This is a genomic window from Streptomyces sp. A18 (assembly GCF_059026065.1).
On the sequence record NZ_JBWLKL010000001.1, the window covers coordinates 1 to 112,247 of the forward strand.

The following is a 112,247-nucleotide window of genomic DNA, read 5'->3' on the forward strand; positions in this document are numbered from 1 at the left end:
CGGCGACCCATTCCGCTATCTCGGAATCCGTCATGCCCCGGGTCGTAGGAGCGGTACGCGCGGCCATAGGCGGGAACCGCGGAACCGGCTGAAGGTTCTTCCGCCACGTCGAGAGCCCAGTGCGGGCACGCCGTGGGGTCTATCCTTGCGCGAGCAGGTCGTACTGCGGTGACGGCGCTGCGTGGTGCGCCGTACGTGAGCAGCTCATTGCTCAGCTCCAAAGGTGAGCAGGGGCACGTCCTACAGCGCGGGGTTGTGCGGCCGCGTCATGGTCGGCGCGACGACCTCGACCACGAAGAGCTCGCTGAGGAACTGGACCTTGGCGCCCAGTAGGTGGCTGGTGCGCCCGTCAGCCGATTGTGCCTTGAGCCCGGCGGAAACGTGGATATGCGGGAGGATGCCGCCGGTTAGCGCGGGCAGCATCGTGGGAGCGAGGTTTCGGCCGCCGGGCAAGAGCAGGTGTCCTGGTCCCTCTGTAAGCGTCACACCGGCGTCCAGGCTTACCGGTGACTGGGCCCGTCGAGGAAGCGGCAGCGGAGAGATCTCGGGAGGCACTCCAAGGCCGGATAGGAACTCGGCGATCTTGTCGATATTGGTGAGGCGTTGGCGCCCCGCTTCGAGCATGTAGAGGAACACCTGGCTGAGGCCCGTTAGTTGAGCAACGTCGTCTTGGCGCAGAGATCCATGCTGGCGGATTAGGCGGACCACCTGGCTGAAGTCCCATGCCGCCAAGGCTTGTTGAACATCGGAATTTCGCCACACGTGCTCTGGAACGGAGGGAGTGGCTGGGGGCAGGCTGTGTGAACGGAGGCACGCCGATCACAGAGTTCCGGAGTTGTACTGGCTTAGTCGGCAGCCACACCGTTCACAACGTCGCGGCGACTGCGCAAGCACTTCTGCCTCCCGGGTAAACAACGGACCTGATGGCCCAACTGCCCCTGGTGAAACCGAAATCACTCCAGTGATATCACCTGGGCAATGTGCGCGCCGCGCGTTTTCCCACCACTCTGAGGTCTCCCACAGTGCACGGCATCGACGAACCATCTGGGAGCGGATCTTTCGGATGCCTCCCGATGCTCGCGCTGCTGGTTCAGCTGTCCCTGACCTCGTCTACCGGAGTCCAAGGTGCTTTCGGCCTTACGCGTTCGAATAGAACAGCTCTTACCGCGGGTGACTCACCGGCACTCGGTGGCGCAGCACCGGCCACGCCGTGGCAGGCGACTCTGCCCGGAGACCCGTCGTGGTCGTTAGCTTCTCCGCCGTCGCACTTCTGGGCGTGATCGTCTTCCTCCTCGTGAAGAATTCGGGCCTGAAGGTCGCGCACGGCGTCGTGTGCATCTTGTTCGGCTTCTTCTGGCAGGCAGTTCTGCTGCGCCGAACATCAGGGAGGGCGTGCAGGGCGCGGCCGACCTGATCGCAAAGATCAACTTTTAGGCCAGCCGTCGGGGAACGGTGAAGTTCTGACTCCCCTCCCTTCGCCCGCACCCCGGCGGCCTTTCGACTACTGGACGTGACCCGAGGACTTCCGATGATGCCGATGCCAGATACACCTATGCGCTGGACGATGTGCCTGACTGCCGTCGCTGTAGGGCCGTTGGCGTGCCGAGCCTCCTCATCCGTGGTGGCCGATGGCAAGGACGGACTCCAGGCACGAGGGGAGGCTCCTCTCTCCGGGAGCCAGCAGGTCGCCGCTTCCGACGTATGCCCGAGACGGGGCAGTCATGGGTAGCCGCAGGGTGGCCATCGACCGGCATCCGGCCCGGGACGACGCAGCCCTCCGCAACGTGATCGAAGATGCCGCGATGGGCCGGTGGGAGGCCGCCCGCGAGCTCCTCGCCACGACGGGCTCCGACTGGGACAGGCGGATCTTCCGTCTGCAGGTTCTCGCCCGTACCGGAGTGCGTCTGACGTTCGCGGACACGTGGGCGCAGGCGGAGCCGCGCTCTCCGCACGCCCTGGCCCTGCTGGCCAACGTGCTGGCCCTGAGGTCGATGGCTGGCGGCCGGGGCCGTGGGTTCAACGAGGCGATGCAGCAGGCGTGGGATACCTGTGATGCCTCAGCTGACGCCTTACCGCACGACCCCTCCCCGTACGTTGTCATGCTCGCGTTGACGCGCTTCCATTCGCCGCCCCGGGACCGCAGATGGCGCGCGACGCTGGAGCAGGTGTGGAAGCAGGCAGTGGAGTGCGATCCGTGGAATCGAGACGCGCACCACGAGCTCCTCACCTACCTCTTCTCCTCCTGGCACGGCACCGGCGGCGAGGTCTTCCATTGGGCCCAGGAACGGTGTGCCCACATTCCGCGCGGACTGCCGCTGCACGTGCTGCCGTTGGTTGCCCTTGCTGAATCGCACCGTCTGCGCATGGAGGTGGACGGTGATCGTTACGGATTGTCGGTACATCCGTGGACGGACAATCCGTCGACTTGGCAGGCGTGGGAGGACTGGTGGTCTTGCCGGGCGCCCGCACGGCGACACGCTGCCTTCCACGAGGACGCGAACTACCTTGCGCACGCTCTGTCGTTCGCGGGCCGACATCTGGAAGCCGCGGACATCTTCGATGCCATCGGCCCATACGCCACCGATGTGCCGTGGAGCTACTGCGGCGACGCCCAGAAGCTGTTCCTCCGGCACCGCGGCTGGGCGATGAAGGTCTCCGAGCCCTGACCCTCAGACCGAAGGCCCGTGCCCAACCCATCGCAGTGCCCCACGAGTTGACCGCCATCACCACTTAGGAGGCATCCCTATGCCCTTAGAGATTCCAAGTACCGCGCAGTCGGAAGAGGAGCGCCTCGCCGAGCTAGGCATCACCCAGACCCTCGACCGCAGCATGAGCGGCAGACAGAACTTCGCCGTCAGCTTCACGATCATCAGCATTCTGAGTGGCTGCTTGACCATGTACGCGTTCGGCATGAACACCGGCGGTCCCGCACTGATCATGTGGGGCTGGGTGTTCGTCGGCCTGATGACATTGTTCGTAGGCCTGGCCATGGCTGAGGTCTGCTCCTCCTATCCGACGTCGGCCGGCCTCTACTTCTGGGCCCACAAACTGGCGCCCCGAAGGTCCGCCGCAGCCTGGGCCTGGTTCACCGGCTGGTTCAACACACTTGGGCAGGTGGCCGTCACCGCGGGCATCGACTTCGGGGCCGCCAACTTCCTCAACGCCTACCTCAACCTCGAATTCGGCTACGCGGCCACCCCGGGCCACACAATCACCCTGTTCGGGATCATCCTGCTCCTGCACGGGCTGGTGAACACGTTCAGGGTGCGCATCGTCGGGTTCTTCAACACGGTGTCGGTGTGGTGGCATCTGATCGGCGTCGTGGTGATCGTCGGCGCTCTGTTGACGGTCCCGGACGAACACCAGTCCCCCTCGTTCGTCTTCGGAGAGTTCGTCAACAACACCGGCTGGGGTTCCGCCGTCTACGTCGCGCTCATCGGCCTGCTCATGGCGCAGTACACCTTCACCGGCTACGACGCCTCCGCCCACATGACCGAGGAGACGAAGAACGCCTCTGTCGAAGGCCCCAAAGGCATCGTCCGTTCCATCCTTGTCTCTTGGGCCGCAGGCTTCGTCCTCCTCTTGGGGCTGACCACCGCGATCCAGTCCTACAGCGGTGCCCTCGACTCCGCTACCGGGGCGCCTCCCGCGCAGATCTTCCTCGACGCCCTGGGCGAAAGCACCGGTAAGATGATGCTCCTCATCGTCATCGGCGCCCAGCTCTTCTGCGGCATGGCCAGCGTGACCGCCAACTCCCGCATGATCTATGCCTTCTCCCGTGATGGTGCCCTGCCCTTCTCCCGGGTGTGGCACAAGCTGCACCCCGGAACTCGCACGCCGACCAACGCGGTCTGGCTCGCCGCTTTTGGCGCCTTCGTCCTCGGCCTGCCCTACCTGTTCAATAGCACCGCGTACGCCGCTGTCACGTCCATCGCGACGATCGGCCTTTACATCGCCTACGTCATCCCGACGCTCCTGCGTCTGCGTCAGGGCAATGACTTCCGCCGTGGCCCGTGGCACCTGGGGCATTGGTCCAAGCCCGTTGGCATCATCGCCGTGCTGTGGGTTGTGGTGATCGCAGTGCTGTTCATGCTGCCCCAGACGGCCCCGGTGACCATGGAGACGTTCAACTACGCACCGGTCGCCGTCGGTGTGGTGTTGGTCTTCTCTGGCTCCTGGTGGCTCGTCTCGGCCAGGAAATGGTTCCTGAACTCGGCGCACCCGAAGAACAGCACTCCGGTGCTCCCCGCTTCGACGGGAGTGCCTCGGCAGCCGACTCGTTGATCCCGCTTCTCGGCAGGCAGCCGGGTCTGCAGCGCAGCGCCGCCGTCCCGGCCGACAATCCCGATCTGCCTTGTTCACGGAAGCGGCTGTGAACACCTGCTGGTGGCGTCCATCTGTGAGTGGAACCTGACAACCTCCCCACCCAGATGACTATGGGCGTCGAGTTGATTCCCGGAGTTCAAGCGTGAAGAAAGAGGGCACGTCACCGTGAAGATCCTCCCCACCGCCTATCCAGCCTGCTGCCCGCGATGACCGACACCTGCACCGTCACCGCCGGGCCTCCTCAGCAGAACCGGCTTCGAACGGTCGGGGGGTGAACCGTGGAGGAGGCCGCTCGCGGTGACGAGGTTCTCCCCAAGGTACTGTCCGACCGTTACGGCGTCGATCTAGCCGCCGCCGAACCGGTTCCGATCGGCACCGAGACCATCAACCGACGCGTCACGTTGGCGGATTCGCGGCGGATCTACGTCAGGCAGTACCGGATCACCGCTGATCTGGAGCGCGCCCAGGCCGCGTGGGCCATGTCGGAGTTCTGCCGTACTGCCCGTGTGCCCACCCCGCGGGTGTGGCGCAGTCGGGAAGGAGAGATCCTCACCTGTGTTGACGGCACGGGCTGGGTGGTGACTGACGAGGCGCCCGGCAGGGCGGCCACCGAGCCGCTGACTGTGCCGCGCTCCCAGCACATTGGTCTGCTCCTCGGCCGCATGCATCTGGCCCTGGCCTCATATCCAGCGCCGGCACGCATGCGTCAGACTCAGTGGCGTGCAGCGCCGCTCGACCGAGTGCTCGCCGAAATGGACGCGGTTCTGGAGCGTGCCGTCGCGCAAGGCGATCCGCGACTCGGCCAGCTCCGTGGTGAACTCGAGCAGCGCCGAGTCGACCTACACAAGCACTCGCAGCGCCTCCGCGCCGGGCTGCCGGAGCACCTTGTCGCCCAAGCCGGGCACGCCGACTTCACTCGCACCAACCTCCTGGCCCAGGAGGATCTGATCACCGCGGTTCTGGGCTTCCAGGCTGAGACCTGTCTGCCCGCTTGGGAGTTGGGACGCGTCGCGTTCGACTCGCGCACCGTCGCGAACAGCGCGTCGTGGCCCCGGAGCGCCCTGCGCGTGATCGAGTCCTACCGTGTGGAGAACCCGCACCTGCCCCTTAGTGACATCCGTGCCAGCGCGCGGATCGCCCTGCTGGACATGCTGTTCAGCCTGTATGGCGCCACCACCGACGAGTACGGGCTTCCCGCTGCTGCGGAGGCCGACCTGCGCAGGTACTGGGCCGAGCGTCAGGTCGCCATCTGTCGCCTTCTCGGTGAACTCGACGGTCTCGAAGCCGTTCTCGCTGGCCTCGGTCAGGGGAGGTGAGGGGGAGCGTGGCCAGTTCACCAGTGCGTCCTGTAGGGCATCCGGACGATGCGGCCTTCCAGGAGAGCCACTTCATCGTCTTCTTCGAGGGCATCACACGCCTGGCCGCCCACGACCGCACCGATCGCTCCGTGATCCACGACTGGATGTGACGATCACGCACAGACCGCTGCCACCCGCGCACAATCGGCAGCTCCCAAGAAGCGCGCACCAATACCTCGCCGACGGGGCCGGCGCAGACGACCCCGGCCAACGTAAGGAGCCATCAATGAGAAAGTGGACCCCCTCTTTCGGTCTCGGCCATGGCAGCACGCCATGCAGGCCAGGCACGTGTACGCCCTTCCGGGGTCGACCGATCACGAGCTGTTGGCGCTGGCAGCGGCCTGCCGTTCCGCGATGTTCTCGTACCCGATCGACCCTCAGCCCAATGACCTGCTGCACATCACGATCGCGATGGACACCTCGATGCCGTCGGATCAGATGAGACAGCAGGACACCGAAGACTTCGTGTCGGCACTCGAGCAGCGCCTGGTCGACATTCCGGCGTTCACAGTCACGTGCGGCCCGCCCATCGCCAACGGTGCAGGGGTGCTGCTGGGCGCGTTCCCTAGCGAGGAGTTCGGCGAGCTCCAGGGCCGCGTGCACAAGACCCTGCTGGACGCCCGCGGCCCCTCATCTGTGCAGTACGAGCCGGGGCGGCCTCATGCGTCGCTCGGCTACTCGTTCGACTCCGCCGACAGCGATCCACTTCAAAGCGCACTCCGGAAGATCACGCCGCGCCACGCTGCATGGACCGTCTCGCGTGTACATGTCCTCGACGTCGTGTACCACCGCGTAGAGGCCGGTAACAGCCAGATGGCCTGGCGTATGTCTTGGGAGTCGGTCGCCGAGGTCCCCCTGCTCCCCATACAGCGTAGGGACGTTGCGCCTGCTTCCGCAGAGTCCACATGCCACGGGCCCAACGGCCCCACCGGCATCACCCCCTGTATTGGCACTGTGCAGCCCAGCAACGAAGGAGACGGAATATGGAACGCGTCGAAATCATCCCGGGCTTGATCGTAGATGAGGAGATGCACGAGCACGCTGTGCGTAGCCTGGAACGCCACGCTCCGGACGAACGCCTCATCTGGGAAACCTTCACCGACGAACACAGCTGGCTCCTGATACCGGATCCGGATGGCGCCGGGTACAAGGGAGAGCTCGTAGTTCACCGCGGAGAAGACCGCACCATCAAGATCAATCTGTGGATGGCGCCGGATCTGAGGGCTGGCGCGGGCCCCGCCCCGCACAACCATCCGTGGGCGTTCCGCGCACACGTGCTCATGGGCGGCTACACCGAGCAGCGGTACCAGGTTCTTGACGGAAGGGTCCATGCGGAGACGCGGTCACACATGGCTGGTGGGGAGAACGACGTGCCGCTGGACGTCTTCCACGAGGTCACTCACATTCATGCGCCTGCCCGAACTCTGACGCTGATGGTCTGCGGTGAGGGCAGGAAGGGGAACTGGGGCTACCTGGACGTAGCCACGGGCACCTTCGAGGAGAACTCAGCTGATCCGACGTTCAAGGCCCGGCTGCTGGCCCTCAATCCCCGGCTTCGCTGACAGGTCCGCTGCGGGCAGTACGAGCGCCATTGGGCTTCAGAGTCGCAGGTCGGTGACATCTCCGCGGAGGTGGGAGGACATGTCGGCACGACGGCCCAGGTGATCACGCCGAGAGTGGCCAAGTCGCACAGTGCGGGCACCCTTGTGGACAGGAGGTCAGCCACCCTGTGGATCTCTATCGCCTTGAGCAGAGCCGTCTCACCGGGCGCTCGTACTCGGGCCTCAAGGCCGTCGAGTTCTTCCTCTGACAGCTCCAAGCAGACGGCACTGCGCTGCGTGGCGGGCAAGTTCAACGCCGGACGGAAGCCCAGCCAGCGGGCTGCCTGGGCAAGCCTGCTGCGACGGAACGGGCAGAGAGGGTTATGGGCAATGCCCGTGTCTTGATGGACTGGCGCTTCGCAGTGTGCCGAAGCTGGTCCCTGCGCGGAAGTACCGTGGCATCCTCACAGTTCATGACCATCACGGAGCCCATAAGTCGGTGGCGGCGCAACCGGGTGCGGCGTGTGGCCGACAAGCAGATAGCCGAGTTGCGAACTTCTCTGGACCGCCACGATTTTGGCTGGTACCCGCTGCCCCTCGCTGTTCGTGCCACCCTTCGCCAGCGTGTAGGTACTGCACTCTGGGCATCCCTTCATGTAGTCGCTGTGGTCTTCCTGGCAGATACGGTCCTGGTGTATCTGGCGGGGGCGGTTCTCAGCGGCAATCCCAGCCCTGGGCCCTTTGCCGTCGCCGCTTTCATGGCCTGGACCCTCTTCCTGTACTTCGTCGCAGCTGCCAATCGCGAGGCGTATGTCAGGACACGGAGATGCATCGTAGTGATGCACTGCGCAGAGGCAATCAAGGCATGCGCCGAGGCGCACCGGGCCGGAGGTTCACGACGCACGGAGGAGTTGCGGACGGTGTCGGCTTCGCTGCGGATCGTGGAGGTGTGCGTCCAGCGTGCCTACCTCTTGCGCGGGACTGTTCCCCGCAAGTCCCCGCGACGCGTCGAACTGCGTCGGCATGCTGGCCAGGTTGTGGCGAAACTTCGCACCGCGGAGTGTCAACTCGACACGGGCGCGCCGGGCGATGCGCTCGAGGCGCTGGCGGGCCACATGGCCACCATTGCCGAGCAGTATGCGGCGGGGCATGTTGGCGCGCTGCTTCCAGCCGCTTCGTTGACCGGGCTCTCTCCGGTGCGGGATCGTGAGCTGCTCCGTGTCGGGGGAACCGTGGTGGTCATCGCTGGCGTAGCCGTCGCGGTATCACTCCTGCATCTGCCCGAGTTGGCAGCGGTGACGATGGTTTCTGCTGCCGGGATACTTACTCTCCTTGCTGTGTTCAAGCAGCGATGGCACCAATATCTGCCTGTGGCCGAATTCTTCAGGCCCGGCCCGTGACCAGCAGCGTGCTCGATTGGAGCTGTGGTCTCGCGTGGCGGCTGGGCTGGCGGCCCATTGCGAGTGGGCGGGGTGATTGTTAGCCTCGCTCCGATCTTCACTTGCTGTAGGCACACCGCTACAAGTTCGGGGTGGGTTATGGGGCGGCCGTGGGAAGCGGATCCGGATGCTGGTTTTGCTCGCCGACTGGGGCGTTCGCCCGCCGAGTTGGGGTTGACGAGTTCCACAGAGACATGTCCTGACATGTGGGAATTGTCGAATGGTGATGTGGCGGTGATCGGCCGCGAGGCTCCACCGGAGCTTGTTGCGCGTCTTCCTGAGGATGCGTCGATCGGTCCGGATGAGCAGCTGGTGATTCTTCCGCGGAGTCTGGTAGTTGCAGCCAAGCCGGATATTCCCGATGTGTGATGCGGGTGACGTGGGCCAGCCCCGCGATGCCGGGGCTGACTCAGATGGGGTCCGTCGCGTTGTGGACCTGTCTGACGCTGAGCGCGGCCCGCTTCTCCCCGTCTCGGACTATCTGGCGGCTTTCCGGGAGGACTACGCGCGCGAGAGTGTGTCGGTGGTCGACAAGGTGGAGTGCGGTCAGCATTTCCGGGAGCCAGGGTTCGCTTCTTGGGACGCTTTCGATCGTGGCGCGTGGCGCGAGTCGCTGGCTCTCCTGATGGACGAACGACCGAAGATGGCAGAGCAGTTCACGGCTGCTGAGCAGCGTGGGCTCCACTTGCGTCGTGTCCGGTATGTCGAGCTTCCTGTATCGGACTATGTGGTGTGGGAGATGGCCGTGCTGCGGCAGCGTGCTGATCTTGGGGAGCAGATTCGTGTCGTGGTCGGCCAAGGCCGACCTGGCTTTCAAGCACCCCCCCCCGCTGGTTTTCCGAACTTGTCATTCTCGGGAATCACTCCCTCTTTGAGTTGAAGTACAAGCCAGATGGTGCTCTGGCTGGCGCGTATCGGCACACTGATCCACTCCTGATCGAGGCGTGCACGACCGACTTTGAGGCCATCTATGCCTCTGGGGAGGATTTTGCGGCGTTCCATGCCCGGGTAACGGAGCCGGTGCTGCGGGCCCGCTGTGCGGGGGCTGCACAGTGACCGACGCCCCCCGCCCGCCCGTGGTGAACCAGCGCCCGGCCGTGAAGCGGCCCTGGTACCGGTCCCGGGCTGCCCTGCTGGCCCTCTCGGTGCTTGCGATCGTCGGCGCTCTGAGCCTTGTGGTCTTGTCGCCGTTCGCTCTGCGGGCGTTCGACCCCGGCAAGGACAAGGAGTGGCAGGACATCAGCGACATCGCCCAGACGTACGGGGCGGTGTCCGCACTGCTGTCCGCGCTGGCGGTTGTGGGTGTGGCGGTGTCCTTGGTGCTTCAGGCCCGTGAAGCGAAAGCGACGCGGCTGCAGGGCTCGAGGACCATGCACATCGACTTGACCAAGATGGCCATGGACAGTCCCGAGTATTTGGACTGCTGGGGTGGCCCCGACGCTTCGCGTACGGTGCTGCTGCGCCGCCAGCACATGTACGTGAATCTCGCGGTCTCGCACTGGTCCATGGAGTACGAGGTCGGAGACCTATCCGACGAGTGGGTGGCCGCTGCCGCCGATGAGATCTTCGCTGGCGAGATCGGCCGCTCCTTTTGGGCCCGCGCCCGTGCGAGCCGTATGGCAACGGCCAAGACCCGCCGCTCGCGGCGCCTTCACCAGATCATGGACGCACGCTACGAGGCTGCTCTCGGCACTCCGCCTCGTACGGATCCTGCATTGCCGGATTCTGGGGTTCCTGGGGTGGTGCCGCCGCGTGCAGGCGATCGGGCTGAATCCTGAGGTTCGCCAGCCGTAGGGGCGCGTCTTGTTGGGGCTCCGCCCTTCTGGCGGGGCGGAGCCCCAGTCGAGCGATGCAGCCAGCAGTTCGGGCTGATGAGTGATGGGTTCTCCGTGACCGCCAGCCACCTACGGCATGCACGACTTGCCTCTCCCCTTTCACCCGCGTCATTCATCTCTCATTGCGAGTCATCTCGTCCAACCTCACCAGATGCGCCACATGGGGAAAATTGCCCTACATGCCCTGTAACTGCGCAGCTGATGCTGCGAGTTCAGCCTAAGAGGCAATTTGCCCTGCATCATCCAGTGTGTCTTCAGCGGGACCAAGACCGACCATTCGCGGCCGCAAGGCGTGCTGTTAGCCTCCTGGGGCTTGTGCTGGTTGTTGGCTATCGGGGGTTTGTGCGTGACGCTCATTATGGCGGCCGCGGCGATATACGGTGTTCTGCAATTGGCTTTGCTGGCCTCGCCGGTGCGGTCCTTGAAACTCTCCACCGTGCTGGTGACGGTCGCAGTTGGCGTATACGGCAGCGGTGTGATGGCGGTGCTCATCGAGTACTTCTACGCGCGCGCCGCCGTCTCGCACCCGGGCCAGTCGCTGACCGAGGCGATGGGGAGCGGCACTTACACTCTCGTCCCGGTCGTCGAGGAATTCGCGCAGATTGCGCCGCTGGTGCTGGCCGGAGTGCACCTGAAGATCCGCTCTCAGTTGGGCTTTGCCGACTTTGTCGTCCTGGGTGCGGCGACCGGTGCCGGGCTCGGCCTGCTGGAGGTCCTGCTCTCACACATGCTGGACGCCCAGCGGGCCTTCCCTCTGCCGGGCGGCGGGGGCTGGATGCTGTCGGGCGGGATCGGCAGCATCGGCAAGGGCTCCCCCTACATTCCCGACTGGTCGACCGTGCTGAGCACTTGGTTGCCGAACTCGTTGGGCAGCCTGGACTTCAGCTTCACGGAGACGAGCTTGGGCATCAATCTGCACCTGGTCTGGGGCGCCGTCGACGGACTGGGAGTGGCGCTGTTGCTGCGGGCCCGTGGCTGGCTGCGGCTGCTGGGCCTGCTGCCGCTGGTGTACGCGATCGGGCACCACGCGCTGTTCAATTACACCGGCGGAGGGTCGGATGGAGCCGGGTGGGCCAAGACTCTGTTCAAGTTCCCCGACGCCGTCCTGGAGTGGGCGCCCTTGGCCTGTCTGGGGCTTGCCGCAGCCCTGGACTACGCAGCGATTCATCGAGGTCGGCGGGCCATGCCCGCCATCCTGTTGGACGCCGAGCGCGAGGGCCGCACGGGCCTGGCCGCGTTGGGTGGGTTCGCTGCCTGGCGTGTGCCGTGGAGTCTGCTGATCGCGCTGCGTTTCGCCCGCATGCGCAGGTCCCTCTGCTACGCCGCCGGACGCGTTCCCCCTGACCGCTTGGAGAGCCTGCATACCGCGGTGGCGAATACCGCGGCACGGATGAACGCCTCCAACCACCAAGGCGCCTGGGAGACGGCCCGGGTGCGCAGCCTGCTTAAGTCGGCTCGCCGTCAGCGGCCTTGGCGCCGGCGCTGGCCGCTGGTGGTCATCCCGCTGATCCTGATGATGCCGTCGCTGCTCTTCCTCGGGGTGGGCTCGTTCACGTCCACGAAGGGTTTCCAGGAATGGTTCGCCACCGGTAACGGCCCTCGGATCCTGCTGTGGTTCGGCATTGCGGCCCTGGCCTGGACGGTGCTGCAGCTGGTGCTCCTGCTGCGCGCCTGGCGGAAGGCGGGGCAGCAACCACTCGCCGAGATCCTCGCTTTGATACGCCTGCGCGTATGGGCGGCGGCCGGATCCATTCCGGCCGGGGGTCTTCTGCTGTTCGTCCATTACCGCCAAGACGTACCTCTCGACGGTAACCCTGGTGAACCGCCTGCGATGCTTCTGGGCTTTCTGGAAGATCTTGAGCTGTACGCGGGCATCGCCCTGACGATCCTCTCCCTCGCCGCCCTGATCATGCTCTTCCCGCCCGGCGGCCTCGCGATCGCCGGCGGAGGTGTAGTCGCCGGTGGCGCGGGGGTGTTTGCCGGTGACGCCGCGCTGTTGGGCACGGCGGGTGTTGCGCTCATGGCCCACAGCGGTAGCGGCAGTAATGACAGTGGAATGCCGTCGAGTTCGGGGGGCGGGAAGACCGGCCCTCCGCAGTGGCTTCGCGACCGGTGGAAGAAGGGGGATCAGTTCAACCGGGACAACTGGCATCGCTACCCGGCCAACGAGATCACGCTTGAAAACGGCAAGCGTCTCGACTCATACCGCCCCGGCAAAGAGATCGTGTCCCGCAAACTCACGCAAATATCAAAGATCCAGAAGGGAACTTTCAAGAACTACATGCGTGAGATAACCCAGAAGTACAGCAGGGGAACAAAGATCCCCGATACCGCCAAGGCGCGTCGGGAATTCCCGAATCTGATTGGAAAGCCATTGAGGGGTGAGTATTACCTGGAAGTCCCGGTGCAGTCTAAACCTGTGCCAGACTGGGCCCTCAAGGAAGCGATGAAGAGCCGAGTGATCATCCGGGATGTGACCGGCCACATCTACCGACTCCCGAAGGGTTAGGGCAAGAGGGCATGATCTGGACCTACTGTGAGGATTGGAACACGCTCACCGAAGAGCCGATGGGTCCGCTGAAGCCTGAGGAGGCTCAGGCCCGCCACGCTTCTGGGGGGCTGTACACCGCAGTCGCCCGCCCCGCGGAGACTTCCGCTCCAGAACTACGTGTTCACATCCGTCTGGAAACCGGTTATGCCGCTGTCGTCTTCATGGACGGTTACGGACGCACGTCTTTGGAGTACACCTTCACCGTCCTCAATGGAGCACTGTTCCTTGAAACGGTGACCTCCTATGATTACGGCGATTCCACTGAACGTGGCGGATATGCAGATTCCGAGCGCATGGAGTCATACGACTTCAGCCCGGACGGAATTGTCGTACAGGAGATCGAAATCGGAGACGAAGTCTCCAGCGAGAGTCGCCTGGGCATCGACATGACCAGCAACTGGGAGCCGATCCCCCCGTTCGGCGCCTACGACTCACTGATCCGACGCGAACGGTGAACAGCGGCGCCCACTGAATCGAAACCCGCAGACTTTGCTTCGGCAGCATCTTCATGGCGCGGGTCCTGCTTTTCGCGCACCTACGGTCAGGGGCATGAGTACGTGCCTGGAGCCCCGCCGCGTTCGGATCGCGGCCCGCCCGGATGAGCCTGCGGTCATCGAGATCGACGGGCACAATGTCGCCTCCGCGGTGGAGGCGTATCGGATCACGCAGACCGTCGACGAAGGCCCTGAGATCACCCTGTACGTCCAGCACGGCTGGCGTGGCATCGAGTTCGACGGCTTGGCCGAGGTGGTCGTGGAGCCTGCGGATGTGCGTCATGTGGTGGTCGGTTTCCTTGATGCGGTGGACTGGCAAAGGCTCGATGAGGCTCTTCTCGACCGGGATGACCTGACGGGCGACCGGGTGAGCTGACCCGCGGCATGTTGGCGCAGCTGAGGGAGTGGGCTGTGGGTGCTTGACCGGTCGGCCTCGGCTGAGATCAGCACATAGGGCGCACCAGGCCGATCAGATTCCTGCCGCAGCTACTTTCCGTGTTCCCCAGAGGACCTGAATGGTGTCGGTGCCCGGCGTGATGGTGACTGAGTCGGTGGGTTGCAGCTTGATCCGGCGCACGCTGTCGGCCTCGGTGCCGCAGGATTGCATGCCCGTCCGGGGTGCGTCACTGGTGCTGTTGAGGCGGATCATGATGTACCCCGGCCCGGAGCAGGTGATGGCGAGGTGTGTTATGGCGGCGCCGGGGCGGGCGGCTATCTGGATCTCTTGTCTGTTGGCGGGGGCGAGGGTCATTGGGTGCGGCTCGTTCTGAGTGAGGTGGTCCTCAGGTCGGCATGCAGGCGTCCATGGCCGAGGAAGCAGGTCGAGCGGTCATTCGACGGCTCTGCGGGTGCTCTTTTCCGCAGAGCCTGGCTTTAGGGCATGATCGCGAATATGAGCGAAACGGGACTGAACCTGCTCTCACGGCTCTGGGAAGAGCACATGCGAGCGCCCTTCCCACCGCACATGCGCCGTCGAGAGATCGAAGGTGAAGACATGGTGTTGCTGGACGCGGAGATCGCTGGCTGTGTCTCCTCGTCTCTGTCGGGGCCCCTCGATGAGAGGCGCCACAAGATCCTGCTCGGGTGCCTCGCGGCCCTTGAGAAGGTCCTGCCGTTGATCGAAGACGAGGGCGGCGCGATCGAATACTACGAGCGCTTGCGGGAGATGGCCGCGTTGGCGGCCGGAACCGGGAACGCCATCGCCCGGTAGCACGAAGTGGTGGTTCTCACGCGGTGAGAGCGTATCGGTACTGGTCAGCTGGATAGAGACGCTGATGTTCGGCGGTGAGATGGTGCTCCCAGTACGCCGGGAAGTCGTTGTTACTGATGACGGCGCGGAGGGTGAGGAGAGCCTCGGCGCCCGGGACGCTCCATCTGCTGCCGGTGATGTCGAGCCGGTCGGCGATGAGGTGACGGGCCGCACCTTCGATGACGCCGCTGGCGATCGGCCAGCCGGCGGCGAGTGCCCGGTCGTAGTGGATGAAGTCGGCGTTGTTGTTGAGGTATTGGCAGGCTTTGTCGGCGGCGGTCCGTTGATCATCTGTCAGCTTGCGGCGGTCGGCTTCGGCGCGGATCTCGTCGGTGGCCTGCTGGGCGCATCCGTGAAGAACACGGGCGATCTTGACCGCAATCCAGTCCTCGGCGTCCGCGTCGGCGGGAGCATGGAAGCAGCGGGACGCGGCCCAGAGTTTCTCGATCACGTGGACGAGGTCGAGGACGATGTGGACGGTGACGTCACGGCGTGCGGCTTCGGCCTGGATCAGGTCGAGTTGGTGGCGGGCGCCGTCGACGAGGACCACCCAGCACCTGCGGTGTTGCGGGTCACGGGCCTGGGCTTGGTCGAAGGCGGCGGCGATGACGTACGCGGGATCGTGTTCGACCGAAGCTGTTAACCATTTGGCCTGCGCTTTCGGCCCGGGGCGCGGGATGCGGACGGTGCTGCGGCCGCCCGGTGGGGCGATGATGTCGTGCGGGCGGCGCACGGCCGGGTCGGCGTCGTAGACGGCGGCCAGGGTCGCCATCCGTTTGCGTCCCGTCTTCTCCCCGGTGGCCAGGCGGGTGCGGAAGGTCCGCTTCGCGCGCTCGGCCGCCTTACGGGTGGCTTCGCGCAGATGGCCTGGGCGCATGACGATGCCCTTGCCGTCCACGGACAGCACCAGCAGTGTCGCCACGCTCGCCGGCGTGGGGGTGCGGGCGGCATAGAACGCGGCCACGTCCACCGCCGCGGCCTGCACGAGGTGTTCGACCTGGCGTTTGCCCACGACCTTCCCGCAGCAGCGGGTGATCGCCTCCATCGCGGTGTCGTATGAGCCGCGCACCGCCTCGAGCACGGCCAGTTTGCGCACCCCCAGGCTGTGTCGCTCGTGCGGTAGGCCGAGCACCTTGTCGGCCGGGTAGCAGTTGGCCTGGCCCGGTGACCTGAGCGCGCACCGGGTGACCTTCACCGTCCCGATGACGGTGGCCAGTTCACGGTGATGCCCGCGCTCCAGGCGGGTGCGTCCGTCGGCGAGGGCCGCACGGGAGCAGGTATCCAGCGCGGTCAGCTCCGCCTCCTCGCGGCGGGCGCGCAGATCAAGGTGGGCTTGCAGCAGCAGCCGGGCCAGCTCCCGGCCCCGCGCCGCGGCCATTTCCTCCACGTCCTGATGGGGCCGGGCCAGCACGGCGGGGCCGTTGAGATCGGAGATCAGCTGAGTGAAGAAAGAAACCGCGCTGGCAAGCGGGTCAGCCATCGCGGCATGCTCGTAGTCTTCCATCGGGCTCTCGTTCCGGGGCATCGAATGGTTTCGTCACCCTCGACGCTAGGCGCGAGAGCCCTCCCGCTCACCGGCGCGAGGCGACACCACGGAGTCATTGCCCCGCCCCGGCGCACGCCCCTGCGGCGCCGTATCCCGCGAAGTGAACAGGCCCGGGGACACCTCGGCGATCCAGCCCCTCCCGCTCAGCCGCTTCAGCTTCGAACGAAAGCCCTCCACCCTGCTCTTGTCCGTCGACAGCCCCAGCACGGAGCACAGCTGATGCGCCCGCATCGGACGCACCGCATCCGCGAGCACCTCCACGATGTCCGCGTATCCACGCGGCAGAGCTTCCACTCCCAGCTCAGCAGACCACGACGGCACCAGACGCACCCCGACTGGCGAGCCGACCTCGAACCGGTCCGCCTCCACCTCCGGCTCCTCAAGCGCCCCGGCCTCGCTCTCCGGTTCCGTCTCCTCATCCGGGCCGGTCACCGGCCCGCCCCCGGACAGGATCTCGGTCATCGTTTCCCGGGTGACCTCCAACCGGGAAACCACGGCTTCCTGCTCGGTCAGCTGCCCCGCCAACTCCTCGATCTCACCACGCAGTTCCAAGATCCGCTCGCGCGCGCGGGCCTCCCGCCGCTCCAACTCCTCCAGCCACGACACCATCGACGCCCCCAAGAACCCGAACCCTGGACACGACGATCCGGCAAACCACCGCGATCAGCAATAACCAAGCCCAAAAGCCCTCACCGGAGAAGAGCTACACCCAGGGTCATTCGATCCGGGCGCCAGTCGGGTTCCAGGTGGCGGTTGAACCGTTCGGTGAGTTCGGCTCTGGGGTCATCGGTACCGCTGTCGGGCTTGATTGCCGACATGTGTGCCGAGAAGAGGTACGCGATCAGTGCCCCGATGAGGATCGCCATGGAGAAAAACGCGGGCAGGGCTGATGGGCGTGGGGTGGGCTTCACCGGTTGTTGTCCCTGGTGTCGGTGGGCCGACTTCAGGGACGGTGGCGCATTACCCTGGGGTCAGCTGTGTGAGGCGAGGTCGGTGAGTGCGCCGGCGATGATGAGGGTGGCCTGCTGGTCGTACGCCGCTTTGTCGGCGAGTTCGTCGAAGGCTTGCCGGTACAGCTTGGTCTCGCTGGGTTGGGTGATCTGGAGGAAGGCGGAGACGAGTTCGACACGGACTTGCTTGTCGTCGAACATCCAGAAGTCCTCGACTGGCCAGATGTCTGTGCGGTCAGCGGCTTCAGGGATGATGCCGAGGCGCACGCTCGGGAAGCCGGAGGCTTGGAGCAGGTGGGCCAGTTGCTCGGTCATCGTCTGTGGATCGCCGATGCGGTGGCGTAGGGCTGCCTCCTCCACCACGATGTGGAACGCCTTCTCCGGGTTGAGCAGCATCTTTCGTCTGTGCGTCCGGCTTTGCAGGGCAGATTCGATGTCGTCTGCGCCCGTGCGGCTGCTGCCTCGGATCTGCCGCCGTTTGTGTAGGGAGCTGAGGACGGCGTGCGTGTAGTCCTCGGTTTGAAGCGGCGCGGGGATCAGGCACTGGGCGTACCCCTTGAACATGCGTGTTCCGTCCCATTCCGGGAAGGCCGAAGCCTGCACTCTGGCGAGCCCGTCCTGCTCCATCTGGCGCCATTCGACATGCATGACGTGAATGCCGTGGGCGGTGTTGAGGAGGTCGTCGGTCTGTTCCTCGGCACCACAGAGCCTGACCCACGTCGTGATGTCGACGTCGGAAGGCTGTACGTGCCCGTTCTCGATTCGGCTGCACTTGGACTCGTGCCAGCCGGCCTCTTTGGCGAGGGCACGAGCGGTCAGGCCGCCCGTCTCTCGAATCGTGCGAAGCCGCCTGCCGAGGGTGATCCTTGCGCTGTCGATGCTCGAGTTTTTGACCATGCCTTCAGTGTGCAGGGTGCGGCCCCTAGATGGCCACGTGCAGCTACCTAGGTTCCGCATCCTGCCGCATACTCGTCAGGCCTGGCTGCTGCCCGTGGACCCGCACGAGCAGTTCGCCTCACCTGCAGGCTTGGGGAACAGCGGAAGCAGCCGTTTGGGAAACTCGATCACCGTCTCGTGGTCGGGCACGGTGATCGAGTCCAGACGTGCGACGTCTTTCACCTTCCACGACTGGAACAAGTAGGTGTCGGACTCGTCGTCGTAGTACAGGGTGGGGCTTTGGTTGTCCGGGCTTTCCGGGTCCTTGCAGAGCAGATGCAGTGCCACGTGCGCCTCCTGTGAGGTTGGGTGACCGGTGCGTCTGAGCTTGGAGGACGCCTGCTGGGCTCACCAGGCTGTTGCCTGTACTTGCGAGACAAGTTTCCCGTGGACGCGGGTACTTGCATCAACTTGCGCATGTATCGCGCCAACCTTCAAGAATCAGCCACAACAAATGCAACAGGCTGTGGTTCAGGTACACACGCAACGTGGCTGATACGAGGGTCGGCAGACCCGCCTTGTCGGAATCGGGTCCACCCGGCGACAAGGGACGTCGTGCCACGCGCACTTAGGGTCGTGAGCATGAGGAGCACCCATCTGGTCGATCGCCGCCCCCATGCAATTACACCGCTTCAGGAAAGTCCCGCCCCTGTTCAGCGACTTCGCGAGCTGCTCTCGGAGCCGCAGGAAGGCACGGCGCGTGCTTGACCATGCTGGGCTGGCCCGATTCGCGAGACGTCATCTGATGCCGGACAAGGTGGAGGTCACCCGCAGCAGCGGCGAGGACGTGCTCGATCCGGAGACAGGCGATCTCCTCCCGGCGCCACCGACGGTGGTGTACGCGGACATGGCCGGGTTGTACGCGCATCAGGAACGCATCCGCAGCAAGGGGTCGGCACAGGATGCATGGATCGAGGAGGTCCGTGCCGGCTACCGACTGCTGTTGCCTCTTGAGGCCCCGGAGCTGTCGGAGAACGACACCGTCCTGGTCGTCCTGGCACGGGACGACCAGGCAGTCGGCCGCAGGTACAGGGTGTCGGCCTTGGGTGAGGTGTCGTCGTTCCCGGTGCTGCGCACGGTGTGGCTGGAGGAGCACAACCGGAATCTGGTGGCCTCGTGAGTGGCGGCAGTTTTCAGCACCCCGGCGACTTGGCTGCAGCGTTGAGCCGGGGCGGGAAGGCTGCGGTGGCTGCGGCCGACATTGCGATGCGGCACAGTGCGAAGGCGCTGGTGGCCGAGGTGCAGCGGAACGCGTCGGGTCGTCCCGGCCCGAGGGTGATCACGGGCCAGTACCGGGCGTCGTGGCAGTCCGATGTGCACCGGGCAGGGCCGGTGATCGTCGCTGAGGTCGGCACGAGTGCCCCGCAGGGACGCCGTCTGGAGTTCGGGTTCGTCGGTGTCGACAGTCTGGGCCGTCACTACAACCAGCGCCCGTACCCGCACTTGGGCCCCGCGGTCGGCACCTTCGGTCCACTGCTGGTGCGCGATCTCAGTCAGGCAGTCTCGGGGACGCTGTGAGCAACATGAACTCTGCGCTCGAGGATGCGCTGGCCGGTGTGCTCGCCGAGCACGAACGGGGTCTCCTCGCACGGGCAGTTGTCGTAGCCGAAGTGCTCGACGAGGACGGCGAGCGGAGCCTGTCGATCCTAATCACCCCCGGGGTGATGGAGTGGGACGCGCTCGGCCTGTGCCGGTACGGGGTGCTCAGCATCGAAGGCCCCGCCGCCGCGCATTTCGCCGGAGGCGAGCTGTGATCGACCAAGCGCCTGTATCGAAGGCTCTACAGAACATGATCGAGCAGGCTACGGCCCGTCCGTGCGGCCTCGGGAAGCTGCCGTTGGTGAATGGGATACCTGCCGTGGTCCCGTACACCGTGCTGTATCCGCTCGGCGGGTCAGTGAGCGGTGCACCGCTGGCTGATCGGTCGGAGGACGCGCAGTTCGTCTACCAGCTGACATCTGTCGCCGGACGCACTGATCAGGCAGAGTGGATGGCAGATCGTGGTCGTCGGGCAGTCCTGGAAAGAACCGCGTCAGGTGGTTGGCAACATCCTCTGGATGTGCCGGAGGTCGAGGTGTGGGCACGTGAGCTGGATGCCGACGATGGAACGGACCAGGCAGGCCTGGCCGAGGGGATAGTGACCAGTTCCCAGCGTTTTCGTCTCAGTGCCACCGGCGGCCGGGGCATGGTTCGCTGACGGTTTCGCCGTCATGAGTGGGCGTCTAGCCCGGGCTCCAGGACGGGAAGTTGGCGGGATCGCGTTGGCCTCGCGCCCGCCGTCGCCTATGCAAGCCAGGCGAGCGCCGGCAAGAGGCTTGCGGCCCCAGCCCATTCGGCATCCGTGATGTCCGAGGGCTATCACCGCTCACAGTCCGGCTGATCGGCCGCGCGGCCGAATTTGTGCGTGAGGCGATCTCAGACGCAGACCAGCGGAAGGGGACAAGACGCAGCGGTTTTGCGCTGAGCTCAGCCCAGCACTCCACGCGTTCGCAGCAAGGGCCGAACATTTGCGCACGCTAACTTCCCGGCGATTTTGGCTTGCACGTGCATGTGGGACAAAAAGGAGCGTGCGAGTCCAAATAGATCGATCTTCATCCATTAGGGTGACATGCCGAGCGGCGCAGACCCCTTAGAAGGGTCGACTATCCAGTTACCTCCACACCCTTGACGCTTCGCCGTCCGCAGACTGTGGACATAAGCAGTCAGTTAGCGCCAAGTTTCGAGCAGTTCCGACCCGTGAGGGTCGAAATATCTCCCTACTGTCGCGCGCGCCGTTTTGACTTATGCAGTCAGATCAGCTTTTCAGCACCATTCCCATGCTTGGCGGATTTGCAAGAAGATATGGGAATCGCTACTGCTCACGAATCGGGAGTACATTCGCCTGCATCACCGCTTCGAAGCGGTGCATTTCTGACAGCAAGACGGCCCCAGAGCGATGCGACGCTCCGGGGCCGTCGATCAAGCAAGGAGTTGCAAATGCCTGATCCGTTACGCCGGGAGGTCCTTACTCGGATCTCGGCGTCCCGCAGGGGCAGTATCCCGCAGCGTGCGCGGCGTCAAACCGCGTGGTTCGTGTGGTCCATCTCTCTGGGTGTGGGGCTTACTGGCCTGTGCATCGTCGGTGTCGCCTGGATTGCCGGACCGGCTGCCTTGGAGGTGATGGCACAGATCGCCGCGCTCGCTGGCGGGCTCATCACGCTCATCACCGTGGCTGGGGCAGTCATCGTCCCTAGCTGCCGGTGCCGGCGCCGCCGGTGATCGTCACCTGTGACTGGTCACCAAAAGACATCTGGCGCTGACCAGCCACAGCCCGCAGGGAGCCCGCGATGCCGGGCTCCCTGCTCCGGACGGCGCTCGGCGGGGCTGATGCAGGCAAGCACAGCGCCGCTCCCTGACTGGGCTGCCGCTGAGGCTCTCGCTCACGCCCTGGGGACGATGCCCTCGGGCTGGCCGCCCCCTGTTGCGCAGCGTGCACTACGCACATCTCACACCGCACTAGGCGCTTTCGATTCTCGGTCGTCTTCCCCATGGCGCACTGGGTCAGTTGTCCCTCGCTCGATTCACATTCGCCCCTAGTCCGTAGGAAGCGCCAGGGAGGCCAGACCATGCCCACTCTTCAGCCCGCTGCTGCGCTCCGCTCACAGCCAGCAGCTGCGCAACGTCTTGATTTCAAGGCCTTCCGCGAACTGGCTCTCGCTACTTACTTGCGGTATGCGCACATCCGCATGGGCCAGCGGCCCGCGGCAGCACGCGTTGTTCACGCCGCCTTCGCCGACATCTTGATGTCTTGGGAGGAGACTCTCGCCAGCCCTAGCGCGCCAGCCACGGCATGGGGGCGCTTGCAGGAGGCCATCGCGCGCCATGCCTCAGGCGACGAGCCCGCAGTACCGCCTAAGGTCCACCAGCCACCCGTGTTGGATGACTTGATCGTCCTCCACTGCCAAATGGGGATCCGCATCGGCTCAATAGCGCATCTGCTTGGCCGGGATTCTCGAGCCGTGGCGGCGCGTCTGACGTCCCTGCGGCGCTCGATCCAGCCGCCGCTTCCCTGCAAGTCGGAACCTGCTTGCCCCCAGTAACTAGGGCAACGAGGAACGCTCTGCGCCCCTTATGCCCTCCAGCGCGCGACGTGGTGAAGCGGTTTCCGAAACTCACCTCCTCTCGGACCTACTTCACCTATCTCACCCGATGAGGTGATCGACGAGGTCTGGTGGCTGTCCAACTGCCTCTATAGGATGGGAGGTTCCCAAACACCAGCCTGGGAATACGAGGGGGACGGATGGATCAAGGGGAGCAACCCATTTCGCACACGATCGACGTTCACACGCCCAGTGTTGCTCGCATGTACGATTGGCTCCTCGGCGGCATCGACAACTACACAGTTGACCAGGACGCCTGCCATCGGCTGCTGGAGATCGCGCCAAGCACGAAGGCTCTAGCCCAGAACAATCGCGCGTTTCTGCGCCGCGTCGTGCGCACCTTGGCCAAGGACTATGGCATCCGGCAGTTCCTCGACCACGGATCCGGACTCCCGACCCGCGACAACGTCCATGAAGTAGCTCAGCGCGTCGCGCCGGAATCCCGTGTCGTGTACGTGGACAACGATCCGATTGTCCTGGCCCATGGGCGGTCTCGGCTAGTAGAGAACGACCGCACAGCCATCGTGCAGGCAGACATGCGCCACACGAAAACGATCTTCGCTCGCGACGACGTCCGCCGGCTGATCAGACGAGGAGAGCCCACCGCCGCTCTCTTCGTCTCTGTGACTCACTGCCTCAAAGATGACGACGTGAAGCCCATGATCGAAGAGGTCAAGAGCCATCTGGAGCCGGGCAGTTTTCTGGTCATTTGCCAGCTTGTCAGCGAACGCGCTGACGTTCGCGACGGTGTCACCGCGTTGATGAAACAGGCGACCGGCGACAAGTGGGGGCGCGTACGCGAAGAGCAACACGTGCGTGACTACTTGAGCGGCTTGGACTTGTTGGAGCCCGGCCTCTGCGACGTCACCAAGTGGCGCCCCGACAGCGAAGTCGTTCCTCGCCAGCGCGAGGACGACTGGGTGGAGTGGGGTGGTGTCGGCCGCATGCTGTGACGTCGCGACCCATCTGAGCGGCCCTGCCTGCCAGTTGACGGAGACGGCTCAGATGGTCGGCTAGCCGGAAAGCTTGGCCTCGTAGATGGAAATCATCTCGTCGAGAAAGGCGAGACTGTCCTCGAACGGCAGGGCGTGCCCCATCAGGTTCGTTACAACCGTCCGGTACTGCGCCACCTTCGTCCGATCGGTCACATACTCGGCGCTCTCCATCTGTTCTACGTACACGATCTCGGAAGGCCCGCCGTCCGGGATGTGCAGGTGTGTGACCGGAAAGCTGGGAGCGAGGCTCGTGCTGGCGTCATCGAAGGGGACGATGCGGATGCCGACATGAGCCGTAACCTCGTCAGCAGCCCTTCTCAGATGTTGGAGCTGCGCCAACATCACCTGAACACCGCCCACTTGGCGGCGCAGAACGCCCTCATCAAGGATGGCGACAAGTTCGGGCCGGTCAGGGGCCTTAAAGAGATCCGCCCGTTCGGTACGCGCGCGCACGTGCCGCTTGATTGTCACCTTGTCCGCGTCGGGCATGGCCGCAGTGACCAACACTCGGGCGTACTCCTCGGTCTGCAGCAGTCCCGGTACTACATGATTCTCGTAGGTCAGGATCCGATCTGCGGAGGCCTCCAGAGAGACCAAGCGTCGCAGGAAGCCGGGCGTTACATCGCTGTAGCGATGCCCTTTGGTTTCGTTCCGTACCTGGCGCAGGAGGTCGTACACCTCATCGTATTCGCCTTCGGCGACGTGGTAGGCGACGACGAGGTCCCAGACGTCCTGTTCCTTGGGCGGACTCTCACCACGTTCCAGGCGACTGATCTTGGAGGAAGAGCTGCGGATCAGCGCCCCGGCTTCCTGCAGAGACAGGCCTTGCTGTTTGCGTGCATGCCGAAGAAGCTCTCCCAACAGTCTCGACGAACTGCCGCGGCTCGCCGCAGGCACCTGTTGTGGAAGGAACCCGAACGGTGTCTGTCGCTGCTGACGATCAGCAGACATGCGCACTCCTAGCTGGCTGGCGGTGACTGCCAGTATTTCAGCCTGTGGGACGCATGTCCGCCAGATCAACCATTGGCCATAGTCGGACCGTTAGTCAGGGCACTCGATCAGTCGCCGATGGCACGCAGACCATCGAATTCGCCACTGCCGGCACCAGTCACGAACGCCGACATCTCGTCATCGGTGAACACCAGCGCAGGCCCCTCAGGGAAGCGTGAGTTCCGCAATGCCACTCCCCCACCCGGCAAGGCCGCCACTTCAACACAGTTGCCTGTGCCGTTACTTGCACTGCTCTTGACCCACTGCTCTACAGGGATCCCATCCGCCTGAGTCCCGTTCTCGAACCTCATCCGGACACCTCGCTTCGCTCGCCGTATAGCCACCCCGCACCACCAGCACGGACCGCCAACCGCACGGAGATTCCCACAACTTCGTTTGTGGGAATCCCATTTGCAAGTGGCTGGGGCGGGAAGATGGGATTCATCGTAGAGGCGCATCCCCTCCGCGTATGTCCCCCGTAAGGGTGCTCAGATCTCACTAACTGAAAGGCTCAGGCCCCAGCTGGCCGCCCGGACCGAGCCATGGGCGGACCCGGCCACCAAGCTCACGTGGACCAATGCCGTCACGCTATCCAGCGCCTCTGACATCGCCGACCGTCCATCGACGCCGAACCGCGACAACGTTCGTCAGCAGCAGGAGGGGCGGCGCCTCGCACCCGTCCTTTAGAAGCTCTACAGGGTGCCGTGAGCTCCGTCTCCGGAGTCTCACGGCACAGACACTCATCGTCGCTCGATCTGCCACATGAGCTATCGACAGGCTGGCTGGCCTGCCCGTCTGCCGCGCTTGGCGCAGTATGGTGATCTACGTGCCGCTGTTCGCCGTCGCCACCTGATGGCCCACGCAACACCCTCACCGCGGAGGCCCCGCGCGGACGCCCACCCGATCCCAGGGATGGGCCGGTTCCCGACACATCGTCGAGGGACGGGGCCTCCTACGAAGTGCGGCTGCCGTCCCTGGAATCGGACAGCAGACCTTGCAGGTAAAGAAGTTTTCCCGGCGCGGAGTGACCCGCGTGCTGTGGCTCAAGACCATCGCCGACGCAGGCCATATACCCACCCGGGCCGAGCTGACCGCCGGCACCGACCTCACTGATGTGATCGCCGCGATCGACGGCTGGACGCTGCAGAACCAGGCCATCGAAACCCCGGACTTGGGCTCGACGTTCGAGTCGAAGATCCCCGGCACCGACCAGGCTGACGACTCCTCGCTCGGGTTCTACGAGGACAAGGTGTCGGACGAGATCGAGCAGCTGCTCAAGAAGGACGACACTGGCTGCGTCGTCTTCCTCCGCAAGGGCGACGTCGCCGGTTCCCGGTCCATGGACGTGTTCCCCGTCCGCATCGGTTCGCGGTCGCCGAACTATTCGACGGACAACGAGGCCGCCAAGTTCACCGTGAACTTCTCGATCACGGAGAAGCCGACCCAGGACGCCGCCGTCCCGGCCGGTACGCAGCCGAAGGTCGAGAAGTGATGCCGGTGCCCACCACAACCGACACCGCTCCCGCTCCGCCCTCGGCGGCTGTGGCCCGTGACGCCCATTGGGCCCGCAAGCTGGCCCGTCTGCGTGCCCGCCAGCTGCCTGAGTACACGCTGGTGATCTGCGACGACCAGGATGCGAAGGGGCACCTGGACGAGAGGCTGCGGGACCTTGCTCGCTGCCGGATGACAGATGCGGAGCACGGCCGCGACTACAGCGATGCGACCCGGAAGGCGGAGGAGGAGGTCGAGGTTGCGCAGGAGTTCTTCGACAACGTCTCTACCTCTCTGACGTTCAAGGCGCTGCCGCGCCCGATCCTGGATGGGCTGATCAAGCGGTTCCCGCCGACCGAGGCCCAGGCCGAGGACGGGGATGCCTGGAACCCGGAGACGTTCCCGGCCGCGCTCATCGCCGCCGCGCACATCGAACGCGATGATCACGGCGGCACCGTGGAGGGCATGAGCGAGGACGACGCCCAGGACCTTCTCGACTCCTGGCCGGTCGCCGAGTCCAACGCCCTGTTCGCTGCAGCGTGGCAGGCACAGCAGATTGTGCGCACGTCGACGGTGGAACTGGGAAAAGGCTGATCACGGACGCACAGCTCCGCACTGAGCTGGAGCTGTGCGACCGCTGGGGTATCCCTCACTCTCAGTTCCTCGGCGCTGGTGACGGCCGCTGGACCGAGACCGACCGTGCGAAGGCGCTGGCGTACACGGCCTACCAGCGGATGGTGTGCGATCAGTGCGGGACCCGGGCCACGGAGTGGGACGATGCCGCCGACGGTGACCGGTTCGCGTACGTCACCACGTCGGTACGCTGCCTGGGGTGCGAGCTGATCGCACACGAGCAGGACCAGGTGCCGGACGGCCCGGACGGATATGGCGTGCGGATCGGCTTGGTGCCGCGAACCTAGCCCGGGCGGTGGGCGTTTGAGGGTGGGGTGAGAGACAAGGGGCGTGGGGAGTAAGGGCACCGACAGGTGTCGTCGTACACGCTCAGCGTCCAGGCGCGAGCGGACTTTGCCCACCTCCTGTCGGAGATCCGGCAGGCCTCCCGCGCCATGCGGGGGCTCGGACGCGACACCACCGCTCTCAACCGGCAGCTCAACCAGATCGGCTCCGGTGCACGCGGCTCCGGTTCCGGGCTGCGCACTCTGGGGCGGCATGCTGATGGTGCCCGTGCCGGGCTGCGCCGCATGGGCGCGGACGGCCACGCCTCAATGCGGCAGCTGCGCCATGGGCTGCTCGGCGCCCGACAAGAAGCCCACCACCTGCACGGCCTCCTGGTCGGTGGCGGCATCGTCGCCGGCATCGCGGAGATCGCAAAGGAAGGCAACGAGTACCAGCGCGCCATCAACAAGTGGGGCGCGGTCACCAACGCCAACGGTCAGGAGATGGTGCAGGCCGCGGCGAAGGCCCGCGAGCTCGGCGCCGACCTCAAGCTCCCCGGTACGTCCGCCAGCAAGGCGGCGGACGCGATGCTGGAGTTGGCCAAGGCGGGTCAGACCTCCACCTCGTCCGTCACGAACGCACGGGCGGCCATGCAGTTGGCTGCGGCCGACAACCTGTCGGCCGCCGATGCCGCCCGGTATTTGGGCGACGTCATGGACCAGTTCGGGCTCAGCTCGAACAATGCAGGCCGGGCCGCTGACGTTCTCGCCGCGTCGGCGAACGCCGCCTCGGGCGGTTTGCAGGACATCTATTACGCGATGTCTTACACCGGGCCTGTTGCCGCCCAGTTGGGCGTTTCGATCGAGGACACGTCGGCGGCGGTGGCGATGCTGGCCCGCTCGGGCATCCTCGGCTCCAAAGCAGGCACGTCCCTGCGCGGGATGCTCACCAACCTGGCGCGGCCTACCGCCCGGATGAAGCACGGCCTCGCGGAGCTCGGCATCGAAGCCTGGGATGCGCAGGGCAACTTCAAGGGCCTGCGCACGATCATCGACGGGTTCGAGCAGGCCCAACACCGGATGTCCCAGAAGGACTTCCTCGGCTCCCTCGCCGACGTGGTCGGCAAGCCCGCCCTGGCTGGGGCTTCGGCGCTGGCGCATCAGGGTGTCGAGTCTTTCGATCAGATGTACACGGCGATCGCCCGCACTGGCGCCGCCGGGGAGATTGCTGCCTCTCAGACCAAGGGCCTGGCCGGTGCGGTCACTCAGCTCAAGACACAGGCGAAGAACACCGGGCAGGTCCTGTACACGGCGGCTGCGCCCGGGTTGGAGAAGGTCACGCGGCTGATGACCGCGGGCATGGCCACGGCCACCCCGGCTGTGGCGGGCGCGCTCGACTACGTCCACGACCTGTACACCCTGGCCAAGCCCTCCATCTCCAAGACCGTCTCAGCGGGGCTCGATGAGGTGGGTGATGCGCTCGGCGGTCTGGGCGGGCCGTTGGGCGACCTCGCGTTCGATACCGCCGCCGCGGGCGTGAACGTCTTCGTCAACGGCGGCCGGGCCGTCCTCGACATCCTGCGCAACGTGGTCTCGGCGGCGTCCCCGGTAGCCGACGCCATCGGTGAGGTGGCGGAGGAAGCCGACGCTGGAGGTACGGCGCTCGACATCATCGTCACCGCCCTCAACCTGGTGTCCGCGGGCGCGAGTGCCGCCTCGACGGTGCTCATACCGATCGGGCACATCGTGGCGGGTCTGGTGCGCGGCTTCTCCGCTCTGCCGGGTCCGGTGCAGACGGCGATCATCGCGATGCTGCTGGCCCGCCGTGTGGCCCCCATGATGCAGCGGCTCGGCCAGACTGTGTCCGGGCCGGTTGTTGGGGCGTACCGGTCGCTCGGGGATCAGATGCGGCAGCAGCAGCACCTTGCTGCTGGGCAGGGACAGTCGATCGGCCGAATCGGCCAGGCCCTCGCGGTGATGCAAACCCGCATCCCGGTGGTGGGGCAGATGGCCAGCGCGTTCCGCAACGCGTCCGGTCCGATCACCGGTGTGGCACGGGCAATCGGTGCCGGAGTCGGTGGTGCGGCCCGCGGGTTGATGGGCGCCCTCGGCGGTCCGTGGGGTGTGGCACTGGCCGCCGCAGGCGTGGGTCTGTCCTTGCTGGCCTCCCACCAGCAGAAAGCCGCCCAAGCAGCCGCTGAGCATCAGTCGCGGATCAGCAGCCTCACTCAGGCGTTGCGCGAGTCCAACGGCGCCGTGACCGACAACGTCCGTACTGCGGCTGCCCAGTCGCTGATGGACACCAAGGTCCTGGACGGCAAGGAGCGCCTGGTCGACGTCATGTCGAAGGCGGGTGTGCCGGTCAAGGACCTCACTGACGCCTACCTCAGCCAGGGCGACGGGCTTGGCAAGCTCCAAAAGCACATGGAGGACGTCGCCGCGATCAACCTGAAGCCGGTGCGCGGCGGCGGCGTCATGTACAACGACGTTGGCCAGCGCGCGCATGACGCTGCTGAGGCTCTTGGGTCCGTCAAGGGCGAGATGTCCCAGGCAGTGAAGGACGCCAGGGATCTCGCTGGCGTGAATGGTGCCGCGGGCCGGTCCGCAGCGGACGCGGTGGGCCCCTTTGGGAAGTTCTCCGACGCCATGCGCCGACTGTCCGATACGACAGCAGATGCGGACTCCCGGGCCCGCGCGTTGCACGACGCTTTGGACATTTTGGCGGGCGGCTCGGTGAATCTGTCCGCGGCCGAGGCCCGGTTGAACAGGTCGGTGTCCGATGCCTCCGAGGCGTTGAAGGGCGGTGTCGACAACGCGCAGGGCTATGGCAAGTCGCTGCTGAACATGGATGGTTCGCTCTCCACCGTCACCCGCAACGGGCAGAAGCTGTACGACCTGCTCCAGGGCCTGTCGACGAACTCGGCGGACGCTGCGCTCGCCGCCTATCAGTACGCGGAGGCGAACGGGAAGTCCGTTCCGGAGGCGCTGGAAGCGGCGCAGAAGCAGATGCAGACTGCCCGCAACTCGGCGATTGCCACCGCTGAGGGCTACGGGCTGGGCGCTGAGGCGGCCGCGAAGCTCGCCGACAATGCCGGGCTGGTGCCGGAGAAGGTGTCGATCCTGCTGCAGACGGCTGGCATGGACGAGTCGATGGCCGAGCTCATCGCGGTTCAGCAGGCGCTGAAGGCCACACCGGGGCAGAAGACGGTCACGATCGCCACGCTGTCGAACGATGCCCGTGCGGACCTGGAGAAGCTCGGCTTCAAGATCAAGGACCTGAAGGACCGTCGGGTGGAGGTGACCGCTCCGACCGATCTGGCGCGAACGGATCTGGACGCGCTGATCGCGAAGATCGCGCAGACTCCGGGCGGCAAGCACGTCGACGTCAGCTCGTCGACTGCGGGCACGATCAGCAGCCTGGAGGCGGTCAAGCAAAAGATCGCGGGGGTGCCGGGCGGCAAGACGGTCACCATGCGAGCCCCTACCGGAGCAGCGCGCCAGCAGCTCGAAGCCCTGGGCTTCAAGATCGCGGCCGTGCCAGGCAGCAAGAACGTGACGATCACCGTGCCCACGGGGGCCGCTACGGGCAACGTGGCAACGATCCAGGGCGCCATCAACAGCCTGCGCGGCAAGACCATCGGCATCGGCGTCTACCGCACCGAGTACATCAACACCGTCCACCAGCAGGGCGGCAACTACGGGCCCTACAAGGACGGTTACCGGCTGGGCAAGAAGGACGGCGGCATTGTCACCTACGCCGACGGTGGTGTCCGCAAGGAGAACCACATCGCGCAGATCGCGCGCGGTGGCGAATGGCGGGTGTGGGCGGAGGACGAGACTCAGGGGGAGGCTTACCTCCCTTTGGCGCCCAGTAAGCGGTCCCGGTCCAAGCTCATCCTGAACGAGGTGGCGCGGCGGTTCGGCGGCCAGGTCGTGTACAACGCCAACGGCGGGCTGTCCGACTGGTCGTATCAGCCGCTGGGCTCCTCCGGTCTGACGGTCTCCGATGTCATCTCCAAGTCGCAGCGCAAGGGCAAGGGCGGCACCGAGCACTTCGACCTGCGCCTGTTCGAGAAGAACCTTCGCCGCTCGGTGCGTGCGGCCCAGTCCTGGCGAAGTGACCTGGCGACGGTGGCTCGGCGGGCGGGCACGGATGTCGCCAAGGCCCTGGAGGAGATGGGCGAGGACGGTATCTCGCTGACGCGGAAGATGGCGCGCGGCTCCAACAAGTACGTGAAGTCGATGGCCGCGCAGCTCACCAAGCTCGCGGGCACCGCGCGGGCGGCGTTGAGCGATTACACCGGCCAGTTGAACAACGCCGTCAAGAACAACAACGCGTTCCAGAGGAACCTGACGACGCTCGCCTCGCGCGGGTACACGGCGCTGGCGCAGCGGCTTGCCGAGCAGGGTGATGAGAACGCGGAGGCGCTGGCCGCGCAGGCGGTGAAGGACCGCAAGAAGGCCAAGCAGGCGAACACAGCGGGGAAGAAGGCCCGGAGCGCCCTGGATGGTGACCAGCTCGCGGACCTAGTGAAGATGGTTGGCGCGCTGTCGAAGAGCGCGGGCATCCACTCCGTGGCGGAGGCAACGGGGCTGGCTGAGGACCGCGTCATCGAGATCGGGAACCTCGCAAAGAGTCAGATAAAGAAAACGGGCAAAGCCGACCGGTTCCTGTCCGATCTGGTGAAGGCGAACACCGGTCGCGCGTATGCGGACGGCGGGATCTGGGAGCCGGGCGTCTACTCGTCGAAGCGGGGGCTGATCAAGTTCGCGGAGCCGGAGACCGGTTCCGAGTCTTACATTCCGCACGCGGCTGCGAAACGTAGCCGGGCAACAGCGGTGCTCGCAGAGACGGCTGACCAGTTCGGCTACGGGCTGGCCCCACGCCGTCTGGTCGATGCGCAGGCCGGGCGCGGGCGGGTTGTGGTGGTGCACCAGGCGCCAGCGATCGGGCAGCAGACCATTCACGTCTCCCGTGCGGCCGCGAGCGCCGACGACATCGCGGCGACGGTCGCCTATCAGATGCGCCGGGCTCGTCGTGGTGGTGTCCTGCGATGACCGAGCTCACCGACTTCCAATTGGAGATCGCAGGAGTGCGGCTCGGCCATGGCACGAACGTACCGATCGCACAGATCGAGGGCCTGGCCCGGCCCGCGGTGCGCGGTGAGGTGGTGGAGCAGCCGAACGCGGATGGCGCCTGGATCGGCCCGGACTGGTACGAGGCGCGCACGCTGCGCATCGACTGCGCGGTGAAGACCCCGGGAGACCCGGCTGCGGCCGCTCGCATCGTCGCTGCGCTTGAGGAAGCCGCGGACAGCCCGCGTGTGCGCACGGTGGGTGGGGCGGTGCTGCCGTTGCGGATAAAGTGGCCGGGTGCCCCGGTGCGGGTGCTGTTCGGACGGCTACGGAAGGTGGACGCGTCGTGGGAGCAGGCCGTGTTCGGGTGGGTGCCGCTCGACCTCGAGTTCACCGCTCCTGACACGCGCTATTACGCGGACGTCGAGCAGCGGCTGGAGCTGCGGTTGGGCTGGCTGTCCGGTGGCGGTTTCACTGCCCCGGTGCAGGCCCCGATCCACGTCAGTGACGGTGATCTGTCGGGGCAGAATCGGCCCGGCTGGGTCACCAACAGCGGCACGATCGACGCCTACCCGGTGCTCAAGGTGTACGGGCCGTGCGCGAACCCGGTGATCACGCACGTAGAGACGGGACGCCGTATCGATCTCGGCGTCACTGTGCCCGCGGGTGAGTACGTCTCGGTCGATACCCGGCCCGGGCAGCGCACGGTGACGCGCAAGGGCGGCGGCACGGTCGCCACGACGCCCCCGCTCGGTCAGTTGCGGCTGCCGCCTGGTCGCTCCGAGGTCCGCTGGACCGCTTCTGATCCGACTGCGTCCGCCCGGCTGACCGTGGCCTGGCGGGATGCGTTCAAGACCCTCGTGAACCCGAAGGAGAACCTCGTTCGATGACGCTCGCTCAGGCCCCGCTGCTCGTGAACGGTGCCACCCACTCAGCTCAGACGTTCCGGCAGATGATCAAGGACCTGTCACACGGTTCGGAAGGCGTCACCGAGGCGACCGACCTGAAGGTGGCGCCGCTGGCTGTGCCGGGCGGTGGTGTGCAGATCGGTGACGGGTCTGCCGTGATTCGCGGCAAGGCGTCGGCTTGGCAGGGCTCGTACACGGCGTACAACATCGGGTCCGCGACGGTGGATATCGCGCCGACGGGTGCTGCGCCGCGCTCGGATCTGATCGTGCTGCGCGTGCAGGACCCGGAGTTCGAGGGCGGCCTGGATCCGGCGAAGGACGCGGTCAACTTCTTCGATGTCATCCCCAACGTGTCCTCCACGGCCATCGCGGTGCCGAAGGGCGTGACGGGGGTGCCGCTGGCCCGTATCGATCTGCCCGCGAGCACGGGGACGGTCACGGCGGGGATGATCCGCGATGTGCGGCGGGTGGCGAACCCTCGAAGGGAACGCACCCTTCACACGGCGTATCCGACGAAGCTGACGAAGGCGTGGAAGGACGACGACACGTGGCATGACTGGCCGCCCGAGGCCCGCTGGCAGATACCGGTGCCGACGTGGGCGACGAAGCTGATCGTCACCATCACCGTCGCGGGTCTGCGGATGGACTTCGACTCGCTGTACGGGAAGCTCCAGCTCGTGTTCGGCACGGTTCACGGCCAGGACACGGTCGTGGACGACAACCAGGGCAAGGTTGTTCGCCGGCAGACGACGGTGGTCGCGGACACCCTCGCGCTCCCCGCCTCGTACCGGGGCACCACGCAGGTGCTGTACATGCAGGCGAAGATGGCGAAGGACTGGAAGGGTGATCTGAGCGTCGACGGCGGCACGTCGATCATCGCTGATGTCGAGTTCACCGAGGGCCCGGTGTAACAGGCGGTGGCGTACAGGTATTTGACGCAGCACGCTCTGACCGGCGAGTGGCTGTCCCACGACCTACCTCTTCGCGGGGTGGAGTTCGGCCCGGATCTGAATGGGCCCGGACATCTGCGGGGCGCTCTGTCACCGCGTCTGGCGTGGTCACATCCGGGGCTGACGGATCCGGGCAACACGCTGCTGTATGCCGAGTCGGGCGGGCGGATCAGGTGGGGCGGCATCATCTGGCAGACCGAGCCGGACGGCGGCACGATGCAGGTCGAGGCCGCGGGGTGGTCGTCGTACCTTCAGTACCGGCATGACCTGGACGGCGAGCTGGGCGGCCGCGGCCCGTACGTGAACGCCGACCCGTGCCGGGTGATGCGCGACATCGTCACCTACGCGCAGTCGGTCCCGGACGGCAGCCTCGGCATCACCGTGGACGACACGACGTCGACGGCGAAGGTGGGCAGTCCGGCGGAGCCGTGGCATTCACGCTGGTGGGAGACACCGGTGCTCGGCGACCTCTTCGACGACCTGATCAAGGCCCCTGACGCGCCGGACTACACGTGCACCACCTGGTGGGGCAAGGACCGGCGCCCAGTGCGGCGGATCCAGATCGGCTACCCGCGTCTGGGAGCACGCCGCAGCGACATCGCGTTCAGCTCGGACACCAACATCGTCGGCCACACGCCGGTCACCTACAGCGCGGACGAGTACGCGCAGGTCGTGATCGCCACCGGGGCGGGTGAGGGGCGCTCGCAGCAGCGGGCCGTCGACGCGGTGCGCAACAAGCGGCTGCGCCTGGAGCACGTCCTGGAGCTGCCGGAGGTGCGCGGCCGTGACGCGCTCGCGCAGCGGGCCAGGCGGGAGCGGGCCTGGCGCCAGAGCCTTGGTCACGTCGGGGAGATCACCGTCCGCGACCATCCCGCAGCGCCCATCGGGTCGTGGCAGGTCGGTGATGACGTGCAGGTGGCGGTGCGGGACGAGTGGGCGAACTGGTCGGGCTGGTGCCGCATCACCGGCTACACGATCCGGCCCGACACGGATGCCGGCATGACCGCTCAGCTTCAGCTCGAACCGGCCGGCGCCCACCAGTACGCCACCGCCGCCTGAACCCGAAGGAACCATCGTGCGTAACGACATCGGCGCCCGCCTGGCCCGCCTGGAAAAGCTCGTGCAGACCATGATCCGAGCGCCCAAGCTGGTCAACGCCAGCCTGGAGAACGGTGCGGTCGACGTGTACGACGAGAACGGCTCGCTGCGCGCGGTCATCGGCCAACAGCCGGATGGCACCAGCGGCGTCACTGCCATCAACGGCCCCCGACCTCCCATGCCCTCACCGGCCGTGGTGGAGCCAGTCCTCGGTGGTGTGCGCATCACCTGGGACGGGGCTTTCGCCGACGGCCAGCCAGCGCCGTTGGATCTGTCCCGCGTCCAAGTGCACGTGTTGTCATCACCGACCGGGCGACCGGATCTGCGGTGGCCGACCACGACGATCGAGGCCGCCTCCGGGGCCTCGGTGACAGTCGCGGTCAACCACTACGGGCCCGTGTGGGTACGCCTGATCGCCGTGAACACATCCGGCATACCCAGCCCGCCGTCCGAGGCGGTAGAGGCGGCGGCACGCCGGGCCGCATCCGAGGACCTGGGCCAAGGGGTAGTCCGGCGCGATCACGTCGCGGCCGCAGCGATCACTGCGGACTTGCTGGACGCGGACGCGATCAACGGCAAGATCATCACAGGCGCCACCGTTCAGACCGCCGCCGAGGGCCCACGCGTCGTCCTCAACGCGGCCCGGCTGCGTGCGATCGGCACGAACGGCTCGGCGATCGGCATGGAACCCAACGACGCCTACCCATACATCTATTGGTCGTCCGTCGACGGTTCGAACCAGGCCTACATCAACGTCAGCGGTTCCAGCTCTTCGGACGCCAACATCGGCATCAACTCCGGAACGTTCACCGACGCGGACGACAGCGGCACCTACCGGTGGCGTGCCTTCTTCGGGAACGACTTCTTCACCGCGGAACGCATCACCGCCAAGGGAAGCAAACCCGTTGGAGGGCGGCTCTTCCTCAGCAAGAGCTCCGCTCATCTTCAGGCCGGGCCGGGCGGGGGCAACCTGTCGCTGACCCCAGGCGCCGCGTCCCTGTCCGCGCCGTCGATACGGGCGGCCGGCGTGCTGCGAGCGGACAACGTTTCCGTCGGCATGGCCACCATCACGCCCGTGGCCAACAAGCCCACGTCCATCACACTCACCGGGGGAAACATCAAGGGCAAGAACTTCCACGCCTTCGTCACCCCCAACACCTCAGTGCCCGGCGAGAAGGTCGTGGGCGTCGGTGTCACGGCTGTTTCATCAAGCGGTCTGACCATCTGGGTGCACCGCACCAACACCACACAGACCCTCGTGCACTGGATGATCATTGGAGAGGACTGAACCGACCATGGACGACCCGACCCCGGTCACCATGACCGCCACCTGCCACACCCCCGGATGTCCCGTAGCGGGACGACAGTTCACAGCGCCGTTCTACGCGAACCCCGAGCCGCCCACCTTCCGGGGCAGTTGCACGCGCTGCGGCCAGGCTCTCACTGACGTCGTGCCCGTCCACTCCCCCACCGCGTAGAACAGTGACCTTGGCCGGCAGCGGTCGCTTGTGGTGTTCACGGGGGCGTTTCAGCTGGTCTTGCGTGCCACACCGCCGTAGATGCCAACCTCTGCGGATCCTGACGGTGGCGTGGTGTCCGGATGCCAGAACGGCACCTGCGTCAGACCGGGCTCGACGAGTTCGAGGCCGTCGAAGAAACGCATGACCTCAGTGCGGGGCCGCAGGTTCAACGTCGCGGTGGCCTGGTTGTAGACGGCCTCGGCGTCACTGCGGTCAGCGAAGTCGCTCGTGGCGTGCGAGAGCACCAGGAAACTCCCGGCTGGCAGCGCGTCGAGGAGGGTGGCCACGATCTGCGCAGGCTTCTCCGCGTCGGTGAGGAAATGGACGATCGCGACCAGGAACAGGGCGACCGGTTCGTCGAAGTCAATGACCCGGCGTACATCGGGATGGTCCACGATGGCTTGCGGGTCGCGCAGATCGGCGAGCACGGTACTGGTCGCACCGGCGTCGCTCAGCAGTGCGTTGGCGTGGGTGTTCACGATCGGGTCGTTGTCTATGTAGGCAACCCGTACGTCCGGCGCTAGCGTCTGCGCAGTCTGGTGCACGTTGGGAACGGTGGGTAGCCCGGTGCCGATGTCGATGATCTGGCGGATGCCGTTGCTGACGACGTAGCGAACAGCGCGGCTAAGGAACTCCCGGTTGGATTGGACGCCGACCCTCACCTCGGGCGCAGCAGCAGCAAGTTCGTCGCCAGCTTTACGGTCTACCTCGTAGTTGTCCTTGCCGCCCAGCAGGTAGTCGTAGACCCGCGCTGGATGCGGCCTGCTGGTGTCGATCTCCTCGGCACTGAAGCCGCCTTCCTGCCTCACACTGCGCTCCTCTCGAACACCGCCACAGCCATCTCGCCCGTGCACGAATGACGACAGCCTCCCATACCAACATCCCTACGACGAGGCGCTGTTGTTGGCAGAGCCGGAGGGAGGGCCGGAGCGCACGGCCGTCGGCTTGCGTGATCGACGTACAGAGCGTGAATACCTCCACCAGCGTTCCCGCCGTCGCCAGTTCAAGACAAGGGCAGCATGCGGAGCGTCGTGGTCGACGCGATCGGCCTGCTGCTGACGGTGCTGTTTAACGCGGCCAGCGGCCAGGACTCCGTGGCCGGCATCCCACTGCTCGACCAGGTCGCCGTCGAGCATCCCTGCATCCGCAAGGTTTGGGGCGATACCGCGACTCCGGCCAGCGCCTCGTCGAACACGCCGCAGCACTCGACTCGACATGGAGATTGCCCCAACGCACCCCAGGGGCCCGGGATGTCACCCCGATGTCGAGCGCCACCTGCAGGACGAGCTGCCCATGTCGCTGCGATACGTCAACTGCTACTCGTGGCACTCAGGTTGCTCCCCAGCACTGACGCAGGATTGTGATCCCCCTGCGCGCAACCGTGTCCATCATCACGTCTGCTACGGGTGGTTCACGGTGTGTGTCCTGGTTGATGGCCTTGCCGCCCCGGTGTAAGCGCCCATAGAACGTTCCAGGCGCGACAAAACACATCCGATCAGCCTTGCCCAGAAAAGGACATGTGGGCGGGGACAGAGGGGAATTTTCTCTTGTCTGGAAGATCCGGAAGAAGACGCATCCTGTCAAAACTCGCTCTTGGCGCCTGCGCGATCCTGCTCCTTGGATCCGGGAACGTGGCCACGGCAGCTGACAGCGGTGACGGCACTCCTGACTGGGACTACGCGCCGTCCTCAAGGCCTGCGGCCGGGCCGGAATCGTTGGCCAAGGCCAACAGCAACCGGCCTGTCTCGGGGAAGAACCAGAAGGCAGGCCCGCCGTCCACCAAGGACTCAGCCGGTGTCTGGCAGGTGAACCGTACCAACGTCACGCTGAGCAATACCGTCACCGACGCCGATGACGACACGGCGAACTTGACCTTCCAGGTCTACACGACCGACGCCAGCGGCAATCCGAAGACGCAGGTCCAGCTCACCGACCCCGATACCGGCAAGCCCGCCGCCTACGGCGTGGTGGTGTCCCAGTACGTAGCGTCCGGCGGCAAGGCGGAGGTGACCCTCAGGTACGGCGATCTGAAGACGAACACCACCTACGCCTTCCGCACCAGCGCATTCGACGGGACCTTGTACGAGACCGACTGGTCGTCGTGGACGAAGTTCCACACCCGCGGTCGGGCGGTGAGTATCACGGTGCCCGAGCCGGACAAGGGCGCTCCGACGCTGAACCAGGACGACTACCAAAAGCCGCAGCAGATTCCCCAGCCCGACATCGGGGCGGTCGACCCGACCGTGCCGCCCATCGGACGCAGTGCCGACGAAGGCTGGAACTGCGGCAAGGTCAACACGAAGACAGACATACAGCCGTGCTCGCGACTGGTTCCGGACACCAGCAAGCGCACCCGCGACGCCCTCACCAAGGGCGCGAATGCGGATCTGCCGCATCTGGTCGACTGGTGCAAGACCTACATCAACTCGCACATCAAGCGGTATGAGGCGTGCATATCGTCCTTCACCTTTGAGTACAAGGGCGAAGTCGTCAAGGACGGAAAGCCCACCGGCGAGATCCTGAACGCCACATGGGCTCTTGGGCAGGAAGTGAAGCTGGCGTCGAACTCGGCGACGTTCACCCAGCAGCTCATCCTCGTACCCATGGAGCTTGACGAGAAGTTCGGCTCGGTGACGCTCGACGTCCGGTTCGACTGCATGATGCCCGACAAGTGCTCGAACGGACCGCAGTCCTGGGACGGGGCTCTGACGTGGACGGGACTCGATCCGTTCTCGCACACGGCGATCGGGAAGATCGACCACACCTGGAACGCGGCGAACAGTGCCGAATTGCTGGACCTGTCGACGAAGATCAGTGCCTACGCTCCGGTGGCCAACCCGGCAGCTTCACGGTGGGAGGCCGAGGGCGCAGGGATCCGCTGCGACAAGATTTCCTCCGACACTCCGGGCTGCACGTTCCACAAGTACATCCCGACGTGGGTGATGAACTTCGACAAGGCACCGCCGGCCGTCGCACATGCCTGGCTGATCCAGTCCAAGCTGCCCACCCACCCCGGCAGCAAGGCTGCCAACAAGCCGCTGTTCTACCTGCCCGCCAAGGAGAAGAACCAGCACAAGCGCGACCCGGACGATAACCGCAAGGTGATCTGCCCCGACAGCTGGGCGGCCACGTACGGCAACCCGGATGCCACCAAGGTCACCGAGATCAGCCCCACCGACAAGGTGTCCTGTGACGAGTTCGCCTATGCCTCCACCTACAACTCCGGCGGCATGCCTACCGGTATGGGAGGCATGAACGAGGTCGACACCGGCAACGACTGCGTGCAGACCTACGCCACCCGGGTCAAGCAGGGCGAATGGCACCTGTACGACGATGTCCGCACGGCAGCTCCGACCTGGAAGGAGAAGTGCGGCCGCTCCGCCATGTCCGGCTGGATCAACTCCACGTCGATGGGTGGAGCGTTCAGCGGAGGCTTCTCGGGCAAGTACCGGCTCCTGGACCAGGACCCGTACTGGGTGGACTTCCCCCAGTTCGCGCACTGCGATGCATCCAAGATGACCGTGGCCTGTACGGTTCCCAAGCCGTAGGTTGCTGAATGCCGGCGGGGGCGCCCCCAGCCGTGGTGCCCCCCGCCGGCCGCGCATCCCCGACAGAGAGATAGTGGCTGTGCCCGACAGTATTGAGTGGATCGCCGATGCCTGGAACGCCAGGGGCCTGTACATCACCTGCGCCCGTGGCCTCAGTCCGCAGCACCTGGCTGAGCGCATGGCCGATCACGAGCCCGTAGAGGTCCGATCGGCCGCCACCCTCCAGGAAGCATCCAGCCTGGTCGACATGGCGCAGGTTTACTGCGTGGGGCGCATCGGCCAGGCCGGGGACTGGTCGTTTATCGTGGAGAGCGGAGGCAGCGAAGGCTGGGCTCTGGACCCGGTCGTGTCCCGTGGCGCCGAGGTACTGATCTTCGATCCGCGCCCGGACGACCCGCCCGCCTTCTTCAGCTACCACGCCAACGGCGAGGTACAGCTGCACTTCGAGCTGGGCGCCGGCTACGACCCCGCCGGATCCCAGCCCGATCTGCTGCGCCCCGACCTCGAAGCCGCCGGAGTCATCCCGCCACAAGACTCCATCGACGACATGCTGGGTGCGGACGAGGAACTGTCGGCACACGCACAACAACGTCAGGTGCTGGCGGTCATCGGCGAGCACTTCAGACTGTCCCTGCCGCAGCAGACTATCGAGAGCGGGCGCCTGCCCGCCGTGGTAACCCGCACCTCGCCCCCGTCCTCCTGGTAGCAGCGGCGCTCCGCAAGCAGTCGCCTAGCATCGATCGGCATTCCGCGTGGTGGTATGCATCCAGAGATACCACGCGCCACTGACAGTCCAACTGCACGCCCATCGACGTGGTTAGGTGCAGCCCTCAGGGCGACCAGCCACCAAGCCGTCCCGGACCGTCGCAGCTCTCGCACCCGTACGATCGAGGTAGGGCACGGGGCCGCCAGGAGTGATCGCGGTGTCCGTGCCGCCGAGCGCCGAGCCCACGCTGTGGGAGCTGCATCGTGCTGTCTCGCAGCTGCGCGAGGACCTTCGAGGCGACTACGCGCAGCTCGCTGCGCGCCTCGATCAGGTTGTCACCGAGGACGTGTACCGGGCCGATCAGCGCGCGGTTGATCAGCGCATCAGCCAGGTCGAGGCGGGGCTGTCCGGTCTGCGCGGCGAGCACGATCAGAGCTTGGATCGGGCCGAGCAGCAGAGGCGCGAGGACCAGACGCAGGCTGCGGCGACGAGGCGGTTGGTGATCTCTTCCTTCGTGGCCCCGTTGCTTCTCATGGCTCTGCAGCTGTGGATCGTCTCGCGAGGGGCATCGCCGTAGACCGAGGCGAGCAAGTTCACCATCAAGATCGGGCGCGGGGAGATTTCGAGCGCCGACGTTGGCAACACCTCTCAACCCTGACCGGCTCGTAGCGGCACTGCGCGCTGAAGGCGTGCACGTCGTGGAGCGTCCTGGCTGGCGGTCCCACAACCGAAACCACAAGGGGCTCTGGGGCCCAGTCCGTGGCGTGATGATCCACCACACGGTGACGTCCGGGACAAGCAACACCGTCAGTATCTGTGAACGCGGATACTCAGGGCTGCCGGGACCGCTCTGCCATGGCGTAATCGCGAAGGACGGCACCGTCTATCTGATCGGGAACGGCCGCGCCAATCATGCCGGCCGCGGGGACGGAGACGTTCTCCACGCGGTGATCGCGGAGCGCCCCCTTCCTCCGGCGAACCAGGCCGATACGGACGGCAATACGTCGTTCTACGGCTGGGAGTGCGAGAACCTCGGCGACGGCCACGACCCGTGGCCTGGAGCCCAGTTGGATGCGATCGAGCGAGTCTCCGCTGCTCTGTGCCGGGCACACGGCTGGAGCTCAGCGAGCGTGATCGGCCACCGCGAGTGGCAGCCCGGGAAGATCGACCCCAAGGGCTTCGGCATGGGCTGGCTGCGCGGCCAGGTCGCTGCTCGGTTGAAGGGTCGTCCCACGGGCGGGAAGCCCAGTGATGGTTCTGGTGGCGCGATGTACACGGTGAAGAACGGTGACGCCCTGTCCGGGATCGGTAAGCGGCTCGGCGTCAGCTGGCAGGCCATCGCGAAGGCCAACGGCATAGGCGCACCGTACGTCATCAAGGCTGGCCAGCGGCTCAAGGTCCCGGGGAAGAGCAGCGTGAAGTCGTACACGCCGCCGCCGTTCCCTGCCGGCCTCGCTCCTGGCCGCAGCTCGCCCTCGGCCAAGCATCTCCAGCAGGCGTTGAAGGACACCGGCTGGCTCGACCGCTCGGTGCCGCTCTCCGACAATTACGGCCCGCAAACCCAGAAGGGTGTCTCCGGGTTCAACCGCAAGCACAACCTCTTCAGCACCGGCCGCCCCGACGATCCTTCGCTCGGCCGCCGCGGCTGGGTCCTTCTGCACCAACTCGCCTACGGGAACTAAATCTTGAGCAACTTCATTCATGCCCACAGCACCCGCCTGTACGCCATTGCTGCGGCAGCACTCTCTCTCATCGCCTACTACGTGGAGGGGCTGCCGACCGGGTTGATCCTCGCCCTGGTGGCCGCGGTCCTTGGAACTGGCGAAGCGGTGCAGCGTATCGAGGACCGCAAGACCAGCAAGGCCCTGCAGCTCGAACCGCCCAGCACCACCACAGACTGACCCGGCGCGAGTTCGCCTCTCACGTCACACGATGTGACGCGGGAGGCGGGCCGCCCTCCCTGTCTCCATGACCAGAGCCCTCTTCCCGGTGGCGAGATCAGTGCCGACGGAGGGGGCCTTTCGTATGAGTCCAGTAGTGCACCTCTTGGGCTGCGGAACTCGGCCCACCGGCGATCTTGGAGACGTATACAACGCTGCACGAGAGAGCCCGGTCCGAGATGGCATCGCCATAGTGGTGGCACAGCCTGTAGCGGCTGGAATCGCGAAGGCCCCCGCGCACCGGGCGACGGGGGCCTTGCTACACCTCTTGGAAAGTGCAGTTCCACCCTAACAAGACCCAGGTCACGCCTCTCGGCGATCGGATCCGCGCCTACTACCATTATTCTGCTCTCTCAAGCACGTCGTAACGGAGAGAGGTGGCTGGGGTGGCGAAGCCACTGCTGTTCGGGCGCATGGAGATTGGCCGGGTCTACAACATCAAGCCCTCGGCAATCAGTAACAACTGGGTATACAAGGGCATCCTCGCCTACGAGGACGCGGTGATCGTTTCGGGTAAGCCGGTCTGGCCCGGAGGGCTCGTGGTTGCGCTGGCATTGCCGCCGGGCAGTCGTGGCCGGCAGTTGGATGAGCAGGAGCTCGTCGCGCTCGAGGAGGAGCAGAACGCTGGCGTCCGCCCGATGAAGAGGGGCGAGCTTCCGCCGCTCGTTGGCGCCCAAGAGTATGGCGAGCTGTTCGGTGTGAGCGAGTACACGGTCAGCAGCGCGGCACTCTCTGGTTCAGGTCAGATGCCGGCGCCTGACTACGAGCTGTCGGGGTCGATGGTGTGGCTTCTGGACTCAGTGCTGGCCCACGCTCCGAAGACGATGGAGATGTCCCGAAAGAAGATTTGGGTGCTGCGGGACGGGGTCGCTGCGGCGTTGAGTGGGGGCCGTTACGACGGCCCGGGTTCGTTCTTCTCGCAGCGGGGGAACAAGGCGAGGCCGCGCCCCGAGACGGACGCTGCCGCTTCGGCCGCTTCACCGAGGCGGTGACGATCGGCCGCATTGCGTGCGGGGCCGCTGACTCGTTTGCGTATCCGGTGGCCCCTCCTTCGCGATGGGGCCTGTCTTCGCAGTTCTTTCGCCCCGCTCACTGAGACCGCCTCTGCCCGGCCACTGGAACGCGTTTCGAGCAGGGTGATGTGCGGCAGCTCCTCGCTGAGCGGGCCTGAGTAGAGTTGCCTCCCCCGACAAGAAGAGTAGAATTCACCAAAGAAGGGGAGGGGTCGTGTCGACCCGATAGATGCCGTGGCGCAAGATAGGTCGCGATACAGAAATGGAGGGAGGGTCATGCTTTCTGTTCAGATGGAGCTACCCATCGCCCCGCTGCGACATCCGGAGCCCGCCAGCGACGGGGTGAGCATCCAGGAACGATTCGAAGCGTTCCACCAGCTCAACCCCTGGATCCTGGAGCAGTTGGAAGCACTGACGGCCGACTGCGCCGAGCGAGGCCTGCGCCGCATCGGCATCGGGATGCTGTTCGAGGTCCTGCGCTGGCAGTACGGGCGGGCGACACGGGGCGAGCCGTTCAAGCTCAACAACGACTTCCGCTCTCGCTACGTCCGCAGGCTGGTCGACCGGCGCCCGGAGTGGTCAGCCCTGTTCGAGACCAGGGAGCTCCGCACCCCTTGAGATAGGTCGCGATAAATTTTCAATCCCTCTTGGAGAAGTGCATGTCCCACCCCATACCGAAGCTCCGCACCCGCAAGCCCACCGGCGTCATTCCCTGGCCGATCATCCTGATCGAAGGCGAGGAGAAGAGCGGAAAATCGCACCAGGCTGCGGCGTTCACCGGCTCGGAACGGACCGGGCAGGCGTACTGGCTGGGGCTCGGCGAAGACACCGCCGACGAGTACGCGAACGTGCCTGGCGCGGACTACCTGCTCATCGAGCACAACGGCAGCTACCGCGACATCCTCGGCCAGGTCGAGGCCGTGCACGCCGAGGCCAAGCGCGCGGCCTCCGCGAAGGAAAAGCCGGTCGTCCTGGTCATCGACTCCGTGTCGATGCTGTGGCGGATGCTCGTGAACTGGACCAATGAGCGGGCACACCGCACGCCGAAGAACCAGGCGAAGCTGCGCCAGGACCCGGACGCCGACATCAAGCCGTCCATGAACCTGTGGAACGACGCGGCTGAACGGTGGGCGAAGGTCATGTACCTGGTGCGCACGATGCCCGGGATCGTGATTCTGCTGGCGCGTGGCAAGGAAGTCTCGGCCGTCGACGGCAACGGCGATCCGATCCCACGCACGAAGGACTGGCGGGTGGAGGCGCACAGGTCGCTCGCCTTCGACGCGACGGTGTGGGTGCGTCTGCGCCGCGACGAGCAGCCTCCGCAGATCGTCGGCGCCCGCTCCCTCAAGTTCGAGGTGCCGCGCAGCGGAACACCGAAGACGGTGCCGGACTTCTCCATCGAGAAGCTGGTGTTCGGCCTCATGGGCTGCTCAATCCACAACCAGCCCAAGACCGCCCCAGAGCTGACCGGGGATCTGGCGCAGCTGTGGCTGCCAAAGGTCCGCAAGGCAGCTGAGCAGGGCGTGGACGACCTCAAGAAGCTGTGGCGCCAGGTCGAGGCGGACGAGGAACTGAGCCGCGATGAGGTGCTGGTGGTGCGGGCCGCCATCGAGCGCAAGGCCGCCGAACTGAAGAACCCGAAGAAGTTCAGCGACCCCACCAGCGACGACGTGACGCGCCTGCGGGCCGCTGCGGCTGAACAGCAGGACCAGGACGCCGAGGCCCCGGGCGACTCCGAGGAGTTGCCGCCCGACGAGTTCGCCGCCTGACCTTCCGCTCACTTCCCGCCGGGGCCCGCTGTGATGGGCTGGGCCCCGGCACGCCCTCTTGGAGCATGCTGTGACCGCCAGCACGACCAGTGCACCGGCATCCCTGTCGATCTGGGATGCCGCCCATGCCGCCGACGCGCGCCGTCCGCGATCCGTCCAGACCCAGCTCGGCGCGTCGGACACCATCTGTTCACGCAGGGCCGGATACATCCTGGCCGGCGCCGATCGCTCGAATGCTGGGGACAAGCGTGCCGCGATCCTCGGCACGTACATCCACAAGGGGCTGCTTGAGGACGCCCGTCGCGAGTACGGGTGGCTCATCGAACGCACCGTCGCCGATGGGACGCTGCGCGGACACATCGACGTCGTCCAACTCGATGCTGCCACCGCGGCGCGGCTACCCAAGCGGCACCGGCCAGTCCGACCTGCCGAGGCCGTGACGGTTGAGGACGTGAAGACGAAGTCGAGCCGTGTCTGGGACCGGGTCGTGAGGTTCGGTCCGACGGCCGCGGAGATGCGCCAGGTCCTGTTGTACGCCGATCTGTTGCGCACGGCCGGGTTCACGGACGTGCCCGGCCAGCGGTATCTGCACCGGCTCGGGCCGATCGACGTGCAGCGCATCCGGTTCAGGTTCGTGTGCCGCGATACGGGCGAGGAGGACATCCAGACGTTCGCCTTCGATGAGTGGCTGGCCGTGGAGGCCCGTTGGTGGGTGGACCGCGTCTTGGAGGCGGACTCTCCGCAGGAACTGCGCCGCGACCATGACGGTCCCGGATTGTCCGTGATCTGCGACAACTGCCCGTTCGTTGACGCCTGCTGGCCGGGTGTGGCGCCGGGGCAGCCTGCGCAGACGATTCTCATCCACGACGACGAGGACCGGGCCAAGGCGCTCGCCGACTACGTGCGGGCGCATGAGCGGTACCGGGAGGCCAAGGGCGTGAAGGAGAGGGCCCGGGCGATGCTCGACAACTCGCCGGAAGGCAACTACGGGGACAACCACCTGGGGTGGGGTGGCGGCAACGACAAGGAAGAGACGGACGTCCCGGCGATGGTCGAGCAGTTGGAGGACGCCGACCTGGTCGTGCCGATGGTCCCGGACGAGAAGGCCATGATCCAGATTTTGCGCCGCGCCGGCATGGTCGTGCCCCGGCGCAAGGCTGCCGGTCAGAAGACCGCCCGCACCATCAAGGTGAGCCGGGCCCGTAAGACCGCCTGACGGCCTCTGTGGCGGCCCCGCACGGACGGTGCGGGTCAGCCCCTCCCTCTTGATCTTTTCGAAGCTCTACTGCCCTGGAGGCATGCTCCGTGTCGATTCTGCGCCGCCACCTCAGCACGGGGTTCACAGTGCTGCCGACGGCCACCCTCGAAGATTCGCGCCTGTCGTTTCGGGCGCGGGGCATCCTCGCCTATCTGATCGCGAAGCCGGATTCATGGAAAGTGCGCACGGAGTCGATCGCCCAGGCAGGCCGGGAGGGGCGCGATGCCGTCCGGGATGCGGTGAAGGAACTCAAGGTACTCGGCTACTACCGGGTGAATAACGAACGGCTCGACAACGGGCACATCGTCAGCGTCACGGAGGTGTACGACATGGCGCAGGAGTGGGTGGGGCAGGAGTACGCGGACAAGGAAGCGCGCCGAATCGCTCGCAAGCTGGGCCGGAAGCTGGAGCAAGAGGACCAGGCGGCGACCGAAGACGGCTTTCCAGGCGTCGGTTCACCAGTCACCGGTTCACCGGTCGCCGGTGGTTCAGGCGGCATAGGAAGTAACCAGAGCAAGTACCCAGAGAAGGAGAACCCCCCTACCCCCGCAGCTGACGCCGCAGGGGGGCCCGATGCCGGACCAGGTTCAGCCGAGGAGGCCGCGCCGGGGTCGTGTCCTTCGCACCCGGATCGCCCGGGGCGCTCCTGCCGTGGTTGCGGTACGAGTCCGCGGCAGCAGCGGGAGTCGGAGCAACGGGCACAGAAGGAACAGTTCAAGACGGCCGAACTGGAGGCGAATGAGCGGGTGCTGAAGTCGGTACGTCGCGATCCTGGCGGGCAGGGGCTGTCTGCGGTGGCCCGTCGCAGGCTTGAGGAGATGCGCGATGTGCGCGCGGGGGCATCTGACGGTGGTCGAGAGGCTCCCGACGGCGCTTGATAGGTCGCATCTGATATTAAGGACGTTCGACGCGAGTCCGTTTGCCACCTCTGCCCGATAGAGTAGAATTGGATCAGCAGAGGAGGGCGGAAGGCACACGGGCATTGCCCTCAATCTGTCTGTTCGAGAGGGCGCGTCCACATTGGGCGCAACTCCACCCATCGATCACGACTCTCAGCGCGACGGCTAAATAGGTCGCGATATTAAAATCAAGGATCGGACTCTGATGCTGAACGTCGCCTCGAAGGTCGCTGTCATCCGTGCCGAGTACGGGCCGGAGGAGTTGGACGCCCTGGCCATCTATAGCGACGTGCACACGGCGCTCGAGTCGATCGGGCTGCATCCGTACATCGAGACCCGCGGGGGGCTGGCCGTCTGCGCGTACGCCCTGGATGGTTCGTTGGTGATCTGGGCCTGCCAGGCTGCCCTTCCGCTGGGGCGTCACATGCTGATGGGCTGGCACGTCACGCATGTCCCGGAGGACTCCAACAGCCCGTCGTGGCGCTGCGTTGTCCGGGACACGGTGCCTGCTGACCTGTGTTGTGATCCGCCGGGGGATCTACGGCTCGGTGTGATGACCGAGGCGGTCACTCGGCACTTGGCCGACTGCTCGCATGAGCCCACGGGGGCAGGGGCGTGAAGCTGTCGGACGACGACCTGCAGATGGCGGTGCGCGACTTCTTCACCCCGGCGCAGCTGCTGGAGTTCTTCGACCTACCGGACGGTGCGGCCCGCGTCGAGTGGGGTCAGCGGCAGTTCGGCGCCCGCGAGGGACGTTTCAGCGTGCGGCGCTTGGAGGGCGAGCCCGATGCCGGAGCCGCAACGGTGTGGACGCCGGCGCCTGGCGGGTTCCGGTACGAGGTCGAGACGTGGCGGGGAGTGCGTGCCGACTACGTCACGTGGCGCGAGGCGCATGTACTCATCGACCGGCGCATGACCGCAGTGCGCTACGGCGCCCTGCGCGAGGCGGTCGAAGAGGAGCGGCGACACCAGGAGGCGTACGTGCCGTGCCCGGGTCCTCACGTGACTCCCGGGGAGTGGGAGGCGAAGTTCTATCGCCGCTGGTCACGCCGGAGCTCAGCTCTCCAGCTCAAGGCCTCCGCCGCCCTGGACGCAGTGCTGCCCGCCGCCGTCGCCCACCCCTCCCTGTTCTGAATCGCCCGCCACATCAAGGAAGAACCAGCCCGTGATCACCTCCACCACCTCGACCGCCTGGACCGAACTCGCACCCTGCGCCGGCCTGGACGGCTACCTTCCCGACGATTCACTGCTGCGCAGGCCGAAACAACTCCTGGAAACCTGCGGGCCGTTGATGGAGGACTGCGCCTCGTGCCCGTTCGCTGTCCGCTGCTACGACCTTGTTCGCCCGGAAGCCAACCGGTTCGACGGGGTGTGTGCGGCACGGATATGGGTCAACGGCAAAGCCGTTGCTGCAGCCGAGGGATCACCTGGACTGCCCAAGCTGCCGACCCAGGCCGGGACATGCGGAACGAGCAGCGGGGTGGCGGGGCACCGGCGGCTCGGCGAGGCGTTGTGCGGGCTGTGCCGAGTGACGGCGCAGCGTGCCGAGGTGCGCCGTGCCGGGGCTGCGAGCATCCGCAAGCGTGCTCGGCGTGACACCGCCCTGGTTGGGGCGGCAGCATGAGGGACCCGCGGATCACGCTGGTCGCAGCCCTTCGCGAGCAGCTTCCCCACTCGAGTCCGGGCGAGTGCGTTCACCTGGCCGATGCCGTCATCCGGCAGCCCCAGGACGGTGTGCGCCTGGTGGGTGGCGAGCCGCCGAAGCCACCTTCGGGGCTGTGAGCTGGGGAAACAGGTTTGACACCCTCTCGTAAAAGAGTAGAATTCAATCATAAGCAGGAGGGGGAACCCGACTGCGACCGAACCGGAAGGGCCCACTCCATGCACACCCCGCTGCCGGACCCGCTGGCCGTCCTCAAGCTCGCCACCGAAAGGGGCATCAGCGAGGAGCACGCTGCCACCGCGATCACCTGGGCCGCCCACCTGACGGTCGAGGCATGGCACGAGTACGCCGACTTCTGGGACAAGGCCAGAGACGACCACGCGGCGATGGAACTATGGCTGACCCTGCTCGGCGACGACCGCATGAGTCTGCTCGACGACGCGGTGAGCGGGGTCCTCGGCGCAGACAACGTCCTTGAACAGCTGCACCGGGAGCGTGACGTACAGCGCGGCGACCGGCAGGCTCGGGTGACCCGCACCAATCGCCTGCGCATACGGATTCACTGACCCCTCGCCAATGGGCGCAGACAGTCCGCCACTGGGCGGAATCGCCAAATTGCCGCCGCCCGCCCGGACGCGGGCCGACGCGACACCAACACCCCCTGCGAGCTGGGGGGTTGCAGTTACCCCACCCCAGCAGAAGAGTAGAATTCACCTACAAGGTGAAGGGGTGAGCACGCCCCGACGCCCCCTCACCCGCATCCCCTTCACCACGAGAACGGCGCCCGCATGACCCACGACAGAGTTCCGAGCGACGGCGATGTCCGTACAGCGAGCGACATCAGCACGTACCTCAGCGGGCTGAAGCCCTCGGTCCGCAACCTGGCCTCAGCCGCCAAGGCCCTGGCCCGCATCGACGAACTCGGCTGGGCGCCGCTTGGCGGATACCCGGGCAGCGATGTCCTGTGGCCGGTGCGCTGCCTGGTCTGCGGCCGGACGTGCATGCGTTTCTACAGTCATCTGCGCCGAGCGCGCCCCGCCAGCCGCCACCCCGGATGCCTCCCGATGGCAGAGCATCCCGCGGCCCTGGCGAAACTCGCCGAGCGAGCGAGGAGCAACTGCGGGTGCTCCGTACCGCACGCGATCACGCCTGAGGAGGTCGCGCAGGCCTTCGAGATGGTGGCTCAGGCTCAACTTCGCGGAAATGCGCAGGGTTTGGTGATCGGGCTCGACCGTCTTCTCACCCCTTGCCCGGCGACCGGAGCGCGCGCGGCATCGGTCGCTACGCACGTCCAGGCAACGAACTGCATCAGCGATAAGGAAAGAGCCTCCGTGGACCTCTATCTGCCCGGCGACCGGGTGTCCGTGAAGTATCTGTCGAAGGCCCACGGCCCGTGCCACGCCTACAACCGCACCGTCATCCACACCAAGCCCCATAAGCAGCACGATCAGCAGGTCTGGGTGAACATGCCCGATGACGCCGTGTACGGCAGTCCGCTGCGCTTCTTCGCCAACAGTGACCCCATAGCCCTGATGGAGAGCGCCCCGATCGCCTCGCAGAGCCCCGCATACCTGGCGGCCAACCTGGCCTGGCACCTTGCCGCGGCGGCCCCGAACTCCATGCGGGCGACCTGGCCGCACCCCCGCAGCAACGCCATGGTCAAGGAGGCGTTCACGGATGCCGAGCGCGCCGAACACGCCGATATGGCCGCCCGGTACATCCGGCGGTGGCGCGATCGGGATCCTGCCGGATTCACCGCGTGGCAGGCATCCGGTGCCCTGACGGGCGGGGTGTGACGTGGCGGGCTGGATACGCGGCATGTGGAGCGTCTCCCTTTGGCATCCCGAGCGCGAGGTGGGCACGTTCACCTACCTGGTGCCGCACTGGCAGGAACGGACCGAAACAGCGGCGCGCCGTCGCTGCGGCGCGGCATGCCGACAGAGCCGCAGTGATGCTCGACCCGGCCACATTGGCTGAGATGGTCGTCGGCGAGGTGGCGTTCCGGCCCGCGGTGCGCTCACAGGAACGAGCCGTTGCCTGGGTCGCGCTCGTCCAGCATGACGTGATCGACGAGCACGGATGGCATACCGCTGAGCCCGGCGAACGCGATGAACTGTGGCGCGAGCCGCTGCGGGCGATGCACAAGCGATACCGCGAGCGGGTCATCGGATTCGGCAACTCACTCGCCGACGTCATGACCTCCCTGGCTGGCACCGACTCGGGCTGGGACCTGACCCAGTATCGCGACGACCTCGGCCGCATCGTGTGGGACGACGTACGCGCCGACATCCACCGGTCCGCACTCTCCTACACCTGGCACACGCCCTACGGCGTCGTCTGGATCGACCAGAGCTGACCCGGGCTCGGCCGCCAGCACATTCGTCGCCCTCCCCGTCCCGGCCCGCCCCTGCCCACAGGGGCGGGCCTCCGCATGCCCACACCCCTTCACTGAAAGCGATCAACTCGTGACGCAGCTCGACCTGTTCGCCGCTCTCGATGACGAGCCGATGACGATTCCCACCACCTTCGCCGCCGCTCCCGAGAAGCCTCCTGTACCTTCCAGCCCACCGGCCGCTGCGGCAGTGGCGCAGCCGCGGCCACGCCGGACGAAGCCGGTGAGTGATCCGCACGGGCAAGCCATGCGGATCGGCGAAGCCGTTGCGGGCGTATGGCACCGGCAGCACGGCGGTACGCGGATCGAGGTACCCGTTGGCATCGTCGCCGCGCTCGCACTGATCCGACAGAAGGACGCGAACGGTCCGGACCTGAAAGCGCAGATCCTCGGCCAGGACGATGCACAGATGATCGCGATGTTCCGCGAGATCTGGTCGACGCACTGGATGCACCGGCCCGACCTGATCGACCGCGCCCGCATCCTGCACGAGTGGCTCAACGACGAGGAGATCGACGACCACCGCACCTACGTCGTACGTGCCGCCACCAAGGCAGCGTTGGATCATGGACTGTTGGACCTGACCGGGCACACGGATCCCTACCTGCGTGCGCAGAGTGACGTCCTGTCGCCGGTCATGATGCTCGTGCGCTCCACCGGCGCCCAGCAAGGGCTCGGCGAGTACCACACACCAGCCTCGGTCGCCGACGCCATGGCGAACATCGTGGCAGCCGGGAGTGTCATGAACTTCCCACTCGCCGTAGATGAGCCGCAGAGCGGGGAGCACATCCACGATCCGGCCGCCGGCAGCGGCGGCCTCCTGCGCTCGGCAGCTCAGCACCTGCGCGAACGGGGCCTGGACCCGGCCCAGTTCCAGTGGTCGATGGTCGACGTCGACGAGATAGCCGCAGCCTGCGCAGCCGTGAACTCGATCATCTGGATGCTCGGCCCCCGGGTGACGGTTGCCTGCGCCGACTCGCTCGCGAACCCGAACGCCGTCGAGGACGCCATGAAGCACGCGCGCGCTGTGTTCGCGCACCGCGACGAGATGCTCGGCAAGGCGCGCATCATCGCCGCCGTCCGTCAGACACAGCAGCTCCTGGAGCAGGGCGCCACCGCCGCCGCCTGACCGGCACCAACCGGACCCAGAGACGACGCATACGGAGCTAGAGCCATCTGACCAGCAAGAACGGGTTTGACTCACCCTCCAGCAAGAGTAGAATTCAAATATGAGTTGGAGGGGAAATCCTTCCACTACGACGAACGGACCCCTCCATGACCGCCACCATCCGCGCACTTCACATCGACCTCGACGGCAGCGTGCGCGATCTCGACATCGGCACAACGCTCGACCAGCAGTCGAAGGTCATCGGCCGCGCACTGCTCGACTCGGTGGAGGCCGTGGAGCACATCCGGCGATCGACCGGCAACTCGATCGTCGTACTCGCCGGAGAGCACCGCGAGCGCAAGCTCCCCAACTTCTATGCGGGTCTTGCCATTCACATCCTGACCGGGAGCCTCGGCCAAGAACTCCAGGGCCCGGTCGTCTTCGCCGGATACACGCGCAACGGCGAACTCACAGCCCTCCCCGAGGATGTGGCCGCTGAAATCCGCGACCTGTGCCCGGCCAACCCCGACGGCATCCCGGCCATCGTCCGCATCCGCTGAACCCGCCAGCGGGACGGCAGCCCAACCGTCCCGCTCCCGCCGACACCCCCTCTCGGAAAGGAATCCGTCCTCGTGAGCGACACCGAAGACCCCCAGCCCCGCACCATCACCCTGATCGACCTGTACCTTCTGGCCGAGGAACTGGCCGGACAGCTCGGCGTCTGGAACGTCGGCGACGACTTCGAGCCGAGCCAGGAATCTTCCGTTCACCTCGTCGCCCCCGACCGCCGCGCGATCGGACTGCGCCTTCTCTTCGGCGGGCGGGCAGTACAAGCCTTCGCCATCGGCGGCACCACCCCCAAAACCCCGGCCGGCTCCGATGCGACTGACAAGGCGGACCCTCAGCGTCTGATGCAGGGGGTGCGCTACAGCACCGGCGTCACCTTCACGGCCGACGAGCCCCCGCTGGAATCGCTCCTCACCAGCGTTCGCACCGTGCTGCTCCCCGCCTTCAACGGTCACCGCTCCGTACTCAACTCGCGCGGCCACCGCCTCACTCCCCCTCCGAGCACCAACCCAGCCCCCGCGGAGCAGGGCACGGAGGCGGAGCCTGCGGCGAAGGACACTCCGAAATCGCGGACGCGCAAGAGCACACCTCGCGCGAAGGCGGCGAAGCCCGCCCGCCGCAGCACCCGCGACAAGGCCGCCGCCACTGCCTGAACCCGACTCTGGATCACAACTACCTACCCGCATAAGCACCTTGGAAGAGCACAAATGACCGTCATTGACACCGAAGCCCCTATGCCGACCGTAGACATCGAGGCAGAGACGACCACCGAGCCTCCGGTCGGCATCGAGGGATTCGCCGGGACCTTCACCTGGGTCGATCCGCGCACCCTGGTGGTCGACCCCTATAACCACCGAAAGCCCCGCCCGTCCGCCCCCGCGAGCAGCACCGAGCAGGACGACGGGGATGAGGACGAAGAGGAGGACAGCCGGGAGGTCGAGGACACGACCGAGCCGGATGCCGAACTGATTGGCTCCGTCGACGAGATCGGCGTGCAGACTCCCCTGCTGCTGCGCCCACAGTCCGACGGAGAGACGCTCGGAATCATCTTCGGCCAGCGCCGGTTCAAGGCGGCGGTCCTCGCCGCGGAGAAGGCGATCGCCGCCGGCCGCACCTACCGGCTGGTCCCGGCGATCATCCGCACTGACCTCAAGGGTGTGGACGATGATGCGCTGACGCTCAGCCTGATCGAGAACAAGCACCGCAGGGCCGCCTCCGTACGCGACGACATCGACGCCGTACGGCAACTCTCGCTCATGAAGATCAGCAAGACCCGCAAGGCCAAGCACGCCCGCACACTGGGACTGACGCCACAGCAGGTGAAGGCAGCCGAGACGGCGGACAAGCTGAGCGACGAGAGCCTGAACCAGGCCCTCGCCTACGACTTCGACTTCGTGGAACTCGCCGACCTGCATGAGGTCGAGGCCCTCGACCACGCCCTGCGGTGGCTGCGCGGCGCCAAGAAGAGCGACCTGGAAGAGGGCAACGGCCAGCGCGGCAACTGGGCCCACACCATGCAGCAGTTGCGTGACCAACTCGCCGACCGGGCGGCGAGCGAGAAGGCTACTGAGGAACTTGCTGCAGCAGGCATACCGCTCGTCGACCGCCGCTGGGACTGGGCAAGGACCGCCGCCCGCCTGCTCACCGACCTCGTGACAGCGGACGGCGAACCTCTCACGCCCGAGGACCATCGTGGCTGCCCCGGCCATGCCGCCGTCCTCGACCGGGAAGAGCCGGTGGCCCTCTGGCTCTGCCAGGACTGGACGAAGTGCGGCCACAAGCTCGGTCCTGACGCCCCCAAGGACGCCCGGCAGCACAAAGACCGGGAAAAGGAGAAGGAGGAGCGGCGCACCGTCATTCACAACAACAAGGCATGGCGGGCAGCCCGGCTGGTGCGGCACGAGTTCCTGGCCTCCCTGTGCACCCGCAAAGGCGATGCCTCGCCCGCCGCGTGGAAGGTGATCATGTCGACGATCACCGGCACCAGCTACCTGTATGAGCACTTCATCGACACCGCCGACACCACCTTCACCTCCGCGTTCCTGCGCATCCCGGACCCCAACGAGGACCGCAGCAAGTGGACCCGGGTCGGTGAGCCGTTCGCCGAGGTGATCGCGAAGACTCCGGCCTCGCGCCGCTGGCAGATCCTCCTCGCGCAAGTCAGCGCCGCACACGAGCAGCAGGCCCTGGGTGACAGCGCCTGGCGCGGGGAAATCAGCTCCACCGCCACCGCCTGGCTCACGTTCCTGAAGGACGAGGGTTACGCCCTCTCCGCTATCGAAGCCGAGACGCTGGCGACCGCCGAAGCTCAGGCGCAAAGGCGGGCTGAGGCACTGGCCGCCGAGGCGGAGAGGGAAGCGGAGGACGACTCCGAGCTCGCCGCAGCCTGACAGCACCCCCCTGTTGACCTGCACAAACGGGTTTGACGCCCCCTCAATGAAGAGTAGAATTGGATTACTGATGGAGGGGCGTCACCTCCCAAACACCACGAACGGAACGATCGGCATGACACCCATCACCCTCAACCGCGACGCCGTCCTCAACGCCCTGGAAGCCGCAGGCCGCCCCCTTCAGCGATACGACCTCGTCATGACCGTGTTCTGGGCCGCCGGATACAACCGCGACACCTACCGCACTGTCCAGGATCTTTCCGACGGCAGCCTCGAATGCGTCCAGCTCATCGACCGCATGCTCACCGACGGAGACCTCGTCCGGCTTTCCTCCACGAAGTGGCGACAGATCCTCAGCACCGCCTTCGACACCACCACCATCCACGGCCATCGCGGCTACCACTGGTTCGCCACCCACAACCAGTACGCCCTCTGGTCCTCAGACGACCGCGCACGCAGCGAACGCATCCTGGAGATCACCGCACGCCTCACGACCGCGAACCTGCCCCCGCTCGAACTCCACCGCACCGACTGGACGGAGACCGGCGGCCTGGTCGACGCCGAGGATCCCGAAGCCGTGCACACCTCACTCGAGATCCTCGAACCGGGCGGCGCCCGCGTCGCCGAAGTCCTGTGCAATCACGCACCCGACGACGAGCAGCCCGAACAAGCCCTCGCGGCCGCCGAGGCAGCGGCCGACCTGCTCATCCACGCCCCGGCCGACCTCGCGTTCCTCCTGACCCTCATTCAAGGGAAGACGAGCCGATGAGCCTCGTGTACGGGGCGTCGGTCTCCGGCAAGCCCCATCTCGTCACGGTGGCCACCTGGCCGACCGACCCCGACCAGATCGTCCTCACCCGCTGCGGCCGCCTGGCGCTGCGCGAGATTCCCGAACCCGCACCGGACCACCTCTGCGGCAGTTGCAGGCGACTGCACGAAGGCGATCAGCAGCAGAAAGCCGCCGCCCGGCGCCACCACCAGCGCCACATCGAGCCGGTCTGCCGCCAGATCGCCGTTGTGATCAACCAGCTTCTCGCAGACGTCGACCTGGCGGCCCGCCGCCCCACGGCGCCCGCACACCGCTTCGAGAAGGCCGCCATCGTCAGTGGGCTCCTCACCGCCCTGTCGATCACCCTCGGGGCTCCCGGCGACGACAACGCCGCCGAGCGATACGCGCAGCAGCAGGCGGGCCAGCGATGAGCGGCCTTCCCTGGCAGGCAGGTTTCCCCACCACCATCTACGCCTTCGGGAACGTCACCTACGACCTCACCCGGCCCTACTTCGCGCCCGACGGCTCCCGGTGGCACTGGATCCGGTGGTGCACCGAGCACCAGCGCCCCGTCGCCACCCGCGCCGAGCACACCCCGGGCGACGCATCGGCCAGCGCCGAGATCAGGGAGCTCATCGAAGGCCACGCCTACCGCTACCTCACACACACCCGCACCGCCCGGCAAGGACGACATCCGTGGAAGCAGTGACCTGGCTCCGGACCGAATACGAAGGCCGCGAGGACGAGCTGATCACCCTCGCTGACGGTGCCCGGCTCGTCGGTGTCAGCCGCACCACCGTCAGCAACTGGGCAGCCCGCCACGCCAACTTCCCCCGCCTGGTGCTACTGACCGGTCCGCTGCACAAGCGGACCAAGTACATCGCCCGCGAAGAACTCGTCGACTTCGCACGCCGCCAGCGCAACAAGCCCCGCACAACCACAACCGCACGCCAGCCACGACGGCCAGCCGTGGAACTCCGCGCCGGCGAAGTCGAGCACTACGCCCAACAGGTCGCCCGCCTCACCGAGCTCGCCGATCGCCACAAGCAGACCCTGGCCAGCGCCGAGACCCGACTACGCACCGCGCGGAAACGGCTGCGAGAGGCCCGCACCCGGCTGAACGCCGAGCTCAGAGCAGCCCACGAGCACGACACCGACGAGACGAATACCACCGCGCCCGTCCCCAGGGGCTTCAGCGTCACCGACCCGATCTCCCCGGCCATACCCGCAGCGATTCTCCAGAAAGGCAATGCCGCCGAGTCCGACGCCCAGACGCAAACACACCAACAGTGAGCGGACTTACCTGGCAGGCCGACTTCACCATCACCGGCTACAACCCGCCCTGCACCAAGACGGCCGCCCCTCACCGCAAGCAGACCACCGCACCACATCAGAGAGACCAGTCTTGAACTCCACGCCCAACCCGCCCATGCCCAACCCCCGCCAGGCCAAAGGCTTCTTGGTCACCATCGCACTCCCAGCGGCTCTTCCCGCATCGCGCCTCCATGCAGGCGACACCTTCGCCCTTCACGGAAACCCGGGCGAGCAGCTGCTTGTCGAGCGAACCAAAGCCCACCCCCACCTGCCCTCCCATCTGATCATCACCGTCCCCGGCAAAGCCACCCCGATCACACTGCACATCGACGAACCCATACGGCCGCTACGGATGCCCCGCAACGTTCACGTCACCTGCCAGCTGTGCGACCAGAGCACCGAAACCCAACTCGAACTCGTCGCCAACGGCGAGCCGAAGACATGGGTCTGCAACCGGCACTGACGAGCCTGCGGGCGGGCTGCCGAGGCCCGTCCACACCCGCCACGAACAGGACCCTTGTGCAGTGACCTATAACGCCGGGCGCACCATCACCGTCGGCGACATCACCATCCGCGTGCGAACCAGCAATCGCGCCACCCTGGACCTCGATGTCACCGCCACCGGCCAAGTCATCGTCCGCGGCCCCCACCACACCACCGACGCCCAAGCAGCCGACCTCGCCCAGCGCCGACGCCACTGGGTCTATCGACAGCTCCAACACGTCATCGACACCACGCCTTCCAACCCGACCAAGGCCCTTGAGACGGGCGCGGAGTTCAGCATCCTCGGACAGCCGCACCTTCTGCGGATCGTCCCGGACACCCAGCAGGCCGAGCCGCTCCTACGCCAGCAGGGCCCCGCCACCGGCTTCTGGATCACCATGCGGCGCAGCACGGCGGCAAATCTGCCAAAGAGGCGACAAACTCTCATCAAACTTCACGTAGCCGTCGGCCAGAAATGGCTCAAAATCGCTCGCCCTCAAATAGGAGAACACGCCATGAAACGGAATATACCGATGTCGTTCTCGACCAGACTCCGCACATCCCGAGCCCACCGCCATCCCACCCGCGGACTCACCCTCCACTGGGCCACCATCCAGCTCGACGACCCACTCCTCCGCGAACTCATCCACCGCACCCTCCATCTCCACACCATCGCCGACACCCACCAACTCGAGCACACCCTGCGCAACCTCTGGCTCGGCAACCTCACCGCTCCCGCTCACGCGGAGGATTCCGACCGAGCTACAACGGCATCAACGTCGGCGAAACGTTCCTGACCCGCGACGGCGCACGCTGGGACTTCCACGTCTACAACGACGTCGCCGACGACGTCATGACCTTCGCCCGCAACGGCGAGGCCATCACGGCGCGGGAACTGATCTCCGGAATGCAGCACCACCACCTGCAACCGGCGCCCCCACTGACGCCCGTCAAGCTCAAGACGCTCCGGTAACTCGGCCGCCCCTACGGCACCGCCCAGTCCTGGCCTCGCGTCGCAGGCGGCCCCGCCGACACCTGGGAGGTCTACGACTACAACGCCGACCTGCGCCGCGTCTGGCTCGTCCACACAGGCCTGTACTGGGAGAACACCGGCCGGATGCGATGGAACCGCTGGCACTACGACAACAGCCGGGACAGGCTCGTCGCCGTCCACACCGAGCACGTCAACGCCCTGCCGCGTCTCACGCTCTGGGAGGAGCACGACCAGAAGGTCATGCGTCTCAACACCCGTGACCAGGAAGGACGCTGGCTGTGACACCGACGACAAGGATGCACCGTACCAACGCCGCACGTCCTGGCCTGGGCCAGGACTGGCGGGCCGTGTGGGAGGTCGCGCACTACACGCTCGACGAGGACGGCCAGCGAGGCCCGACATCCATCGTGACTCAGGTCGAAGCCCACCCGCTGAAGTCCAACATCACCCTCACCCACTCAGTGTTCGTCCACCTCACGCAGGACCCTGACCTTCCCGAACCCGACATGCTGGACGCACAAACGCGTCTGCTCGGCTACGCCGCCGGCGAAACAGGCGAGGACGGGAAGGCCCCGCTCGTACACGGCGTGCGCTGCGCCAACTGCGGCTCAGACCAAGTGACGTTCAGCGCGCGGGCCTGGGCAAACTGCGGGGCCTGCGGCACGGGCCAGACGCAGGGCGAAGCAATGCTGTGCTCCCAGCACTGCGAACAGTACGGCGCAGCAGGAGTGATCAAGTGACCGACGCGATCAGCGCAGCCGTGGCGGCAGAGATGTTCCCTCCACCGCCCGAAGGCCGCACAACAGACCAACTACAGGCCGAGGCCGAGACCCTGGTGCCCGCCGACGTCGACGAATTCGACGAGACGTACTGCACCTCGTATGGCGTGCCCAACGCCGAGGGGCCGTGGCCGAGGTGGCTGGCAGTTGCGCTCGCCTTCCGCGGTCTCGCCAAGGGCGCGACGGTCACCGTCGAGTACGGGGAGGTCGTCATCCGGCACGTCGACGGCGCCTCCTCCACGCTGCGCTCCCTCGACGCCGTCCCGGTACGGCCGGACGTCGCCCCGATGGGCTGCCGCTACTGCGACCTGCCCCGCCAGCACGGCAACCAGTCCTCGCCCTGGGGGCAGCACGCGTACACCGAGCCCACGCAGTTCCAGGTCAAGGCGCGAATGCTGGAACGCCGCAAGAGGAAGACAGGAAAGTGAGCAAGCAGGAGATCATGACACCGGACGGCGTACAGCGACCGGCGCACTGGGAGTGGGACGCCGAGATGATCACGGGCATGGCAGCCCGCACGCTGCTGTGGGGGCTCACACCGTGCCCACTGGACAGCAGGGAGAACCAGCTCCACGGCTGAATACGCTTCGAGGTCTCGCACAACGACAAGGGCGACATCGACGGGCTGAAGCCAATCGCATGCGATCTCATGCCCCAGCCCGACGACCATCCGAAGTCTGCGTTCGAGATGAGCATCCACCGCATCCCCGCCGTCGGCTTCGAGCTGCGCAGCAGCGTGAACTTCCGACCGGGCATGGTGCTCATCAGCCTCAAGGACGAACGAACGGGTGAGGACGTGTTCTCGTGCCTGTTTGAGCTGAACGACGCCCCCGGCCAGCACTTCCACGTCGGCAACGCCATCGACGCGACGCACGGCGACGAAGGCCTCTGGGACCACGAGCGGATCATGACCGCCACCGGCCGCAACCCATCCTTCCTCCACGAGGAGTGCCGCATCTGCAACCAGGCCTTCGGACAGCACGAGCGCCTGGTCCTACGCGTCGCCCGCAGCAACGAACACGACCCCGCCAAGATCCACTGCGCCCTCGTCATAGCCTGCGGACCCAACGCGGACATCCCTGAGTCCAACAGCAGGCTCGCCCGCCTGGAAACACACGGCATCGGCAGAGCGTCGGGACAGAACCACCGGTGAACCAGCCTGCACGAAAACCCTGGTGAGATGGCTCGGCGATGCCACACGGACGGGACGACCTGACCGCATGGCATCGCCGTCCATCGCAGGAACCTCCCACCATGAACAAGCGTCGCGGCCACTTCGCCAGCGAAGAGGAGGGCCGGGAGGCCCTCACGCAGGCATACGAGACCGCGATCACCACCGACGAAGAACTCCACGAAGCCCGACGGCAACGGATTCCCCACAAGCTCAGCCCGGATGGATCGACCCCAGTCGCCGCTGACCTAGACCATGGCGTTCGCTGCGGTGCTGGGCCGCAAACGCTGAGCGGTAGTCAGTCGATTGCTTAGCAGTGGGTTACCTGCGGCTTTGACCCGGCTGATCACGCGAAGGCCCGCGTGGAGAGTTTCGGGGGACGCTAGGGGGACCGACGGGGGACAGCACCCTGACAAAAGCTAGGGAAAGCCAGGGCAGGATCGGGCAAGAACTCCTGCCCCTACGGAAGCCCATCCTGTACCCAAGAGCCTCTGACCTGCACCGATGAGACTCTGACCTGGCGAGATGCCGGGCTCCGCCCTTGATCGCGGAAGCAAGATCCACCATCTCTGAAGTTCGGTTGTCCGGACAAAGGATTGACAGGATCACCGTGCGTGGCGAGGGTGGGTCCATGCGTATCGGACTGATCGGAACGGGCCGTATCGGCACATTTCATTCCACGGCTCTGCAGCGGCATCCCGAGGTGGACGCGCTGGTCGTCGCGGACGCCGACGTCGGGCGCGCGGCCGGGCTCGCGGCGCGGATCGGCGCGGCGTCGGCGGCCTCCGTGGACGACGTGTTCACGGGCAGCGGCCGGTCGGGCGCCGTGGACGCGGTGGTCATCACGGCGGCGACCTCCGCGCACGCCGAGCTGATCGGCAAGGCGGCGCGGGCGGGGCTCCCGGTCTTCTGCGAGAAACCCATCGCCCTGGACCTGCCCGGCACGCTCGCCGCACTCCAGGAGGTCGATGCCGCGGGCACGGTGCTCCAGCTGGGCTTCCAGCGGCGGTTCGACGCGGGGTACGTGGCGGCGCGCGAGGCCGTGCGGTCGGGGCGGCTCGGGAGGCTGCACACGGTCCGGGCGATGACCTCCGATCCGGCGCCGCCGCCGGCCGCGTACCTCCCGCTGTCCGGCGGCCTCTACCGCGACTGCCTGGTCCACGACTTCGACATGCTGCGCTGGGTGACGGGCCATGAGGTGACGGAGGTGTACGCGACCGGATCGGACGCCGGGCCCGCGATGTTCCGCGACGCGGACGACGTCGACACGGCCGCCGCGGTCCTCACCCTCGACGACGGCACGCTCGCCACGGCGACGGCCACGCGGTGCAACGGCGCGGGCTATGACGTACGGATGGAACTGGCGGGCGAGGAAGACCAGATCGCGGTCGGCTTCGACGACCGCACGCCCCTGTCGTCCGTGGAACCGTCGGGCCCGCCGCCGCCCGAGAAGCCGTGGCCCGGCTTCCTGGAGCGGTTCGCGCCCGCGTACGAGGCGGAGCTCGCCGCGTTCGTGGACGTCGTACGGGGAGTACGGACGAACCCCTGCGACGGGCGCGAGGCGCTGCAGGCGCTGCGGATCGCCGAGGCGTGTGAACTGTCGCGGCGCGAGGGCCGGTTGGTGCGGGTGGCGGAGATCGCCGAGGGCTGAGTCGACGCCTCGGCCCGGCCGGTACTGCTCCACCTCGGTGTTACTCGACCTCGTCCAGTAGGCCCGCGTCATGCGCCAACAGCGCGATCTGCACCCGGTTGTTGAGGTCCAGCTTCGTCAGGACGCGCGAGACGTGGGCCTTGACGGTGGCCACACTCAGATAGAGCTCCGCCGCGATGTCCGCGTTGGAAGCGCCACGGCCCACCGCGACCGCGACGTCCCGCTCGCGCTCCGCCAGCAGGGCCAGGCGCTCCAACGCCCGCTCACGGCGCCCCTGTTGGGGGTCAACGCCCGTCACCTGCGTGATCAGCTGCTGCGTCACCGTGGGGGAGAGCACCGGCTCCCCCGCCGCGACCGCCCGTACCGCCGCGACGATCTCGGCGGGCGGGGTGTCCTTGAGGACGAAACCGGCGGCACCGGCGCGCAGGGCCCGCAGCACCTGCTCGTCGGCGTGGAAGGTGGTGAGGACGATGACCTCGGGCGGGTCGGGGCGTTTGCGGAGTGCCTCCGTCGCCTCGAGGCCGTCCATCGTGGGCATGCGGATGTCCATCAGGACGACGTCCGGGCGCCGTTCGGCGACCAGCTGGGCGACGTGGGAGCCGTCCGCCGCCTCGCCGACGATCTCGATGTCGTCCGCGCCGCCGAGCATGAACGACAGGCCCGCGCGGACCAGCGGGTCGTCGTCGACGAGCAGCAGCTTGATGGGGTTCATGGGGCCTACCGTATCCAGGTGGGGGGCTGGAGCCGACGTCATGCGGGCAGCTTGATCCGAAGGGGGCCGCAGCCGACGCGGTCCGCCTCCGCGGCCACATAGCGGGGCAGGAGCGTACGGATGTCGGCGGCGCGGTCCGTGCCCTGGGCCCGGATGAGGAAGGTGACGTCGCCGGTCTGGCACTCGGCCTGGAAGAGGCCGAAGTCCTCCCGCAGGAAGCCCCTCCCGCGGGCGCCGCCCACCGCCTTGACCTCGGGGCCGCCGTCGAACTTGAGGCGTGCGTAGAGCGCGGAGAGCCGTGGGTCCGCGACCGTCATGAGCCGCAGCCTCGGGTGGTCGAAGAGCACGTCGCGGTCGCAGGTCCGTACGGGGCCTTCGCCCGCCGTCACCAGCGGCCGCTCGTACTTGTCCGCCTCCCGCTTGCCCCGCATGTGCAGTCCCTCGATGCCGCAGATCGCGTCGCGCTTCTCGTCCTTGAAGCGTGCGGGCGCGGGCAGCCGGTCCGCGGGGTCCCGCACCGTGCCGTCGCACCCCTGCTCGGCGAGGTAGCCGTTGACGAGGCGGACCACGGCGGTGGTGAGGCGGGCGCGTTCACCGGTGTCGACCTCGTCGTCATAGGTGGTCCAGCCCGTCTCCACGTCGATCACCATCGGGCCCTTGTCGTCCGGCTCCCGTCCGATGCAGCCCTCCGGAACCGCCAGCCACGCGCGCGTGTCCGACGCCATGCCCAGGAGGCCGCCGCCCAGCGGAGTCATCCGCGCGGACAGGTACTCGTCCGCCCACTGGTCGCCCGATCCGCCGAACCGGGCGTCGAGTTGATGGATCTGGGCAGTGACCCGCCGGCCGCGCGGCGACTTCAGGCGGCACACGCCGGACGGCGCCTCGGAAGAGATGTGGTCCGAGGTGATGGGCACGTTCGACGCCTCGATGTCCCGCTTGCCGTCGAACAGATCCGCCACGTCGTCCTCGCTCAACGCGCCCCAGCACGCCGACTCCCGCTCGAAGGGCCCCGCCTGGGCCTGCCAGGCCACCCCGGCCCCGCCGAGCAGCGCCCCGGCGACGGCGGCGGCTACGGCCGGCCGCAGCCGCCCGTGCGTGAGCCGCCGCCAGTGCCACCAGGGGCGGTGCGGCTCCGGGGCTGCGGCAGCCGACGCCCGGCCCGTCTCGTTCGTCTCATCCGTGCCGGACATCAGCGCTCTCCCCCGGTTCCTGCGGACGCGGCCGGTGCGACAGCCGCGCACCCCAGCCGCTGAGCCACCGCGTTGCTGAAGGCGGCGAAGTGGCCCTTGGCCTGACGCTCCGGTGCGCCCAGCATCAGGAACGTCGTCGGACGCCCCGCGCACTCAGCCCGCACGACCTGCTGCTCCGTCCCCAGGACGCCCTTGCCGCGCCAGCCCCTCGCCGGCGCACTGTCGCCCGCCAGGTCCTTGAGGAGTGCGTCGAACCGGGGGTGCGCGACCATCAGGGCGTCGAGGAACTCCACGGCCCCGCGGCCGACCCGTACCGAGCAGGACTGCATGTCGTCGGTGACCGCGCCGACCTGGTAGCTCGTGTCGTGCTCCGTCTCCTCGTCCAGGTCGAGGTCGAGACCCCTGATGCGGCACGCGGGATCGGAGTAGAAGGTCTCCTCCTTCTCCGGCAGCGTCAGGACGGGCGAGGTGAGCCGCAACGGCTTCGCCGGGGCGCAACCCGCCTTCTCCATGCCCTTGTCGGCGGCCGTCACCAGGAGTTCGGCCACCGCGCGCGAGCCGCCGAGATCGGGGGTCGACGGACCCACGCCGATGGGTTCCGTCCGCTCCCGGGCGTCGAGCGTGACCGCGGTGGGGCGGCCGTCGCGGGTGTCGCACCGCTTCGGGAGGACCAGCAGACCGCGGGCCCCGGCGACGGCGCCGGGCAGCCCGTCGGGCAGCGGCATCGCGCCGTCGCCGAGGTAGCTGCCCAGCCACGCAAGACGGGCGTCCGCGTCCTTCGGCGCGCTGCCGTACTTCACGGTGACCGTGGTTTCCTGCTCGCTCTTGTCGCCGTCGGAGAAGACGTGGCTCGAGTGCACGGCCAGGGTGCACGAGCCCGTCGGCTTCCCCGGTGTCGGCGCCGCCCCCTTGGACGTACGACTGCGTGCGTCGTCGCCCGCGAAGCCCGCCTCACCCAGGATGTCCGGCCCGCTGTCCTGTTCCCAACCGCCCCAGCAGTAGCGGTCCTTGGCGGCCAAGGGGCCCTGGAACGCCCAGGTTCCGACGCCCGCCACCAGGACGACCACCACGGCGGCCGATGTCACGGCCCGTCGCCGTGTGCGTATCAGCCCGCGTCCGTATGCGCGTGCGCGGCCGAACCGCCCCGCCCGACTCTCCCCCGTCACCGCTGCTTCCTCTTCCCCGCCTCGCCTGATGTGGCCGCTGATCGTACCCAGTTGGGGCGCCGCTCCCGATCACTGGGCCCACGGCAGCCAGGCGTCGACGCGGAACCCGCCGTCCCCCGCGGCCCCGTGCTCGATGCGGCCGCCCGCCAGCGTCGCCCGCTCCGTGAGGCCGATCAGGCCCTGGCCGGAGCCGGGGACCTTCGGCACGTCGCCGGGCGGCGGCGGGTTGCGCACCGACAGGGTGAGCCCTTCGCCGGGGGCGCCGGAGACCAGCACGGTCACCTCGGCGCCCGGCGCGTGCTTGCGGGCGTTGGTCAGGCCCTCCTGGGCGATGCGGTAGGCGGTGCGGCCGACGGCGGCGGGCACGGCTGCCGGGTCGGGGACGCGCTGGTCGAGCGCCACCTTCATGCCCGCGTCGCGGGACTCGGCGACCAGGGTCTCCAGGGCGGCGAGGGTCGGCTGCGGGCGCCCGGACGCCTCTCCGTCGCCGCCGCCGCGCAGGACGCCGATCACCTCGCGCAGGTCCTGCAGCGCTTCGTGCGAGCTCTCCCGGATGACTCCGGCCGCGCGGGCGATCTCCTCGCGGGGCGCGTCCGGGCGGAACTCCAGGGCGCCCGCGTGCACGCTGAGCAGGGTGAGGCGGTGGGCGAGCACGTCGTGCATCTCGCGGGCGATGGACTCACGGGCCAGGCGCTGGGCCTGTTCGGCACGGAGCGCCGCCTCGTTCTCGGCGCGGATCGCGCGGTCGCGCAGGCTCAGCAGGAGCTGGCGGCGCGAGCGCACGAACATGCCCCAGCCGATGACGGCGGCGCTGAGCAGCCCGCCGAGGATGACGGTGACGAGGTAGGGCAGATCGGCGTCGGGCCGCAGCCAGTAGATGATGGGCAGCATGGCGATCGTGACCCCGCCGACCCAGGCGACGTACCGGAAGGGCCGGTGCACCGCGAGTGTGAACAGGGCCACCACGGCCGCGCCACCCGCGGTGTCCGAGACCACGGTGACCGGCACCATGGCGATGGCGAGACCGAACGGCCAGCGCCTGCGCAGCCAGACCGTGGCGCAGGCGAGCGCGCCGACCAGCTGGTCGAGCGCCGCGGCGTCGGACGAGACGTTCGGATTGTCGCCGACCGCGTCCGCGCCGATCATGCCGATGAGGACGGCCACGGCGAAGCAGGCGAAATCGACCAGCCAGTCGCGCACGGTCCGCCGGGGCCTGCGCTTGCCCTCGCGTGCCGCGCGGTCCGGGTCGAGTTCGGCGGCGATGGCGGAGGGCAGCGCCCAGGGGCGCCTGGCCAAGGGGGCCGATGACGCCGAGGGGACCGTCGGTGGCTCGCTGCCGCTCATGGTCGACAAATCTACGCACTGTCCGGGTCAAGGGGCGCCGTCCGGCCGTGATCGTCTACCAAAGTCGCACACGCGGAGACTTTCGGAGGGGGCCGGGAGGAAGAGGCCTCACCCCGTGGCCGATGTGCGTGGGGGGTCCACGGGGCGAGGCTCTTCGGCATGAAGCAGGTACTTGAGGTCTTCGGCGTCCTTCTCCTGATCCAGGGCGCGGCCGCCCTGGTGCACGAGCTGACCGGCCGGCTCGGCGGCTGGGGCGTCGTGCAGCGGGTCGGATTCCTCGACGGCTACGAGATCTACGCGGGCGTCACGCTGATCGTGCTCGCGTCCGCGCTGTTCGCCGTCGCGGGGAGCCTCAAGGCCCGCTAGTCCGCCGCGGGGAGCCGGAAGGCCCGTCAGTACCGCGGCAGGGCCGGGCGCCTCGGTTCAGCAGGCGTAGTCGACCAGGTCGAAGGACTCGTAGTGGTCGGCCGTGTAGTAGTCCTCCTGGTTCTCCTCACCGGTCACGATGCGGCGCGCGCCGCGGTCCGGTGAGCCCGGTGTCTTCACGGTGTACTCGTGGTAGTAGCCGGAGCCCTGGGAGGGCAGGATGCCTTCCCTGTTCTGGAAGACGGTGCCGTCCTGCGGATACGGGTAGGGGCCGCCCGCCTCGATCAGGTCCAGGGTGTCGTGCGCCTGGGCGGGCAGCGCGGAGTAGCAGATGTCACCGACGGCGGCGATGGAGTACGCCGTCGACGTGGGGGCGCGGTGGTCCGGGGCCACCGCGCTCGCGGAGGCTGCGACGGGGCCGCCGATGAGCAGGGCGGCGGCGAGGGCGGTGACGCTCACGATTCGTGGGGGGATTCGCATGGGACCAGTGTGACGCGCGTAGAGGCTGCCATGTCAACGTCAAGTGCGGTGAATTTTCCGGGAGTTAACCGAGTGGCGCGCTGCCGGAGCCGCGCCAGTAGCTGCCGCACTCGGGGCGCCCCGCGCGCTCGTAGGAGCTGATGACGACGCCCGTCGACGTCGTGCGCGTCGCGGCGTTCCGGAACGCGGTGGGCAGCCCACCGTCGGCGAAGAGCCGGGTGCCGGTGCCGAGGGCCACGGGGAAGGTGAGCAGGTGCACGGTGTCGATCAGGTCGTGCGCCATCAGCGACTTCGCGAGGCCGGCACTGCCGTGCGGCCGCAGTTCGCGCCCCGGCTGCTCCTTGCGGAGGCAGGACCTCTTTCCGTGTCCGTTCTTCCGGGTCCGACGCGGGTCCTCCGGGTCCGACGCGGGCTGCGTCTCTCACCTACTCAGACCGTGCGCCCACCCGGAAGTCATGGCATCCCGGCGGCCCGACCCCGCCGGAAAGCGGTGTCCATTTCCCGCCAGCCTCAGCACGCCCCGCCCGCTTTCATTGAACCCACAAGCACTTCTCACGCATTACAGAGCATTCCTGATATTCCTACGCAAGTGAGGTTCGGAAAATGTCTACTCTCACCGGCAAGACGGCCCTGGTCACCGGCGGCAGCCGCGGCATGGGCGCGGCGATCGCGCTGCGGCTCGCACAGAACGGTGCCGATGTGGCGATCACGTACGTCAACGGGGAGGCCGCCGCTCGCGAGGTCGCCGCCAAGATCGAGGCGACGGGGCAGCGCGCCTTCGTCATCAGGGCCGACGCGGCGGACCCCGGGGACGCGGCGGGCGCGGTGGAGCGCGCGGCGGACGATCTGGGCCGCCTGGACATCCTGGTGAACAACGCGGGCATCGGAGTCCTCGGCCCCATCGGGGAGTTGGCGCTCTCCGACGTCGACCGGGTGCTCGACGTCAACGTACGTTCGGTCTTCCTCGCCTCGCAGGCGGCGGCCGGGAGGCTGTCCGACGGGGGCCGGATCATCTCGACCGGATCAGGGCTCGCGCGGTTCGCGGGCGGTCCGGGCGCGACGCTGTACGCGCTGAGCAAGGCGGCGCTCGTCGGCATGACCAAGCCGCTGGCCCGGGAGCTCGCCGGGCGGGGGATCACCGTGAACGTCGTGCACCCGGGTGCGATCGACACGGACATGAACCCGGCCGACGGCCCCTTCGCCGAGCCGCAGAAGGCGGCGACGGCACTCGGCCGCTTCGGATCGGCGGACGAGGTGGCTTCGCTCGTCGCCTATCTGGCCGGCGACGACGCGGCGTTCATCACCGGCACGGAGCTGGTGGTGGACGGCGGGTACGGAGCCTGAGCGCTCCGCTGGAAGCGCGGCGACAGGAACCGCGGCCCGGTGAGGGCCGGCTGCTCGCGCACACGCGGCTGAGCCGCATGAGTCACAACCCGCGCCCCTCACGGGGCGCGATACCGCACCGGACGCCGTCAAGAGGTCTGGTCGCGCGGGCATGGTGATGAGGCGCACCGGGGCTGTCCACCCGGTGCGCCTCACGTTCCGCGGGGGGCTTCAGCGGCCGTGGGTCAGCCGCCGAGCTCCTGGTGACGCGCCGTCAGACGGCTGGCGCCCGCTTCGGTGAGCGAACCGAAGAGGTGCAGGCGGGAGATGCCGCCGTCCGGGAAGATGTCGATGCGCACGTGCGTACCGACGACCGGGGTGTCCAGGACGAAGCGGTGGTTGGTGTCGGGCTGCAGGCGGGTGCGGGGCAGCGCCTCGACCCACTCTCCGCTGTCGCCGTCACGGACCGAAAGGGCGGCCCAACCGGCCGAGTTGCCCTTGAGGTAGGCGGTGTCGATCTCGACGGAGCGGATCTCGGACTGGGCCACCAGCTGGTAGCGGATCCAGTCGTTGCCGGTGTCGCGGCGCCGCCGCGTCTCCCAGCCGTCGTCCATCTTGCGGGAGCGGCCCGGCTGGATGGTGTTGGTGGCCGGGGAGTAGAAGCGGTCGGACGCGTCCTCGACCTGGCCGCCGTTCTCCAGGGCGACCACGTCGAACGTGCCGAGCGCGGCAAGCCACTTGGGGTCGGCGACGACCTCGCCGTAGACACGGAGGCGCGCGATGCCGCCGTCCGGGTGCTGGTTGACGCGCAGGTGCGTGAAGCGCTGCTCGACGTCGACGGCGAAGCCGTTGGCGGCGTGCCCGCCAACTGCCGTGCGGGGCACGAGAGTCGTCCACTTCACGTCGTCCGCGAGGAGTTCCTCGGGCGTCGGCGAACCCTCGACGTTGGCGCCCTCGACGGAGACCGCCTGCGGGTAGTTGCCGCGGAAGTGGGCGGTGTCGATGACGATGCCGCGTACGACGCCGGGGGCGCCGAGGCGCACGAGCGCCCAGTCGTGGTCGTCGGCGGTGGGCCACGGGTGCTCGGACGAGACACCACGGCGACGGCGGGTCTCCCAGCCGTCCATGACCTTGCCCTTGTGCCCGAAGTGCTCCGGGTCGAAGACGGCGTCGTGCGCGAGGAGCAGGTTCTCGCGCATCGCGAAGAACTCGTCGTTGGCGGCGATGACGCCCGCGCCGAGCTGGCGGTCCGCGAGGTTCGCGTACTGGGTGAAGGGGAAGTCGGCGGTGCGGTAGTCCGCGAAGGGGTCGCCGCCGCCGTAGGGGCTCGCGTCGCCGGTGAAGGTCGGTATCGCCGTCACAGTGATCAGTTCTTCCTTTCCAGAAGTCGGCCTGCGGGTTCGCTGAACTCGCCGCCGTGCAGAATGCGTTCGCCGCGCAGCCAGGTGGACTTCACGACGCCGCTGAGGGTCTTGCCCGCGTACGCCGTGACCCGGTTCCGGTGCTGCAGCTCCGCGGGGTCCACGGTGAAGGTCTCGTCGGGCGCGAGGACCGCGAAGTCGGCGTCGCGGCCGGCCTCGATGGCGCCCTTCTGGTCGAGTCCGACCAGTTCGGAGGTGCGCGTCGACATCCAGCGCACCACGTCCTCGAGGCTGTGGCCGCGCTTGCGTGCCTCGGTCCAGATCGCGGGGAGGCTCAGCTGGAGGCCGGAGATACCGCCCCACGCGGTCGCGAAGTCATCGGTCTTGAGGTCGGCGGTGGACGGGGAGTGGTCCGTCACGATGCAGTCGACGGTGCCGTCGGCCAGCGCGGCCCAGAGCAGGTCCTGGTTGGCGGCCTCGCGGATGGGCGGGCAGCACTTGAACTCGCTCGCTCCGTCCGGGACTTCCTCCGCGGTGAGCGTGAGGTAGTGCGGGCAGGTCTCGACGGTGAGCTTGACGCCCTCGCGCTTGGCGGCGGCGATCAGGGGCAGCGCGTTCGACGAGGACAGGTGCAGTACGTGGACCCGGGCGCCGAGCCGCTTGGCGAGCCCGATGAGTCCCTCGATCGCGGCGTCCTCGGAGACGCGCGGCCGGGTGTCCAGGTAATCCGCGTACTTGGGGCCGCTCTTGTGCGGGGCCGCGTCCAGCTCGTGCGGGTCCTCGGCGTGCACGATGAGCAGGCCGCCGAAACCGGCGATCTCCGCCATGGAGGTGGCGAGGCGGTCCTGGTCCAGGTGCGGGAACTCGTCCACGCCCGACGGCGAGAGGAAGCACTTGAAGCCGTAGACACCGGCGTCGTGCAGGGGCTTGAGGTCACCGACGTTGTCGGGCAGGGCACCGCCCCAGAAGCCGACATCGATGTGCGCCTTGGTCCGTGCCACCTCCTGCTTCGTGCGCAGATGGTCCACGGTGGTGGTCGGCGGCAGGGAGTTGAGCGGCATGTCGACGAGGGTGGTGATGCCACCGGCGGCCGCAGCGCGGGTGGCGGTCCAGAAGCCCTCCCACTCCGTGCGGCCCGGGTCGTTCACATGGACGTGCGTGTCGACGAGTCCGGGCAGCAGGACGTCGTCACCGAAGTCCTCGATCCTGGCCCCCGCCGGTACGTCGGCGTCGTACGCCAGGACGGCCGCGATCTTCCCCCCGGAGACCGTGACCGACGCGGCGCGGGTTCCCTGCGGGGTGATCACGCGGGTCGAGCGCAGCACCAGTTCTACGTCCACGTCCTCAACGCCCTCTCTTCGCTCTTGCTTGCCTGTTTATTACTGCTTGCCTGTTCGTTCTTTTCCGCTACACAGACCATTCGATTCCGCTAAACGGAATTCAACGTTCTGTTGAAGGAGTCTTCACGGCCGACCCCAAGTCGTCAAGAGGCCATGCGATGCACACTGGACGTTTCCACAAAGTGGAATTAGAATTCCGCTAGCCAGAACGTAGCTACGCACAACCGGGCCGTCAAACGATCACTGGGCGTGACGGCGGAGAAGCGGACAAAGGCGCCCCGACCGGTCCCTCGACGGCCCTGACCGGCAAAGACGCCCAGGCCGTCAAGGGACCCCGCGAGGAACCGACCGGTAGGCTGCTGCCTTGCCCGTCAGCCCCGAAAGGACTGCGCCGTGCCGACGTCAAGCGCCAGCGACGCCTCCACCGAAGTCGCCGCCTCCAAGCCGCCCGCTGCCAGCGGTGGTGTCCAGTCCCTTGAGCGCGCCTTCGACCTCCTCGAACGGATGGCGGACGCCGGAGGCGAGGTCGGCCTGAGCGAGCTCTCCGCCAGCAGCGGCCTTCCGCTCCCCACGATCCACCGTCTGATGCGCACGCTGGTCGCCTGCGGCTACGTACGTCAGCAACCCAACCGCCGCTACTCCCTGGGCCCGCGCCTGATCCGCCTCGGCGAATCCGCCTCGCGCCTCCTCGGCACCTGGGCTCGCCCCTACCTCGCGCGCCTGGTCGAGGAGACCGGCGAGACCGCGAACATGGCGCTGCTCGACGGGGACGAGATCGTGTACGTCGCGCAGGTGCCGTCCAAGCACTCCATGCGGATGTTCACCGAGGTGGGCCGCCGGGTCCTCCCGCACTCCACGGGTGTGGGCAAGGCACTCCTCGCCCACACGGCGCCGGAGGAAGTACGGGCGCTCCTCGCCCGCACCGGCATGCCCGCGGCCACGGAGAAGACGATCACCACGCCCGAGGGTTTCCTCGACGCGCTGGAGGAGGTCCGCGAGGCGGGCTTCGCGGTCGACGACAACGAACAGGAGATCGGGGTGCGCTGCCTGGCGGTATCGGTCCCCAACTCCCCCACCGCGGCGGCCATTTCGATCTCCGGCCCGGCGGGCCGCGTGACGGAGGCCGCGGTGGAGAAGATCGTGCCGGTGCTGCAGGAGGTGGCGGTGGAGCTGTCGGCGGCCCTGGCGAGTTCGGGGCCTGCGGCGTAGCCTCGCGGGATCGCGCGTGCCGGACATCACTGGCTTCGCCGGGTTCGTCCTCAACCGCCGGGCAGGCTGAGATCCTTCGGCCCGTCCGGCGATCTCGGGCAGGGGGTAGCTACTGCTTCGGGCAGGTGGGAGCTACTGCCCGCCGCCGCCCCGGATCAGCCCACGCCCCGTCGCCGCCGCGACGGCCGCCGTACGCGAATCAACGCCCAACTTCGCGTAGATGTGCACCAGATGAGACTTCACGGTGGCCTGGCTCAGAAAGAGCCGCTTGCTGATCTGCTGGTTGGACAACCCCTCCCGCACCAGCCGCAGCACCTCCAACTCCCGCCCGGTCAACGCCTCCCCGGGCGCCCGCATCCGGTCCATCAGCCGATGCGCGATCGCGGGGGCGAGCGCTGACTGCCCCGCGGCCGCGGTCCGCACCGCCGCGGCGAGCTCCTCCGGCGGCGCGTCCTTCAGGAGATAGCCCGCTGCGCCCGCCTCGACCGCGGCGAGGATGTCGGCGTCCGTGTCGTACGTCGTCAGGACGAGCACCCGCGGCGCACCCGCCACGGCGGTGATCGCGGCCGTCGCCTGCGCTCCGTGCATTCCCGCCCCGAACTGCAGGTCCATCAGGACCACGTCGAAGCCGCCGGTCGCGGCGAGCGACACCGCGGCCTCGGCCGTCGCCGCCTCCCCCACGACCGCGAAGTCCGGCTCGGTGTCGAGCACCGCACGCAGCCCGGCGCGCACCACGGGGTGGTCGTCGGCGAGGAGCAGCCGGATCGGCTCCGGCACTTCGGCGCTCACAGCGCGGCCCCCGTCTGGACGGCTGCCGTCGGGAGGGGCAGCGTGACCGCGACGGCCGTGCCCTGCCCCGGCGCCGACTCCACGCTCAGCGTGCCGCCGAGCGACCGGGCCCGCGCGCGCATCGCGGGCAGCCCGAATCCCCCGTCTCCCCCGTCGCCCCCGCGGGGCGCCGAGGCCGGGTCGAAGCCGCGCCCGTCGTCGACGACGTCCAGGGACACGGACGTGTCCATGAAACTCAGGGTGATCTCGGCGCGCCCGGCATCCGCGTGCCGGACGGTGTTCGCGAGGGCTGACTGGGCGGTGCGGAGCAGGGCGACTTCGTAGGGGGTGGGCAGCTCGGTGGGCGTACCGCTCACCGAGAACTTGACGTGGACCTGCGCTCCGGGGGACGCGGAGAGCCGCTCGAGCGCTCCGGCCAGTGAGCCGTGTTCCAGGTCGGGCGGGCTGAGGGCGCGGACGAAGCGGCGCGCCTCCGCGAGATTGTCCTGCGCGGCGGCGCGGGCCTGTTCGATGTGCGGCCCGGCGGGCGATTCCGCGGGCAGGGCGCGTTGCGCGGCGCGCAGCAGGAGCTGGATGGAGGAGAGCCCCTGCGCGAGCGTGTCGTGGATCTCGCGGGCGAGGCGCTCGCGCTCGGCGAGGGTGCCCGCGGTGCGCTCGGCGGCGGCGAGCTCGGCCCGCGTGGCCATGAGCTCATCGATCAGCTCGCGGCGCCGCTCGCTCTCCCGGTACAGGGCCTGGTACCCGAGGACGGTGGCGACCGCCACGGCGGCGCCGAGGGACGGTCCGATGAAGCTGCCGGGCGAGACGGGCGAGCCGTGCAGCACGAAGCTGGCGATGGCGGCAGCGGCGGTCAGCGCGACGGTGGGCAGGGCCCAGCGCAACGGCAGCAGGTGCAGCTGCAGGAAGTACAGGGGGAAGGCCGTCCACAGCCCGTCCGGCGACAGGACGAGCAGCGCCACCCAGCACACACCGAGCGCCGCGAGCCATACGGCGGCGGCGCGCTGCGAGCGGGCGACGGCCGGGCTGAGCGTGCCCGCCGCGTAGACGATGCCGGTTCCGAGCACGACTCCCACGACAGCCCCGGCCTGCGGCACCCCGTCGGCCACGGCCCGCACCGCGGCGAGCGCGAGCAGCCCGGCGAGGAGCGCGTGCAGGCAGAGGCGCAGGATCAGGGCCACGGGGGTGGTCCTGGAGGGGGTCAGGGAGTCGGCGGAGAGCATCGGGACCTCGGTCGAGGGCAGGGGTGATGGTGGCAGCGCGGCCGAGGAACCGTCCCGCCGCGTCGACCGGAGCTCAACCCCAGGCTGAGGGGCCCCGGACCCCGGCGTCGGCCGGGACTCGGCCCTCGGCGAGGGCCGGAGCGTGGCCCGCCGTGGAGGCGGCGGGTCGAGCCGGCGCGGGGGCGGAGGCTCGGTGGAGGTGTTGTTCATCGGACCCTCCAGCGTAGGCGCAGCCACCCCCGCCGCCGTCAACCGAAAGGTTGATCGCGGGGTCCGCCCTTCGATCCGGGTGAAGCGTGCTGTGGCGCGATGCCGTGGGGGCGCGGCGGGAAGGAGGGTGGGGGCATGTTCGTCGCATGGAGAGACCTTCGCTTCGCCAAGGGGCGGTTCGCCCTGATGGGAGCCGTCGTCGTCCTCATCACTCTGCTCGTGGGTCTGCTTTCCGGGCTCACGGCCGGTCTCGCTCGGGAGAACACCTCCGCGATCACCGGCCTGCCCGCCGACCGCATCGCCTTCGCCGCGCCACCGTCCGGCCAGTCCGTCTCCTTCACCGGCTCCCAGGTGGAGGAGCGCGCCTGGGATACCTGGGCACGGCAGCCCGGCGTACGGTCCGCCGAGCCGATCGGGATCAGCACTCTCAACGCCACCGCGGGCGACCGCTCGGCCGCCGTGTCCGCCTTCGGGGTCGAACCGGACTCCGGGATCGCCCCGGCGGGGGTGGCGCCGGGCAAGGCCGTGCTCTCCGAGAAGGCCGCGGCTGATCTCGGCGTCGGCCCCGGGGACACGGTGCGGCTCGGCAGCGGGGTCGAGGAGAGCGTCGCGCGGGTCGCGTCGGACGCCTCGTACAGCCACACCCCTGTCGTGTGGACCGCGCTGGACGACTGGCAGGGGCTCGGCCACCGGGGTACGTCGATGGACGAGCAGGCCACGGTCATCGCGCTGCGGACCGGCGCCGGGGTCGATCTCGCGGCCGGGGACGAGGCGGCGGGCACGGAGACGAAGTCCCTCGACGGCGCGCTCACGGCGATCGGCTCCTACCAGGCGGAGAACGGTTCGCTGCAGCTCATGCGCGGCTTCCTCTTCGTCATCTCCGCGCTCGTCATAGGGGCGTTCTTCACGGTGTGGACGATTCAACGCGCGGGAGACATCGCGGTATTGAAGGCACTGGGCGCGTCCACCCCTTATCTGCTTCGGGACGCCCTCGGACAGGCCGTGCTGATGCTCGCGGCCGGGACGGCCCTGGGGACGGGCATCGCCGCGCTCGTCGGCTCGGCTATCAGCGGCGGCGACGTCCCCTTCGTGCTCGATCCGCCGACCGTGCTGTGGCCCGCCGCCGTGATGATCGCCCTCGGGGCACTGGGCGCGGGCCTGTCCGTCCGGCGGATCACCGCCGTAGATCCACTGACCGCTCTGGGGAGTGCCCGATGAGTCTGTCCCTCGAAGACATCACACTGACGTACGCGGACGGGGAGGGGCGCCTCACGGCACTCGACGGAGTCGGGCTCGACGTTCCCGCGGGGACGCTGACGGCCGTCGTCGGCCCTTCCGGCTCCGGGAAGTCCAGCCTGCTCGCGGTGGCGGCGACGCTGGTGACTCCCGACCGGGGGCGGGTGGTGGTCGGCGGTACGGAGACGGGGTCGCTGTCGGCCGCCGAGCGGGCGGAGTTGCGGCGCCGGAGGATGGGCATCGTCTTCCAGCAGCCGAACCTGCTGGCGTCGCTGACCGCGCTGGAACAGGTGGAGCTGATGGCACGCCTCGACGGCCGCAGCCGTTCCGGCGAGGTCCGGGAGCGGGCAGGGGAACTCCTTGACACGGTGGGCCTCTCCGGACTGGCCCACCGGCGCCCGCACCAGCTGTCGGGCGGCCAGCGCCAACGGGTCGGCATCGCACGGGCGTTGATGAACGAACCCGCGGTCCTTCTGGTGGACGAACCGACCAGCGCGCTTGACCACGAGCGGGGCGCGGCGGTCCTGGAACTCCTCGCACGGCTCACACGGGAGTGGGGAACGGCAACGGTCCTGGTCACACACGACCGGGCGAGGCTGTCTTTCGCCGACCGGGTGGTGGAGATGGTGGACGGCAAGATGGGCGCCCTCAGCCGACCCGGCGCCTGAGACCGCTCGGCGGGAGCCGTTCCCTGCCGCTGCTGATGCCGGCCGCCAGGCGCCCGGCGCCTCCGGCGACGAAGCGGGCCTTCCGGTCCGGCGGCGACGCCTTGCCGTCCCACTGGGCGAGGGCCTTGGCCATCGTCCAGCGGAACGCCTGCCCGAAAGGGGCTACCTCGGCCCCGGCTCCCCGAAGAGCTCCACCGCTCCCCGGACAGCCGCGAGCCCCGTGGCCAGAGCGCTGACGGAGCCGATCGCTCCCGCTACGAGCAGCAGAGAACGCCGCAGCCTCGGTACCTCCGGGGCGCCGCTCAGTGCCATCGCGGCCAGGGCCGCGAGCTCGTCCTCGGCGATGCCCCGGTCGGGGAACTCGACCGGGTGCGCGGCCAGCTCACGGCGGAGCCGGGACACCGCGGTGCCCAACTCCGCGATTCGCGGATCCTCGTCACTGCCGGTCACTCGCCTCTGCCCCACGCTCCGCAACACAGCTCTCCCCCTCGCACACCGTCGTGCGCATGTTCTCGTGCAGACTTGCCGCCCCCACGCGGCGTTGGTCAGACACCAAGGGGACGCGGGCCAGTAAACGCCACGGGAAGCAGGACGCGCCACTTTCCGGCCGGAAGACACCCTTCGGCCGCGGAACGTTCCTGCGGCCGTCGCGACTGGGCGGACGTGGTGCGGTATGCAGGAGCCATGACGAATCCGATGATCGCCGGGCTTCTCCTCGCGGCGGGCGGCGGGCGGCGCCTCGGAGGCAGGCCGAAGGCGCTCCTCGACCATCAGGGGCGCCCCCTCGTGGAGCACGCGGTCCGCGTACTGCGTGCGGGCGGCTGCACGCGCGTGCACGTGGTGCTCGGCGCGGACGCCGATGTCGTACGCGCGAAGGCCTCGCTCCCCGGCTGCGTACTGATCGACAACCCGGAGTGGGCGGAGGGGATGGGTTCGTCGCTGCGGGCGGGTCTCGATTCCCTCCGCGCGGACACCGCCGCCACCGAAGCCGACACCGGCTCCGGCACCGACGCCGCGCTCGTCTCGCTCGTCGACCAGCCGGGCATCGGCCCGGCCGCGATCGCCCGCGTGTATGCCGCCTACCGCTCCCCCGCCACCCTCGCCGCCGCCGCGTACGACGGCGAGCGCGGCCACCCGGTGCTCTTCGGCGCGGACCACTGGGCCGGCATCGCCGCGAGCGCCGTGGGTGACCGCGGCGCGCGCGCCTATCTGAAGGAACACGCCGGGGAGATCGCCCTCGTCGAGTGCGGGGACGTGGCCCAGGCGTACGACATCGACACACCCGCCGACCTGATCCACCTTGAGTGACTGCCATGGCACTCAGCGACACGTTCTGTCGATGAAGAGAATCTCGACATCAACAGACGATTGAACTTCCACTATGAGGAAACTAGTATCCACTGTTCAGAAGCACCCGTTCCCTCAAGTGGGGTCCACGGCCGTATCTCGGCTCCGGTGGCACTGAGTGTCACTGCGAATGCCCGGCGGCCGCCGCGGCACCGCTTGTGAAGCTCGCTGAAGGAAGTGACAGCTCATGTCCGCACCAGCGCAGTCCCCGCTGGCCATCGTCGACGCGGAGCCTCTGCCGCGGCAGGAGGAGGTCCTCACCGACGCGGCCCTCGCCTTTGTGGCCGAGCTGCACCGGCTCTTCACGCCCCGCCGTGACGAGCTCCTGACCCGCCGCTCCGAGCGCCGCGCAGAGATCGCAAGCACCTCCACGCTCGACTTCCTCCCGGAGACCGCGGAGATCCGCGCGGACGACTCCTGGAAGGTGGCCCCGGCCCCGGCCGCCCTGAACGACCGCCGCGTCGAGATCACCGGGCCGACCGACCGCAAGATGACCATCAACGCCCTCAACTCGGGCGCCAAGGTCTGGCTCGCGGACTTCGAGGACGCCTCGGCGCCCACCTGGGAGAACGTGGTCCTCGGCCAGCTCAACCTGACCGACGCCTACGAGCGCAACATCGACTTCACCGACGAGCGCAGCGGCAAGTCGTACTCCCTCAAGGACGCCGACGAGCTCGCCACGGTCGTCATGCGCCCGCGCGGCTGGCACCTTGACGAGCGCCACCTGCAGTTCGAGGGGCAGCCGATCCCCGGCGCGCTCGTCGACTTCGGCCTGTACTTCTTCCACAACGCCAAGCGCCTCATCGAGCTCGGCAAGGGCCCGTACTTCTACCTCCCGAAGACGGAGTCGTACCTGGAGGCCCGCCTCTGGAACGACATCTTCGTCTTCGCGCAGGACTACGTCGGCATCCCGCAGGGCACCGTCCGCGCCACGGTCCTCATCGAGACGATCACGGCCGCGTACGAGATGGAGGAGATCCTCTACGAGCTCCGCGACCACGCGTCCGGCCTGAACGCGGGCCGCTGGGACTACCTCTTCTCCATCGTCAAGAACTTCCGTGACGGCGGCTCGAAGTTCGTCCTGCCGGACCGCAACCTCGTGACGATGACCGCCCCCTTCATGCGGGCGTACACCGAGCTCCTCGTCCGCACCTGCCACAAGCGCGGCGCGCACGCGATCGGCGGCATGGCCGCGTTCATCCCGTCCCGCAAGGACGCCGAGGTCAACAAGGTCGCCTTCGAGAAGGTCAAGAACGACAAGGACCGCGAGGCCGGCGACGGCTTCGACGGCTCCTGGGTCGCGCACCCGGACCTCGTCCCGATCGCGATGAAGTCGTTCGACGCGGTGCTCGGCGAGAAGCCCAACCAGAAGGACCGCCTGCGCGAGGACGTGAAGGTCGCCCCCGGTGACCTGATCGCCATCGACTCCCTCGACGCGAAGCCCACCTACGACGGCCTGGTCAACGCCGTCCAGGTCGGCATCCGCTACATCGAGGCCTGGCTGCGGGGCCTGGGCGCCGTCGCCATCTTCAACCTCATGGAGGACGCGGCCACCGCCGAGATCTCGCGCTCGCAGATTTGGCAGTGGATCAACGCGGGCGTCGTCTTCGAGAACGGCCAGACCGCGACGGCAGACCTGGCCCGCGAGGTCGCGGCCGGTGAACTGGACGCCATCCGCGCCGAGATCGGCGAGGAGGCCTTCGCGGCCGGCAAGTGGCAGCAGGCCCACGACCTCCTCCTCCAGGTCTCCCTGGACGCGGACTACGCGGACTTCCTGACGCTCCCGGCGTACGAGCAGCTTCGCTGAGCTCGACCCGCTGACTGAGCCCCCGGCACCGCACAGCGCCGGGGGCTTTGGCATGAGCGCCCCGAAGGCGCGCGGGGCTGTGACACTGTGCGGCTCCGCCGCGTGGGCGCGCCCAGCCACGACGCACCCGCGGCTAACCGATGTGCCGCGACCAATCCTGCTCGGCCGCAGGCTTCCCATGCAGATCAGGCACCCGCTTCAGCCAGGCAGGGCGGCCCCTCTCCGTAGCGGCAGCGCGCCGCGCATCGGCGGCGTCAAGCTCTCCCCGGCTGGGGAAGTCCGTAGGCAGCCAGGCCGCGGAGGAACGGACACGGGCCAGCAGAAAGCCGACGTACGCCTCCCGCACCTCCGCGGGGGACGAGAACCCCGGCTCGGATGCCAGCCACGCGTCCGGCACCATGGCGACGATCTCGCGCAGAGCGGCCTCCGTCACGAGCGGAACCAATTCCGCATCGGCGGCGACCGTATCGGGGGCGTACCCCCCGAGAGCGTGATGGCGGAAGTCGTACGCCTTGTCCGGCGCGGACGCGCCCCAGCGGTGGTGGAACACCAGGGCCGCGCCGTGGTCGATCAGCCACAGCCTCGGCGGCTGGAGGCCGGACGTGGGCCAGACCATCAGGTTCGAGCTGTGCACCGTGCGGTCGACGTTCGCGGTGAGGGCGTCGAGCCACACCACCCTGCCCGCCTCCAGGGGGTCCACGTCCAGCGCCTCGGGGGTGAAGTCCGCGGCGCCCGGCAGGAGGTCCATGCCGAGGTTGAGCCCGGCGCTCGCGTCGAGCAGGTCCCGCACCTCCTGGTGCGGCTCGTCCGCCGCGACCGCCGGGTCGAAGTGGACCAGGACGAGCTCCGGGAAGCGCAGGCCCAGGCGGCGGGCCAGCTCGCCGACGATGATCTCGGCGACCAGCGCCTTGCGGCCCTGCGCGGACCCGGTGAACTTCACGACGTACGTCCCCAGGTCGTCGGCCTCGACGACGCCGGGCACGGAGCCCCCGGTCCGCAGCGGGTTCACATACCGGACAGCAGTCACTTCACGCAGCACACCGGCAACTGTATGCCGGGGGTCCGCCCGACCACGATCAGGTTTCGCGCAGGGCCTTCGCCAGGACGCTCTCGCCGGACACCTCGATCCGGCCCGCCTTCACCCCTTCGGCGACCGTCAGCACGCCCTGCCCCACCGCGACACAGGCATCCGCGTCGAGGGCCAGGAACGCGTCGGGGGCCTCGGGGGCGGGACCGTCGCCGTACGACTCGGCTCCGCCCCCCACGCGTACATGGAACTCCCCCTCGTCCAGGCTGACCTGGACCACCCCTTCGACCCCGAGCCCGGCAAGGCCCCGCAGCAGCGGCAGCGCGAACCAGTGCGCGCGGACCGCGTCCGTCGGGCCGCGCTCCTGGAGCGCGGGCGCACCCCAGGCGGCGAGTGCCTGCAGGACCGGGAGCAACTCGCGTCCCCGCTCGGTCAGTTCGTAGACGTACGCGGCCGACGGCGGGGGCAGGCGGCGGCGCGTCGTCAGGCCCTCGCGCTCCATGTCCTTGAGCCGCGAGGCCAGGACGTCCGTGCTGACACCCGGCAGGTCGGCGTGCAGGTCGGTGTAGCGGCGGGGGCCGACGAGGAGTTCGCGGACGATCAGCAGGGTCCAGCGGTCACCCACGGTGTCGAGGGCACGGGCGGCAGCGCAGTACTGGTCATAGCTTCGGCGAGGCCTGGGTGCAGGTGGCATGCGACGCAGTCTATGCAAGTTGTTGGACTTTCCAAGCTCCAGCTTGGTAAAACCAAGTAACTCACGTCACGGGAGGCACAGCGCATGGAGTTCCGGCAGTCCAGCAAGCTCAGCGAGGTCTGTTACGAGATCCGGGGCCCGGTCATCGAGCACGCGAACGCCCTGGAGGAGGCGGGCCACAGCGTGCTGCGCCTGAACACCGGCAACCCCGCGCTCTTCGGCTTCGAGGCGCCCGAGGAGATCGTCCAGGACATGATCCGGATGCTCCCCCAGGCGCATGGCTACACGGACTCGCGCGGCGTCCTCTCGGCCCGCCGCGCAGTCGCCCAGCGCTACCAGGCGCTCGGCCTGGACGAGGTCTCCGTGGACGACGTCTTCCTCGGCAACGGCGTCTCCGAGCTGGTCACCATGGCCGTCCAGGCACTCCTGGAGGACGGCGACGAAGTCCTCATCCCCGCACCGGACTTCCCCCTGTGGACCGCGGTGACGACCCTCTCCGGAGGCAAGGCCGTCCACTACGTGTGCGACGAGTCCGCGGACTGGTACCCGGACCTGGAGGACATGGAGTCGAAGATCACCGACCGGACGAAGGCCGTCGTGATCATCAACCCGAACAACCCCACGGGCGCCGTGTATCCGAAGGAGATCCTGGAAGGCATCCTCGACCTCGCCCGCCGCCACGGCCTGATGGTCTTCGCCGACGAGATCTACGACCAGATCCTGTACGACGACGCCGTGCACCACAGCGTCGCGGCCCTCGCCCCCGACCTCGTGGTCCTCACCTTCTGCGGTCTCTCGAAGACGTACCGCGTCGCGGGTTTCCGGTCCGGCTGGCTGGTCGTCACGGGGCCGCAGCAGCACGCGAAGAGCTACCTGGAGGGGCTGACCATGCTCGCCTCCATGCGCCTGTGCCCGAACGCCCCCGCCCAGTACGCCATCCAGGCCGCGCTCGGCGGCCGGCAGTCCATCCAGGAGCTGACCGCGCCGGGCGGCAGGCTGCACGAACAGCGCGACATGGCGTGGCGGAAGCTGAACGAGATCCCCGGCGTCTCGTGCGTGAAGCCCAAGGGCGCCCTCTACGCCTTCGCGCGCCTGGACCCCAAGGTCCACCCCATCCACGACGACGAGAAGTTCGTCCTCGACCTGCTCCTCCAGGAGAAGATCCAGGTCGTCCAGGGCACGGGCTTCAACTGGCCGCGCCCCGACCACTTCCGCATCCTGACCCTCCCTTACGCTGACGATCTCGACGCGGCGATCAGCCGCATCGGCCGCTTCCTCAGCGGCTACCGCCAGTGACGTCACCGGACGACGGGGGTCGTGTGTCTCTCTGTTCCGCCTGCCGGGTCCCCTCCCTCACCCAGTTCGCCTCGCCCGACCTGGTCGAGCGCATCGTGTACGGCGGCCTCGACCCCGCGGCCGACCCGGCCTGGGCGGAGTCGGGCGCCGTCACCCTCGACGACTACGCGCGCTGGTGCGGCCACCTGTGTGGGCTGACGTGCCTGCGGATGGCGCTCGGCCCGTCCGCGCCCCCGCTCTTCGAGCTGCGGGACGGCGCGCTGAAGTACGGCGCGTACACGGAGGAGACAGAGGACGCCGAGGACGCAGCCGGCACGATCCGCGGGCTGATCTACGCCCCCTTCGCGGAGTACGTACGCGAGGTGCACGGCGTCAACGCCACGGTGCACCGGCACCTCACGGTGGAGGAGATCACCGGCCTGCTCGACGAGGGCCGTTCGGTGATGGTCTCCGTGCACTACGAGATCCGCCGCCCGCACCGGCCGTCGCCCGGCAGGGGCGGCCATCTGGTGCTGGTCACGGGCCGTTCCGCGGACGGCGGGCTACACCTGCACAACCCGTCCGGGATCGATGCCGGGACGCGGACGGCGGACCTGGCGCTTTCGGACTTCGAACCGTTCTTCGCCGGCCGCGGAGTCTCTCTGCGCTGACAGAGGGTCATTCTTCCTGCCAGGATGGCGCGATGATGCGTGGAGGCAGGGTCGCCATCGTGGGTGGAAGCATCGCCGGATGCGCCGCCGCACTCGCCGCGTACCGCGGTGGCGCCGATGAGATCACGGTGTACGAACGGGCCGCGGGCCGCCTCGCCGACCGCGGCGTCGGACTCGCGGTGCACAACTCCCGTTACGCGGAGCTGGATTCCGCCGGGTATCTGGACGCGGACATGCCCTGGGTGCAGCTGGAGCGGCGCCGGTGGTACGTGCGGGACGGTTCGGCTGCGGGGCCACTCGGCCATGAGATCGGGGCGATGGCTTTCCCCTTCCGTACGTACAACTGGGGTCCTCTGTGGCGTGAGTTGCGCGGCCGGGTGCCCGATTCGGTGGTCTTCCGGTCGGGTGTGGCGGTGGAGGAGGTGCGCACGGGCGACGAGGACGCCGAGGTGGACACCTCCCTCGGTACGGACCGCGTCGACCTCGTGATCGGCGCCGACGGCTACCGCTCCGTGGTCAGGTCGGCGGCGTTCTCCGCCGTACGTCCCGCGTACGCCGGCTATCTCGCCTGGCGCGGCGCCTTCCCCACCGACCGGCTGCCGGACCCGGAGCTGTGGGCGGAGGAGGACTGCGCGTACGTCGTCTTCCCCGGCGGCCACGTCATCGTCTACCGCATCCCGGACGGCGTCGGCGGTCACCGCGTCAACTGGGTGCTCTACACGGCGCCGCCGCCGGACCTCGACCTGGGGCTCGGTCTCGACCTGCGGATCACCGCCCCCACGAGCCTGCCGCCCGGCGGCCTCACGGAGGCGCTCAGCTCTCATCTGGCGTACGTGTGCGACGAGTTGCTGCCGCCCTACTGGGGGGACCTCGTCCGCTCGACCACCCCCGATGAGCTCTTCCTCCAGCCGATGTACGACTTCACGGCGCCCCGCTACACCACGGGCCGCGTGCTCCTGATGGGCGACGCCGCCACCGTCGCCCGGCCGCACACCGGGGCGGGCGCGGTCAAGGCGCTGCAGGACGCGACGGTCCTGGAGTCCGCCTTCGCCACGGCCACGACCTGGCCGGACGCCCTCGACACATACGACACCGACCGCACTGTCGCCGGTGGCGCGATGGTCGATCTGGGCCGCCGCCTGGGCCACGCACTCGTCGAGGAGACGCCGCCGTGGCGGTCGATGGACCAGACGGCACTGGAGACGTGGTGGAAGCAGGCCGACGGGGGCGGGGTGTTCGGGGGGCGTGAGCTCAAGCGGTGAGCTCACGCGGTGGGCTGAAGCGGTGAGCTGAAGTCGGGGCCGAGGCGGTGAGTCGGCCCCCGGCCGGAGTGGAGAAGGCTGATACCCACCCGTCGGTTTGGGTATGCACGTCAAGATCAATAAGATCCGGCGATGATCACAAGACAACGGTCGGCGGCCGGGGCCTTCGCCCTGCTCGCCGCCCTGACCGCCGGGCTCGGCACGGCGGGTCCCGCCGCCGCCGACGACGCAGAACCGGCACAGCCCTCGCCCAAGGTGGAGCTTGTCCTCGACGTCAGCGGTTCGATGCGGGCCCGCGACATCGACGGCAAGTCCCGGATGGCGGCGGCGAAGCAGGCGTTCAACGAGGTGCTCGACGCCACACCCGACGAAGTACAGCTCGGCATACGCACCTTGGGCGCCAACTACCACGGCGACGACCGCAAGACGGGCTGCAAGGACACCGAGCTCCTCTACCCGGTCGCGGAGCTCGACCGCGCGGGGCGCACCGACGCGAAGACCGCGGTGGCCACGCTCGCGCCCACCGGCTGGACCCCGATCGGCCCGACGCTCCTGAAGGCGGCCGACGACCTCAAGGACGACAACACCGAGCGCAGCCGCCGCATCGTCCTCATCTCCGACGGCGAGGACACCTGCCGGCCGCTCGACCCCTGCGAGGTGGCCCGCAAGATCGCCGCCGAGGGCATCCACCTCACGGTCGACACGCTCGGCCTCGTGCCCGACGCCAAGACCCGCGACCAGCTGAGCTGCATCGCCGAGGCCACCGGCGGTACGTATACGTCAGTGCGGCACACCGATGAACTCTCCGGTCGCGTCAAGCAGTTGGTGGACCGCGCGGCCGACCCCGTCGCCACCCCGGTGGCGACCGAGGGCGCCGCCCAGTGCTCCCAAGCCCCGCAGCTGAAGGCGGGCGTCTACACCGACCGCGAGACGTTCGGCGAGCACCGCTGGTACCGCGTCGACGTCGAGCCCGGCAAGGAGCTGCGCGCTTCCGTCAGCGTCGGCGCGGACCGCGCGGTGAACCGGGACTACGGCGTGCTGCTGCGCGCATCGACCGTGCACGGACGCGAGATCGTGCGCGGCTCGGAGGCGGGCGACGGACGCACGGACATGATCTCAACCGGCCTTCGCTATCCGAAGCCGGAGGAGGACGGGGACTCCGGGGACGGCGAGGAGACCGACGGAAAGAGCGGGCCCGCCTCCGAGACCGTGTGTCTCCAGGTCAGCAACTCCTTCTCGGCGCCTGCCTCCGTCAAGACGACTCCGGGTCTGCCCGTCGAGCTGGCCGTCGACCTGGTGGACGCGCCCGACGAGGCGTCGGACGTAGCGTCCTTCGGCCTGGGCAACGGCTGGTGGCTGCTCGGCGCCCTGATCCTCATCGGCTTCGTCGCCGGTCTGGTCTGGGGCTGGGTCTCGCGCTGGCGCCTCGCGGTCTGGAGGACCAACTGATGCGTACGAAACGTGTGCTGAGCCGAGTGGGTGTGCTGGGCGCGGTTGCCCTGATCGCAGCCTCAGGGGCGGCAGGGACAGCCGTCGCCGATGACGAGAAGCCGGTGTCCCCGACCGAGGCCGGTACGTCCTTCCGTACGGCGACCGCGATCAAGCCGGACCAGGAGGCGACGGCGGAGGCGTCCACCGGTGACTACCTGTACTGGTCGTTCCCCGCGGACGTCGGGCAGCGCCCCACCGTGCACGCCACGGTGAAGCTGCCCGAGGACGCCGCCCGGCACGGCGACTCCACCTGGCAGGTCGACGTCTACGACGGGTTGCGGCGCCACCAGGCGTGCCGGTTCGGCGCGCAGACCAGGACGGCGGCGCAGGACGCGGACACGGTCGAACTGTCCTGCACGCTGCGTACGGTGCGCGGCTGGGCCGAGCCGTGGGCCAACGACCCGCTGCCCGGCACGTACTACGCCCGGCTGACGGTCACCGGCCTCAAGGCGGACGACCTGGGTCTGCCGATCCGTGCCGGGGCGCTGGTCACGTCGAGTGACGCGGGCGGCGCCCAGGCGGTGGACGGCGCGCTGGCGGAGCCGCTGGTGCCGGGCATCGGCACCAACACGGCGGCGGCATCCGGTGAGCCGGAGGACGGCTGGTCATCCGGCTGGTGGTCATCCCGCTGGTTGTGGACCGCGGCCGGGGGCGCGCTCGGCGCCCTCGCGGGCATCGGGGGCTACTGCCTGACGCGCGGCTCCGGCCGCCCGGCGCGCGTACCTGCGGGGATCTAACCTCGGTGGTGGCCGGAGCGGGCCTTCCGGTCCGGCCACCACCGACAGAACAGGAAGTTGTGCACCATGGGTGACCTGCTCCTCGTCCGGCACGGCGAGACCGAGTGGTCCATGACCGGTCAGCACACCAGTTGGACGGACATCCCGCTGACCGAGAACGGCAGGGAGCAGGCGCGCGGGCTCGCACCGCTGGTCGGCGGGTTCCGGATCGGCGCGGCGTTCACGAGCCCCCGGCTGCGGGCGCGGGAGACCGCGGAGTTGGCGGGGTTCCCGGACGCCCGGGTCGACCCCGACCTGAGCGAGTGGGACTACGGGGCGTACGAAGGGGTCACGACGGTGGAGATCCACCGCACCCGCCCCGACTGGTTCCTGTTCACGGACGGAGTGGCCCCGGGCCCCGCCGAGCACCCCGGTGAGACACCGGAGCAGGTCGGCGAGCGGGCCGACCGGATGCTGGCCAAGGTCGACGCGGCGCTGGCCAACTACGAGGCCAGCGTGGTCCTTTTCGCGCACTCCCACTTCCTGCGGGTGCTCACGGCCCGGCGGCTCGGACTGCCGGTGTCGGGCGGGGCTTCGTTCCAGCTGGCGACCGGAACGGTCTGCCGCCTCAGCACGGAGCACGGACGCCCGGTGGTGGCGAGCTGGAACATTCGTCCGCAAAACCAGGCACACTCGGAGCCATAAAGCTCTCAAAGCAGTCTCACCACCAAGAAGGATCACGGATGATCACGCTCAAGAAGGAAGACGGACCGGCGGATCTCGGCGGAGTGACCCGTCTGACCATCGGGGTGTCCTGGGACCCCACCGTCGGCAGCAGCGGCGGCCTGATGGGCAAGCTCCGCCAGAAGACCGGCACCGACCTCGACCTCATCGCCATCGCGATGGCCGGGGCGGACCCGGTGCGCCTCGCGGGCCTCGACTCCCTCGACCCGCTGGGCAACGGCTCGCTGGTGCACAGCGGGGACAACCAGACCGGCAAGGGTGACGGCGACGACGAGACGGTCACCGTCGAGTTCGAGCGTGTGCCGTCCAACATCACGTCCATCGTGTTCGTCGCCGCCGCGTACAAGAAGCGCAGCGCCTTCCAGAACGCGCGCAACATCAGCTTCAAGGTGTACGACGCCACGGGCGGCAGCGTCCAGCAGGTCGCCGACATCTGGCCGAGCCTGGTGACGAACGACAACGGCTGCGCCGTGGCCAAGGCGATGCGTGACGGTGCGGGCTGGAAGCTCGAGGTCATCAACGAGACCGGGAAGATCAAGCAGGGTGACGAGCAGGCCCTGATGCGTTTCGCCATGAGCAAGTAGCGGGATCCGGGCCGGCCGGTCTCCCCGGCCGGCCCGGGAGCGGTCACGGGCGACCCGGCAGGGGCACGGGCGACCCCGGTTCGACACACACCCCGAAGATCATCAAGACTTGCCGCCATGCGATACGGCGTTAACCTCCTCAACTTCGGCTCCGGCACCACCCCCGAGTCTCTCGTCCGCCAGGCGACCGACGCCCGTGACCTCGGGTTCGGTTTCGCGATGATCTCCGACCACATAACGGTCACCCCCGACGTGCACGCGGTCTATCCGGCCCCGTTCTACGACCAGTTCGTGCTCGCCGCGCATCTCGCGGGCCGCGTACCGGGGCTGCGGCTCGGCACGACGATCACCGTGATCCCCTACCGCCACCCCCTCCAGACCGCCCGCCTCGCCGCCAACATCGACCAGCTCAACGAAGCGGGCTTCATCCTCGGCGCCGGTGTCGGCTGGTCCCGCGCCGAGTACGACGCGCTGGGTGTCCCCTTCGACGAGCGCGGCGCCATCACGGACGAGTACCTCACCGCGATCCGCGCCGCGTGGACCGAGGAGACAACCTCCTTCCAGGGCCGCTATGTCTCCTACGAAGGCATCCGCAACGCCCCTGCCCCCGCGACGCACCTGCCCGTCTGGGTCGGCGGCAACTCCCCCGCCGCCCAGCGCCGCGCGGCCCGTCTCGGCGAGGGCTGGCACCCGTTCATGCCGACGCTCGAAGCCCTGCGGACGGCGCTGCCCCGGATCGCGGCGGAGGCCGAGGCCGCCGGGCGCCCCGCGCCCGACCTCGTGCCCCGCCTCCAGCTGCGGCTCACCCCGCAGCCGGACACGGCGGAACGCCCGCTGGGGCACGGCGGCGTCGACCAGCTCCGCGCCGACCTGGAGGCGCTGGCCGAGCTCGGCGCCACGGACGTCCTCCTGGACACCTACCCCGGCACGCCCGGCGAGCGCGGCACCGCCGACGACGACCGGCGCACGCTCGAACTCGTCGCCGAGAAGGTCGTCGACCTCGACACGGGAGCAGTTCGCTGAGTCGGCGGCCCGTCATCCACTGACAGCAGAGATCCTGCGGCCGTTGTCAGTGGCGCGAGGCACTATCGGAACCAGGCGGAAAAGGACCTGGGGAAGAGGTGGCGCATGACGAAGCCTCCGACGGCCGCTCAGCGGCGGATCATCGAGGCCGCCGACCCGGCGACGGGGCGGCTGACCGGGAGCGAGGCACAGTTGACGGCACTCGTGCGCCACCGCCTCGCCTTCCGGCATCCCCGGCCGCCGCACGCCTACTTCCTGACGCCCACGGGTCATCGGATACGGGAAGGCGCCGAGGGCGGTTCCGCCGCCGAGGTCCCCGGCCCTCCCCCGGTCGCCCAGTCGCCCTCGGGCCTCTTCGCCGCCCGCACCGGCGCCGAGCCCGCGCCACCGCCGGGCGCCGGGATACCGGCGGCGCGCGCCCGCGACGTACGCAGCGCGTGGGAAGGCCTCCTGGAGATGCGGCGCATGACCAATCCGGACGGCGCGCGGGGCCGCCCCTGCGCCTGGGAGCGGACGCATCTGGTGCAGGCCGCCGCGCTCGCCCTGGAGGCGGCGGGCTGCCCTCCGGGGCCGGGCGACGGCTACGGGGTGGCAGAGACCCCACAGCCCGAGGCGGTCGCCGTACGCGAGAGGTCCCCGGAGCGGCTGCGGGCCTGCGCGGCGGCGTTGGAGGCCGCGGGATGGCAGGTGAGCGAGCACGCCGAGCGGCCGCACGGCGTGCGCTATCTCCTCGCGTCGCCCCGGAGATCCTGAAATGACCTGGACTTGACCCCGTAGTGACCGTGTCGAACCGTTGAAGCGTCGAACCGCCGAACCGCCGAAAGGAATGTCGTGACGGAGCCCTTTTCCGTGAGCATCAGCGTCCGTGGGTACGAGACGGACTCGCAGGGCCACCTCAACCAGGCCGTCTACCTGCAGTACGCCGAGCACGCCCGCTGGTCGGTGCTGCGCGCGGCGGGCATCGAGCAGGCCGGTCTGCTCGCCAAGGGGGTGGGACCGGTCGCCCTGGAGAACACCATCCGCTACTTCAGCGAGCTGCGCGCGGGTGACGAGGTGGAAGTGACCTGCACGTTCCTCTGGGGCGAGCGCAAGACCTTCCGCATCGAGCAGCTGATCCGCAAGACGGACGGCACCAAGGCCGCCGAAGTGCACTCCGTCGGTGGCCTCTTGGACCTGGCCGAGCGGCAGATGGTGTCGGACCCGCGCGAGTACTTCAGGGCGCTTGCCGACGATCCGACCGTGATCGGCCTCTGACCGGCCGGCGGGAACTAGATTGGACGGTGATCGTTCTTTCAAGTACAAGCCGAGACCGATGACTCACCGGAGGCCCCCGTGTCGGACCGTGACTCCCAAGCCGATGCCGCCGACGACATACGCGCGCGCATCGACACCACCACACCGCACTCGGCGCGCTTCTGGAACTACTTCGTGGGCGGCAAGGACAACTACGACAAGGATCGTGAACTGGGCGACCACATCAAGGGGATCCACCCCGGTCTGGTCGACGTGGCGCGTCTGAGCCGCACTTTCCTGGGCCGCGCGGTCCGGCACCTGGTGACGGAGCAGGGCATCCGCCAGTTCCTCGACATCGGCACGGGTCTGCCGACCGCCGACAACACGCACGAGGTCGCCCAGCGCGCGGCCCCGGAATCCCGGATCGTCTACGTGGACAACGACCCGCTCGTCCTGGCCCACGCCCGCGCGCTGCTCACCAGCACACCCGAGGGGGAGACCGCGTACATCGACGCCGACCTCTATGATCCCGAGGCGATCCTGCGGTCCGCGAGCGCGACCCTGGACCTCTCCCGTCCTGTCGCCCTGATGATCCTCAACACCCTTGGCCACGTGGGCGATTACGCGCAGGCGCGCGACCTGGTGTCCCGGCTCATGGCGGGTCTGCCGTCCGGCAGCTATCTGGTGATCAGCGACAGCACCGCCACCAGCGACGGCATGATCGCGGCGTCGAACGCGTACAACAGGAGCGGCGCGACCCCCTACCACGTGCGCAGCGTCGAGGACATCGCCGGCTTCTTCGACGGCCTGGAGCTGGTGGAACCCGGCGTCTCCCAGGTCACCCGGTGGCGCCCGGACTCCGAGGACGCGACACCGGTCGACGCGTACGGCGCGGTGGCCCGCAAGCCGTAGGTCACCCCCTGAGCGGCGGGGCCGGGGCCCTAGCGGTCCAGCCCCCGTCGCTCGTCATAGTCGGCCCGCGACTGCGCGATCGTCACCCGGTGCCGGTCGGCCCACCCCGTCAGGGTCAGCAGCTTGCCGTGCAACTCCTCGGCGACCGGGGTCAGTTCGTACTCGGCCTTCGGCGGCACCTTCGGATGCACCGTGCGCGTGAGCAGGCCGTCATGCTCCAGGTTCCGCAGGGTCAGTGTCGGCATGCGGCGGCTGATGCCCTCGATGCTGCGCTCCAACTCCGTGAAGCGGGTGGGTCCGTGGGCCGCCGCGACCAGGATCGAGATGCTCCATTTCCCCACCACCCTGTCAAGAACTTCTCGCAGCCGGCACGCCTGCGCGTTCACCACCTGCGAGGTAACACCGGGTGTTCCCTGGGGACATTGAAGTTCCTCTTCCAACGTGTCCTCGGATACGTCGAGTTGAAGACGAGGTTCACATTCTTTCCCGCACCCGTCGCCATCGGCGTCCTGATGCCGGGCCTGTCCGCCAGGCTGATCGGCCGCTTCGGCCCGTACCGCTCGCTGCTCGCGGGTCTGGTCCTCATCACGACCGGCCTCGCCCTCCTCGGCCGCCTGCCCGCCGACGGTTCGTACGCGGTCGACGTGCTTCCCGCGATGCTGCTGCTCGGCGCCGGGTTCGCCGCGGCGATGCCCGCGGTGACAGGGCCGGCGATGGCGGGGGTGCGCGAGGAGGACGCGGGCTGGCCTCCGGGCTCTTCAACACCACGCAGATGGTGGGCGGTTCACTGGGCCTCTCGGTCCTGACCACGCTGGCGGCGAGCCGCACGGAGGGCTGCTCGCGGACGGCGGACAGACGTGGCGGCCACGGCCGACGGCTACCGCCTCGCCTTCTGGGTGGCCACGGGCATCGCGACGGCGGGCCTCGCCCTGGCGGCGACACTGCTCCGGCCGGAGCGCGGGGCGGCCACCACAGCGGCCGGAATGGCCGCCACCGACCCGGAGAGGCGCGAGTCCACCACGGTCCGACCGCCCCTTAGACCAGTCCAGGTACTTCACTTGCCTCACGGCGACCGGGCCGTTACGGTCCGGCCAGCCGTGAATCTACGCGCGTCGCGCACCGAGCGAGAGGTCCCTGACCATGCGTAAGACCGTCCTGACCGCAATCACCGCTCTCGGGGCGGGGGTTGCCCTGGCCCTCAGCACCGGCCTCTCCACGGCCCAGCCGAAGGCGGCCCCATGGCAGCAGGTCGGGAGTGACGTGAAGTCCGGCATCAGCGGACTCACCGTCACCTCCCGTTCGGGTGAGTCCTTCCGCGCCCTCGTCGTACGCGACAACAAGCGGCCCGGCGACAACCGCATCGCCGAGGTCACCCACGGCACCGACCGGGCGGCCGAGGTCACGCCGGTCACCTGGCAGGGCAGCTCGGAGCCTGTCGATCTGGAGGCGCTGGACGCGGTGCCGGGGACGTCCGACGAGTACATGGCGGTGGCGAGCCGCGGGCTCGCCTACCACCTCAAGCTGGCCGACGCCGGGGAGGCCGTTCAGGTCCTTGACGTCGCACCCCTGCCCGCGATCGGCACCGGCGACGACTTCGAGAGCTTCGCGCTGACCACGCAGAACGGCAGGACGGCGGCGGTCTGGGCGGACCGGGGCGCGGGCGCGGACCGTCCCGCGACGCTGTACGCGGCCCCGTTCTCGATCAATGCCTACGGTGAGTCGAAGTTCGGCGCGGTGAAGAAGGCGACGCTGCGTGCGTCGTACCCGAGGGGCGACGTGCGGCACGTCTCGGACATCGACGTGACCAAGTCGGGCCGCCTCCTGGTCAGTTCGGCCACGGACGCCGGCGACGACGGGCCGTTCGACTCCGCGGTGAGCGAGGCCGGCAAGCTGTCCATCACTTCCGCGGGGAAGCTGCGGCTGATGGTCGACCGGTCTCCCGAGGTCCTGGAGAAGGTCGCGGGCCACAAGATCGAGGCGCTGCACTGCCTCCCCGGCTCCGACCTCGCGGCCCTGGGCACGGACGACGAGAACGCGGGCGGCGCCCTCACCACGCGCCGCCTCTGCGACTGACTTCGGCATCGCCCGTCCGCCGCTTCCGGCGTACGGGACGCGGCGCTCCGAAGCGCCCCGCACGCCGGTAGAGGCGGACGACCGCCGCACACTGCAGGGCCATGGCCGACGCCATGGCCAGGCAGATGCCCGGCAGCCCCATCCCCGACAGGGTGTAAGCGAGCGCCAGTTGGACCACCACCCCGCACGCCGTGATGCGCGCGAGGGCCGGGCTTGTGCCGCTGCCCTCGAACACCCCGCCCAGCGCGATGAAGCAGGCCAGCAGCACCAAGTACGGCCCCAGGCACCGCAGATACAGCGCCCCCGCGTCAGCCACCTGCCCCTCGGCGCCGAAGCCCCGCATGATCCACGCCCCTGCGGCGAGCAGCAGCAGCGCGGCCGTGAGGCCCAGCGCCCCCGCGATGATCAGCGCCTGACGCCCTACGGCCCGCCGTTCGTCGCGTCCGGTGCCCAGCAGGTGGGCGGTGTGGATGGCCGCGGCCTGGCGCACGGAGTAGAAGGCCATGGTCGCCAGGTACATCGCCTTGGTCGCGATGCCGTACGCGGCGACCTCCCCGACGCCGATCCTGGCGACCACCGCGACCAGCGCGAGCGCGCCCGCCATCCGTACGACGAAGTCGGCCGACATGGGCAGGCCCGTGGCCGCCGTCCGGCGCGCGTCGGCGACCAGGCCCTTCCCGTTCCCCTCACGCGGCGCCGCGCGCAGCAGTCCGTTGCGGCGCAGCGCGACGAGGCCCACGAGCAGGGCGACACCCCGGCCGAGGACCGTGGCGATCGCCGCCCCGCGGACGCCCAGTTCCAGGCCCAGGATGAAGAGCGGATCCAGGACGAGGATCAGACCGTTGGCCAACAGGGCGAGCCGCATCGGGGTACGGGTGTCGCCCGCGCCCTTGAGGATTCCGTCGACGACGTTCGTGGCGAAGTAGACCGCTGTCCCCGGCAGCGCGATCGCGAAGTAGCCGGTGGTGAGGGCGAGCGCGTCCCCCTCACCACCGCCGAGGACCAGCCGGGCCAGCGGCTCCCTGCACAGGTAGCCGCCGACGGCCACGACCGGCGTGATCGCCGCCCACAGCGCCCATCCGCCGCGCACCGCGGACCGTACCGCCGCCGGATCCCTCGCTCCCCGGGCCCGTGCGACCAGGACGGTCGTTCCGGAACCGGCCATGAGGATGACGCCGAGCAGCAGGTTCTCGACGTTCGTGGCGACGGCCACGGCGGCGACCGCGTCCCCGCCGAGCCGGGCCACCCAGACCATGTTGATGATCCCGGCCGTGACCCCGGCGAGCAGCTCGAAGTAGACCGGGTACGCGAGCGAGACGAGTCGGCGGCGGTGGTCTGTCGGTGGTGATGTCCGGCCCATGACCCATCCCCCTCTATCCGCTGTACCTCTTTTCGAGGTACAGCGGATAGAGATAGCATCGACCGCGCCGGGCGACAAGGGTGCGCCGCTCACGAACGTGCGACGAAGGGGCTCAACTCACATGCTGGAGCTGTCGATTCTGGGCTTCCTCCACGAGGAACCCCTGCACGGCTACGAACTCAAGACCCGCATCCAGGGCCTGAGCGGCCACATCCGCCCGGTCAGTGACGGCGCGCTCTATCCGGCGATCACCCGCCTGGTGAAGGCGGGCCTGGTCGAGCAGCGCACCGAGCCGGGCAAGAGCGCCGCGCCCCGCCGGATCCTCTCCCTCACCAAGGCCGGGGACGGCGAACTCCTCGCCCGCCTCCGGAACCCCAAGGACGCCGAGATCACCGACGGGCAGCGCTTCTTCACCCTGCTCGCGTTCCTGCGCCAGCTCCCCGACCCGGCCGAGCAGGCCGCCGTACTCCGCCGCCGCCAGACGTTCCTGGACACACCGGCGAGCTTCTTCTACCGCGACGGGAAGCCCGTGACGGCGGAGGAGGCGCCCGACCTCTTCCGGCAGGGCATGCTCCGGATCGCCCGCGCCACCGGCACGGAGGAGAAGAAGTGGCTGACCGAGGCCATCGACACCCTTGAGGCCGGGATCGACGACCTTGAGGCCGGGCGCGCCTGAGAGATCAGGGCCGCTGCGCCGCGACCAGTTCCCTGGCCTCCTCGTCCGTCGCGACCGACGGCGGGGAGCCCTCCAGGGGCTGACGGGCCGTCTCCTTCATCGCGGTGACCGCGATGATGCCGACCAGACCCGCGAGCATCGTGTAGAACGCGGGCATCAGGTCGTTTCCGGTGGCGCCGATCAGCGCCGCGACCACCAGCGGGGTCGTACCGCCGAAGAGCGAGACCGAGATGTTGAAGCCGATGGACAGGGAGCCGTAGCGGACGTCCGTGGGGAAGAGGGCGGGGAGCGATGAGGACATGACGCCCAGATAGCAGACGAGGGCGAGGCCGAGGATGAGCAGGCCGGTGAAGACCGCGACCGTGCCGCCCTGCTTGATGAGGAGGAAGGCCGGCAGGGCGAGGACGAAGAAGCCCACCGAACCCGCCATCAGGACCGGCTTGCGGCCGATGCGGTCGGAGACGCGGCCCACGGTGTTGATGAGCGCCATCAGGATCAGCATGACGATCACGATGGACATCAGGCCGCCGGTCTCGCCGAAGCCGAGCTGCGTCAGATACGTCGGCATGTAGGACAGCAGCATGTAGTCGGTGATGTTGAACGCGGCCACCAGGGCGATGCAGAGCAGCATCGCCCGCCACTGGCCGAAGAAGGAGTCCTTGAAGGACTTCTTCTGGCGTTCGGCGGCCGGACCGCTCTCCGCCTCCGCCATCTTCTGGAAGGCGGGCGACTCGTCGAGCTTCAGTCGCAGGTAGAGGCCGATGAGGCCGAGCGGCGCCGCCACCAGGAACGGGATGCGCCAGCCCCAGGACTGCATGGCGTCGTCGCTGAGCCACACGGTGAGGGAGGTGACCAGGACCGCGGCGACCGTGTAGCCGATCAGGGTGCCGAACTCCAGGAAGGAGCCCCAGAATCCGCGGCGCTTGTCGGGCGCGTACTCGGCGATGAAGGTCGCCGCACCGCCGTACTCGCCGCCCGTGGAGAAGCCCTGCACCATGCGGCAGAGGACGAGGAGGACCGGGGCCCAGACGCCGATGGTGGCGTAGCTGGGGATCAGGCCGATCGCCAGGGTCGCCGTCGACATCATGATCATGGTCAGCGCGAGGATCTTCTTGCGGCCGACGCGGTCGCCGAGAGGGCCGAAGAACATGCCGCCGATGGGGCGCACGAGGAAGGCGGCGGCGAAGGTGGCCAGCGAGGAAAGGGTCTGCGCGGTGTCGTTGCCGGAAGGGAAGAACTCCTTGCCGATGATCACCGCGAGGTAGGCGTAGACGCCGAAGTCGTACCACTCCATGGCGTTGCCCAGGGCGGTGGCCTTGACCGCCCGCTTGACCTGGGCCTCTTCGGTGACGGTGATGTCCGACTGGCGCAGGCGCGGGTTCTTGCGGCGGTGGATCGCGCGGAAGAGCGCGCGGTGCCGGGCCATGGCCTCCGGAGCGGGTGCCGGTGTCTCGGGTGCTTCGGGGGCGCTCACGGGGCAGTCACTCTCTCGGTCGGCGATGGGCGTTCACCGATGAAACGACCTGTGTGGCCGGTACATCGACATGTGGTCGTCTGCCCTGCTGGGCGACGTCAACACTGCCCATTCCGGAGAGCGGAAAGTGCCCGCCATTGGTCCTCGCCGTGCGGGCCCCAAGTCCTGACTCCGCGGGACTTGGGGCCCGACGCGCTCAGCGCGCGTACAGCTGCGTCGAGGGCACGATCTGCTGTTCCTGGCCGGGGCTGGACCAGAGCAGCTTCATGTGGGCCTCGCCGGTCTGTTCCGCGTACTCGACCTTGACCGAGTGCCGCTTGCCCGCCGTGAGGGCGACCTGGGCCTTGTCGATCTTCGGCTCGTGCGGCGTCCACGAGTCGATGACGAGCTTGCCGTCGATCCACACCCGCGCCATGTCGTCCGAGACGGTCGTCAGGGTGTACGTCTCCGAGCGGCGCGGCTCCAGCTTCCCGGTCCAGCGGATGCCGAACTTGTCGGAGGGGATACTTGCCGCTGGCGAACCCTCGTACTTCCAGGCGTGGTTGAGCGTGCGGTCGGTGCGGGTGATCTTCGGCGTGCCGCTCAGATCCGCATTGTCGAAGATCTCCTGCTTGAGGCCCTTGCCCTTGCCGGGACGGGCCGTCGGTCCCGGATCCACCGTCAGCTCGATGACGGTGGCGGTGTCGTTGGTCGCGGCGCCGGACGGCTTCACGTCGATGCCGTCACCGGCCTCGGTGACCATCACCTTCTGGTCGCTGCCGAGCACCCTCGCCGACGTGACGTCGAAGTCCGTACGCGCCTTCAGGTGCAGGGCGGCGCCGGACGCCGGCCACTGGGTGACCGCCGCGTAGAGCTTGTCGCCCTTGCGGCTGACCGAACCCCAGGACGGTTCCTCGACGAGCCCGCCGTAGCGGGCGCCGAACACCGCGTTCCCCTGACCCGACGTACGCAGCCAGTCGCCCATCTGCCGCAGGCGGTCGACGGACGGCTGCGGGACGCGGCCCCGTGCGTCGGGGCCGACGTTCAGGAGGTAGTTGCCGCTGCGGGACGTCGTGGAAAGGAGGTTCTTGACCAGGGTTGCCGACGACTTCCAGTCGGTGTCGTAACGCGCGAAGCCCCAGTGGCCGTTGAGGGTCATGCAGGATTCCCAGAGCTGGCCGTCGACCGGGGCGCCGGGGATCTCCTGCTCGGGGGTGCCGTAGTCGCCGTCGACCACGCGGCGCTTGCCGACGCGGTTGTTGATGATCAGGTCCGGATCGAGGTCGCGGAGGTAGGCCTCCAGCCTCTCGCCGTCCTTCGCCGTCCAGGGGTTGTTGGGGTTGTCGGTGTCCCACTCGCCGTCGAACCAGAGCAGCGCCGGGTCGTAGTTGTCCACCAGCTCCTTGAGCTGGGCGCGCATCCGCTTCTCGTACTTCGGGAAGGTGGCCGGGTCCGGGAAGTCCGGGTCGTGCCAGTCCCAGATCGAGTAGTAGAAGCCGAGCTTGATGCCCGCGTCGTCGGAGGCCTTCTTCAACTCGGCGAGGATGTCGCGTTTCTTGTCGAAGGAGGAGTGGTCGCGCAGGTTCCAGTCGCCCACCTTCGTGGGCCACATCGCGTACCCCTCGTGGTGCTTCGAGGTGATGACGATGTAGCGCATTCCGGCGTCCTTGGCCGCCTTGACCACGGCCTTGGCGTCGAAGTCGGCCGGATCGAACGTCGCGGCCTGCTTCTCGTACTCGGCCTTCGGGATGTCGCACTGGCGCTGGATCCACTCGGCGTCGCGGCAGACGGAGCCGTCGGCCTTCTTGTACTCGCCCTCCAGGTTGGAGTACGCGCCGAAGTGGATGAACATGCCGAAGCGGTCCTGCCGGAACCAGCTGGTGCGGTCGGAGGTGAACGGGTCGTCGGTGGCGTGGTCGGTTCCGGGGCCGGTGGGAGGCGCGGACCGCTCGGCCGTGGAGGACGCGGGGGCGGGGGGGTCCGTCGGCGCGGCGACCGCGGTGGGGACGGCGGTCGCGGCGAGGGCCGAGGCGAGGAGCAGGGCGATCCCGGCGACTCTTCGCCGGGTGCGACTGAACGGTGTGCGCATGGGGCGGCTCCCTGAGGTTGACGGGTCGCTCGGGAACGTAGGGTTGAATACATCGGATGTCAATGTGCCCAACTGATCCGGATGGGGCCGATGTTGGCGTCGCCGCGTGACATCGCTCCGATGACTGACTGCCCTATCCGGGTCAGGTGGACGCGATCCGGACATGGAGCCGGAGTTGGCCGGGATGCGGGCCCACGAGGGTGGGACAAAGTCCCGGCGGCTGGGCTACGCTCCGATCGGCGCTTCGGAAACCGAAGCGCCCGGAGCCAGAAGGAGCGAAACCGATGAATCTCGACTTACGTGATGTACTGGCGCCCGGCGCACCCGGCGAGACCCGGCTCCTGCTCGCGCCGGACGTCCTCTTCCACAGCCCTGTCGCGGACTACAGCGGGCGGGACGACGTGGCACACCTCTTCCCGAAGATCGGGGAGTGCCTGACCGGGATCGAACCGCTGCGCGAATTCACCGAGGCCGGGGAGGACGGGCGGGGCGGCAAGGAGCAGCACAGCGTGACGACCTTCACCGGCCGGGTGGGCGAGGAGTCGGTGTACGGCACCTTCGTCCAACAGGTGAACTCCGCGGGCCAGTTGGTGGAGGCGACCCTGCTGCTGCGTCCGCTCGGTGTGCTGACGACCGCCGTCTACCGGATGCGGGACGCGCTCATCGCCGACCCTCTGCCGAGTCGGCGCTGACCTCCGTGCTGCCGTCCGTGGCGGCCGGTGTGCCGCCGTCCGTGGCGGCCTGCCCGCTGCCGTCGGTGGCGACCTCCGTGGCCCAGCGCTCGGCCCACGCGTCCAGGGGCCGCAGGGCCCGGTGGGCGTCGCGGCCGAGGGCGGTCAGGGCGTAGGAGCTGTCTGGCAGTTGCCGGACCAGACGGGCTTCGAGCAGCTCGGTCAGGCGCTGGCGCAGCACGCTGGACGACATCGCGTCGCACCGCTCCTGCAGCGCGCGGAACCCCAGCGGTTCGGCCCGCAGCTCCCAGACGATCCGCAGGCTCCAGCGCCGCCCGAACAGGTCGAGGGCGGCCATCAGGGGACGGCCGGTGGTGGAGGCGCGGGTCGGCTTGCCGGGCAGCGGTGCGGTCATCCGCCGACGCTAGCACCGGGGTCAGGCTGTTCGAAGCGGTGTGCGGCGGGCGGGGGATACGCCGTGAGGACGCCTTGAGGGCGTCTTGACCATGGTCGCCGGGGGGTTCATCGTGGGGCGCCGTCCAGCACTGCTCGGGCGTCCGCCCGAGCATCGACGACCCGGGAGGGCATCCCTACGTCATGCCCCTGGCCCGCCGCACCTTCCTCACCGCCCTCGCCGGAACGACCGGCGCCGCCGTCGCCTGTTCCGGTTCCACCGCCGACGGCGCCCCGACCTCCGGCCCGTCGCCCGCGGTCAAGGCCGCGCGGCGCCTGCTGCCCGGTCACTGGAAGCAGCTCACGTTCAGAACCGAGGGGCCCGACGACGCCTTCCGGATATCCGGGCGACGCGGGCACATCACCGTCGCAGGGCCGACCCCCGCCGTCCAACTCACCGGCCTGCGCCACTACTTGAAGCACACAGCGCACGCGAACATCACCTGGGCAGGCGACCAGCTGGACCTGCCCGAGCGACTCCCCGGCCTCGACGAGCCGGTGACCGGGCGCGCCAACGCCCCGCACCGCTTCGTCCTCAACGACACGAACGACGGCTACACGGGGGCGTACCACGACTGGTCGTACTGGGAGCGCGAGATCGACGTGCTCGCGCTGCACGGCTACAACGAAGTGCTCGTGTACGTCGGCGCCGACGCTCTCTACCACCGCGTGTTCCAGGAGTTCGGCTACTCCGACCAGGAGTTGCGCGAGTGGATCCCGGCCCCGGCCCACCAGCCGTGGTGGCTGCTGCAGAACATGTCCGCGTTCCCGTACCCCGTCTCGCGCCAACTCCTCGACCGGCGGGCCGCTTTGGGGCGCCGTATCGCGGACCGGCTGCGCGACCTCGGCATGACACCCGTCCTCCCCGGCTACTTCGGGACCGTGCCGCCCGACTTCACCGCGAAGAACCCCGGGGCGAGGACCGTGCCGCAGGGCGACTGGGTCGGCTTCGCGCGGCCCGACTGGCTGGACCCGCGCACCGAACACTTCGGCAGGGTCGCCGCGGCCTTCTACCGCACCCAGGACGACCTCTTCGGCACCTCGACCATGTACAAGATGGACCTCCTCCACGAGGGCGGAAAGCCGGGCGACGTCCCGGTGCCGGAAGCGGCGAAGGCCGTCGAGAAGGCACTCCAGGCCGCGCACCCCGCCGCCACCTGGGTGATACTCGGCTGGCAGAGCAACCCGCCCAAGGCGATCGTCGACGCCGTCGACAAGTCGAGGATGCTCGTGGTCGACGGCCTCTCCGACCGCTTCCCGAAGGTCACCGACCGCGAGTCCGACTGGAACTCGACCCCGTACACCTTCGGCTCGATCTGGAACTTCGGCGGACACACCACCCTCGGCGCCAACACCCCCGACTGGGCCGCGCTCTACGAGAAGTGGCGCACGAAGGAAGGCAGCACGCAACGCGGCATCGCGCTGATGCCGGAGGCGGCCGACAACAACCCGGCCGCCTTCGAGCTCTTCTCCGAACTGGCGTGGCGCACGGGCGACTTGGACCTCGAAGCCTGGTTCACCGACTGGTCCGTGTCCCGCTACGGCGCGGCCGACCCGCACGCGGCCGCCGCCTGGGACGTCTTGCGCCGCACGGCGTACGGCACGACCCGTGCCGACGAGTGGGCCGAGGGCGCGGACGGCCTCTTCGGCGCACGGCCCGACTTGTCGGCGAAGTCGGCGGCGGCGTGGTCACCGAAGGCGATGCGGTACGAACCGGCGGACTTCGAGCCCGCCCTCGCCGAACTGCTCTCTGTGCAGCGGGGGTCGCGCGACTCCTCCGCCTACCGCCGCGACCTCCTGGACGTGGCGCGCCAAGCCCTCTCCAACCGCAGCCGGGTACTCCTCCCCTCCATCAAGGAGGCGTACGACGACCGGGACACCGGCCGTTTCGACGAGCTGACCCGGAACTGGCTCGGACTCATGGACCTGCTGGACAAGCTGGTGACCACCGACTCCCGTCATCTGCTGGGCCGTTGGGTGGCCGACGCGCGGTCATGGGGCGCCGACGCGAAGGAACGGGACCGGCTCGCGTACGACCAGCTGTCACTGCTCACCGTGTGGGGCACGCGGTCCGGGGCGGACGCGGGGCTGCGCGACTACGCCAACCGGGAGTGGGCCGGTCTGGTCGGCGGGCTCTACCGGCTGCGCTGGGAGACCTACTTCAAGGAGCTGCGGGCGGCGCTCGACGAGGACAGGGCTCCGAAGGCCATCGACTGGTTCGCGCTAGAGGACGGTTGGATTCGTGACCCGGGGCGTCTTGCTGTCCGGCCGAGTGGGGACACGTACAAAGTCGCTGTTCAGGTGCGCGAACGGCTGACCGAGACCCGCTGACCGAAGGGGGCACGACCTCCAAGATCACCAACTCGCCCTCCCTTGACGGGTATACGTCACTCTCGAACTCTGGTAGGAAACCTTCCTAACAGAACGCGGAAGAGCCCAAGCGTCAACCCAAGAGTCATCGGATCGACGAACTCCCCCACCTTGGAGGTCCCGTGCCCACCCCCCATCGCGCCCCCACCCCCCGCATCCACACCTCACGCCGCACCCTGCTCGCCTTCATGGGCGCCTCGCTCGTCGCCGGCCCGGTCATCGCCTCCCAGACGGCAGGCGCCGCCCCCTCCCCCAAGGCGGGCGGGCTCGACGATCCGGCGAAGAAGGAGATCGCCATGAAGATCGTGTGCAGCGCCGAGAACTCCGACCTCAACTGGAAGGAGTACTACCGCTACTGCGAGGACATCGGCGACGGCCGCGGCTACACCGCCGGAATCATCGGCTTCTGCTCGGGCACCGGTGACATGCTCGACCTCGTGGAGCTCTACACCCGGCGCAAGCCGGGCAACGTCCTGGCCAAGTACCTGCCCGCGCTGCGCCGGGTGGACGGCACCGACTCCCACGAGGGTCTCGACCCCACGTACAAGCCGGACTGGGAGAGGGCCGCGGAGGACCCCGAGTTCCAGAAGGCGCAGAACGACGAGCGCGACCGTGTCTACTTCAACCCGGCCGTCAGGCAGGGCAAGACGGACGGCATCGGTGTCCTCGGGCAGTTCACGTACTACGACGCGATCGTCATGCACGGCGACGGCAGCGACAGCACCAGCTTCCGCAACATCCGCGAGCGCGCGCTGCGTTCGGCGAAGCCGCCGGCACAGGGCGGCGACGAGACGGACTACCTGAACGCCTTCCTGGACGCGCGGGTCTGGGCGATGAAGCAGGAGGAGGCACACGAGGACACCAGCCGGGTCGACACGGCGCAGCGGGTGTTCCTGGACAGGGGCAACCTGAACCTGGACACACCGCTGGAGTGGAAGGTGTACGGAGACTCGTACCGCATCGGCTGAGGCCACCCGCAGAGGCGCGGGGCGCCGACACCGGCACCCCGCGCCACGCTGATGTAGCAGCGCTTAGGTGATGAGTGAAGAATTCCTCGCTGGTGCTGGAGGGTGCGGTCGGCCGATCCTGGCTGAATGATCGGAATGAACGCGTTCCTCGGCGTCGCAGTGGTGTCCCTGGGCATGGTCCTCACGCCGGGACCCAACATGATGTACCTCGTCTCGCGCAGCATCACGCAGGGCAGGCGGGCCGGGGCGATCTCCCTGGCCGGGGTCGCAGTCGGCTTCCTCGTCTACCTGACGGCCGCGAACCTGGGCCTGTCGCTGGTCTTCCTGGCGGTCCCCCAGCTGTACGTGGCCGTGAAGCTGGCCGGGGCGGCATACCTCGCGTGGCTGGCCTGGAAGGCGCTGAAGCCGGGCGGCGTATCGGTCTTCGCCCAACAGGAGTTGACCCCGGACTCGCCCCGGCGGCTGTTCTCGATGGGGATGCTCACGAACCTCCTGAACCCGAAGGTCGCCATCATGTACGTCTCGCTCATACCCCAGTTCATCGACCCGGCGGCGGGTCATGCCTTGGTACAGGGCTTCGTGCTCGGCGGCATCCAGATCTCCATCAGCCTGGGGGTGAACCTCGCCGTCGTCCTGGCGGCGGGCACGATCGCGGTGTTCCTGGCCCGCCGTCCGAGTTGGCTGCGGGTGCAGCGGTATGTGATGGGGACGGTGCTGGGCGGACTGGCGATCAAACTGGCGACGGACCGCTCTCCGGCGGCGGTGACGTGAGGCACCGATTGCGGGACCTCACCCCCGGCGCCCCCGGCGGGGCGCGGCGACCGTAGCCGCCAGTAGCGCGACCACTCCCCCGAGGACCATCACCACGGTGGTGGACGTCGCGTCCACCACCGTTCCGCCCGCCAACGCGCCCAGCGCGAACGTCGCCTGGAACGAGGACGTGAACACCACGGACGCCGCCTCGGGCGCACCCGGCGAGGCCGTCACGAACCATGTCTGGGAGCAGACCGGCACCGCCCCGTACGCGACGCCCCAGGCCAGGAGCAGCACCAGCGCGCCCGCCTTCCCCGCGCCCAGCACCGGCAGCAACAGCGTCGCGGCGGCGAGCAGGCACGCCGCCGCCGTGAACGTGACGTGCAGCTCGCGCCGCACCCACGCGCCGGCCAGGAAGTTGCCGGCGATGCCCGCGGCGCCGTACGCGAGCAGGTAGGCGGTGATGAGGCGCGGGCCCGCACACGTCACCTCCGCCAGGAATGGAGTGACGTAGGTGTACGTGCCGAAGTGCGCCGTCACGACGAGGAACGTCACGGCCAGGCCGCGGCGGACGCGGGCGGTCCTGAGCAGGTCGCGCAGCACGCTGAGGCGGGTGACGCTCTGCGGAGGCAGGGGCGTCAGGGAGACCATCAGCGCGGCCAGCACACCCAGTGTCAGGATGCCCATCGTGATGAACGCCGCGCGCCAGCCCGCCAGTTGACCGAGCAGGGTTCCCGCGGGCACGCCGAGCACCGATCCCAGCGGGACGGCGGAGAAGATCACGGCGGTCGCCCGCCCGGCCTGGGCCTCGGGGACCAGCCGGACCGCAAGCCCCGATCCGATGGACCAGAAGGCGCCGATGACGAGTCCGACGAGGACCCGGGAGACCAGCATCAGCCAGTAGCCGGGCGCGATCGCCGCGAGGAAGTTCGCGAGGGCCAGGACCAGGATCAGGGCGCCGAGCATGTGGCGACGGTCGACGCTTCCGGTTGTGACCGTGACGGTCGGTGCGGCGACAGCCGCGAGTATGCCCGGCAGGGTCATCATCAGGCCCGCCGTGCCGTCCGAGAGGCCGAAGCTGTCGCCTATGGGGGTCAGTAGGCCGATCGGCAGGATCTCGGTCGTGACGATGGAGAAGATCCCCATCGTCACGGCGGCGACGGCCGGCCAGCCGCCTCGCCGTGAGCGGGCGGAGGGGGCGGCCGGGGATGGTGATGTGGTGGGTCTGGGCATGTCGTCGAGTTCAGCAGCGCCCCCCGACCCCGGTCTGGCACATATTCGACGTCAATGTGCCGTGGCCAGGGTGATGTCGGATTTCCTCGCGGTGGCCCCGACCGACCCTCGGCTCAGTGGGTGATCGCGGGCTCCGGCTCCGCCGAACTCGCCTTGTCGCCCAGGTGGTTGAAGACCAGGTTCAGGGCCACCGCCAGCAGGCAGCCCGTGGAGATTCCCGATCCGAGGACGATCTGCGCCCAGGCCGGGAACGCGTCGTAGAAGCCGTCCGACAGCGCGGGTGCCAGGCCCGCGCCCAGGGTGACCACGACGATGAGGGCGTTGTCGCCCCGGTGCAGGTCCGCCTGGAGCAGCGTCTGGATGCCGCTGACCGCGATGGAGCCGAAGAGGAAGAGGCTGACTGCCGCCAGGACCGGCATCGGGACCACGGAGATCAGGGCGGCCGCCGCCGGGCTGAGGCCGATCAGGACGAGGATCGCGCCGCTGAGCGCCACCACGAAGCGGCTGCGCACCTTGGAGATGACGACCAGGCCGATGTTCTGCGCGAACGCGCTCGCGTGGAAGGCGTTGAAGAGCGGGCTCAGTGCCGAGCCCAGCGCGTCGGCGCGCAGGCCGCGGGCGATCGTCTTCTCGTCGACCTCCTTGTCGACGATCTTCCCGAGGGCGATCATGTCGGCGGTCGACTCGGTGAGGATCACCAGCATCACGACGCACATCGAGATGATGGCCGGGATGTTGAACTCCGGTGCGCCGAAGTGCAATGGAGAGGGGATGCCCACCAAAGCCGCGTCGCCCAGCTTCGAGAAGTCGGCGAGGCCCATCGGGATCGCGAGCAACGTACCGAAGACCATCGCGAAGAGCATGCTGATCTGCTTGAGGAAGCCGCGCGTGAAGCGCTGGAGCAGCAGCATGACCAGGACCGTTGCGCCCGCCAGGCCTATGCTGGCCGGCTCCGGGGTGCCCGTCGGCGAGTCGTCCACGATCCAGTCGTACGCGACGGGGATGAGGGAGACGCCGATCAGGGTGATGACCGATCCCGTCACCACCGGTGGGAAGAAGCGGACCAGGCGCGAGAAGTAGGAACTGACCAGGAAGCCGAAGATGCTTGAGACGATGATCGCCCCGAAGACGACCGGCATCCCCGCCTCGACACCGCCCTGCGTCGTGAGGATCGTCAGCATCACGCCGACGCCCGCGAACGAGACTCCGTTGACGAAGGGCAGGCGGGAGCCGATGAAGTTGCCTATGCCCAGCGTCTGGAGCAGCGTCGCGATGCCCGCCATCAGGAGGCTGCCGCCCATCAGTACGGCGGTGTCCCCCGGCGACATCTTGGCGGCGACGGCCACGACGAGCGGGACCGAGACCGCGCCCGCGTACATGGAGGCGACGTGCTGGAGGCTTGCGACGAGCATCCGGCCCGGCGGCAGGATCTCGTCGACCGGATGGACCTCCGGAAGAACCTCAGGGGCCGTTTCGGCAGGGCGGGGCTGAGAACTCATGGGTGGCGCTTCTTCCGTGTGCGTGACGCCGGAAGTCGGTCCCGTCCCATGGGAGTTCACGAGGCATGGGGCGGGGCCGACCATCAGTCCGACTGGAAAGTAACTTCCGCGATGCGGGCGGCGTCACGCACGTTACGTCAGTGGGCCCCCGCCGGGGAAGACCCTTCGTGCACCCTCTGTTCAGCGATTTCTCCCCCGGGCTCCATCGGATTGGTCACGTCGTCGTCCTCACCGCGCTTGCCGATGTGGTTGAAGACCAGGTTCAGGAGAACCGCCGCGACACAGCCGGTGGAGATGCCCGAGTCGAGGATGATCTTCGCGGTCTCCGGGAACGCGTGGTAGAACTCCGGCGCCGCGATCGGGATGAGGCCGACGGCCAGCGAGACGGCCACGATCAGGACGTTGTTGTCACGCTCCAGGTTCGCCTTCACCAGCGTCTGGATGCCGCTCGCCGCGACCGAGCCGAAGAGGACGACACCCGCGCCGCCGAGCACCGGACGCGGTACGACGGCGATGAGCGAGGCGGCCATCGGGCACAGGCCCATCAGGACCAGGAAGCCGCCACCCGCGGCGACGACGTACCGGCTGCGGATCTTCGTCATCGCGACCAGGCCGATGTTCTGCGCGAACGCGCTGCACATGAAGCCGTTGAAGAGCGGGCTGATCGCCGAGCCGAGGGTGTCGGCGCGCAGGCCGGCCGCGATGGTCTTCTCGTCGGCGGGGCGCTCCACGATCTCACCGAGAGCGAGCATGTCGGCGGTGGACTCGGTCATCGAGACGACCATCACGACACAGAGGGAGACGATCGCCGCCGCCGCGAACTGCGGGGCGCCGAAGTGGAACGGCGTCGGGAAGCCGACGATGTCCGCGTCACCGACCGGGCTGAAGTCCGTGACACCGAACGGGATCGCGATGACCGTGCCGACGACGAGGCCGAGGAGCACGGCGATCTGCTTGACGAAGCCGGTGGTGAAGCGGCGCAGCAGCAGGACGATCACGAGGGTGATGCCCGCGAGGCCGAGGTTCTTCATCGAGCCGTAGTCATCGGCGCCCGGCACGGGTCCCTGTGCCCAGCCGAAGGCGACCGGCATGAGCGAGATGCCGATGAGCGTGATGACCGTGCCGGTCACCACCGGTGGGAAGAAGCGGACCAGTTTGGAGAAGAAGGGCGCCGCGATGAAGCCGAGGATGCCCGCGACGATGACCGCGCCGAAGATGATCGGGAGCGCGTCGTCCTTGTTGTCGGTCGAGTCGACGACGGCGAGCATGGGCGCGACACCGGCGAAGGTGACGCCGTTGACGAAGGGCAGCCGGGCGCCGATCTTCCAGATGCCGAGCGTCTGGAGGAAGGTGGCGAGGCCGGCGGTGAACAGACACGCGCCGGTCAGGAAGGTGAGTTCCTTCGCGGAGAGGCCGATCGCCGCGCCCACGATGAGCGGCGGGGCGACGACCCCCGCGTACATGGCCGCCACGTGCTGGAGGCCGGTCGTGGCCATCTTGAGCGGGGGGAGCTTCTGGTCGACGGGGTGTATCTCTTGTATGGCGCTCTCGCCGTCGACTTCGGATGGGTCTGGGGTGGTGCCTTGCTTGGTGAACCTGGGCTGAGTGGCCACTGTGGCTCCTCCGGTTGTTTTCCAGTACGGCGGGCTGTGCCGGCACTTTTCGCTTCTGGGAGGTGGTGCGTGGTGCAAGGGCTTGCTCGGTGTGAAGTTGTGGGTGGTGCGCCCAGGTAGTACTGACCGCCCCGGGAACGTGAAGCTTTGGGCCACGTTCCGGGGCGGCACTTGAGCAGCCCGCTCGGCTGCTCAAGTCCGGTCAAGGGCCGTCCCCCCTGACCGGAGTTCTTGGGTCAGGCCTCCGCGGCGATCCGCGCGAGGCGCTGCGCCTCGTCCCGCGCGGAGCGGGCGATGGCGTCCTCGTCGACGTGCAGCAGGCGGCCGTCTTCGACGATCGGCCGGCCGTTGACGAGGGAGAGCGTGACCGGGGCCGCCGCGCCGAAGACGATGGCGGTCACCGGGTCGGCGATCGAGGAGTGCCCGATGCCGTCGATCTTCCAGAGGACCAGGTCGGCGAGCTTGCCCGGCTCGAGCGACCCGATCTGGCTTGCACGGCCCAGGACTTGGGCACCGCCGAAGGTGCCGAGGCGCAGCGCCTGACGGGCGTTCAGGGCGGCTTCACGGTGCGCGCCGAGGCGGTTGATGAGCAGCGCGTTGCGCAGCTCGGTGTGGAGTTCGCCGGACTCGTTGGACGCGGTGCCGTCGACGCCGAGGCCGACCGGGACGCCCGCCTTGAGCATGTCGGGTACGCGGGCGATGCCCGCGGCCAGACGTGCGTTGGAGGACGGGCAGTGCGCGACGCCGGTGCCGGTGCGGGCGAAGGCGGCGATGTCGGAGTCGTTCATGTGGACGCAGTGCGCCATCCACACGTCGTCACCGAGCCAGCCCGTCGACTCGAAGTAGTCGGTCGGACCCATACCGAACAGCTCCTTGCAGAACTGCTCCTCCTCGACGGTCTCACTGCCGTGGGTGTGCAGACGTACACCCTTGGCGCGCGCCAACTCGGCGCCCTGCTTCATGAGTTCGGTCGAGACCGAGAACGGGGAGCAAGGGGCGACGGCGACCTGGGTCATCGCGTCGAAGGATGCGTCGTGGTGCTTGTCGACGGTCGCGGCGGTCGCGGCGAGCGCGCCTTCGAGGGTCTCGACGGCGAAGTCCGGCGGCAGGCCGCCGTCCTTCTCGCTGCGGTCCATGGAGCCGCGGGCCAGGGTGAAGCGGACACCCATGTCGCTCGCGGCGCCGATGATGGCGCCGGACAGGTCGCCCGAGTTCTTCGGGAAGACGTAGTGGTGGTCCATCGCGGTGGTGACACCGCCGCGGGCCATCATGCCGAGCGAGCCCTGGGCCGCCGCCTTCACCATCTGCTCGTCGATACGCGCCCACGTCGGGTAGAGCGCCGTCAGCCACTGGAAGAGGTTGTGGTCGGTGGCCAGGCCACGGGTGATCCACTGGTAGAAGTGGTGGTGGGTGTTGACCAGGCCGGGGGTCACCAGGTGACCGGTCCCGTCCACGCGGCGTACGACGTTGGCCAGGCCCTCGGGGGCCTTACCTGCGCCGATGGACTCGATCTTGTTGCCCGCGACGACGACGTATCCCGATGCGTACTCGGTGTCGTCGGCGTCGACGGTGGCGATCGCACAGTTCTCGATGACGATGCGCTGAAGGTCTGCCGGTGCTGCCATGGTGCTTCTTCCTTCTCTTGATTGTGGCGATGTGGGCACGGCATGACCCTAGGAAGATTTGAGTGCCGCGGCCGCGGGGCTGCGGGTGCCGAGATGGTTGAAGAACAGGTTGAGCAGGACCGCGGTCAGCGCTCCCGCACTGATTCCGGAGCCCAGGACGGTCTGCGCCCAGGCCGGGAATTCGGCGTAGAAGGTGGGCGCGGCGAGCGGGATGATGCCCGCTCCGAGCGCGACGGCCACCAAAATGATGTTGGAGCTGTCGTCGAGGCCCGCCTCGGAGAGCGTACGGATGCCGCTCACGGCGATGGAGCCGAAGAGGACGATGCCCGCGCCGCCGAGGACCGGCATCGGTACGAGGCTGACGACCGCGCCGAGCATCGGGAAGGCGCCGAGCACGATGAGGGCGCCGCCCGCGACGGCCACGACATAGCGGCTGCGGACACGTGTCAGGGAGACGACGCCGACGTTCTGTGCGAACGCGGAGGTCGGGAAGCCGCCGAAGACCGGGCCGACCAGGGTCGCGATGCCGTCGGTGCGCAGGCCGCGGGTGATCGTCTTTCCGTCGCTCTTGCGCTCGCAGATCTCGCCGAGGGCGAGCATGCCGGCCGACGACTCGGTCATCAGGACCAGCATCACGATGCAGAGCGAGAGGATCGCGGCGGGCTGGAACTCCGGGGCGCCGAAGGCGAACGGCGTCGGGAGCGCGGCCACCGGCGCGGACTTGAGGGCGCTGAAGTCGGCCATCCCGAACGGGATCGCGGCGAGCGTACCGATGAACATGCCCAGGAGCAGGGCGACTTGCTTGAGGAAGCCGCGTCCGAACCGCTGGAAGAAGAGGATCACGACGAGCGTGAAGGCGGCGAGCGCGAGGTACTTCATGGCGCCGAAGTCAGCTGCGGTCTTGTCGCCGCCCTGCGCCCAGGTGACGGGCACGGGCATCAGCGTCACGCCGATGAGCGTGATGACGACGCCGGTGACGAGCGGCGGGAAGAAGCGCAGGAGGCGCCCGAAGAAGGGTCCGACGGCGAGGCAGAAAACGCCTGCCACCATCACCGCGCCGTAGATGGCCGGGAGTTGGTGCCCTGTGGCGCTGTTCTCGGCGATGGCGAGGATGGGTGCGATGCCCGCCGACGACGCGGCGTTCACGAAGGGGAGCCGGTTGCCGACGAAGCCCTTGACGCCGAGCGTCTGCAGGATCGTGGCGAGTCCGGCGATCAGCAGGCTCGCCGCGATGAGGCGCGTCTGCGCGACCGCGTCCAGACCGACGGCCTGACCGATGATCAGCGGCGGAGTGACGACGCCCGCGTAC

General features: G+C 68.3%; 118 protein-coding genes and 2 pseudogenes (1 of these 120 running past the window's edge). 85 read left to right on the top strand and 35 right to left on the bottom strand.

Features of this window, described 5'->3' with window-relative positions; all coding sequences use genetic code 11:
- Window positions 1–240: 240 nt before the first annotated feature.
- Window positions 241–762, bottom strand: coding sequence for a helix-turn-helix domain-containing protein (locus AC5P1C_RS00005; protein ID WP_493863511.1), 522 nt, complete (start codon window positions 760–762; stop codon window positions 241–243).
- 478 nt (window positions 763–1,240) lie between these two features.
- On the opposite strand from AC5P1C_RS00005, the pseudogene AC5P1C_RS00010 reads away from it, so the two are divergent.
- The 15 genes and pseudogenes from AC5P1C_RS00010 (at window position 1,241) to AC5P1C_RS00080 (ending at window position 13,920) form a co-directional block, all read left to right on the top strand.
- A pseudogene (locus tag AC5P1C_RS00010) lies at window positions 1,241–1,434 on the top strand (hypothetical protein).
- A 302-nt stretch (window positions 1,435–1,736) separates the two neighbouring features.
- Window positions 1,737–2,666, top strand: a complete 930-nt coding sequence (locus AC5P1C_RS00015) for a hypothetical protein (protein WP_493863512.1) — start codon at window positions 1,737–1,739, stop codon at window positions 2,664–2,666.
- Window positions 2,667–2,745: 79 nt separating this feature from the next.
- Window positions 2,746–4,284, top strand: coding sequence for an amino acid permease (locus AC5P1C_RS00020; RefSeq protein WP_493863513.1), 1,539 nt, complete (start codon window positions 2,746–2,748; stop codon window positions 4,282–4,284).
- 320 nt (window positions 4,285–4,604) lie between these two features.
- Window positions 4,605–5,642, top strand: a complete 1,038-nt coding sequence (locus AC5P1C_RS00025) for a phosphotransferase enzyme family protein (protein ID WP_493863514.1) — start codon at window positions 4,605–4,607, stop codon at window positions 5,640–5,642.
- Window positions 5,643–5,650: 8 nt separating this feature from the next.
- A complete protein-coding gene (locus tag AC5P1C_RS00030; protein ID WP_493863515.1) occupies window positions 5,651–5,794 on the top strand; it encodes a hypothetical protein in 144 nt (47 codons plus the stop codon).
- A gap of 244 nt (window positions 5,795–6,038) precedes the next feature.
- On the top strand, window positions 6,039–6,698 hold the full coding sequence (locus AC5P1C_RS00035) for a 2'-5' RNA ligase family protein (protein WP_493863516.1): 660 nt from the start codon (window positions 6,039–6,041) through the stop codon (window positions 6,696–6,698).
- Window positions 6,668–7,246, top strand: coding sequence for a hypothetical protein (locus tag AC5P1C_RS00040; RefSeq protein WP_493863517.1), 579 nt, complete (start codon window positions 6,668–6,670; stop codon window positions 7,244–7,246). The genes AC5P1C_RS00035 and AC5P1C_RS00040 overlap by 31 nt, the downstream gene beginning before the upstream one ends.
- A gap of 452 nt (window positions 7,247–7,698) precedes the next feature.
- Window positions 7,699–8,625, top strand: a complete 927-nt coding sequence (locus tag AC5P1C_RS00045; protein WP_493863518.1) for a hypothetical protein — start codon at window positions 7,699–7,701, stop codon at window positions 8,623–8,625.
- Between the two features lie 243 nt (window positions 8,626–8,868).
- Window positions 8,869–9,033, top strand: coding sequence for a hypothetical protein (locus AC5P1C_RS00050; protein WP_493863519.1), 165 nt, complete (start codon window positions 8,869–8,871; stop codon window positions 9,031–9,033).
- Window positions 9,026–9,544 (top strand): DUF6879 family protein, encoded by a 519-nt coding sequence (locus tag AC5P1C_RS00055; RefSeq protein WP_493863520.1) that lies wholly within the window; start codon window positions 9,026–9,028, stop codon window positions 9,542–9,544. Before AC5P1C_RS00050 ends, AC5P1C_RS00055 begins: the two co-directional genes overlap by 8 nt.
- Window positions 9,514–9,720 carry a DUF6879 family protein gene (locus AC5P1C_RS00060; protein ID WP_493864007.1) on the top strand — a complete coding sequence of 69 codons (207 nt, stop codon included), beginning with the start codon at window positions 9,514–9,516 and terminating at the stop codon, window positions 9,718–9,720. The genes AC5P1C_RS00055 and AC5P1C_RS00060 overlap by 31 nt, the downstream gene beginning before the upstream one ends.
- Entirely contained in the window at window positions 9,717–10,442 is a 726-nt protein-coding gene (locus AC5P1C_RS00065) for a DUF6082 family protein (RefSeq protein WP_493863521.1), read from the top strand. Before AC5P1C_RS00060 ends, AC5P1C_RS00065 begins: the two co-directional genes overlap by 4 nt.
- A gap of 403 nt (window positions 10,443–10,845) precedes the next feature.
- The gene (locus tag AC5P1C_RS00070; RefSeq protein ID WP_493863522.1) at window positions 10,846–13,008 is read left to right on the top strand and encodes an RNase A-like domain-containing protein; all 2,163 of its coding nucleotides are present in this window, start codon (window positions 10,846–10,848) and stop codon (window positions 13,006–13,008) included.
- An 11-nt stretch (window positions 13,009–13,019) separates the two neighbouring features.
- On the top strand, window positions 13,020–13,505 hold the full coding sequence (locus AC5P1C_RS00075) for a hypothetical protein (RefSeq protein WP_493863523.1): 486 nt from the start codon (window positions 13,020–13,022) through the stop codon (window positions 13,503–13,505).
- A 94-nt stretch (window positions 13,506–13,599) separates the two neighbouring features.
- On the top strand, window positions 13,600–13,920 hold the full coding sequence (locus tag AC5P1C_RS00080) for a hypothetical protein (RefSeq protein ID WP_493863524.1): 321 nt from the start codon (window positions 13,600–13,602) through the stop codon (window positions 13,918–13,920).
- A gap of 93 nt (window positions 13,921–14,013) precedes the next feature.
- On the opposite strand, the gene AC5P1C_RS00085 is transcribed toward AC5P1C_RS00080, so the two are convergent.
- A complete protein-coding gene (locus AC5P1C_RS00085) occupies window positions 14,014–14,295 on the bottom strand; it encodes a hypothetical protein (protein ID WP_493863525.1) in 282 nt (93 codons plus the stop codon).
- A 141-nt stretch (window positions 14,296–14,436) separates the two neighbouring features.
- Here AC5P1C_RS00085 and AC5P1C_RS00090 point away from each other — a divergent pair, with 141 nt between their 5' ends.
- On the top strand, window positions 14,437–14,754 hold the full coding sequence (locus tag AC5P1C_RS00090; protein WP_493863526.1) for a hypothetical protein: 318 nt from the start codon (window positions 14,437–14,439) through the stop codon (window positions 14,752–14,754).
- Between the two features lie 16 nt (window positions 14,755–14,770).
- Here AC5P1C_RS00090 and AC5P1C_RS00095 read toward each other — a convergent pair whose 3' ends face one another.
- The 5 genes from AC5P1C_RS00095 to AC5P1C_RS00115 form a co-directional block, all read right to left on the bottom strand.
- Window positions 14,771–16,297, bottom strand: a complete 1,527-nt coding sequence (locus tag AC5P1C_RS00095) for an ISKra4 family transposase (RefSeq protein WP_493863527.1) — start codon at window positions 16,295–16,297, stop codon at window positions 14,771–14,773.
- Window positions 16,298–16,342: 45 nt separating this feature from the next.
- Window positions 16,343–16,948, bottom strand: a complete 606-nt coding sequence (locus AC5P1C_RS00100) for a hypothetical protein (RefSeq protein ID WP_493863528.1) — start codon at window positions 16,946–16,948, stop codon at window positions 16,343–16,345.
- An 80-nt stretch (window positions 16,949–17,028) separates the two neighbouring features.
- Complete coding sequence (locus AC5P1C_RS00105; protein ID WP_493863529.1) at window positions 17,029–17,205, bottom strand: hypothetical protein; 177 nt, start codon at window positions 17,203–17,205, stop codon at window positions 17,029–17,031.
- Between the two features lie 105 nt (window positions 17,206–17,310).
- On the bottom strand, window positions 17,311–18,186 hold the full coding sequence (locus tag AC5P1C_RS00110) for a helix-turn-helix domain-containing protein (protein WP_493863530.1): 876 nt from the start codon (window positions 18,184–18,186) through the stop codon (window positions 17,311–17,313).
- 75 nt (window positions 18,187–18,261) lie between these two features.
- The gene (locus AC5P1C_RS00115; protein ID WP_493863531.1) at window positions 18,262–18,513 is read right to left on the bottom strand and encodes a hypothetical protein; all 252 of its coding nucleotides are present in this window, start codon (window positions 18,511–18,513) and stop codon (window positions 18,262–18,264) included.
- A gap of 328 nt (window positions 18,514–18,841) precedes the next feature.
- Here AC5P1C_RS00115 and AC5P1C_RS00120 point away from each other — a divergent pair, with 328 nt between their 5' ends.
- The 5 genes from AC5P1C_RS00120 to AC5P1C_RS00140 all read left to right on the top strand — a co-directional run bounded on the left by AC5P1C_RS00120 (window position 18,842) and on the right by AC5P1C_RS00140 (window position 23,317).
- Entirely contained in the window at window positions 18,842–19,345 is a 504-nt protein-coding gene (locus AC5P1C_RS00120) for a DUF6093 family protein (protein WP_493863532.1), read from the top strand.
- Complete coding sequence (locus AC5P1C_RS00125; protein WP_493863533.1) at window positions 19,342–19,743, top strand: HK97 gp10 family phage protein; 402 nt, start codon at window positions 19,342–19,344, stop codon at window positions 19,741–19,743. The genes AC5P1C_RS00120 and AC5P1C_RS00125 overlap by 4 nt, the downstream gene beginning before the upstream one ends.
- 5 nt (window positions 19,744–19,748) lie before the next feature.
- Window positions 19,749–19,979 carry a hypothetical protein gene (locus tag AC5P1C_RS00130; RefSeq protein ID WP_493863534.1) on the top strand — a complete coding sequence of 77 codons (231 nt, stop codon included), beginning with the start codon at window positions 19,749–19,751 and terminating at the stop codon, window positions 19,977–19,979.
- Between the two features lie 35 nt (window positions 19,980–20,014).
- Window positions 20,015–20,422, top strand: a complete 408-nt coding sequence (locus AC5P1C_RS00135) for a hypothetical protein (protein WP_493863535.1) — start codon at window positions 20,015–20,017, stop codon at window positions 20,420–20,422.
- A 2,082-nt stretch (window positions 20,423–22,504) separates the two neighbouring features.
- A complete protein-coding gene (locus AC5P1C_RS00140; RefSeq protein WP_493863536.1) occupies window positions 22,505–23,317 on the top strand; it encodes an SAM-dependent methyltransferase in 813 nt (270 codons plus the stop codon).
- 60 nt (window positions 23,318–23,377) lie between these two features.
- Here the strand turns inward: AC5P1C_RS00140 and AC5P1C_RS00145 are convergent, their stop codons facing one another.
- A complete protein-coding gene (locus AC5P1C_RS00145; protein WP_493863537.1) occupies window positions 23,378–24,310 on the bottom strand; it encodes a DUF5753 domain-containing protein in 933 nt (310 codons plus the stop codon).
- 107 nt (window positions 24,311–24,417) lie between these two features.
- Entirely contained in the window at window positions 24,418–24,660 is a 243-nt protein-coding gene (locus tag AC5P1C_RS00150) for a DUF397 domain-containing protein (RefSeq protein ID WP_493863538.1), read from the bottom strand.
- 683 nt (window positions 24,661–25,343) lie between these two features.
- Between AC5P1C_RS00150 and AC5P1C_RS00155 the strand changes: the two genes are divergently transcribed.
- The 7 genes from AC5P1C_RS00155 to AC5P1C_RS00185 all read left to right on the top strand — a co-directional run bounded on the left by AC5P1C_RS00155 (window position 25,344) and on the right by AC5P1C_RS00185 (window position 36,056).
- Window positions 25,344–25,841, top strand: a complete 498-nt coding sequence (locus tag AC5P1C_RS00155) for a phage tail tube protein (protein ID WP_493863539.1) — start codon at window positions 25,344–25,346, stop codon at window positions 25,839–25,841.
- Window positions 25,841–26,434, top strand: a complete 594-nt coding sequence (locus AC5P1C_RS00160; RefSeq protein ID WP_493863540.1) for a hypothetical protein — start codon at window positions 25,841–25,843, stop codon at window positions 26,432–26,434. Before AC5P1C_RS00155 ends, AC5P1C_RS00160 begins: the two co-directional genes overlap by 1 nt.
- Window positions 26,435–26,826: 392 nt before the next feature.
- The gene (locus AC5P1C_RS00165; RefSeq protein ID WP_493863541.1) at window positions 26,827–31,794 is read left to right on the top strand and encodes a phage tail tape measure protein; all 4,968 of its coding nucleotides are present in this window, start codon (window positions 26,827–26,829) and stop codon (window positions 31,792–31,794) included.
- Window positions 31,791–32,702, top strand: a complete 912-nt coding sequence (locus AC5P1C_RS00170) for a phage tail family protein (protein WP_493863542.1) — start codon at window positions 31,791–31,793, stop codon at window positions 32,700–32,702. Before AC5P1C_RS00165 ends, AC5P1C_RS00170 begins: the two co-directional genes overlap by 4 nt.
- Window positions 32,699–33,631: a hypothetical protein gene (locus AC5P1C_RS00175; RefSeq protein ID WP_493863543.1), complete on the top strand. Its 933-nt coding sequence runs from the start codon at window positions 32,699–32,701 to the stop codon at window positions 33,629–33,631. Before AC5P1C_RS00170 ends, AC5P1C_RS00175 begins: the two co-directional genes overlap by 4 nt.
- A 21-nt stretch (window positions 33,632–33,652) precedes the next feature.
- Window positions 33,653–34,729 carry a hypothetical protein gene (locus tag AC5P1C_RS00180; RefSeq protein WP_493863544.1) on the top strand — a complete coding sequence of 359 codons (1,077 nt, stop codon included), beginning with the start codon at window positions 33,653–33,655 and terminating at the stop codon, window positions 34,727–34,729.
- A gap of 16 nt (window positions 34,730–34,745) precedes the next feature.
- On the top strand, window positions 34,746–36,056 hold the full coding sequence (locus AC5P1C_RS00185; protein ID WP_493863545.1) for a phage tail protein: 1,311 nt from the start codon (window positions 34,746–34,748) through the stop codon (window positions 36,054–36,056).
- A 240-nt stretch (window positions 36,057–36,296) separates the two neighbouring features.
- Here the strand turns inward: AC5P1C_RS00185 and AC5P1C_RS00190 are convergent, their stop codons facing one another.
- Window positions 36,297–37,097 carry an SAM-dependent methyltransferase gene (locus AC5P1C_RS00190; RefSeq protein WP_493863546.1) on the bottom strand — a complete coding sequence of 267 codons (801 nt, stop codon included), beginning with the start codon at window positions 37,095–37,097 and terminating at the stop codon, window positions 36,297–36,299.
- 822 nt (window positions 37,098–37,919) lie between these two features.
- On the opposite strand from AC5P1C_RS00190, the gene AC5P1C_RS00195 reads away from it, so the two are divergent.
- From AC5P1C_RS00195 to AC5P1C_RS00350, 32 genes are all read left to right on the top strand, one after another.
- Window positions 37,920–39,836 (top strand): hypothetical protein, encoded by a 1,917-nt coding sequence (locus AC5P1C_RS00195; protein ID WP_493863547.1) that lies wholly within the window; start codon window positions 37,920–37,922, stop codon window positions 39,834–39,836.
- Window positions 39,837–39,909: 73 nt separating this feature from the next.
- Window positions 39,910–40,542 carry a DUF6461 domain-containing protein gene (locus tag AC5P1C_RS00200; protein ID WP_493863548.1) on the top strand — a complete coding sequence of 211 codons (633 nt, stop codon included), beginning with the start codon at window positions 39,910–39,912 and terminating at the stop codon, window positions 40,540–40,542.
- Between the two features lie 217 nt (window positions 40,543–40,759).
- Complete coding sequence (locus tag AC5P1C_RS00205) at window positions 40,760–41,119, top strand: hypothetical protein (protein WP_493863549.1); 360 nt, start codon at window positions 40,760–40,762, stop codon at window positions 41,117–41,119.
- A 58-nt stretch (window positions 41,120–41,177) separates the two neighbouring features.
- Window positions 41,178–42,224: a LysM peptidoglycan-binding domain-containing protein gene (locus AC5P1C_RS00210; protein WP_493863550.1), complete on the top strand. Its 1,047-nt coding sequence runs from the start codon at window positions 41,178–41,180 to the stop codon at window positions 42,222–42,224.
- 3 nt (window positions 42,225–42,227) lie between these two features.
- Entirely contained in the window at window positions 42,228–42,443 is a 216-nt protein-coding gene (locus tag AC5P1C_RS00215) for a hypothetical protein (RefSeq protein WP_493863551.1), read from the top strand.
- A 425-nt stretch (window positions 42,444–42,868) separates the two neighbouring features.
- The gene (locus tag AC5P1C_RS00220; RefSeq protein ID WP_493863552.1) at window positions 42,869–43,474 is read left to right on the top strand and encodes a hypothetical protein; all 606 of its coding nucleotides are present in this window, start codon (window positions 42,869–42,871) and stop codon (window positions 43,472–43,474) included.
- A gap of 297 nt (window positions 43,475–43,771) precedes the next feature.
- Window positions 43,772–44,113: a hypothetical protein gene (locus AC5P1C_RS00225; RefSeq protein WP_493863553.1), complete on the top strand. Its 342-nt coding sequence runs from the start codon at window positions 43,772–43,774 to the stop codon at window positions 44,111–44,113.
- A gap of 41 nt (window positions 44,114–44,154) precedes the next feature.
- Window positions 44,155–45,264, top strand: a complete 1,110-nt coding sequence (locus tag AC5P1C_RS00230) for an AAA family ATPase (RefSeq protein WP_493863554.1) — start codon at window positions 44,155–44,157, stop codon at window positions 45,262–45,264.
- 70 nt (window positions 45,265–45,334) lie between these two features.
- Entirely contained in the window at window positions 45,335–46,480 is a 1,146-nt protein-coding gene (locus AC5P1C_RS00235; protein WP_493863555.1) for a PD-(D/E)XK nuclease family protein, read from the top strand.
- An 89-nt stretch (window positions 46,481–46,569) separates the two neighbouring features.
- Complete coding sequence (locus tag AC5P1C_RS00240; protein WP_493863556.1) at window positions 46,570–47,400, top strand: hypothetical protein; 831 nt, start codon at window positions 46,570–46,572, stop codon at window positions 47,398–47,400.
- 226 nt (window positions 47,401–47,626) lie between these two features.
- Window positions 47,627–48,040 (top strand): hypothetical protein, encoded by a 414-nt coding sequence (locus AC5P1C_RS00245; protein WP_493863557.1) that lies wholly within the window; start codon window positions 47,627–47,629, stop codon window positions 48,038–48,040.
- Window positions 48,037–48,555, top strand: a complete 519-nt coding sequence (locus AC5P1C_RS00250; RefSeq protein WP_493863558.1) for a hypothetical protein — start codon at window positions 48,037–48,039, stop codon at window positions 48,553–48,555. Before AC5P1C_RS00245 ends, AC5P1C_RS00250 begins: the two co-directional genes overlap by 4 nt.
- Window positions 48,556–48,586: 31 nt before the next feature.
- Complete coding sequence (locus AC5P1C_RS00255; RefSeq protein ID WP_493863559.1) at window positions 48,587–49,045, top strand: hypothetical protein; 459 nt, start codon at window positions 48,587–48,589, stop codon at window positions 49,043–49,045.
- Window positions 49,046–49,302: 257 nt separating this feature from the next.
- Window positions 49,303–49,650 (top strand): hypothetical protein, encoded by a 348-nt coding sequence (locus AC5P1C_RS00260; RefSeq protein ID WP_493863560.1) that lies wholly within the window; start codon window positions 49,303–49,305, stop codon window positions 49,648–49,650.
- 222 nt (window positions 49,651–49,872) lie between these two features.
- A complete protein-coding gene (locus tag AC5P1C_RS00265; protein WP_493863561.1) occupies window positions 49,873–50,880 on the top strand; it encodes a hypothetical protein in 1,008 nt (335 codons plus the stop codon).
- A 182-nt stretch (window positions 50,881–51,062) separates the two neighbouring features.
- Complete coding sequence (locus AC5P1C_RS00270) at window positions 51,063–51,440, top strand: hypothetical protein (protein WP_493863562.1); 378 nt, start codon at window positions 51,063–51,065, stop codon at window positions 51,438–51,440.
- 109 nt (window positions 51,441–51,549) lie between these two features.
- Window positions 51,550–52,605 (top strand): N-6 DNA methylase, encoded by a 1,056-nt coding sequence (locus AC5P1C_RS00275; RefSeq protein ID WP_493863563.1) that lies wholly within the window; start codon window positions 51,550–51,552, stop codon window positions 52,603–52,605.
- A 146-nt stretch (window positions 52,606–52,751) separates the two neighbouring features.
- Window positions 52,752–53,144, top strand: coding sequence for a hypothetical protein (locus AC5P1C_RS00280; protein ID WP_493863564.1), 393 nt, complete (start codon window positions 52,752–52,754; stop codon window positions 53,142–53,144).
- Window positions 53,145–53,216: 72 nt separating this feature from the next.
- Window positions 53,217–53,804 (top strand): hypothetical protein, encoded by a 588-nt coding sequence (locus tag AC5P1C_RS00285; protein ID WP_493863565.1) that lies wholly within the window; start codon window positions 53,217–53,219, stop codon window positions 53,802–53,804.
- Window positions 53,805–53,858: 54 nt separating this feature from the next.
- Window positions 53,859–55,541 carry a ParB/RepB/Spo0J family partition protein gene (locus AC5P1C_RS00290; protein ID WP_493863566.1) on the top strand — a complete coding sequence of 561 codons (1,683 nt, stop codon included), beginning with the start codon at window positions 53,859–53,861 and terminating at the stop codon, window positions 55,539–55,541.
- A gap of 115 nt (window positions 55,542–55,656) precedes the next feature.
- Window positions 55,657–56,310, top strand: coding sequence for a hypothetical protein (locus AC5P1C_RS00295; protein WP_493863567.1), 654 nt, complete (start codon window positions 55,657–55,659; stop codon window positions 56,308–56,310).
- Window positions 56,307–56,741, top strand: a complete 435-nt coding sequence (locus tag AC5P1C_RS00300; RefSeq protein WP_493863568.1) for a hypothetical protein — start codon at window positions 56,307–56,309, stop codon at window positions 56,739–56,741. Before AC5P1C_RS00295 ends, AC5P1C_RS00300 begins: the two co-directional genes overlap by 4 nt.
- Window positions 56,738–57,019 (top strand): hypothetical protein, encoded by a 282-nt coding sequence (locus AC5P1C_RS00305; protein WP_493863569.1) that lies wholly within the window; start codon window positions 56,738–56,740, stop codon window positions 57,017–57,019. The genes AC5P1C_RS00300 and AC5P1C_RS00305 overlap by 4 nt, the downstream gene beginning before the upstream one ends.
- The gene (locus AC5P1C_RS00310; RefSeq protein ID WP_493863570.1) at window positions 57,007–57,603 is read left to right on the top strand and encodes a hypothetical protein; all 597 of its coding nucleotides are present in this window, start codon (window positions 57,007–57,009) and stop codon (window positions 57,601–57,603) included. Before AC5P1C_RS00305 ends, AC5P1C_RS00310 begins: the two co-directional genes overlap by 13 nt.
- A gap of 136 nt (window positions 57,604–57,739) precedes the next feature.
- Window positions 57,740–58,087, top strand: a complete 348-nt coding sequence (locus AC5P1C_RS00315) for a hypothetical protein (RefSeq protein ID WP_493863571.1) — start codon at window positions 57,740–57,742, stop codon at window positions 58,085–58,087.
- 61 nt (window positions 58,088–58,148) lie between these two features.
- Window positions 58,149–58,904, top strand: a complete 756-nt coding sequence (locus tag AC5P1C_RS00320) for a YgjP-like metallopeptidase domain-containing protein (RefSeq protein WP_493863572.1) — start codon at window positions 58,149–58,151, stop codon at window positions 58,902–58,904.
- A gap of 320 nt (window positions 58,905–59,224) precedes the next feature.
- Window positions 59,225–59,383 (top strand): hypothetical protein, encoded by a 159-nt coding sequence (locus AC5P1C_RS00325; protein ID WP_493863573.1) that lies wholly within the window; start codon window positions 59,225–59,227, stop codon window positions 59,381–59,383.
- Window positions 59,384–59,448: 65 nt separating this feature from the next.
- Window positions 59,449–59,841 carry a hypothetical protein gene (locus AC5P1C_RS00330; RefSeq protein WP_493863574.1) on the top strand — a complete coding sequence of 131 codons (393 nt, stop codon included), beginning with the start codon at window positions 59,449–59,451 and terminating at the stop codon, window positions 59,839–59,841.
- Window positions 59,838–60,308 (top strand): hypothetical protein, encoded by a 471-nt coding sequence (locus AC5P1C_RS00335; RefSeq protein ID WP_493863575.1) that lies wholly within the window; start codon window positions 59,838–59,840, stop codon window positions 60,306–60,308. The genes AC5P1C_RS00330 and AC5P1C_RS00335 overlap by 4 nt, the downstream gene beginning before the upstream one ends.
- On the top strand, window positions 60,305–60,460 hold the full coding sequence (locus tag AC5P1C_RS00340) for a hypothetical protein (protein ID WP_493863576.1): 156 nt from the start codon (window positions 60,305–60,307) through the stop codon (window positions 60,458–60,460). Before AC5P1C_RS00335 ends, AC5P1C_RS00340 begins: the two co-directional genes overlap by 4 nt.
- A 69-nt stretch (window positions 60,461–60,529) precedes the next feature.
- Window positions 60,530–61,033, top strand: a complete 504-nt coding sequence (locus AC5P1C_RS00345) for a hypothetical protein (RefSeq protein ID WP_493863577.1) — start codon at window positions 60,530–60,532, stop codon at window positions 61,031–61,033.
- A 649-nt stretch (window positions 61,034–61,682) separates the two neighbouring features.
- Complete coding sequence (locus AC5P1C_RS00350; RefSeq protein ID WP_493863578.1) at window positions 61,683–62,702, top strand: Gfo/Idh/MocA family protein; 1,020 nt, start codon at window positions 61,683–61,685, stop codon at window positions 62,700–62,702.
- A gap of 40 nt (window positions 62,703–62,742) precedes the next feature.
- Here the strand turns inward: AC5P1C_RS00350 and AC5P1C_RS00355 are convergent, their stop codons facing one another.
- From AC5P1C_RS00355 to AC5P1C_RS00370, 4 genes are all read right to left on the bottom strand, one after another.
- The gene (locus AC5P1C_RS00355) at window positions 62,743–63,414 is read right to left on the bottom strand and encodes a response regulator (RefSeq protein WP_493863579.1); all 672 of its coding nucleotides are present in this window, start codon (window positions 63,412–63,414) and stop codon (window positions 62,743–62,745) included.
- Between the two features lie 38 nt (window positions 63,415–63,452).
- Window positions 63,453–64,604: a hypothetical protein gene (locus tag AC5P1C_RS00360; RefSeq protein WP_493863580.1), complete on the bottom strand. Its 1,152-nt coding sequence runs from the start codon at window positions 64,602–64,604 to the stop codon at window positions 63,453–63,455.
- Window positions 64,604–65,689, bottom strand: coding sequence for a hypothetical protein (locus tag AC5P1C_RS00365; protein WP_493863581.1), 1,086 nt, complete (start codon window positions 65,687–65,689; stop codon window positions 64,604–64,606). Before AC5P1C_RS00365 ends, AC5P1C_RS00360 begins: the two co-directional genes overlap by 1 nt.
- Before the next feature lie 150 nt (window positions 65,690–65,839).
- Window positions 65,840–67,114, bottom strand: a complete 1,275-nt coding sequence (locus AC5P1C_RS00370) for a sensor histidine kinase (RefSeq protein ID WP_493863582.1) — start codon at window positions 67,112–67,114, stop codon at window positions 65,840–65,842.
- A 159-nt stretch (window positions 67,115–67,273) separates the two neighbouring features.
- Between AC5P1C_RS00370 and AC5P1C_RS00375 the strand changes: the two genes are divergently transcribed.
- A complete protein-coding gene (locus AC5P1C_RS00375; RefSeq protein WP_493863583.1) occupies window positions 67,274–67,480 on the top strand; it encodes a hypothetical protein in 207 nt (68 codons plus the stop codon).
- 57 nt (window positions 67,481–67,537) lie between these two features.
- Here the strand turns inward: AC5P1C_RS00375 and AC5P1C_RS00380 are convergent, their stop codons facing one another.
- Both AC5P1C_RS00380 and AC5P1C_RS00385 read right to left on the bottom strand, forming a co-directional pair.
- Complete coding sequence (locus AC5P1C_RS00380; RefSeq protein WP_493863584.1) at window positions 67,538–67,960, bottom strand: guanyl-specific ribonuclease; 423 nt, start codon at window positions 67,958–67,960, stop codon at window positions 67,538–67,540.
- Between the two features lie 64 nt (window positions 67,961–68,024).
- Window positions 68,025–68,291, bottom strand: a pseudogene (locus AC5P1C_RS00385) (dihydrofolate reductase family protein); the annotation flags it as partial.
- Window positions 68,292–68,563: 272 nt separating this feature from the next.
- On the opposite strand from AC5P1C_RS00385, the gene AC5P1C_RS00390 reads away from it, so the two are divergent.
- Window positions 68,564–69,304, top strand: coding sequence for an SDR family NAD(P)-dependent oxidoreductase (locus AC5P1C_RS00390; protein ID WP_493863585.1), 741 nt, complete (start codon window positions 68,564–68,566; stop codon window positions 69,302–69,304).
- Window positions 69,305–69,528: 224 nt separating this feature from the next.
- Here AC5P1C_RS00390 and alc read toward each other — a convergent pair whose 3' ends face one another.
- Both alc and allB read right to left on the bottom strand, forming a co-directional pair.
- Window positions 69,529–70,644 carry an allantoicase gene (gene alc, locus AC5P1C_RS00395; protein ID WP_493863586.1) on the bottom strand — a complete coding sequence of 372 codons (1,116 nt, stop codon included), beginning with the start codon at window positions 70,642–70,644 and terminating at the stop codon, window positions 69,529–69,531.
- Window positions 70,645–70,649: 5 nt separating this feature from the next.
- Complete coding sequence (allB, locus tag AC5P1C_RS00400) at window positions 70,650–71,984, bottom strand: allantoinase AllB (protein ID WP_493863587.1); 1,335 nt, start codon at window positions 71,982–71,984, stop codon at window positions 70,650–70,652.
- A 393-nt stretch (window positions 71,985–72,377) separates the two neighbouring features.
- On the opposite strand from allB, the gene AC5P1C_RS00405 reads away from it, so the two are divergent.
- Window positions 72,378–73,193, top strand: a complete 816-nt coding sequence (locus AC5P1C_RS00405) for an IclR family transcriptional regulator (protein ID WP_493863588.1) — start codon at window positions 72,378–72,380, stop codon at window positions 73,191–73,193.
- A 132-nt stretch (window positions 73,194–73,325) separates the two neighbouring features.
- On the opposite strand, the gene AC5P1C_RS00410 is transcribed toward AC5P1C_RS00405, so the two are convergent.
- Both AC5P1C_RS00410 and AC5P1C_RS00415 read right to left on the bottom strand, forming a co-directional pair.
- Entirely contained in the window at window positions 73,326–73,970 is a 645-nt protein-coding gene (locus AC5P1C_RS00410) for a response regulator (protein ID WP_493864008.1), read from the bottom strand.
- Between the two features lie 8 nt (window positions 73,971–73,978).
- Entirely contained in the window at window positions 73,979–75,202 is a 1,224-nt protein-coding gene (locus AC5P1C_RS00415; RefSeq protein WP_493863589.1) for a sensor histidine kinase, read from the bottom strand.
- Window positions 75,203–75,547: 345 nt separating this feature from the next.
- Here AC5P1C_RS00415 and AC5P1C_RS00420 point away from each other — a divergent pair, with 345 nt between their 5' ends.
- Window positions 75,548–76,630, top strand: a complete 1,083-nt coding sequence (locus tag AC5P1C_RS00420; protein ID WP_493863590.1) for an ABC transporter permease — start codon at window positions 75,548–75,550, stop codon at window positions 76,628–76,630.
- Window positions 76,627–77,316, top strand: a complete 690-nt coding sequence (locus AC5P1C_RS00425) for an ABC transporter ATP-binding protein (protein WP_493863591.1) — start codon at window positions 76,627–76,629, stop codon at window positions 77,314–77,316. The genes AC5P1C_RS00420 and AC5P1C_RS00425 overlap by 4 nt, the downstream gene beginning before the upstream one ends.
- Here AC5P1C_RS00425 and AC5P1C_RS00430 read toward each other — a convergent pair.
- Together AC5P1C_RS00430 and AC5P1C_RS00435 are read right to left on the bottom strand one after the other, a co-directional pair.
- Window positions 77,297–77,449, bottom strand: a complete 153-nt coding sequence (locus AC5P1C_RS00430; RefSeq protein ID WP_493863592.1) for a hypothetical protein — start codon at window positions 77,447–77,449, stop codon at window positions 77,297–77,299. The genes AC5P1C_RS00425 and AC5P1C_RS00430 overlap by 20 nt on opposite strands.
- Before the next feature lie 29 nt (window positions 77,450–77,478).
- Window positions 77,479–77,793 (bottom strand): DUF5955 family protein, encoded by a 315-nt coding sequence (locus AC5P1C_RS00435; RefSeq protein ID WP_493863593.1) that lies wholly within the window; start codon window positions 77,791–77,793, stop codon window positions 77,479–77,481.
- Window positions 77,794–78,000: 207 nt separating this feature from the next.
- On the opposite strand from AC5P1C_RS00435, the gene AC5P1C_RS00440 reads away from it, so the two are divergent.
- Both AC5P1C_RS00440 and aceB read left to right on the top strand, forming a co-directional pair.
- On the top strand, window positions 78,001–78,624 hold the full coding sequence (locus AC5P1C_RS00440) for a nucleotidyltransferase family protein (protein ID WP_493863594.1): 624 nt from the start codon (window positions 78,001–78,003) through the stop codon (window positions 78,622–78,624).
- A 226-nt stretch (window positions 78,625–78,850) separates the two neighbouring features.
- The gene (aceB, locus tag AC5P1C_RS00445) at window positions 78,851–80,470 is read left to right on the top strand and encodes a malate synthase A (RefSeq protein WP_493863595.1); all 1,620 of its coding nucleotides are present in this window, start codon (window positions 78,851–78,853) and stop codon (window positions 80,468–80,470) included.
- A 133-nt stretch (window positions 80,471–80,603) separates the two neighbouring features.
- Here aceB and AC5P1C_RS00450 read toward each other — a convergent pair whose 3' ends face one another.
- Together AC5P1C_RS00450 and AC5P1C_RS00455 are read right to left on the bottom strand one after the other, a co-directional pair.
- On the bottom strand, window positions 80,604–81,509 hold the full coding sequence (locus AC5P1C_RS00450) for a HipA family kinase (RefSeq protein ID WP_493863596.1): 906 nt from the start codon (window positions 81,507–81,509) through the stop codon (window positions 80,604–80,606).
- Between the two features lie 37 nt (window positions 81,510–81,546).
- The gene (locus tag AC5P1C_RS00455; RefSeq protein ID WP_493863597.1) at window positions 81,547–82,191 is read right to left on the bottom strand and encodes a winged helix-turn-helix transcriptional regulator; all 645 of its coding nucleotides are present in this window, start codon (window positions 82,189–82,191) and stop codon (window positions 81,547–81,549) included.
- Window positions 82,192–82,275: 84 nt separating this feature from the next.
- Between AC5P1C_RS00455 and AC5P1C_RS00460 the strand changes: the two genes are divergently transcribed.
- The 11 genes from AC5P1C_RS00460 to AC5P1C_RS00510 all read left to right on the top strand — a co-directional run bounded on the left by AC5P1C_RS00460 (window position 82,276) and on the right by AC5P1C_RS00510 (window position 92,102).
- Entirely contained in the window at window positions 82,276–83,487 is a 1,212-nt protein-coding gene (locus tag AC5P1C_RS00460) for a pyridoxal phosphate-dependent aminotransferase (protein WP_493863598.1), read from the top strand.
- Window positions 83,488–83,510: 23 nt separating this feature from the next.
- Window positions 83,511–84,137 (top strand): cysteine peptidase family C39 domain-containing protein, encoded by a 627-nt coding sequence (locus AC5P1C_RS00465; RefSeq protein ID WP_493863599.1) that lies wholly within the window; start codon window positions 83,511–83,513, stop codon window positions 84,135–84,137.
- 35 nt (window positions 84,138–84,172) lie between these two features.
- Window positions 84,173–85,399, top strand: a complete 1,227-nt coding sequence (locus tag AC5P1C_RS00470; protein ID WP_493864009.1) for an FAD-dependent monooxygenase — start codon at window positions 84,173–84,175, stop codon at window positions 85,397–85,399.
- Between the two features lie 132 nt (window positions 85,400–85,531).
- On the top strand, window positions 85,532–86,848 hold the full coding sequence (locus AC5P1C_RS00475; RefSeq protein ID WP_493863600.1) for a VWA domain-containing protein: 1,317 nt from the start codon (window positions 85,532–85,534) through the stop codon (window positions 86,846–86,848).
- Window positions 86,848–87,627, top strand: coding sequence for a hypothetical protein (locus tag AC5P1C_RS00480; protein WP_493863601.1), 780 nt, complete (start codon window positions 86,848–86,850; stop codon window positions 87,625–87,627). Before AC5P1C_RS00475 ends, AC5P1C_RS00480 begins: the two co-directional genes overlap by 1 nt.
- Window positions 87,628–87,693: 66 nt before the next feature.
- Window positions 87,694–88,311, top strand: a complete 618-nt coding sequence (locus tag AC5P1C_RS00485; protein WP_493863602.1) for a histidine phosphatase family protein — start codon at window positions 87,694–87,696, stop codon at window positions 88,309–88,311.
- A gap of 38 nt (window positions 88,312–88,349) precedes the next feature.
- Window positions 88,350–88,934 (top strand): TerD family protein, encoded by a 585-nt coding sequence (locus AC5P1C_RS00490; RefSeq protein ID WP_493863603.1) that lies wholly within the window; start codon window positions 88,350–88,352, stop codon window positions 88,932–88,934.
- A gap of 117 nt (window positions 88,935–89,051) precedes the next feature.
- A complete protein-coding gene (locus AC5P1C_RS00495) occupies window positions 89,052–89,957 on the top strand; it encodes a TIGR03619 family F420-dependent LLM class oxidoreductase (RefSeq protein ID WP_493863604.1) in 906 nt (301 codons plus the stop codon).
- A 105-nt stretch (window positions 89,958–90,062) separates the two neighbouring features.
- On the top strand, window positions 90,063–90,710 hold the full coding sequence (locus AC5P1C_RS00500) for a hypothetical protein (RefSeq protein ID WP_493863605.1): 648 nt from the start codon (window positions 90,063–90,065) through the stop codon (window positions 90,708–90,710).
- 78 nt (window positions 90,711–90,788) lie between these two features.
- Window positions 90,789–91,211, top strand: a complete 423-nt coding sequence (locus AC5P1C_RS00505) for an acyl-CoA thioesterase (protein WP_493863606.1) — start codon at window positions 90,789–90,791, stop codon at window positions 91,209–91,211.
- Between the two features lie 78 nt (window positions 91,212–91,289).
- A complete protein-coding gene (locus AC5P1C_RS00510; RefSeq protein WP_493863607.1) occupies window positions 91,290–92,102 on the top strand; it encodes an SAM-dependent methyltransferase in 813 nt (270 codons plus the stop codon).
- A 29-nt stretch (window positions 92,103–92,131) separates the two neighbouring features.
- On the opposite strand, the gene AC5P1C_RS00515 is transcribed toward AC5P1C_RS00510, so the two are convergent.
- On the bottom strand, window positions 92,132–92,542 hold the full coding sequence (locus tag AC5P1C_RS00515) for a winged helix-turn-helix transcriptional regulator (protein WP_493863608.1): 411 nt from the start codon (window positions 92,540–92,542) through the stop codon (window positions 92,132–92,134).
- Here AC5P1C_RS00515 and AC5P1C_RS00520 point away from each other — a divergent pair.
- On the top strand, window positions 92,525–92,908 hold the full coding sequence (locus tag AC5P1C_RS00520; protein WP_493863609.1) for a hypothetical protein: 384 nt from the start codon (window positions 92,525–92,527) through the stop codon (window positions 92,906–92,908). The genes AC5P1C_RS00515 and AC5P1C_RS00520 overlap by 18 nt on opposite strands.
- A 71-nt stretch (window positions 92,909–92,979) precedes the next feature.
- Here the strand turns inward: AC5P1C_RS00520 and AC5P1C_RS00525 are convergent, their stop codons facing one another.
- Complete coding sequence (locus tag AC5P1C_RS00525; RefSeq protein ID WP_493863610.1) at window positions 92,980–93,123, bottom strand: hypothetical protein; 144 nt, start codon at window positions 93,121–93,123, stop codon at window positions 92,980–92,982.
- 119 nt (window positions 93,124–93,242) lie between these two features.
- On the opposite strand from AC5P1C_RS00525, the gene AC5P1C_RS00530 reads away from it, so the two are divergent.
- Window positions 93,243–94,175 (top strand): hypothetical protein, encoded by a 933-nt coding sequence (locus tag AC5P1C_RS00530; RefSeq protein WP_493863611.1) that lies wholly within the window; start codon window positions 93,243–93,245, stop codon window positions 94,173–94,175.
- On the opposite strand, the gene AC5P1C_RS00535 is transcribed toward AC5P1C_RS00530, so the two are convergent.
- Window positions 94,150–95,535: an MATE family efflux transporter gene (locus AC5P1C_RS00535; RefSeq protein ID WP_493863612.1), complete on the bottom strand. Its 1,386-nt coding sequence runs from the start codon at window positions 95,533–95,535 to the stop codon at window positions 94,150–94,152. The genes AC5P1C_RS00530 and AC5P1C_RS00535 overlap by 26 nt on opposite strands.
- Window positions 95,536–95,656: 121 nt before the next feature.
- Between AC5P1C_RS00535 and AC5P1C_RS00540 the strand changes: the two genes are divergently transcribed.
- Window positions 95,657–96,211, top strand: coding sequence for a PadR family transcriptional regulator (locus tag AC5P1C_RS00540; RefSeq protein WP_493863613.1), 555 nt, complete (start codon window positions 95,657–95,659; stop codon window positions 96,209–96,211).
- Between the two features lie 4 nt (window positions 96,212–96,215).
- On the opposite strand, the gene proP is transcribed toward AC5P1C_RS00540, so the two are convergent.
- Complete coding sequence (proP, locus tag AC5P1C_RS00545) at window positions 96,216–97,637, bottom strand: glycine betaine/L-proline transporter ProP (RefSeq protein ID WP_493864010.1); 1,422 nt, start codon at window positions 97,635–97,637, stop codon at window positions 96,216–96,218.
- A gap of 244 nt (window positions 97,638–97,881) precedes the next feature.
- Window positions 97,882–99,753, bottom strand: a complete 1,872-nt coding sequence (locus AC5P1C_RS00550; protein WP_493863614.1) for an alpha-L-fucosidase — start codon at window positions 99,751–99,753, stop codon at window positions 97,882–97,884.
- Between the two features lie 284 nt (window positions 99,754–100,037).
- Between AC5P1C_RS00550 and AC5P1C_RS00555 the strand changes: the two genes are divergently transcribed.
- On the top strand, window positions 100,038–100,445 hold the full coding sequence (locus tag AC5P1C_RS00555; protein WP_493863615.1) for a hypothetical protein: 408 nt from the start codon (window positions 100,038–100,040) through the stop codon (window positions 100,443–100,445).
- Here AC5P1C_RS00555 and AC5P1C_RS00560 read toward each other — a convergent pair.
- Window positions 100,414–100,839: a winged helix-turn-helix transcriptional regulator gene (locus AC5P1C_RS00560; RefSeq protein WP_493863616.1), complete on the bottom strand. Its 426-nt coding sequence runs from the start codon at window positions 100,837–100,839 to the stop codon at window positions 100,414–100,416. The two genes, AC5P1C_RS00555 and AC5P1C_RS00560, sit on opposite strands and share 32 nt — an antisense overlap.
- Window positions 100,840–101,021: 182 nt before the next feature.
- Between AC5P1C_RS00560 and AC5P1C_RS00565 the strand changes: the two genes are divergently transcribed.
- The 3 genes from AC5P1C_RS00565 (at window position 101,022) to AC5P1C_RS00575 (ending at window position 104,986) form a co-directional block, all read left to right on the top strand.
- Window positions 101,022–103,208: an alpha-N-acetylglucosaminidase gene (locus AC5P1C_RS00565; protein WP_493863617.1), complete on the top strand. Its 2,187-nt coding sequence runs from the start codon at window positions 101,022–101,024 to the stop codon at window positions 103,206–103,208.
- Between the two features lie 227 nt (window positions 103,209–103,435).
- The gene (locus AC5P1C_RS00570) at window positions 103,436–104,215 is read left to right on the top strand and encodes a chitosanase (protein WP_493864011.1); all 780 of its coding nucleotides are present in this window, start codon (window positions 103,436–103,438) and stop codon (window positions 104,213–104,215) included.
- Between the two features lie 126 nt (window positions 104,216–104,341).
- Entirely contained in the window at window positions 104,342–104,986 is a 645-nt protein-coding gene (locus tag AC5P1C_RS00575; protein ID WP_493863618.1) for a LysE family translocator, read from the top strand.
- An 18-nt stretch (window positions 104,987–105,004) separates the two neighbouring features.
- On the opposite strand, the gene AC5P1C_RS00580 is transcribed toward AC5P1C_RS00575, so the two are convergent.
- The 5 genes from AC5P1C_RS00580 to AC5P1C_RS00600 all read right to left on the bottom strand — a co-directional run.
- Window positions 105,005–106,201 carry an MFS transporter gene (locus tag AC5P1C_RS00580; RefSeq protein WP_493863619.1) on the bottom strand — a complete coding sequence of 399 codons (1,197 nt, stop codon included), beginning with the start codon at window positions 106,199–106,201 and terminating at the stop codon, window positions 105,005–105,007.
- A gap of 113 nt (window positions 106,202–106,314) precedes the next feature.
- The gene (locus tag AC5P1C_RS00585) at window positions 106,315–107,700 is read right to left on the bottom strand and encodes a nucleobase:cation symporter-2 family protein (protein WP_493863620.1); all 1,386 of its coding nucleotides are present in this window, start codon (window positions 107,698–107,700) and stop codon (window positions 106,315–106,317) included.
- Window positions 107,701–107,837: 137 nt separating this feature from the next.
- Window positions 107,838–109,196, bottom strand: a complete 1,359-nt coding sequence (locus tag AC5P1C_RS00590) for a nucleobase:cation symporter-2 family protein (protein ID WP_493864012.1) — start codon at window positions 109,194–109,196, stop codon at window positions 107,838–107,840.
- A 353-nt stretch (window positions 109,197–109,549) separates the two neighbouring features.
- Window positions 109,550–110,938: an 8-oxoguanine deaminase gene (locus AC5P1C_RS00595; RefSeq protein WP_493863621.1), complete on the bottom strand. Its 1,389-nt coding sequence runs from the start codon at window positions 110,936–110,938 to the stop codon at window positions 109,550–109,552.
- A gap of 48 nt (window positions 110,939–110,986) precedes the next feature.
- Window positions 110,987–112,247 carry the 3' portion of a nucleobase:cation symporter-2 family protein gene (locus AC5P1C_RS00600; protein ID WP_493863622.1) on the bottom strand. 161 nt of this gene lie beyond the right edge of the window, so the window shows 1,261 of its 1,422 coding nt (coding positions 162–1,422); its start codon lies beyond the right edge, outside the window; it ends in the stop codon at window positions 110,987–110,989.

Coding starts and splice junctions, on each gene's coding strand:
- AC5P1C_RS00150 (WP_493863538.1), bottom strand. CDS start 24,660: ATGAGGTTCGAGAACGGGACTCAGGCGGATGGGATCCCTGTAGAGCAG.
- AC5P1C_RS00570 (WP_493864011.1), top strand. CDS start 103,436: ATGGGCGCCTCGCTCGTCGCCGGCCCGGTCATCGCCTCCCAGACGGCA.
- AC5P1C_RS00260 (WP_493863560.1), top strand. CDS start 49,303: ATGCACACCCCGCTGCCGGACCCGCTGGCCGTCCTCAAGCTCGCCACC.
- AC5P1C_RS00145 (WP_493863537.1), bottom strand. CDS start 24,310: ATGTCTGCTGATCGTCAGCAGCGACAGACACCGTTCGGGTTCCTTCCA.
- AC5P1C_RS00270 (WP_493863562.1), top strand. CDS start 51,063: ATGGTCGTCGGCGAGGTGGCGTTCCGGCCCGCGGTGCGCTCACAGGAA.
- AC5P1C_RS00595 (WP_493863621.1), bottom strand. CDS start 110,938: ATGGCAGCACCGGCAGACCTTCAGCGCATCGTCATCGAGAACTGTGCG.
- AC5P1C_RS00085 (WP_493863525.1), bottom strand. CDS start 14,295: ATGACCCTCGCCCCCGCCAACAGACAAGAGATCCAGATAGCCGCCCGC.
- aceB (WP_493863595.1), top strand. CDS start 78,851: ATGTCCGCACCAGCGCAGTCCCCGCTGGCCATCGTCGACGCGGAGCCT.
- AC5P1C_RS00590 (WP_493864012.1), bottom strand. CDS start 109,196: ATGGCCACGACCGGCCTCCAGCACGTGGCGGCCATGTACGCGGGGGTC.
- AC5P1C_RS00455 (WP_493863597.1), bottom strand. CDS start 82,191: ATGCCACCTGCACCCAGGCCTCGCCGAAGCTATGACCAGTACTGCGCT.
- AC5P1C_RS00230 (WP_493863554.1), top strand. CDS start 44,155: ATGTCCCACCCCATACCGAAGCTCCGCACCCGCAAGCCCACCGGCGTC.
- AC5P1C_RS00475 (WP_493863600.1), top strand. CDS start 85,532: ATGATCACAAGACAACGGTCGGCGGCCGGGGCCTTCGCCCTGCTCGCC.
- AC5P1C_RS00585 (WP_493863620.1), bottom strand. CDS start 107,700: ATGAGTTCTCAGCCCCGCCCTGCCGAAACGGCCCCTGAGGTTCTTCCG.
- AC5P1C_RS00440 (WP_493863594.1), top strand. CDS start 78,001: ATGACGAATCCGATGATCGCCGGGCTTCTCCTCGCGGCGGGCGGCGGG.
- AC5P1C_RS00100 (WP_493863528.1), bottom strand. CDS start 16,948: ATGGTGTCGTGGCTGGAGGAGTTGGAGCGGCGGGAGGCCCGCGCGCGC.
- AC5P1C_RS00485 (WP_493863602.1), top strand. CDS start 87,694: ATGGGTGACCTGCTCCTCGTCCGGCACGGCGAGACCGAGTGGTCCATG.
- AC5P1C_RS00080 (WP_493863524.1), top strand. CDS start 13,600: ATGAGTACGTGCCTGGAGCCCCGCCGCGTTCGGATCGCGGCCCGCCCG.
- AC5P1C_RS00415 (WP_493863589.1), bottom strand. CDS start 75,202: ATGCTCTCCGCCGACTCCCTGACCCCCTCCAGGACCACCCCCGTGGCC.
- AC5P1C_RS00280 (WP_493863564.1), top strand. CDS start 52,752: ATGACCGCCACCATCCGCGCACTTCACATCGACCTCGACGGCAGCGTG.
- AC5P1C_RS00425 (WP_493863591.1), top strand. CDS start 76,627: ATGAGTCTGTCCCTCGAAGACATCACACTGACGTACGCGGACGGGGAG.
- proP (WP_493864010.1), bottom strand. CDS start 97,637: ATGGCCCGGCACCGCGCGCTCTTCCGCGCGATCCACCGCCGCAAGAAC.
- AC5P1C_RS00245 (WP_493863557.1), top strand. CDS start 47,627: ATGCTGAACGTCGCCTCGAAGGTCGCTGTCATCCGTGCCGAGTACGGG.
- AC5P1C_RS00290 (WP_493863566.1), top strand. CDS start 53,859: ATGACCGTCATTGACACCGAAGCCCCTATGCCGACCGTAGACATCGAG.
- AC5P1C_RS00355 (WP_493863579.1), bottom strand. CDS start 63,414: ATGAACCCCATCAAGCTGCTGCTCGTCGACGACGACCCGCTGGTCCGC.
- AC5P1C_RS00055 (WP_493863520.1), top strand. CDS start 9,026: ATGTGTGATGCGGGTGACGTGGGCCAGCCCCGCGATGCCGGGGCTGAC.
- AC5P1C_RS00470 (WP_493864009.1), top strand. CDS start 84,173: ATGCGTGGAGGCAGGGTCGCCATCGTGGGTGGAAGCATCGCCGGATGC.
- AC5P1C_RS00045 (WP_493863518.1), top strand. CDS start 7,699: ATGACCATCACGGAGCCCATAAGTCGGTGGCGGCGCAACCGGGTGCGG.
- AC5P1C_RS00225 (WP_493863553.1), top strand. CDS start 43,772: ATGCTTTCTGTTCAGATGGAGCTACCCATCGCCCCGCTGCGACATCCG.
- AC5P1C_RS00460 (WP_493863598.1), top strand. CDS start 82,276: ATGGAGTTCCGGCAGTCCAGCAAGCTCAGCGAGGTCTGTTACGAGATC.
- AC5P1C_RS00480 (WP_493863601.1), top strand. CDS start 86,848: ATGCGTACGAAACGTGTGCTGAGCCGAGTGGGTGTGCTGGGCGCGGTT.
- AC5P1C_RS00130 (WP_493863534.1), top strand. CDS start 19,749: ATGAACTCTGCGCTCGAGGATGCGCTGGCCGGTGTGCTCGCCGAGCAC.
- AC5P1C_RS00110 (WP_493863530.1), bottom strand. CDS start 18,186: ATGGTCAAAAACTCGAGCATCGACAGCGCAAGGATCACCCTCGGCAGG.
- AC5P1C_RS00535 (WP_493863612.1), bottom strand. CDS start 95,535: ATGGGCCGGACATCACCACCGACAGACCACCGCCGCCGACTCGTCTCG.
- AC5P1C_RS00345 (WP_493863577.1), top strand. CDS start 60,530: ATGCCCCAGCCCGACGACCATCCGAAGTCTGCGTTCGAGATGAGCATC.
- AC5P1C_RS00035 (WP_493863516.1), top strand. CDS start 6,039: ATGTTCTCGTACCCGATCGACCCTCAGCCCAATGACCTGCTGCACATC.
- AC5P1C_RS00580 (WP_493863619.1), bottom strand. CDS start 106,201: ATGCCCAGACCCACCACATCACCATCCCCGGCCGCCCCCTCCGCCCGC.
- AC5P1C_RS00140 (WP_493863536.1), top strand. CDS start 22,505: ATGGATCAAGGGGAGCAACCCATTTCGCACACGATCGACGTTCACACG.
- AC5P1C_RS00490 (WP_493863603.1), top strand. CDS start 88,350: ATGATCACGCTCAAGAAGGAAGACGGACCGGCGGATCTCGGCGGAGTG.
- AC5P1C_RS00295 (WP_493863567.1), top strand. CDS start 55,657: ATGACACCCATCACCCTCAACCGCGACGCCGTCCTCAACGCCCTGGAA.
- AC5P1C_RS00090 (WP_493863526.1), top strand. CDS start 14,437: ATGAGCGAAACGGGACTGAACCTGCTCTCACGGCTCTGGGAAGAGCAC.
- AC5P1C_RS00300 (WP_493863568.1), top strand. CDS start 56,307: ATGAGCCTCGTGTACGGGGCGTCGGTCTCCGGCAAGCCCCATCTCGTC.
- AC5P1C_RS00390 (WP_493863585.1), top strand. CDS start 68,564: ATGTCTACTCTCACCGGCAAGACGGCCCTGGTCACCGGCGGCAGCCGC.
- AC5P1C_RS00075 (WP_493863523.1), top strand. CDS start 13,020: ATGATCTGGACCTACTGTGAGGATTGGAACACGCTCACCGAAGAGCCG.
- AC5P1C_RS00170 (WP_493863542.1), top strand. CDS start 31,791: ATGACCGAGCTCACCGACTTCCAATTGGAGATCGCAGGAGTGCGGCTC.
- AC5P1C_RS00265 (WP_493863561.1), top strand. CDS start 49,873: ATGACCCACGACAGAGTTCCGAGCGACGGCGATGTCCGTACAGCGAGC.
- AC5P1C_RS00370 (WP_493863582.1), bottom strand. CDS start 67,114: ATGAGCGGCAGCGAGCCACCGACGGTCCCCTCGGCGTCATCGGCCCCC.
- AC5P1C_RS00550 (WP_493863614.1), bottom strand. CDS start 99,753: ATGCGCACACCGTTCAGTCGCACCCGGCGAAGAGTCGCCGGGATCGCC.
- AC5P1C_RS00105 (WP_493863529.1), bottom strand. CDS start 17,205: ATGGCGATCCTCATCGGGGCACTGATCGCGTACCTCTTCTCGGCACAC.
- AC5P1C_RS00350 (WP_493863578.1), top strand. CDS start 61,683: ATGCGTATCGGACTGATCGGAACGGGCCGTATCGGCACATTTCATTCC.
- AC5P1C_RS00305 (WP_493863569.1), top strand. CDS start 56,738: ATGAGCGGCCTTCCCTGGCAGGCAGGTTTCCCCACCACCATCTACGCC.
- AC5P1C_RS00160 (WP_493863540.1), top strand. CDS start 25,841: ATGCCGGTGCCCACCACAACCGACACCGCTCCCGCTCCGCCCTCGGCG.
- AC5P1C_RS00530 (WP_493863611.1), top strand. CDS start 93,243: ATGCGTAAGACCGTCCTGACCGCAATCACCGCTCTCGGGGCGGGGGTT.
- AC5P1C_RS00135 (WP_493863535.1), top strand. CDS start 20,015: ATGATCGAGCAGGCTACGGCCCGTCCGTGCGGCCTCGGGAAGCTGCCG.
- AC5P1C_RS00430 (WP_493863592.1), bottom strand. CDS start 77,449: ATGGCCAAGGCCCTCGCCCAGTGGGACGGCAAGGCGTCGCCGCCGGAC.
- AC5P1C_RS00315 (WP_493863571.1), top strand. CDS start 57,740: ATGCCCAACCCCCGCCAGGCCAAAGGCTTCTTGGTCACCATCGCACTC.
- AC5P1C_RS00560 (WP_493863616.1), bottom strand. CDS start 100,839: ATGACCGCACCGCTGCCCGGCAAGCCGACCCGCGCCTCCACCACCGGC.
- AC5P1C_RS00360 (WP_493863580.1), bottom strand. CDS start 64,604: ATGTCCGGCACGGATGAGACGAACGAGACGGGCCGGGCGTCGGCTGCC.
- AC5P1C_RS00050 (WP_493863519.1), top strand. CDS start 8,869: ATGTGGGAATTGTCGAATGGTGATGTGGCGGTGATCGGCCGCGAGGCT.
- AC5P1C_RS00575 (WP_493863618.1), top strand. CDS start 104,342: ATGATCGGAATGAACGCGTTCCTCGGCGTCGCAGTGGTGTCCCTGGGC.
- AC5P1C_RS00325 (WP_493863573.1), top strand. CDS start 59,225: ATGCGATGGAACCGCTGGCACTACGACAACAGCCGGGACAGGCTCGTC.
- AC5P1C_RS00040 (WP_493863517.1), top strand. CDS start 6,668: ATGGAACGCGTCGAAATCATCCCGGGCTTGATCGTAGATGAGGAGATG.
- AC5P1C_RS00540 (WP_493863613.1), top strand. CDS start 95,657: ATGCTGGAGCTGTCGATTCTGGGCTTCCTCCACGAGGAACCCCTGCAC.
- AC5P1C_RS00500 (WP_493863605.1), top strand. CDS start 90,063: ATGACGAAGCCTCCGACGGCCGCTCAGCGGCGGATCATCGAGGCCGCC.
- AC5P1C_RS00095 (WP_493863527.1), bottom strand. CDS start 16,297: ATGGAAGACTACGAGCATGCCGCGATGGCTGACCCGCTTGCCAGCGCG.
- AC5P1C_RS00565 (WP_493863617.1), top strand. CDS start 101,022: ATGCCCCTGGCCCGCCGCACCTTCCTCACCGCCCTCGCCGGAACGACC.
- AC5P1C_RS00175 (WP_493863543.1), top strand. CDS start 32,699: ATGACGCTCGCTCAGGCCCCGCTGCTCGTGAACGGTGCCACCCACTCA.
- AC5P1C_RS00380 (WP_493863584.1), bottom strand. CDS start 67,960: ATGCGAATCCCCCCACGAATCGTGAGCGTCACCGCCCTCGCCGCCGCC.
- AC5P1C_RS00375 (WP_493863583.1), top strand. CDS start 67,274: ATGAAGCAGGTACTTGAGGTCTTCGGCGTCCTTCTCCTGATCCAGGGC.
- AC5P1C_RS00120 (WP_493863532.1), top strand. CDS start 18,842: ATGCAATTACACCGCTTCAGGAAAGTCCCGCCCCTGTTCAGCGACTTC.
- AC5P1C_RS00020 (WP_493863513.1), top strand. CDS start 2,746: ATGCCCTTAGAGATTCCAAGTACCGCGCAGTCGGAAGAGGAGCGCCTC.
- AC5P1C_RS00555 (WP_493863615.1), top strand. CDS start 100,038: ATGAATCTCGACTTACGTGATGTACTGGCGCCCGGCGCACCCGGCGAG.
- AC5P1C_RS00420 (WP_493863590.1), top strand. CDS start 75,548: ATGTTCGTCGCATGGAGAGACCTTCGCTTCGCCAAGGGGCGGTTCGCC.
- AC5P1C_RS00495 (WP_493863604.1), top strand. CDS start 89,052: ATGCGATACGGCGTTAACCTCCTCAACTTCGGCTCCGGCACCACCCCC.